102 protein-coding genes, 3 tRNA genes, 2 pseudogenes and 1 riboswitch (2 of these 108 only partly in view) are annotated in these 113,757 nt (G+C 69.2%); of the genes and pseudogenes, 48 read left to right on the top strand and 59 right to left on the bottom strand.

Annotated elements, in window-relative coordinates:
* The 4 genes from OG266_RS22875 to OG266_RS22860 form a co-directional block, all read right to left on the bottom strand.
* A protein-coding gene (locus OG266_RS22875) for a sensor histidine kinase (protein WP_371548127.1) crosses the window boundary here: on the bottom strand, nt 1–1,062 show its 5' portion. Its footprint begins 558 nt before the window's first position; only the first 1,062 of its 1,620 coding nucleotides appear in the window; it begins with the start codon at nt 1,060–1,062; the stop codon falls past the left edge of the window.
* Nucleotides 1,059–1,799 carry a response regulator transcription factor gene (locus OG266_RS22870; protein ID WP_266458853.1) on the bottom strand — a complete coding sequence of 247 codons (741 nt, stop codon included), beginning with the start codon at nt 1,797–1,799 and terminating at the stop codon, nt 1,059–1,061. Before OG266_RS22870 ends, OG266_RS22875 begins: the two co-directional genes overlap by 4 nt.
* Before the next feature lie 157 nt (nt 1,800–1,956).
* The gene (locus OG266_RS22865; RefSeq protein ID WP_371548124.1) at nt 1,957–2,334 is read right to left on the bottom strand and encodes an antibiotic biosynthesis monooxygenase; all 378 of its coding nucleotides are present in this window, start codon (nt 2,332–2,334) and stop codon (nt 1,957–1,959) included.
* 126 nt (nt 2,335–2,460) lie between these two features.
* Nucleotides 2,461–3,330, bottom strand: coding sequence for a DUF2797 domain-containing protein (locus tag OG266_RS22860; RefSeq protein WP_371548122.1), 870 nt, complete (start codon nt 3,328–3,330; stop codon nt 2,461–2,463).
* Between the two features lie 76 nt (nt 3,331–3,406).
* Between OG266_RS22860 and OG266_RS22855 the strand changes: the two genes are divergently transcribed.
* Both OG266_RS22855 and OG266_RS22850 read left to right on the top strand, forming a co-directional pair.
* Nucleotides 3,407–4,693 carry a pentapeptide repeat-containing protein gene (locus tag OG266_RS22855; protein ID WP_371548121.1) on the top strand — a complete coding sequence of 429 codons (1,287 nt, stop codon included), beginning with the start codon at nt 3,407–3,409 and terminating at the stop codon, nt 4,691–4,693.
* A gap of 71 nt (nt 4,694–4,764) precedes the next feature.
* Nucleotides 4,765–5,394, top strand: a complete 630-nt coding sequence (locus OG266_RS22850) for a DUF6461 domain-containing protein (RefSeq protein WP_371548119.1) — start codon at nt 4,765–4,767, stop codon at nt 5,392–5,394.
* A 68-nt stretch (nt 5,395–5,462) separates the two neighbouring features.
* Here the strand turns inward: OG266_RS22850 and OG266_RS22845 are convergent, their stop codons facing one another.
* The 6 genes from OG266_RS22845 to OG266_RS22820 all read right to left on the bottom strand — a co-directional run bounded on the left by OG266_RS22845 (nt 5,463) and on the right by OG266_RS22820 (nt 9,127).
* Nucleotides 5,463–6,299 carry a hypothetical protein gene (locus OG266_RS22845; RefSeq protein WP_371548118.1) on the bottom strand — a complete coding sequence of 279 codons (837 nt, stop codon included), beginning with the start codon at nt 6,297–6,299 and terminating at the stop codon, nt 5,463–5,465.
* A 404-nt stretch (nt 6,300–6,703) separates the two neighbouring features.
* Nucleotides 6,704–6,964, bottom strand: coding sequence for a helix-turn-helix transcriptional regulator (locus tag OG266_RS22840; RefSeq protein WP_266458838.1), 261 nt, complete (start codon nt 6,962–6,964; stop codon nt 6,704–6,706).
* Entirely contained in the window at nt 6,964–7,578 is a 615-nt protein-coding gene (locus tag OG266_RS22835) for a hypothetical protein (protein WP_371548116.1), read from the bottom strand. Before OG266_RS22835 ends, OG266_RS22840 begins: the two co-directional genes overlap by 1 nt.
* A gap of 486 nt (nt 7,579–8,064) precedes the next feature.
* The gene (locus OG266_RS22830) at nt 8,065–8,616 is read right to left on the bottom strand and encodes a YcxB family protein (protein WP_371548114.1); all 552 of its coding nucleotides are present in this window, start codon (nt 8,614–8,616) and stop codon (nt 8,065–8,067) included.
* 161 nt (nt 8,617–8,777) lie between these two features.
* A tRNA-Arg gene (locus OG266_RS22825) sits at nt 8,778–8,850 on the bottom strand.
* Nucleotides 8,851–9,036: 186 nt separating this feature from the next.
* Nucleotides 9,037–9,127 (bottom strand) — tRNA-Ser (locus tag OG266_RS22820).
* A gap of 251 nt (nt 9,128–9,378) precedes the next feature.
* Here OG266_RS22820 and OG266_RS22815 point away from each other — a divergent pair.
* Nucleotides 9,379–9,912, top strand: a complete 534-nt coding sequence (locus tag OG266_RS22815; protein ID WP_371548112.1) for an SSI family serine proteinase inhibitor — start codon at nt 9,379–9,381, stop codon at nt 9,910–9,912.
* Nucleotides 9,913–10,244: 332 nt separating this feature from the next.
* Nucleotides 10,245–14,447 (top strand): PAS domain-containing protein, encoded by a 4,203-nt coding sequence (locus tag OG266_RS22810; RefSeq protein WP_371548110.1) that lies wholly within the window; start codon nt 10,245–10,247, stop codon nt 14,445–14,447.
* Nucleotides 14,448–14,552: 105 nt separating this feature from the next.
* Here OG266_RS22810 and OG266_RS22805 read toward each other — a convergent pair whose 3' ends face one another.
* The 8 genes from OG266_RS22805 to OG266_RS22770 form a co-directional block, all read right to left on the bottom strand.
* Nucleotides 14,553–16,205 carry a long-chain fatty acid--CoA ligase gene (locus tag OG266_RS22805; RefSeq protein WP_371548109.1) on the bottom strand — a complete coding sequence of 551 codons (1,653 nt, stop codon included), beginning with the start codon at nt 16,203–16,205 and terminating at the stop codon, nt 14,553–14,555.
* A gap of 193 nt (nt 16,206–16,398) precedes the next feature.
* Nucleotides 16,399–16,953, bottom strand: coding sequence for a SigE family RNA polymerase sigma factor (locus OG266_RS22800; RefSeq protein ID WP_371548107.1), 555 nt, complete (start codon nt 16,951–16,953; stop codon nt 16,399–16,401).
* A 214-nt stretch (nt 16,954–17,167) separates the two neighbouring features.
* Nucleotides 17,168–18,337: a lipid-transfer protein gene (locus OG266_RS22795; protein WP_371548105.1), complete on the bottom strand. Its 1,170-nt coding sequence runs from the start codon at nt 18,335–18,337 to the stop codon at nt 17,168–17,170.
* Nucleotides 18,334–18,729, bottom strand: a complete 396-nt coding sequence (locus OG266_RS22790) for a MaoC family dehydratase (protein WP_266464015.1) — start codon at nt 18,727–18,729, stop codon at nt 18,334–18,336. The genes OG266_RS22795 and OG266_RS22790 overlap by 4 nt, the downstream gene beginning before the upstream one ends.
* Nucleotides 18,730–18,821: 92 nt before the next feature.
* A complete protein-coding gene (locus tag OG266_RS22785) occupies nt 18,822–19,922 on the bottom strand; it encodes an acyl-CoA dehydrogenase family protein (RefSeq protein WP_371548103.1) in 1,101 nt (366 codons plus the stop codon).
* A gap of 1 nt (nt 19,923) precedes the next feature.
* The gene (locus tag OG266_RS22780; RefSeq protein ID WP_371552908.1) at nt 19,924–20,886 is read right to left on the bottom strand and encodes a bifunctional MaoC family dehydratase N-terminal/OB-fold nucleic acid binding domain-containing protein; all 963 of its coding nucleotides are present in this window, start codon (nt 20,884–20,886) and stop codon (nt 19,924–19,926) included.
* Nucleotides 20,887–20,930: 44 nt separating this feature from the next.
* Nucleotides 20,931–22,094 carry an acyl-CoA dehydrogenase family protein gene (locus OG266_RS22775; RefSeq protein ID WP_371548101.1) on the bottom strand — a complete coding sequence of 388 codons (1,164 nt, stop codon included), beginning with the start codon at nt 22,092–22,094 and terminating at the stop codon, nt 20,931–20,933.
* A 381-nt stretch (nt 22,095–22,475) separates the two neighbouring features.
* Nucleotides 22,476–22,781, bottom strand: a complete 306-nt coding sequence (locus OG266_RS22770; protein WP_266458669.1) for a hypothetical protein — start codon at nt 22,779–22,781, stop codon at nt 22,476–22,478.
* Nucleotides 22,782–23,178: 397 nt separating this feature from the next.
* Between OG266_RS22770 and OG266_RS22765 the strand changes: the two genes are divergently transcribed.
* Nucleotides 23,179–24,060 (top strand): bifunctional DNA primase/polymerase, encoded by an 882-nt coding sequence (locus OG266_RS22765; RefSeq protein WP_371548098.1) that lies wholly within the window; start codon nt 23,179–23,181, stop codon nt 24,058–24,060.
* Between the two features lie 96 nt (nt 24,061–24,156).
* Here OG266_RS22765 and OG266_RS22760 read toward each other — a convergent pair whose 3' ends face one another.
* Together OG266_RS22760 and OG266_RS22755 are read right to left on the bottom strand one after the other, a co-directional pair.
* Nucleotides 24,157–24,612 (bottom strand): hypothetical protein, encoded by a 456-nt coding sequence (locus tag OG266_RS22760; protein ID WP_371548096.1) that lies wholly within the window; start codon nt 24,610–24,612, stop codon nt 24,157–24,159.
* Complete coding sequence (locus OG266_RS22755) at nt 24,612–25,271, bottom strand: hypothetical protein (RefSeq protein WP_371548095.1); 660 nt, start codon at nt 25,269–25,271, stop codon at nt 24,612–24,614. The genes OG266_RS22760 and OG266_RS22755 overlap by 1 nt, the downstream gene beginning before the upstream one ends.
* A gap of 277 nt (nt 25,272–25,548) precedes the next feature.
* On the opposite strand from OG266_RS22755, the gene OG266_RS22750 reads away from it, so the two are divergent.
* From OG266_RS22750 to OG266_RS22740, 3 genes are all read left to right on the top strand, one after another.
* The gene (locus OG266_RS22750) at nt 25,549–26,001 is read left to right on the top strand and encodes a hypothetical protein (protein WP_266458661.1); all 453 of its coding nucleotides are present in this window, start codon (nt 25,549–25,551) and stop codon (nt 25,999–26,001) included.
* Nucleotides 26,002–26,386: 385 nt separating this feature from the next.
* Entirely contained in the window at nt 26,387–26,767 is a 381-nt protein-coding gene (locus OG266_RS22745; protein ID WP_371548093.1) for a hypothetical protein, read from the top strand.
* Nucleotides 26,764–27,531 carry a hypothetical protein gene (locus OG266_RS22740; protein ID WP_371548091.1) on the top strand — a complete coding sequence of 256 codons (768 nt, stop codon included), beginning with the start codon at nt 26,764–26,766 and terminating at the stop codon, nt 27,529–27,531. Before OG266_RS22745 ends, OG266_RS22740 begins: the two co-directional genes overlap by 4 nt.
* A gap of 60 nt (nt 27,532–27,591) precedes the next feature.
* Here the strand turns inward: OG266_RS22740 and OG266_RS22735 are convergent.
* A pseudogene (locus OG266_RS22735) lies at nt 27,592–27,780 on the bottom strand (SAM-dependent methyltransferase); the annotation flags it as partial.
* A gap of 698 nt (nt 27,781–28,478) precedes the next feature.
* On the opposite strand from OG266_RS22735, the gene OG266_RS22730 reads away from it, so the two are divergent.
* Nucleotides 28,479–29,090: a hypothetical protein gene (locus OG266_RS22730; RefSeq protein WP_371548089.1), complete on the top strand. Its 612-nt coding sequence runs from the start codon at nt 28,479–28,481 to the stop codon at nt 29,088–29,090.
* Nucleotides 29,091–30,284: 1,194 nt separating this feature from the next.
* The gene (locus OG266_RS22725; protein WP_371548088.1) at nt 30,285–30,965 is read left to right on the top strand and encodes a hypothetical protein; all 681 of its coding nucleotides are present in this window, start codon (nt 30,285–30,287) and stop codon (nt 30,963–30,965) included.
* Nucleotides 30,966–31,400: 435 nt separating this feature from the next.
* Here OG266_RS22725 and OG266_RS22720 read toward each other — a convergent pair whose 3' ends face one another.
* Together OG266_RS22720 and OG266_RS22715 are read right to left on the bottom strand one after the other, a co-directional pair.
* Nucleotides 31,401–32,144, bottom strand: coding sequence for a glycosyltransferase family 2 protein (locus OG266_RS22720; protein ID WP_371548087.1), 744 nt, complete (start codon nt 32,142–32,144; stop codon nt 31,401–31,403).
* The gene (locus OG266_RS22715; RefSeq protein WP_371548085.1) at nt 32,141–32,350 is read right to left on the bottom strand and encodes a UTRA domain-containing protein; all 210 of its coding nucleotides are present in this window, start codon (nt 32,348–32,350) and stop codon (nt 32,141–32,143) included. The genes OG266_RS22720 and OG266_RS22715 overlap by 4 nt, the downstream gene beginning before the upstream one ends.
* A 29-nt stretch (nt 32,351–32,379) precedes the next feature.
* On the opposite strand from OG266_RS22715, the gene OG266_RS22710 reads away from it, so the two are divergent.
* Complete coding sequence (locus OG266_RS22710; RefSeq protein WP_371548084.1) at nt 32,380–33,360, top strand: tyrosine-type recombinase/integrase; 981 nt, start codon at nt 32,380–32,382, stop codon at nt 33,358–33,360.
* 140 nt (nt 33,361–33,500) lie between these two features.
* Here the strand turns inward: OG266_RS22710 and OG266_RS22705 are convergent.
* Nucleotides 33,501–33,587, bottom strand: a tRNA-Ser gene (locus tag OG266_RS22705).
* Between the two features lie 163 nt (nt 33,588–33,750).
* On the bottom strand, nt 33,751–35,295 hold the full coding sequence (locus OG266_RS22700) for a trypsin-like peptidase domain-containing protein (RefSeq protein WP_371548083.1): 1,545 nt from the start codon (nt 35,293–35,295) through the stop codon (nt 33,751–33,753).
* Between the two features lie 257 nt (nt 35,296–35,552).
* On the opposite strand from OG266_RS22700, the gene OG266_RS22695 reads away from it, so the two are divergent.
* The 3 genes from OG266_RS22695 (at nt 35,553) to OG266_RS22685 (ending at nt 38,318) form a co-directional block, all read left to right on the top strand.
* Nucleotides 35,553–36,362, top strand: a complete 810-nt coding sequence (locus OG266_RS22695) for a glycerophosphodiester phosphodiesterase (RefSeq protein ID WP_266458657.1) — start codon at nt 35,553–35,555, stop codon at nt 36,360–36,362.
* Between the two features lie 118 nt (nt 36,363–36,480).
* Entirely contained in the window at nt 36,481–37,134 is a 654-nt protein-coding gene (locus tag OG266_RS22690; RefSeq protein ID WP_371548081.1) for an ATP-binding protein, read from the top strand.
* 194 nt (nt 37,135–37,328) lie between these two features.
* The gene (locus tag OG266_RS22685) at nt 37,329–38,318 is read left to right on the top strand and encodes a DUF5926 family protein (RefSeq protein WP_371548079.1); all 990 of its coding nucleotides are present in this window, start codon (nt 37,329–37,331) and stop codon (nt 38,316–38,318) included.
* Nucleotides 38,319–38,551: 233 nt separating this feature from the next.
* Here OG266_RS22685 and OG266_RS22680 read toward each other — a convergent pair whose 3' ends face one another.
* Nucleotides 38,552–39,181: a hypothetical protein gene (locus tag OG266_RS22680; RefSeq protein ID WP_266458651.1), complete on the bottom strand. Its 630-nt coding sequence runs from the start codon at nt 39,179–39,181 to the stop codon at nt 38,552–38,554.
* A 56-nt stretch (nt 39,182–39,237) separates the two neighbouring features.
* The gene (locus OG266_RS22675) at nt 39,238–39,903 is read right to left on the bottom strand and encodes a bifunctional DNA primase/polymerase (protein WP_266458648.1); all 666 of its coding nucleotides are present in this window, start codon (nt 39,901–39,903) and stop codon (nt 39,238–39,240) included.
* Nucleotides 39,904–40,385: 482 nt separating this feature from the next.
* On the opposite strand from OG266_RS22675, the gene OG266_RS22670 reads away from it, so the two are divergent.
* The 4 genes from OG266_RS22670 to OG266_RS22655 all read left to right on the top strand — a co-directional run bounded on the left by OG266_RS22670 (nt 40,386) and on the right by OG266_RS22655 (nt 46,376).
* Entirely contained in the window at nt 40,386–41,906 is a 1,521-nt protein-coding gene (locus OG266_RS22670) for a PP2C family protein-serine/threonine phosphatase (protein WP_266458646.1), read from the top strand.
* A gap of 99 nt (nt 41,907–42,005) precedes the next feature.
* Nucleotides 42,006–43,466 (top strand): aminopeptidase P family protein, encoded by a 1,461-nt coding sequence (locus OG266_RS22665; RefSeq protein ID WP_266458644.1) that lies wholly within the window; start codon nt 42,006–42,008, stop codon nt 43,464–43,466.
* A 102-nt stretch (nt 43,467–43,568) separates the two neighbouring features.
* Nucleotides 43,569–44,948 (top strand): PLP-dependent aminotransferase family protein, encoded by a 1,380-nt coding sequence (locus OG266_RS22660; RefSeq protein ID WP_371548076.1) that lies wholly within the window; start codon nt 43,569–43,571, stop codon nt 44,946–44,948.
* 186 nt (nt 44,949–45,134) lie between these two features.
* On the top strand, nt 45,135–46,376 hold the full coding sequence (locus OG266_RS22655) for an MFS transporter (RefSeq protein ID WP_371548074.1): 1,242 nt from the start codon (nt 45,135–45,137) through the stop codon (nt 46,374–46,376).
* Here the strand turns inward: OG266_RS22655 and OG266_RS22650 are convergent.
* The 3 genes from OG266_RS22650 to OG266_RS22640 form a co-directional block, all read right to left on the bottom strand.
* Entirely contained in the window at nt 46,351–47,190 is an 840-nt protein-coding gene (locus OG266_RS22650) for a triphosphoribosyl-dephospho-CoA synthase (protein WP_371548073.1), read from the bottom strand. The two genes, OG266_RS22655 and OG266_RS22650, sit on opposite strands and share 26 nt — an antisense overlap.
* A 9-nt stretch (nt 47,191–47,199) precedes the next feature.
* Complete coding sequence (locus tag OG266_RS22645; RefSeq protein ID WP_329546679.1) at nt 47,200–48,156, bottom strand: intradiol ring-cleavage dioxygenase; 957 nt, start codon at nt 48,154–48,156, stop codon at nt 47,200–47,202.
* A gap of 134 nt (nt 48,157–48,290) precedes the next feature.
* Nucleotides 48,291–48,791: an ATP-binding protein gene (locus OG266_RS22640; RefSeq protein ID WP_266458631.1), complete on the bottom strand. Its 501-nt coding sequence runs from the start codon at nt 48,789–48,791 to the stop codon at nt 48,291–48,293.
* Nucleotides 48,792–49,117: 326 nt separating this feature from the next.
* On the opposite strand from OG266_RS22640, the gene OG266_RS22635 reads away from it, so the two are divergent.
* The 9 genes from OG266_RS22635 (at nt 49,118) to OG266_RS22595 (ending at nt 59,180) form a co-directional block, all read left to right on the top strand.
* Nucleotides 49,118–49,948 (top strand): hypothetical protein, encoded by an 831-nt coding sequence (locus tag OG266_RS22635; RefSeq protein ID WP_266458629.1) that lies wholly within the window; start codon nt 49,118–49,120, stop codon nt 49,946–49,948.
* Nucleotides 49,949–50,141: 193 nt separating this feature from the next.
* Entirely contained in the window at nt 50,142–50,891 is a 750-nt protein-coding gene (locus OG266_RS22630) for a YcnI family protein (protein WP_371548070.1), read from the top strand.
* A 106-nt stretch (nt 50,892–50,997) separates the two neighbouring features.
* Nucleotides 50,998–51,651 carry an SCO family protein gene (locus OG266_RS22625; protein ID WP_266458623.1) on the top strand — a complete coding sequence of 218 codons (654 nt, stop codon included), beginning with the start codon at nt 50,998–51,000 and terminating at the stop codon, nt 51,649–51,651.
* Nucleotides 51,648–52,112 carry a copper chaperone PCu(A)C gene (locus OG266_RS22620; RefSeq protein ID WP_371548068.1) on the top strand — a complete coding sequence of 155 codons (465 nt, stop codon included), beginning with the start codon at nt 51,648–51,650 and terminating at the stop codon, nt 52,110–52,112. The genes OG266_RS22625 and OG266_RS22620 overlap by 4 nt, the downstream gene beginning before the upstream one ends.
* Nucleotides 52,113–52,126: 14 nt before the next feature.
* On the top strand, nt 52,127–54,094 hold the full coding sequence (locus OG266_RS22615) for a copper resistance CopC/CopD family protein (protein ID WP_371548066.1): 1,968 nt from the start codon (nt 52,127–52,129) through the stop codon (nt 54,092–54,094).
* A gap of 8 nt (nt 54,095–54,102) precedes the next feature.
* A complete protein-coding gene (efeB, locus tag OG266_RS22610; protein ID WP_371548064.1) occupies nt 54,103–55,380 on the top strand; it encodes an iron uptake transporter deferrochelatase/peroxidase subunit in 1,278 nt (425 codons plus the stop codon).
* Between the two features lie 107 nt (nt 55,381–55,487).
* Nucleotides 55,488–56,420 (top strand): prephenate dehydratase, encoded by a 933-nt coding sequence (gene pheA / locus OG266_RS22605; RefSeq protein ID WP_266458611.1) that lies wholly within the window; start codon nt 55,488–55,490, stop codon nt 56,418–56,420.
* Nucleotides 56,421–57,054: 634 nt separating this feature from the next.
* Complete coding sequence (gene serS / locus OG266_RS22600; protein ID WP_266458608.1) at nt 57,055–58,332, top strand: serine--tRNA ligase; 1,278 nt, start codon at nt 57,055–57,057, stop codon at nt 58,330–58,332.
* A complete protein-coding gene (locus tag OG266_RS22595; RefSeq protein ID WP_371548062.1) occupies nt 58,329–59,180 on the top strand; it encodes an HAD family hydrolase in 852 nt (283 codons plus the stop codon). The genes serS and OG266_RS22595 overlap by 4 nt, the downstream gene beginning before the upstream one ends.
* Nucleotides 59,181–59,544: 364 nt before the next feature.
* On the opposite strand, the gene OG266_RS22590 is transcribed toward OG266_RS22595, so the two are convergent.
* The 5 genes from OG266_RS22590 to OG266_RS22570 form a co-directional block, all read right to left on the bottom strand.
* On the bottom strand, nt 59,545–59,802 hold the full coding sequence (locus OG266_RS22590; RefSeq protein WP_329546673.1) for a hypothetical protein: 258 nt from the start codon (nt 59,800–59,802) through the stop codon (nt 59,545–59,547).
* A 103-nt stretch (nt 59,803–59,905) separates the two neighbouring features.
* Nucleotides 59,906–60,625 (bottom strand): ABC transporter permease, encoded by a 720-nt coding sequence (locus OG266_RS22585; RefSeq protein ID WP_371548060.1) that lies wholly within the window; start codon nt 60,623–60,625, stop codon nt 59,906–59,908.
* A 10-nt stretch (nt 60,626–60,635) separates the two neighbouring features.
* Complete coding sequence (locus OG266_RS22580; RefSeq protein ID WP_326721990.1) at nt 60,636–61,547, bottom strand: ABC transporter ATP-binding protein; 912 nt, start codon at nt 61,545–61,547, stop codon at nt 60,636–60,638.
* Nucleotides 61,544–62,461, bottom strand: coding sequence for an ABC transporter permease (locus tag OG266_RS22575; protein WP_266458591.1), 918 nt, complete (start codon nt 62,459–62,461; stop codon nt 61,544–61,546). Before OG266_RS22575 ends, OG266_RS22580 begins: the two co-directional genes overlap by 4 nt.
* Nucleotides 62,451–63,431, bottom strand: coding sequence for an ABC transporter ATP-binding protein (locus tag OG266_RS22570; RefSeq protein WP_371552906.1), 981 nt, complete (start codon nt 63,429–63,431; stop codon nt 62,451–62,453). Before OG266_RS22570 ends, OG266_RS22575 begins: the two co-directional genes overlap by 11 nt.
* Nucleotides 63,432–63,684: 253 nt before the next feature.
* Between OG266_RS22570 and OG266_RS22565 the strand changes: the two genes are divergently transcribed.
* From OG266_RS22565 to OG266_RS22540, 6 genes are all read left to right on the top strand, one after another.
* Nucleotides 63,685–64,527 (top strand): M24 family metallopeptidase, encoded by an 843-nt coding sequence (locus OG266_RS22565; protein ID WP_371548058.1) that lies wholly within the window; start codon nt 63,685–63,687, stop codon nt 64,525–64,527.
* Nucleotides 64,524–66,284 (top strand): SDR family oxidoreductase, encoded by a 1,761-nt coding sequence (locus tag OG266_RS22560; RefSeq protein ID WP_371548057.1) that lies wholly within the window; start codon nt 64,524–64,526, stop codon nt 66,282–66,284. Before OG266_RS22565 ends, OG266_RS22560 begins: the two co-directional genes overlap by 4 nt.
* A 48-nt stretch (nt 66,285–66,332) precedes the next feature.
* Nucleotides 66,333–67,238 (top strand): metal-dependent hydrolase, encoded by a 906-nt coding sequence (locus OG266_RS22555; protein ID WP_371548056.1) that lies wholly within the window; start codon nt 66,333–66,335, stop codon nt 67,236–67,238.
* Between the two features lie 123 nt (nt 67,239–67,361).
* On the top strand, nt 67,362–68,294 hold the full coding sequence (locus OG266_RS22550; RefSeq protein WP_371552904.1) for a MerR family transcriptional regulator: 933 nt from the start codon (nt 67,362–67,364) through the stop codon (nt 68,292–68,294).
* A gap of 122 nt (nt 68,295–68,416) precedes the next feature.
* Nucleotides 68,417–68,965, top strand: coding sequence for an RNA 2'-phosphotransferase (locus OG266_RS22545; protein ID WP_326721985.1), 549 nt, complete (start codon nt 68,417–68,419; stop codon nt 68,963–68,965).
* Nucleotides 68,966–68,979: 14 nt separating this feature from the next.
* Nucleotides 68,980–69,438 carry a hypothetical protein gene (locus tag OG266_RS22540; protein WP_371548054.1) on the top strand — a complete coding sequence of 153 codons (459 nt, stop codon included), beginning with the start codon at nt 68,980–68,982 and terminating at the stop codon, nt 69,436–69,438.
* Between the two features lie 45 nt (nt 69,439–69,483).
* Here the strand turns inward: OG266_RS22540 and OG266_RS22535 are convergent, their stop codons facing one another.
* Together OG266_RS22535 and OG266_RS22530 are read right to left on the bottom strand one after the other, a co-directional pair.
* Nucleotides 69,484–70,386, bottom strand: coding sequence for an LLM class flavin-dependent oxidoreductase (locus OG266_RS22535; protein ID WP_329546667.1), 903 nt, complete (start codon nt 70,384–70,386; stop codon nt 69,484–69,486).
* 148 nt (nt 70,387–70,534) lie between these two features.
* Nucleotides 70,535–72,910, bottom strand: a complete 2,376-nt coding sequence (locus OG266_RS22530; protein ID WP_371552902.1) for an endonuclease/exonuclease/phosphatase family protein — start codon at nt 72,908–72,910, stop codon at nt 70,535–70,537.
* A 401-nt stretch (nt 72,911–73,311) separates the two neighbouring features.
* On the opposite strand from OG266_RS22530, the gene OG266_RS22525 reads away from it, so the two are divergent.
* A complete protein-coding gene (locus tag OG266_RS22525) occupies nt 73,312–74,202 on the top strand; it encodes a Cof-type HAD-IIB family hydrolase (protein WP_266458573.1) in 891 nt (296 codons plus the stop codon).
* 32 nt (nt 74,203–74,234) lie between these two features.
* Here OG266_RS22525 and OG266_RS22520 read toward each other — a convergent pair whose 3' ends face one another.
* The 5 genes from OG266_RS22520 to OG266_RS22500 all read right to left on the bottom strand — a co-directional run bounded on the left by OG266_RS22520 (nt 74,235) and on the right by OG266_RS22500 (nt 83,496).
* Nucleotides 74,235–75,281, bottom strand: coding sequence for a peptidoglycan DD-metalloendopeptidase family protein (locus OG266_RS22520; RefSeq protein WP_371548052.1), 1,047 nt, complete (start codon nt 75,279–75,281; stop codon nt 74,235–74,237).
* Nucleotides 75,282–75,511: 230 nt separating this feature from the next.
* Nucleotides 75,512–77,203, bottom strand: a complete 1,692-nt coding sequence (locus tag OG266_RS22515; protein ID WP_371548050.1) for a GAF domain-containing protein — start codon at nt 77,201–77,203, stop codon at nt 75,512–75,514.
* A gap of 116 nt (nt 77,204–77,319) precedes the next feature.
* Nucleotides 77,320–80,853: a thiol reductant ABC exporter subunit CydD gene (cydD, locus tag OG266_RS22510; RefSeq protein WP_371548049.1), complete on the bottom strand. Its 3,534-nt coding sequence runs from the start codon at nt 80,851–80,853 to the stop codon at nt 77,320–77,322.
* Nucleotides 80,854–80,950: 97 nt separating this feature from the next.
* Entirely contained in the window at nt 80,951–81,958 is a 1,008-nt protein-coding gene (cydB, locus tag OG266_RS22505; RefSeq protein ID WP_266458561.1) for a cytochrome d ubiquinol oxidase subunit II, read from the bottom strand.
* Between the two features lie 20 nt (nt 81,959–81,978).
* The gene (locus OG266_RS22500) at nt 81,979–83,496 is read right to left on the bottom strand and encodes a cytochrome ubiquinol oxidase subunit I (protein ID WP_371548047.1); all 1,518 of its coding nucleotides are present in this window, start codon (nt 83,494–83,496) and stop codon (nt 81,979–81,981) included.
* A gap of 210 nt (nt 83,497–83,706) precedes the next feature.
* On the opposite strand from OG266_RS22500, the pseudogene OG266_RS22495 reads away from it, so the two are divergent.
* Nucleotides 83,707–84,008 (top strand): annotated as a pseudogene (locus OG266_RS22495) (cyclophilin-like family protein); the annotation flags it as partial.
* 21 nt (nt 84,009–84,029) lie between these two features.
* On the opposite strand, the gene hisC reads toward OG266_RS22495, so the two are convergent.
* On the bottom strand, nt 84,030–85,109 hold the full coding sequence (gene hisC, locus OG266_RS22490) for a histidinol-phosphate transaminase (protein ID WP_266458555.1): 1,080 nt from the start codon (nt 85,107–85,109) through the stop codon (nt 84,030–84,032).
* Between the two features lie 421 nt (nt 85,110–85,530).
* Between hisC and OG266_RS22485 the strand changes: the two genes are divergently transcribed.
* The 3 genes from OG266_RS22485 (at nt 85,531) to OG266_RS22475 (ending at nt 88,956) form a co-directional block, all read left to right on the top strand.
* Nucleotides 85,531–86,643, top strand: a complete 1,113-nt coding sequence (locus OG266_RS22485; RefSeq protein ID WP_266458552.1) for a LacI family DNA-binding transcriptional regulator — start codon at nt 85,531–85,533, stop codon at nt 86,641–86,643.
* Nucleotides 86,644–86,830: 187 nt separating this feature from the next.
* Nucleotides 86,831–87,907: a metallophosphoesterase gene (locus OG266_RS22480; RefSeq protein WP_371552900.1), complete on the top strand. Its 1,077-nt coding sequence runs from the start codon at nt 86,831–86,833 to the stop codon at nt 87,905–87,907.
* A gap of 182 nt (nt 87,908–88,089) precedes the next feature.
* Nucleotides 88,090–88,956 carry a hypothetical protein gene (locus OG266_RS22475; RefSeq protein WP_266458549.1) on the top strand — a complete coding sequence of 289 codons (867 nt, stop codon included), beginning with the start codon at nt 88,090–88,092 and terminating at the stop codon, nt 88,954–88,956.
* Nucleotides 88,957–89,050: 94 nt separating this feature from the next.
* On the opposite strand, the gene OG266_RS22470 is transcribed toward OG266_RS22475, so the two are convergent.
* Nucleotides 89,051–90,493, bottom strand: a complete 1,443-nt coding sequence (locus tag OG266_RS22470) for a VWA domain-containing protein (RefSeq protein WP_371548044.1) — start codon at nt 90,491–90,493, stop codon at nt 89,051–89,053.
* 108 nt (nt 90,494–90,601) lie between these two features.
* Nucleotides 90,602–92,404, bottom strand: coding sequence for a phosphomethylpyrimidine synthase ThiC (gene thiC, locus OG266_RS22465; protein ID WP_266458543.1), 1,803 nt, complete (start codon nt 92,402–92,404; stop codon nt 90,602–90,604).
* Nucleotides 92,397–92,553: riboswitch (TPP riboswitch) on the bottom strand. Its footprint overlaps the gene before it by 8 nt.
* Before the next feature lie 71 nt (nt 92,554–92,624).
* On the opposite strand from thiC, the gene OG266_RS22460 reads away from it, so the two are divergent.
* Nucleotides 92,625–94,118, top strand: coding sequence for a YibE/F family protein (locus OG266_RS22460; RefSeq protein ID WP_371548041.1), 1,494 nt, complete (start codon nt 92,625–92,627; stop codon nt 94,116–94,118).
* Between the two features lie 123 nt (nt 94,119–94,241).
* On the opposite strand, the gene OG266_RS22455 is transcribed toward OG266_RS22460, so the two are convergent.
* The 4 genes from OG266_RS22455 to OG266_RS22440 form a co-directional block, all read right to left on the bottom strand.
* On the bottom strand, nt 94,242–94,679 hold the full coding sequence (locus tag OG266_RS22455; RefSeq protein WP_266458537.1) for an SsgA family sporulation/cell division regulator: 438 nt from the start codon (nt 94,677–94,679) through the stop codon (nt 94,242–94,244).
* Between the two features lie 99 nt (nt 94,680–94,778).
* A complete protein-coding gene (locus OG266_RS22450) occupies nt 94,779–95,504 on the bottom strand; it encodes an IclR family transcriptional regulator (protein ID WP_371548039.1) in 726 nt (241 codons plus the stop codon).
* 543 nt (nt 95,505–96,047) lie between these two features.
* Nucleotides 96,048–96,260 (bottom strand): DUF5326 family protein, encoded by a 213-nt coding sequence (locus OG266_RS22445; RefSeq protein WP_266458534.1) that lies wholly within the window; start codon nt 96,258–96,260, stop codon nt 96,048–96,050.
* Nucleotides 96,261–96,422: 162 nt separating this feature from the next.
* Nucleotides 96,423–96,740 (bottom strand): cupin domain-containing protein, encoded by a 318-nt coding sequence (locus tag OG266_RS22440; protein ID WP_266458532.1) that lies wholly within the window; start codon nt 96,738–96,740, stop codon nt 96,423–96,425.
* Nucleotides 96,741–96,821: 81 nt separating this feature from the next.
* On the opposite strand from OG266_RS22440, the gene OG266_RS22435 reads away from it, so the two are divergent.
* The 5 genes from OG266_RS22435 (at nt 96,822) to OG266_RS22415 (ending at nt 100,597) form a co-directional block, all read left to right on the top strand.
* On the top strand, nt 96,822–97,202 hold the full coding sequence (locus tag OG266_RS22435; RefSeq protein WP_371548036.1) for a phage holin family protein: 381 nt from the start codon (nt 96,822–96,824) through the stop codon (nt 97,200–97,202).
* A 9-nt stretch (nt 97,203–97,211) separates the two neighbouring features.
* Complete coding sequence (locus OG266_RS22430; protein ID WP_371548034.1) at nt 97,212–97,703, top strand: low molecular weight protein-tyrosine-phosphatase; 492 nt, start codon at nt 97,212–97,214, stop codon at nt 97,701–97,703.
* Nucleotides 97,700–98,845, top strand: coding sequence for a cystathionine gamma-lyase (locus tag OG266_RS22425; RefSeq protein WP_329546658.1), 1,146 nt, complete (start codon nt 97,700–97,702; stop codon nt 98,843–98,845). Before OG266_RS22430 ends, OG266_RS22425 begins: the two co-directional genes overlap by 4 nt.
* A gap of 272 nt (nt 98,846–99,117) precedes the next feature.
* Nucleotides 99,118–100,023 (top strand): LysR family transcriptional regulator, encoded by a 906-nt coding sequence (locus OG266_RS22420; protein WP_266458520.1) that lies wholly within the window; start codon nt 99,118–99,120, stop codon nt 100,021–100,023.
* A 91-nt stretch (nt 100,024–100,114) separates the two neighbouring features.
* Nucleotides 100,115–100,597 (top strand): NUDIX hydrolase, encoded by a 483-nt coding sequence (locus tag OG266_RS22415; protein WP_329546657.1) that lies wholly within the window; start codon nt 100,115–100,117, stop codon nt 100,595–100,597.
* Between the two features lie 24 nt (nt 100,598–100,621).
* Here OG266_RS22415 and OG266_RS22410 read toward each other — a convergent pair whose 3' ends face one another.
* Both OG266_RS22410 and OG266_RS22405 read right to left on the bottom strand, forming a co-directional pair.
* Nucleotides 100,622–102,301 (bottom strand): globin domain-containing protein, encoded by a 1,680-nt coding sequence (locus OG266_RS22410; RefSeq protein WP_371548031.1) that lies wholly within the window; start codon nt 102,299–102,301, stop codon nt 100,622–100,624.
* A gap of 415 nt (nt 102,302–102,716) precedes the next feature.
* Nucleotides 102,717–103,352, bottom strand: a complete 636-nt coding sequence (locus OG266_RS22405; protein ID WP_371548029.1) for an HAD family hydrolase — start codon at nt 103,350–103,352, stop codon at nt 102,717–102,719.
* 181 nt (nt 103,353–103,533) lie between these two features.
* On the opposite strand from OG266_RS22405, the gene OG266_RS22400 reads away from it, so the two are divergent.
* The gene (locus OG266_RS22400; RefSeq protein WP_266458500.1) at nt 103,534–104,400 is read left to right on the top strand and encodes a GNAT family N-acetyltransferase; all 867 of its coding nucleotides are present in this window, start codon (nt 103,534–103,536) and stop codon (nt 104,398–104,400) included.
* An 82-nt stretch (nt 104,401–104,482) separates the two neighbouring features.
* Here OG266_RS22400 and OG266_RS22395 read toward each other — a convergent pair whose 3' ends face one another.
* Together OG266_RS22395 and OG266_RS22390 are read right to left on the bottom strand one after the other, a co-directional pair.
* On the bottom strand, nt 104,483–104,905 hold the full coding sequence (locus tag OG266_RS22395) for a heme-binding protein (protein WP_371548027.1): 423 nt from the start codon (nt 104,903–104,905) through the stop codon (nt 104,483–104,485).
* 100 nt (nt 104,906–105,005) lie between these two features.
* Nucleotides 105,006–106,214 (bottom strand): MFS transporter, encoded by a 1,209-nt coding sequence (locus OG266_RS22390; protein WP_371548025.1) that lies wholly within the window; start codon nt 106,212–106,214, stop codon nt 105,006–105,008.
* Nucleotides 106,215–106,357: 143 nt separating this feature from the next.
* On the opposite strand from OG266_RS22390, the gene OG266_RS22385 reads away from it, so the two are divergent.
* Nucleotides 106,358–106,816, top strand: a complete 459-nt coding sequence (locus OG266_RS22385; RefSeq protein WP_371548023.1) for a MarR family winged helix-turn-helix transcriptional regulator — start codon at nt 106,358–106,360, stop codon at nt 106,814–106,816.
* 41 nt (nt 106,817–106,857) lie between these two features.
* Nucleotides 106,858–107,310 (top strand): GNAT family N-acetyltransferase, encoded by a 453-nt coding sequence (locus tag OG266_RS22380; protein ID WP_266458488.1) that lies wholly within the window; start codon nt 106,858–106,860, stop codon nt 107,308–107,310.
* 66 nt (nt 107,311–107,376) lie between these two features.
* Here OG266_RS22380 and OG266_RS22375 read toward each other — a convergent pair whose 3' ends face one another.
* Both OG266_RS22375 and dnaB read right to left on the bottom strand, forming a co-directional pair.
* The gene (locus OG266_RS22375) at nt 107,377–108,762 is read right to left on the bottom strand and encodes a serine hydrolase domain-containing protein (protein WP_371548022.1); all 1,386 of its coding nucleotides are present in this window, start codon (nt 108,760–108,762) and stop codon (nt 107,377–107,379) included.
* A gap of 108 nt (nt 108,763–108,870) precedes the next feature.
* A complete protein-coding gene (gene dnaB / locus OG266_RS22370; protein WP_266458483.1) occupies nt 108,871–110,349 on the bottom strand; it encodes a replicative DNA helicase in 1,479 nt (492 codons plus the stop codon).
* Between the two features lie 459 nt (nt 110,350–110,808).
* Here dnaB and OG266_RS22365 point away from each other — a divergent pair, with 459 nt between their 5' ends.
* The gene (locus OG266_RS22365; protein ID WP_371548019.1) at nt 110,809–112,146 is read left to right on the top strand and encodes an MATE family efflux transporter; all 1,338 of its coding nucleotides are present in this window, start codon (nt 110,809–110,811) and stop codon (nt 112,144–112,146) included.
* Nucleotides 112,147–112,307: 161 nt separating this feature from the next.
* Here OG266_RS22365 and rplI read toward each other — a convergent pair whose 3' ends face one another.
* The 4 genes from rplI to rpsF all read right to left on the bottom strand — a co-directional run.
* Nucleotides 112,308–112,754, bottom strand: coding sequence for a 50S ribosomal protein L9 (gene rplI, locus OG266_RS22360; protein ID WP_266458477.1), 447 nt, complete (start codon nt 112,752–112,754; stop codon nt 112,308–112,310).
* 18 nt (nt 112,755–112,772) lie between these two features.
* Complete coding sequence (gene rpsR, locus OG266_RS22355; RefSeq protein WP_003949403.1) at nt 112,773–113,009, bottom strand: 30S ribosomal protein S18; 237 nt, start codon at nt 113,007–113,009, stop codon at nt 112,773–112,775.
* 46 nt (nt 113,010–113,055) lie between these two features.
* Nucleotides 113,056–113,670, bottom strand: coding sequence for a single-stranded DNA-binding protein (locus tag OG266_RS22350; protein WP_371548017.1), 615 nt, complete (start codon nt 113,668–113,670; stop codon nt 113,056–113,058).
* A gap of 77 nt (nt 113,671–113,747) precedes the next feature.
* A protein-coding gene (gene rpsF, locus OG266_RS22345) for a 30S ribosomal protein S6 (protein WP_006604399.1) crosses the window boundary here: on the bottom strand, nt 113,748–113,757 show its 3' end. 281 nt of this gene lie beyond the right edge of the window; the window shows 10 of its 291 coding nt (coding positions 282–291); its start codon lies beyond the right edge, outside the window — the gene reads right to left on this strand; its stop codon occupies nt 113,748–113,750.

Raw genomic sequence — 113,757 nt, 5'->3', positions numbered from 1 at the left:
CGCGAGCAGCAGAAGGTCCTCGACCAGGAGGGTCATGCGCCCGGCTTCGGATTCAATCCGGCCCAGCGCGTGCCGGGTGTCGGGCCCGGTCTCCTCCCTGCCGCGTCTGGTCAGCTCGGCGTATCCGCGGATCGACGCCAGTGGCGTACGCAGCTCATGGCTCGCGTCCGCGACGAACTGGCGTACGCGCGTCTCGCTCTGCTGTCTCGCGTGCAGGGCGCCGTGGATGTGGTCGAGCATCCGGTTGAGGGCCGCACCGACCTGGCCGACCTCGGTGTGCGGGTCGGCCTCGGACTCGGGGACCCGCTCGTACAGGGTGACTTCGCCGCTGTGCAGGGGGAGTTCGGAGACGCGGGTGGCGGTGGAGGCGACCTTGCGCAGGGGGCGCAGGGCGACGCCGACGAGCACGCTGCCCGCGATGGCGGCGGCGACAAGGCCGGCGCCGGTGACGCTCACCTCGACGAGGATGAGGGTGTTGATGGTGTTGGTGACGGACTTGGTGGGGATGGCGACGTAGAAGTTGCCCTTGCTGCCCTCTTTGTACGTGACGCGGTACTCGCCGAGGCCGGGCAGCTCCACGGTGTGCTCGCCGGTCTTGGACACGGAGCCGAGGGCGGCCGTCTGCGCCTCGGTGAGCTCCGGGGTGTCCATCCCGTTGAAGGTGCCGCTGCTGTCGGTCTTCTCCTTGGAGATGACCGCCTGGGTGATCCCGCCGTTCTCCACGACGGCGGCGACCGTGTTCTCCGCGCTCGGCCCCCGGGTGAGGAACTCGAATTCGTTGTCCGTGGAGTTGGCGTCGGCGATGGCCCCGGGGATCTGGGTGTTGTCCGGGTTGCCGCCCCCTGGCTTCAGGGGGCCGCCGGTCGCGCGCGCGGAGGCCTCGCCCAGCTGGCCGTCCAGTTGCTCGTACAGATGCTTCTGCAGCGCGATGGTCGTCACGGTGCCGATCACGGCACAGACCACCGCGATGAGCGCCACCGCCGAGACGACGAGCCGCGTCCGCAGCGTGCGCGGCTGTCGAAGTCGCCTCTTCTGCGCTCGCGGCCGTCGTCGTCCGCTCATGACGCCGCGGGCTTGATCAGATAACCGGCACCGCGCCGGGTGTGGATCATCGGCTCACGACCGGCGTCGATCTTGCGGCGCAGATACGAGATGTACAGCTCGACGACGTTGGCCTGGCCACCGAAGTCGTACGACCACACGCGGTCGAGTATCTGCGCCTTGCTGAGCACCCGGCGCGGGTTGCGCATCAGGAAGCGCAGCAGCTCGAACTCGGTGGCGGTGAGGTGGATGCCCTCGCCGCTCCGCGAGACCTCGTGGCTGTCCTCGTCGAGGGTGAGGTCCCCGACGACGAGCACGGAGTCGCTGCGGCGGTCGGCGGCGCCGGAGCGGCGGATCAGTCCGCGCAGCCGGGCCACGACCTCTTCGAGGCTGAAGGGCTTGGTGACGTAGTCGTCGCCGCCTGCGGTGAGCCCGGCGATACGGTCCTCGACGGCGTCCTTCGCCGTCAGGAAGAGGACCGGTACGTCGGGCAGCTCGCGGCGGAGCCGCCCCAGGACGGTCAGCCCGTCCATGTCCGGCAGCATCATGTCGAGGACGACGGCGTCGGGCCGGAAGTCGCGAGCGGTCTGAATCGCTCCCGTCCCGTCACCCGCGCTGCGGATCTGCCAGCCTTCATAGCGAAGGGCCATGGACAGCAGCTCGGTGATCGACAGCTCGTCGTCCACCACAAGCACTCGGACGGGGCTCCCGTCCGGCCTCAGCAGTTCGGTGCGCCCCTGGGGCGAGGTCGTGGTCATAGCCGACACATTGCTCGGCGCCGCTGAGAACATCCTTTCTGGAACCTGTGATTTTCCTGAGAAACGCACAGCCGCCTCTCAGGGAACACCTGGGCGGGGCTCAGCACTCGCTGTGATCGGGAGGTGTCAGAGAGGTCCTGAGGTGGGCACCGGGCTGTCACTGGTGGGCGCGCTCGAAGCCATGGCTGTGCTCGACCTTTGAGATGTGGATGCTGTAGCGCTCGAACCAGTGGTCGCGCCCGTGCTTCTTCGCCGCCCGGTGCTCCTGGTGGTTCCGCCACTCCTCGATGGCGGCCTCGTCCCGGAAGTAGGCGACGCTGATCCCGAGCCCGCCGGGCGTCCGCGCGTAGTCCTCCCCGAGGAAGCCGGGGATCTCCTTGACCAGCTCGCCCATGCGCTGGGCGGTCTCGCCGTAGCCGTTGTCGCCTTCCGTCCGCAGGGATGTGAACACGACGGCGTAGTACGGGGGTTCGTGGGCGGTGACGGGGGCGGCGGCAGATGCAGGGGCGTCAGGTGCAATGGCGTGATCGCTCATGTCAGCCACTTTCGGGGCGGGCGTTCCCCGGCGTCCAGCGCCTTGTCGAACGGGATCCAAAGGGGATCCAAGTCTTGACCATTGCGGCCTTCATCCGCCCCTCGCCCGGATCCCCCGTCCGATGTTTCAGAAGAGCCCGTCCTGCACGGCGGTGTCCCTCAACTCCCGTACCGGCACGGTCAGTCCGGCGTCCGCGTCGGCGGCGGTCAGCTCCCATCCGGTCATCAGGCGCGTATCGAGGACGACGACCCCGCGCTCGGTGGCCAGATGCAGATCGGGCCCGGCGGCGGCAACCAGTTCCCCGCTCACCACACCCCCCGCGACAAGCTCGCCGACGACACCCCAGGCCGGCGGCAGCCCGTCGAGCCCGAAGGCACCGGCGTGATCGACCGCCTCGAACGGCATGCGCTCCAGGGACTCGGGCCACCCGCCGAGCCGTACCGCCCGCGCGTGCAGCTCACGAACCTCCGCGGCTCGGGCTTCCACGTCCGGCAGTGCACTCCGGACGGCGCGCTTGGCGTCGTAGGGAATCCGGTCCGGTACGCCGAGGACCGTACGCAAGAGCTCCTCGCTCCGCCGGGCGGCCATCAGCGGCCCTCTGCCCAGCCAGGTGAAGACAACGGCTCCCTGCTCAAGGAGCCGAGCGGAGCCACGCTCGACGGCGGTGATCCCGACCTTGACCATCCCGGGCCCGAACCAGGCCAGATAGACGGAGTAGGGCCGAAGGTCGTCCGGGATGGTGTCCGCCGCGACGGAATGGGCCCGGTCGAGGCGCCCGCACTCCTCGCACCGGGCACCGACACTCCGCCCGGACACCGCGGCACTCACGGGACACGCGTTCCCCCGCGCCCCCACACACGTACGCCCTCCCCCGTCCACCACAGCGAACGCGACCCGCTTCCCCCAGGTCAACGCACTGCTCCGCCCCCGGTCCCACACGAGCCCGGGACCACCCCCGGCCCACCGCAGCCCCGTACATCTCCACATTTGTGCCATCACCGAAAGCGTAGAGGCCACCACTGACAACCCGGGCCGGGTGCGATGGCCGGGGACGGCGGAGCGGGCACGTCACATGTCAACTCCGGTACTGAATAGGCCCGTTACGTGCATCCCGCACCCGGCGGCCGGACATCATGCACTCATGAAGCCGGAGACCAAGCGGAAATGGGCTTGGGTGGCAGGTGTGGCCACAGCCGCCCTCTTCGTCGCACTTCTGATCTGGGGCCCCTGGCTCCTCGAAGGCCGCCACATCCGCGACAAGCACGGCGAGCTCGTCTCGTCCGCGGGCATCATCATCACCGGTCTCCGCACCGCCCTCCTCGCCATCGCCGCCGGCGCCATCGCGGCCCTGGGCCTCTGGTACACCCACAAGAACCACGAACTCAGCCGCGAGGAACAGGTCACCGACCGCTACGTGGAAGCCATCAAGCTCCTCGGCTCCGAGAACCTCCACGAACGCCTGGGCGGCATCTACAGCCTCGAACGCATCATGAAGGACAGCGAGAAGGACCAGGTCACGATCATCGAGGTCCTCGCGGCGTTCATCCGCACCCCTACGTCGGAGCAGAAACAGGCACTCATGCCGGCTGCCCAGCCGGAACCCGAGGACAGCGATCCGGAGGACTCGGCCGACCCGTTGCCCGTCGATGTCCAGGCCGCCCTGACCGTACTCGGGCGCCGCCCGGACCCCGACGGAACACCGACCGCCGACCTCAGACGCATCGACTGGCACAACGCCGACCTGGAACACGCGAACCTCCAGCACGTGGACCTCACGGGTGCGGACCTCCGAGGAGCCCGACTCAGGGGAGCCGACCTCAAGGGAACGAACCTCACAGGGGTACGCCTCAGGGGAGCGGACCTCCGAGACGCGGACCTCCAGGGGGCAGACCTCAGGGACGTGGACCTCAGCAGGGTCGACCTCAGAGGGGTGGACCTCGGAGGAGTGGACCTCAGGGCGATGAACCTGGTGAGGGTGGACCTCACGGGCGCACAGCTGGTAGGGGCGGACCTCAGGGGAGCGGACTTCAGAAGCACGCACCTCAGAGCGGCCAACTTCACAGGCGCACAACTCATGAACGCGAACCTCACGGCCGTAGACCTCACCAAGGTGATCCTCAGAGCGGCTGACCTCAGAGGCGCCCACCTCGGCATGGCCCACCTCGTCGACGCGGACCTCAAGGAAGCCGACCTCAGGGGCGCCCAGGGACTGACGTATGAACAACTCGTCCACTCGAAGCTCTACGACGACACGAGTCTCCCCAAGGAACTCAGGACGGACCGCCGAATCAAGAACCACATCAAGAACTGCAAGGCCGAGGCCCGCTGGAGAGAGGACCTGGAAACCCCCAAGTCCTGAAGTGGTCGACGTGGTTGGTGCACGTGGTTGGTCCACCGTGGTTGGTCCACCGTGGACGGGGAGGAGGCGAAGTGGAAAATGGACTGCGATGGATAGCCGGCGTGTACGACGTCGGCTACACCTTCACGCTGTGCGAGGGCATTACGCCGCAGGAGCTGCTGGTGCGGATGGGTGCGGACCCCTCACACATCCACGAGCTGACCGAAGACGCGGTCGCGGAGCTGCAGTTCCAGCCGGAGGACGGCCATCCGAGCGATCTGGAATTCCTGGACCGGGAGGACGAAGGCCTCGTGGCACGGCTGGAAGAGGCAGGGTTTCTGTCCCGCCCGGAGGCGATCGTCCGGGCCGGAGCCGTCCCCGGCTGGGCATACGCCATCGAGAACTTCTCGTGCCGCGCCACGTCCTGCCTGGAGGCGCTGTCACGCGGCACGCGGGCCTACACCGTGTTCCGCAGCGGAGCGGGCATGCAGCAAGTCGGCTACGCCCGTGCCGGCGAGGTACTGGCCTACTACGAACCGCAGAGTCCGAGCCAGGGCCACACCGCGACGCAAGCCACGGTGCCCGGCTTCACCCACACAGGCGAGGAGGTACCCGACATCGCCTTCCTCCGCTTCCTCGAGCAAGAGCTCGGGATCTACATCGCGTGGGAGGAAACCCTGGCCCCGCTGCCCACCGCCGCGTTCGCGCGCGCCTGCCCCTGAGAGCTGGGTTTTCGCTGGTCCAGGAGCTGTGGGGCTGCGATTGAGTGATCTCCATTCGTCGTTGTCCGTCAGTGTTCGCCACTCGGCGCGTTGTCCTCCACGAACACCTTCAGCGCCCCCTGGTGCTCCTCGGCACGGGCTGTGGCCGTACCGCCCAGTTCCTGGACCCGCCGCAGAGTGCGGTCGAAAAAGTCCCGGCCGGAGGGCACGAGGACGGACAGCTCCAGGTCTTCGTAGCAGGCCAGGAGCGTGCCGTTCTCGGCCCGGAGGGTGACGGAAAACTCCTTCTGGTCGGTCCGGCCGAGGAGTTCGTCGCGGGCTCCCTCGCTGTACGACGTCCAGTGGCCGATGAACGGCATGATCAGGTCCGGCCGGGCTCTCCTCGCATACGCGACCGTCATGGCCTGGAGGTCCTCCCACCACGGCAGCCGCAGGCGAAGCGAGTCCACCGCGTACCTCCGCCGCCCACCCTGAACGAGGAGGCAATCGCCGAACTCCTCCTCCCAGTCGTCCCCGCGTTCGTCCACTTCGCGGATCTCAACCAGCGCATGACAGCCGACGGGACGGTCCGAGACGGCAGCCAGGCCTCGAAGAGGGCCACCGAGCGACACCAGGTTCCGGTCGTACATGTAGCCCAAGTGCCGTTCATGGTCCGTACCGCCCAGGGACGGAGGAGCGGCCACGCTGATCGCATTGGGGTTGTACTCGTTGTCCGGACGGGGGACGAGTTGCACCACGACAGGCAGAACCGGCTGCTTCTCCGACCGCCCGGCGACGGCCCCCATGAAGATCCCCTTCTCCCAGCCCTCCGACAGAGTGCCGCGGACGAACGCCCGATAGGTGTCGGCCCCTTCGGCCCGCAGCGCCACACCGAACGAGAACTCGGGGGCATTGGCGGGGATCATCAACATCCCGCTCTCGGGGTCTTCGGCTATCGATCCGGGTCTCGTGTCCACTGGCGCCGGCCTGTCGCAGTCGGTTTCCACCCGCCGCTCCTGATCAGGGCAAATGGGCGGCAGCGACGATATCGAACGATGCAACGAACGCCGAAGGGCCCAACCCGAAGCGAGGAACCTCGAAGGGCCCCACCGCGAACGGTGGGGCCCTTCGAGTCGTGCCCGTGAGGCTCTGGCGAACGGGTCTCAGCGGCGGGTGAGCCACCGGCCCACGCCGATCGCCGCGGTGATCATGACGGCCAGTACGACGGCGATCGCGATCTTCGTACCGGTATCCATGACACTGAACATCTGGGTCTCCTTCTCAGGGGAACACGTCGAGTTGGTCGTGCGGGGTGGGCGGAGCGGGCAGGTCAGGATTTCCGCGGGTTCTCGGAGGACGACCCGGGGCGGTAGCTGAGCAGGTCTCCCGGCTGGCACTGCAGGACTTCGCAGATCCGGGTGAGGGTGGTGAACCGGATCGCCTTGGCGCGGCCGTTCTTGAGGACGGACAGGTTGACGTTGGTCACGCCGACGCGGCTGGCGAGTTCGGTGACGGTCATACCGCGCTCGCTGAGGAGTTTGTCGAGGTGCACCTCGATGTCATGGCCCTCGTGGTCGTCGTCGGCGCCCATCAGACGACCCCTTCAAGGTCCTCGCGCATTGACGCGCCCGCGTGGGTGATCCGCGCGAAGGTCAGCAGCCCGAGACCGGTCAGTACGGCCAGGTAGGGAAACGTCCACAAGTCCAGCCAGGTCCCGGCCGAGAAGTCCGCGCTCTTCGCCAGCGCCGCGAGCACAGCCGCTCTGGCGTTGGCCTCGACGATCTCGACGACCAGGCTCCCGACCAGCAACCACCAGCCGAGCAGCCGAAGCCGCGATGCCGTCTCCGCGGTGTAGACCCCCTCGCGCGCCGCTCCCTGCAGGAGCCGGTGCAGCAGGAAAAGGCCGCTGATCAGCAGCAACGTCGATGGCAGTTCACCGAGTTCATTCACGAGGCGCAGGTACGCGTCGGGCGACTCGGCGCAGTAACGGGGAATCGAGTCGACCTGCGCCCCGCTCTCGGCGGCGAAACCGCCGGGGGCGACCGAGCTGGTGGTCGACTCGTCGGCGATGCAGACGACGACATCCCCCCAACTGCCGCGCACAACCGACAGAACAAGCCCTGCCGTCACGAGGGCCAACATCAGGCGCAGGACGACGGACACGACCGTGGCCATGGGTTCGAGCATCTTCCGGTCTTCGGTCATGGCGCCCCGCCTCGCTTATCGTTTATCGATGTTATCGAGAAACGATAAGCGAGCCGGGTGAGCGACGCAACCCCCGCATGTCACGACGGACACGGGGCGGAGTGTCGGCAGCGACCGAAGCGATCGCCTGGCGGCCGGTTCGGCTCAGACGGCGGCTTTGTCGCCGACGAGGTTGCCCCTCATGAGCCACGCCGGACCTTCGGCATAGGCGCCGGCTTCGGCGAAGAACGCCGCGAAGTACGGGCCGGTGGCGTGCGCGTTGAACGCATCGACGTCCGCGTAGACCTTGCCGGTCGTACACGCACTGATGAACTGGGGGGAGGCCTTCTACTCCCCGAACGGACTGAAGCGCGTCCTCCGCCACGACCTGGACGGAGGTCTCCTCGACCACGACGGACACTGCCGAGACTGTGGTTCAGCCGTCCCGGTCCCGGAGATCCGGATCGAACCCGGACCCGGCTTCCCGCCGGTGATCCCCCCAGCCGTCTAGAGCCGCTTCAGGTTCCGGTCCAGGATCGCCCGGAGCCGATCCACGTCTTCGGGATTCTGGGCGCCCCGCTTGGGCAGGACCGCGACTCCGGCCGCGCGCTCGCCGCCCAGCAGCACGAAGAGCGCGGGCGTCTCCAGATACTCCCGGAACACAGTCCACTCCACGGTGAAGGACGCCCGCTCACCGGTACTGACCGCGCCGCGGTCGTCGGCCACCATGCGGCACTGCCCGTACGGCTCCACGACGCTGAACATCCGACGGGCCATGGTGCGCAGCCCTCGTACGGTGCCCCAGGATGTGACTGCCACGGAGATCACCAGCGTGATGATCCACACGGCCGGCGTTTCATCGCGGAGGGCCGAGAAGACGGCCACGGCGATTACCGCCGTCATCGGCGCCATGAGCGCCTGGGCCCGGCCCGCCGGTGACCGACGGGCTCGCGCACGGAGCGCCTCCTCGAAGTCCGCAGCCGTCGGCCGGTAGACGAACTCCACGGCCGTCCCGCGCTCCGAGTCCTGATGTGAGGGTTCCCCGCCCCTGGTGTCCATGAGCCGGGATCCTAACTAGAGGTTGGCCCGGCGAATCAGGGCCGCCGTTCCAGGACCACTGGACACCCTCGAATCCAGTCGAAGTGGTTGCCGCCAAACACTGCCGTCAAGGCAAAAGCCAGAGGCCCCGTGGATCACTCCACGGGGCCTCTGATCTGATGTGCACTCGGCAGGATTCGAACCTGCAACCTTCTGATCCGTAGTCAGATGCTCTATCCGTTAAGCTACGAGTGCTTGTTTTGTTTTTGTCCCGTTTCCCGGGGCTTTCGGCCCGCTCGCGGCGACAGGAAGAACATTACATGACTGCCGCCGCCATGTGAAATCCGTTTGCCGCACCCCTTGTGAGCTGGGCAAACATGCTCTGGCCTGGGGTTACACCGAAGCCCCGGACCTGATGGGCCGGGGCTTCGGATCTTGGTGCGGAGGCGGAGGGATTTGAACCCTCGATGGGCTTGAAGGCCCAAACCGCATTAGCAGTGCGGCGCCATAGACCGGACTAGGCGACGCCTCCAGCACAACCACCCGCGCGAGCGCGAGTGGTGCGTGCAGATGATGACACAGCCGAGCGGGCTGTCACCAATCGCCTCCCACGGTACTAGGCGTGCAGGCCGCAGAGCAAAGTCGAAATGTGGCGGGAGCGGACGGAGGGCAAGGGCTGCCAGAAGAGGGCGAGAGGGGCCGTAGGAGAGATGAGAGCGGGCCTGGGACAGGAGTGACTGGAACTGCTCGCAACCGCACGGGGCACGTGGCGTTAGTCAGGTCATGTTGCATCGCCTTGTTCTCACCTTCGCCGCGTCCGCCGCCGCGCTGTCCGCCGTACCCGCCGTGGCAGCCACCGCGCTGTCGGCCACCACACTGCCCGCCACGACCGTCGGGTCCCCCACGAACCTCGGGTCGGTCTCGAACCTCGGATCGGTCTCGACCTCCGGCCTGGCCCTTATGCCCCCGCCCGCTCGCGACGAGGACTCCCGGGATCGGCTGACCGTGACCGTCCACGACTCGGGGAGTGGTGCGGACGGGACGTACGAGCTTCGGTGTCATCCCGACGGTGGCAGTCATCCCGATGTGAGTGGGGCGTGCGGTGCGCTCGACCGGGGGGCTCGGTGGGGCAAGGATCCGTTCGCCCCGGTTTCGCCGGGCACCATGTGCACGATGCAGTACGGCGGTCCGGCCACCGCGCATGTCACGGGGACGTGGGCGGGGCGACCCGTCGACGCCAGGTTCGACCGTGTGGACGGGTGCCAGATCTCGCGGTGGAACGGGCTCGCACCTCTCCTTCCCGACCTTCGGTCATAGCCGAGGCAGGAGCGATGCCGAGCTCTGCCGAGCGGGGCAGGAGTGGGGCAAGAGCGAGGCGGGCTCGAGACAGGGCGAGGCAGGCTCGGGACAGGGGCGGAGCCACGGTGACATCATGGTTCCGCAGGGGGGCGAACGGGACGAAATGCGCGGTCACGGCTTCTGCGTCGCTTCTGCGTGGTTTCTACCTAGGTTCTGCGTGCGACCTCCCTCTCATCCGGCGTCGCGAGCGCAACCTCTGCCCGTAGACTCCCTCGCGTGACACGCTGCGGGACGGTTGGCAAGATGGCATCCGCGGTCGGCAAGGTGCGGTAACAGGGAGGAAGCGTCTCGTGAGCAGCAGGCCATCCCGAGGCGCTGCTCGCCTCGCAGCCATACTGGACGCGCTGCCCGATGCGTTGGTGCTGGTCAACGCCAATGGGACCGTCGTCAACGCGAACACCATCGCCCTGGAGGCCTTCGAGGCCCCGGGCACGGCGCTGGTGGGACGCGGACTGCTCGATCTGCTGCCCGAGTTCGACTCACGGCTCATCCCCGGAAGCATGCGGCGGCCCGAGACGGTCGACCCGAGCGGGCGGACCAAGCCGGCCCGGATGATCGCACGGCGTACCGACGGCAGTGAGTTCCCTGTCGAAGTCACCAGTGCGAATCTCGAGAACGGCCAGCAGGCCTACGACAGCTACGGCCCCGCCAACGACGAGCTGCTCATGCTGGTCGTACGCGATCTGTCGGGCGCCGTCGACACCGAGGCCGAACTCGCGCGTTCGCAACGGCAGACCGAGATGATCCTGCGGGCCGCCGCCGAGGGCGTCGTGGGAACGGACACGGACGGGCGGGTCGTTCTCGTCAACCCGGCGGCCGCTCAGATACTGGGATACCGGGCCAGTGATCTGGGTGGGCAGGAACTGCACTCCCTCATCCTTCATTCGCGCGCGGACGGCGAGCCCTTCGCGTACGAGGAGTCGCCGCTCGCCGACACCCTGCGCTCCGGACGCAAGCACCGGGTGCGCGGGCAGGTGCTGTGGTCCAAGTCCGGGGACAAGGTGTCGGTCGATCTGACGACCGCGCCCGTGCGCGACGGGGACCAGCTCGTCGGCGCCGTGATGACGTTCACCGACCGGCGGCCGTACGACACCCTCGCCGAGGAGAAGGACAAGGCCGAGGAGCGCCACGAGCAGGAGCTCGCGCGAGCCGCCGAGGAGCACGACAAGGAACTCGCCGGGCTGCGTGAGCGGCATGCCGCCGAGTTCGCCGAACTGCGCGAGCAGCACGAGGAGGAACTCGCCGCCGGCGACGAGCGGTACGCCTCGCTGGGGGAGCGCGAGAAGGACCGGTACGAGGCCCTCGCCGCCCGGCACGAGCAGTTGCTCGCCGTGCTCTCGCTGTCCCTGCGCGGGCCCCTCGACCAGCTGCGCGGCGAACTGTCCAAGCTCGCCGCCGACGACGCCGGGCAGCTGTGGCCCGAGGCCAACCAGGTCCTCCACCACCTCGCCGCCGGCTATTCGCGGATCACGACTCTCGTCGACAACGTGCTCGGCTACCAGCGGCTCGACTCCGGGGCCGAGGAGATCTCCCGTACGAACGTGATGCTCGACGCGGTCGTCGCGGCCGGTGTCGAAGGCGCCGTCGAACTGATCGGGCCCGGACGCGTGCAGTTCGCCGTACACGCGCCGCCCATCGAGGCCGAGGTCGACCCGCAGCGGCTGGCGAACGCGCTCGCGCATCTCATCGCGGACGTCGCCGGAGTCGACGCCACCGGCAACGCGCCCGTGTCCGCGGGCGGTTACATGGACAACACCGTCGTCGTGGCGGCGGCGCAGCGCGGTGAGGTCGTACGCATCGAGGTGCGCGGGCCGTACGCCGGGGGAGACCCGGTGCATGAGCCGATCGTGCGCGGGACGGTGCGCGCGCACGGCGGCGTGCTGCAGACGCACGAGGTGCCGGGAATGAGCGGCAGCGCGTTCGTGCTGGAGGTGCCGATCGGGGGCGGGGCCGGTGCGGTCCCGGCCGGCGCTGTGACCGGCTCCGAGCTCGCCCTTCCCGAGCCGGCCTCCCCCCAGGGCGGCGGCAGGCGGCGGGCCCGGCGGTCCTCCGTGGACGCCTTCCTGGAGAGCGAGGTCGCGGGGGAGTCCGACCCGGCCCCCGGCGGCGACTCTGTCACTGCTCCTGCCGACGGCTCCGCTGCGCCCACCGGGCGTCGGCGGCGGCGTACGGCGGAGGAGCGGGCGGCCGGCTCGGCCGACGAGGTCGCGGTTCCGGCGCAAGGGACGGGAGGCGAGGGTCCCGGCGACGGTGGGGCCTCCGGCTCCGGTGGTACCGGGCGGCGGCGCGGGCGGCCGAGCCCGGTCGAGGGCTCGGCCGACAAGGTCGCCGGTGGTGCGGCCGGCGGCGCCTCCGAGGGCGCGGTCGTCATGGCGGGCGAGCATGCGGGGACCGCGGCCGCGGGTACGGGGCTGGGCGGGACGGTGCCTCCGCAGGGGGTGCCGGTGTCCGCACAGGGAGTGCCCGTGCCTTCCGGGCGGCGCGCGCGGCAGGGCGGCGAACAGCACGCGCTGCCTCCGGCGTTGCCCGCGGCTCCGAGTACGCCCAGTACGCAGAACGCGGTGAGCGCGCAGGGGACTGCCGACGCCGGTGTCTCCGCGGACGGGGCGCCGTCGGCCGGACGGCGTCGGCGTGCGCTGGCCGCCTCGGCCGAGCGTGCCGCCACTCAGGACGCGGGCGCCCGTACGGTGTTCGCTCTGCCGCCCGCGGAGGCGGACCGCTCCCCCGAGTACATCGAGGCTCAGCAGCAGGCCCAGCAGCGCCTCCAGCAGGCCGAAGCCGCCGGAGTCCCGCACGGCCAGACCGACGACGGCCGCCACGACACGATGCTGCACGACCCGGCCGACGATCACACCCCGCCCCAGCCGCACCCCGTTTCCAGCCCGACGGGACGGCGGCGCGCGGTACGGACTCCGGTGCAGCAGGGTGCGGCGGGGACACCTGCACAAGGGGTTCCGGCACAGGGAGTTCCTGCGCAGGCAGTTCCGGCACAGGCGGTTCCGGGCGCGGCCCCCGCCGGGCAGCCCGTACCCGCGTCGGCCGCTGCCGCCGCCACGGCCCAGCCCGTCGCCACTCCGGCACCGGCACCGTGGCCCGGCAACACCGAGACCCCCGCAGGCGGCGTCCCCGCCCCGCAGCCCTGGCCGAACGCGAACGCCAACCCGAACGCGAACCCGAACGCCCAAGACGCACCCGGCGCCGGGACCCCGGCACAGCCCGGAACGGCACCGGCACAGCCCGGAACACCGATTCAAGTCGCGCCGAGCACCCCCGGCGCCCCCAGCACCGCCCTCCCGCCCGAGCGCCCCGCCCAGCCGCGTGTCGCTCAGCCGCTGCCCGCCGAGGCCGCGGCCCCTGTCGACCCCAACTCGACGCAGGCCCGCGGCATCAGCGTGCGGACGCTCGGTCAGGGCGTACCGTTCGGCCGCCAGCCCGCCCCGAACCAGCCGCAGGCCCCCCAGGCGAAGGCGCAGACGCAGCCTCAGTCCCCGACGCCTCCCCCGCACCAGACCAACGGCGGCGGCCGTCGTCGCAAGCTCGGCACACCCCCCGAGCCGACCGCCGAGCGCCCGGAGACGGCGGCTCGGCCGCACCCGCAGGGCGGGCAGGCCCCCGGGTCGCGGCTGGCCGGAGCCACCGAGGGCGCCGGACGGTCGTACGCCATAGGAGCCCCGGACGAGAATGCCGACGAAGGCCCCGAGCCGCTCGACGGTCCCGGCGGTGCCGTCGAGGTCGCCGACCAGCCGCGTCCGCAGCCGATGGACGACGAACTGCCGCCGGAGCCGCTGGACAACCCGCGGCGCCTGCTCGTGTGGCCCGCGCCGGACGTCATGACCCAGCAGGCGCTGAGCGACCGCGGCTACCGGCCCGTGATCGTGCACTCGCGCGAGGAGGTCGACTCGCAGATCGCCGCCTTCCCGGCCGCGCTCTTCGTCGACCCGCTGACCGGGCCGATCACGCGCACGGCGCTCCAGTCGCTGCGCCAGGCCGCTGTCGCCGCCGAGGTGCCCGTCCTGGTGACGGCGGGACTCGGGCAGGCGACGCGCGAGGCGGCGTACGGCGCCGATCCCGCCGTACTCCTGAAGGCCCTGGCGCCTCGGGACTCGGAGCAGCACCCGCCGCGCGTGCTGCTCATCGAGGAGCACGCGGAGATCTCGCTCGCGCTCACGGCGACGCTGGAACGGCGTGGGATGCAGGTCGCGCGGGCGTCGACCGACGCGGACGCGGTGACGCTGGCCTCGCAGATGCGGCCGAACCTGGTGGTGATGGACCTGATGCAGGTACGCCGTCGCCAGGCCGGAATCGTCGACTGGCTGCGTGCGAACGGGCAGTTGAACCGCACGCCGCTCGTCGTCTACACCGCCGCCGTCGACCAGGCCGAGCTGCCGCGGCTGGCCTCGGGGGAGTCGGTCCTGTTCCTGGCGGAGCGCTCGACGAGCGCCGAGGTGCAGGAGCGGATCGTGGACCTGCTGGCGCGGATCGGCACGAACTGACCGACCCACCGCGCCGGGCACGCATCGGGGCGCGAACTGACGTCGTACATACGGGGCTTGGGCGGTGTTTCACGTGAAACACCGCCCAAGCCCCGTATACGAGCCCTAGATCTGCGTGACGTCCAGTTCACCCGCGGCGTACTGCCTGCGCAGCACCTTCTTGTCGAACTTGCCGACGCTCGTCTTCGGGACCGACTCGATGATCGTCCAGCGCTCGGGGAGCTGCCACTTGGCGATCTTTCCCTCGTCGGCGAGGAAGGTGCGGAGGGTGCCGAAGTCGGCGGTGGCGCCTTCCCTGAGGACGACGGTGGCGAGGGGGCGCTCGCCCCACTTGTCGTCGGGGACGGCTACGACGGCGGCCTCGGCGACGTCCGGGTGGGACATCAGCGCGTTCTCCAGGTCGACCGACGAGATCCACTCGCCGCCCGACTTGATGACGTCCTTGGCGCGGTCGGTGAGGGTCAGGAAGCCGTCGGCGCTGATCGTGCCGACGTCGCCGGTCTTGAGCCAGCCGTCCTCGCTGAACTTGTCCGCGGGGCGCTGGGGTTCTGCGCCCGGGCCGCCGTAGTACGCGCCCGCGATCCAGGGGCCGCGGACCTCCAGTTCGCCGGCGGACTCGCCGTCCCAGGGGAGGCGTTCGCCGCCGGGGCCGGTGAGGCGGGCCTCGACGCCTGCCGGGAAACGGCCCTGCGTCAGCCGGTATGCGAACTCCGCGTCCGTGCCCACGGCATGAGCGGGCGCCCGGGCGATCGTGCCCAGCGGCGACGTCTCCGTCATGCCCCAGGCGTGACAGACCCGCATCCCCAGCTTGTCGAAGGCCTCCATGAGCGAGGGCGGACAGGCGGAGCCACCGATGGTGACCTGGGTGAGGGAGGAGACGTCGCGGGGCTTGGCGGTCAGTTCGCCGAGCAGGCCCTGCCAGATGGTGGGGACGGCCGCGGCGTGCGTCGGCCTCTCGCTCTCGATCATCTCGGCGAGCGGCGCGGGCTGGAGGAAGCGGTCCGGCATGAGCATGTTGATGCCGGTCATGAAGGTCGCGTGCGGCAGACCCCAGGCGTTGACATGAAACTGCGGGACGACGACGAGGGTTGTGTCCTGGTCGGTGAGGCCCATCGACTGGGCCATGTTGACCTGCATGGAGTGCAGGTAGATGGAACGGTGCGAGTAGACGACGCCCTTGGGGTCGCCCGTCGTGCCGGAGGTGTAGCACATCGCCGCGGCCGTACGCTCGTCCAGCTGGGGCCAGTCGTAGGTCGTCGGCCTGCCCGCGATGAGCTCCTCGTACTCGTGCACCCGCGCGGTCGCCCCGTCGAGCAGCGAGCGGTCACCGGGCCCCGAGATCACGACGTGCTCGACCGTCGGCAGATGGGGGAGGAGCGGCGCGAGCAGCGGAAGCAGCGAGCCGTTGGCGATGATCACGCGGTCGGCGGCGTGGTTGACGATGTAGGCGAGCTGCTCTGCGGGGAGGCGGAGGTTGAGCGTGTGCAGGACCGCGCCCATGGAGGGGATCGCGAAGTACGCCTCCACATGCTCGGCGTTGTTCCACATCAGCGTCCCCGTCGCATGTCCCTCTTCTACTCCGAGGTCACGCAGGGCGTGCGCAAGCTGTGCGGCTCGGGCGCCGATCTCGGCGTAGGAACGGCGCTGCGGCTCTCCCTCGCCGGTCCAGGTGATCACCTGTGATGTTCCGTGGATGGCCGACCCATGGGTCAGGATCCTCGAGATCAGCAGCGGTACGTCCTGCATCGTGCTCAGCACGGCGTTCCTCCCGGGGGCGACATTGCCTACGCGGTGGTAAGGGTTGGGCTGATTCTGCGCACATACCGCGTGGTATGTCACTAGTACCCGGGATGATCGATCAGGCCGTGGTGATCTTTCGGAGGTCCAGAGGGCAGGCAATCGGGACGGATGTCGAGGAGGAAGGCCGACGCCGTCCCAGGATCCGGGGTCGCTACCGGACGGGCTCCAGCTCAGGGTCCTCCCGCAGCTTGCCCAGCGCCCTCGACACCGCCGACTTCACCGTCCCGACGGAGACACCGAGCACCTCCGCCGTCTGCACCTCGCTCAGGTCCTCGTAGTACCGCAGGACGACCATTGCCCGCTGTCGCGCCGGCAGCTTCATGATCGCCCGCCACATCGCGTCGTGCAGCGCCTGCTGCTCGGCGGGGTCCCCGACGGGCGCCCCCTCCGGCTCCGGCAGCTCATCGCAGGCGAACTCGTCGACCTTGCGCTTGCGCCACTGCGACGTCCGCGTGTTCAGCAGCGCCCGCCGTACATAACCGTCGAGGGCCCGGTGGTCCTCGATCCGCTCCCACGCGACATACGTCTTGGTGAGTGCGGTCTGCAACAGGTCCTCGGCATCGCACGGGTTCGCGGTCAGCGACCGGGCGGTACGCAGCAGCACCGGCTGGCGGGCCCTCACGTACGACGCGAACGACGGGTAAGGCGCGTACGGAAGGGTCCGCGTCGCGGCGTTCGAAGCGCTGGTGCAGACGGGTGTGGTCATGGCTCCACGCTAGGATCGAGCCCTGCTCTCGCGGATCGGCCGCAGGTCCCGAAGCCTTGTCCGCCTCAGGTTGTAGGAGGGGGGTTGCCCCCACCTCCTGAAGGTGGACGAGCGGGTCCTGCGCCCTGAGGGTTCACCCCTGAGAGACGAGTACGACGGTAGTACGCGGGGCAGTGCCCGTCTCCGCGAGTCACCTCCGCCGAAGCCGGGCGTTCTAGGGCCTGTCCGCCCCCAGGATCAACCCCGACGTGGGAACCCCGGTACCCGCGGTAACGAGGGTGTGGCAGGCACCCGGTATCTGGTTCACGGCGGTGCCCCGCAGCTGTCTTACCGCCTCCGCCACTCCGTTCATCCCGTGCAGATACGCCTCCCCGAGCTGTCCCCCGTGCGTGTTGAGCGGCAGCCGCTCCTCTGCGACGAAGTCCGCGGCCTGCCCCGGTGCGCAGAACCCGAACTCCTCCAGCTGCATCAGCACGAACGGCGTGAAGTGGTCGTAGAGAATCCCGACGTCGATGTCCGCCGGCGCCAGCCCGGCCGTCCGCCACAGTTGGCGTGCCACTACCCCCATCTCCGGCAGCCCTGACAGGTCGTCCCGGTAGAAGCTGGTCATCTGTTCCTGTGCGCGGCCGGCGCCCTGGGCGGCGGCCGCGATCACCGCGGGGGGATGGGGCAGATCGCGGGCCCGCTCCACGGAGGTGACCACCAGCGCCTGGCCGCCGTCCGTCTCCTGGCAGCAGTCGAGCAGCCGCAGCGGCTCCACGATCCACCGCGAGGCCGCGTGCTCGTCGAGCGTGATCGGTCTGCCGTGGAAGTAGGCCGCCGGGTTCGTCGCCGCGTACTTCCGGTCCACCACGGCGACATGGCCGAACGCTTCCGGCGTCAGCCCGTACGTGTGCAGATACCGCTGGGCCGCCATCGCCACCCAGGACGCGGGTGTGAGCAGCCCGAACGGCAGGGCCCACCCGAGCGCCGCCCCCTCCGCCGACGGCTCCCGCTGCTGCACCCCGGAACCGAATCTCCGCCCCGACCGCTCGTTGAACGCCCGGTAGCAGACCACCACTTCGGCCACCCCGGTCGCCACCGCGAGCGCCGCCTGCTGGACGGTCGCGCAGGCCGCCCCGCCTCCGTAGTGGACGCGTGAGAAGAAGGACAGCTCCCCCATTCCGGCCGCCTGGGCGACGGTGATCTCCGGGCTGGTGTCCATCGTGAACGTGACCATCCCGTCCACGTCCCCGGGTGTCAGCCCCGCGTCGTCGAGCGCGGCCCGCACCGCCTCCACGGCCAGCCGCAGCTCACTGCGCCCGGAGTCCTTGGAGAACTCGGTGGCGCCGATCCCGACGATCGCCGCCCGCCCGCCGAGGGTGTCCCGCGTCCGTACGCTCATGAGGTCTCCCCGGGCGGAAGGGTGACCGTCACCGTCCCGGTCACATGTCTGCCGATGCCATTCGCCCCGACGACCCGCACCGTCGCCGTGCCGCCCGCGATCCCCTCGACCGAGCCGGTCAACACCATCGTGTCGCCGGGGTAGTTGGGCGCTCCGAGCCGTATGGCCACCTTGCGCAGGACCGCGTCCGGGCCGAAGTGGTCGGTGATGTACCGACCGACCAGGCCATTGGTGGTCAGGATGTTCATGAAGATGTCGGGGGAGCCCTTCTGCCGCGCCAGCTCCGCGTCGTGGTGCACGTCCTGGTAGTCCCGGGACGCGATCGCCCCGGCCACGATCAGCGTGCGCGTGACCTCGATCTCCAGCGGTGGCAGCGCGTCGCCGACCCTCACCTCGTCGGCCCTCATGTCATCCGCCCCCTCATCTGTGCCCTTCGCATCTCCGGCTCTCGCTCTCACGCCTCCGGCCCACGCACCCCCGGCCCTCATGCCTCCCCCTCCCCTCTCACGATCAACTCCCCCAGTTCCTGGAGTACTTCGCTCCCGCATCCCAGATACGCGTCCAGCTGCCTCCCCCACAGGAAGTGCCGGTGCACGGGATGCTCCAGGTCGGCCCCCGTCCCGCCGTGCAGATGCTGACCCGCGTGCACCACCCGGCGGCCCGCCTCCGACGCCCACCAGGCGGCGGTCAGTGCGTGTGTCGCGTACGGCAGCCCCTCGTCGCGACGCCAGGCCGCCTCGTACGCCGTCACCCGTATCGCCTCGGTGTCCATGTACGCGTCGGCTGCCCGGAGTTGGACCCCCTGCTTGGCGGCGAGCGGCCGCCCGAACTGCTCGCGCGTGTTGGTGTGCTCCACGGCTCGGGCCAGCGAGCCCGCGCACACCCCGGCTTGCAGCCCCGCGAAGGCGGTCCTCGCGGTGGCCAGTACGTCGTCGTACGTGGCCAGTACGTGGTCGTACGCACCCCCGGAGATCGCCTCCACTGCCGTGCCGCCGGAGGACTCCTCCCCCGCTGCGCCGCCGAGCCGCTCGGCCGGCGTCCCGTCCAGCGTCATTCGCCCCGCCGACCAGGGCGCCGTCAGCTCCACCGGCTCGCACGTCGCCTCGGCGGTCCGCACCAGCCACAGCCGGCGCCGGTCGTCCGCGACGAGCACATGGGTGGCGTCCCGCAACCAGGGCACCACAGGGACTATGCCGCTCAACTTCCCCTGGGATCCGGCCCGTACGGCACCCGGCGCAGAAATCGCCCCGCTCACCACCACCGTCCCGTCCCCGATCCCCGGCAGCAGCCGCTCCCGCTGCTCCCGTGAACCGTGAGCCGTCACCGCAAGCAGCCCATAGACACAACTCGCCGCGAACGGCACCTGGGCCGTGGTGCGCCCCTGCTCCTCCAGGAGCAGCACCAGGCCGAGCAGCCCTATGTCCGTCACGGCCGTCACGAGCCCGGCCGCGCACAGTGCCTTCCACAACTCGGCGTCGCTGCCGGTCCCGGCCGCGGTGAGCCTCTCGTGCGTGGAGAGGTCGCCGAAGATCCGCGCGGCCAGGTCACAGGCGGCCGCCTGCTCCTCCGTGGGCGTGAAGTCCATGTCAGCCTCCACCACCCTCGCCGGTCCCACCGGGCCGGAAGACCGGCAGCTCCAACTCCTCGTCGTACCGCTGGAATTCGAGCCGCACGGGCATCCCGATCCGCACCTTGTCGTACGGCACCCCGACCACGTTGCTCACCATCCGCACGCCCTCGGACAGTTCGACCAGGCCGACCGCATAGGGAGGGTCGAAGGCAGGGAAGGGCGGGTGGTGCATGACGACGTACGAGTAGACCGTGCCGTCCCCGCTCGCCTCGACGGTGTCCCACTCCAGGCAGCCGCACGCGTTGCACCCCGGCAGCCAGGGAAACCGCAGCACCCTGCAGCCGGCGCACCGCTGGATCAGCAGCTGGTGCCGGGCCACGCCCTCCCAGAACCCGGCGTTGTCCCGGTTGATCACCGGCCGTGGCCGTCTGCTCTTGGGGTTCGTTCTGTCCTTGGGACTCGGCTGCTCCGTCCGCTTCCTCTGCTTTCTCTGCGCCGGTGCGTACTTGAGGATCCGGAACCGGTGAGTCCCCGCGAGCTCCCCGCCCGCCCTCACATCCATCCGAGTCGTGACGAAGTACCCCGTCCCCAGCTTGGTGGTCTTGCGCCCGGAGACCGACTCGATCAGCGCGTCGAAGGTGATCTCGTCCCCGGGGCGCAGCGGGCGCAGATACTCCTGCTCGCAGTCGGTGGCGACCACCGAGGTGTACCCCGCGCCGTCGAGGAGCGCGAACAGCTCGTCGTACGCCTCCGAACGGCCCGTGTGCCCGGAGAGGCCGCCCATCGTCCACACCTGGAGCATGGTGGGCGGCGCCATGGCGTCCGGCCCCGCGTACGCCGGATTGGTGTCGCCCATCGCCTCGCACCAGTGCCGGATCATCGGCTCGTTGACCGGGTCCTTGCCCACGCCCGCGACGGTGGCCGCACGCCCTTCGTACGCCTTGAGCTGCTCCTCGTACGCCGGCGACGGCACCGCCATCTCGTAGCTCTCGCCGTTCTCAGCGCTGTGGTCGTTCTCGTCACTCACCGCCGCCCCCTCCGCATCCCGAGCCGCATCGTCGCCACGATCTCCCGCTGCACCTCGCTCACCCCGCCCCCGAACGTGTTGATCTGCGCCGCCCTGTTCATCCGCTCCAGCTCGCCGTCCCCGAACGCCCCTGGTGAACCGGAGCGGACCAGGGCGTCCGCTCCGACAATTTGCTGACATATTCGGTACACCGCGACCGCCGATTCGGTTCCCACCACTTTCACGCCGCTCGCATCGCCCGGGGCCAGCCGGCCCGCCCCCACATCCCCCACCAAACGCCAGTTGAGCAGGCGTGATGCCGCCATCAGGGCATGCGCCTCGGCCAGCTGAAACCGCACCCACGGCTCGTCAACCCGACGCCGACCGGTCACTGGATCGGGTGTGCGGGCGGCCTTCAGCGCGGCCGCGTAGAAGTCCTCGGCCTGCATGCCGATCGCGGCGAGCGCGACCCGCTCGTGGTTGAGCTGGTTGGTGATGAGCCCCCAGCCGCCGTTCTCCTCGCCGATGAGGTTCGCGGCGGGGACGCGGATCCCGTCGTAGTACGTGGCCGTGGTCGTCTGCCCGCCCACCGTCTCGATCGGCGTCCACGAGAAGCCGGGCGCCTGAGTGGGCACGAGGATGATGGAGATGCCCTGGTGTTTGGGCGCGTCCGGGTCGGTGCGGCAGGCGAGCCAGATCCAGTCGGCGTTCTGGGCGTTGGAGGTGAAGATCTTCTGCCCGTCGATCACCCAGTGCCCGCCCTCGCGCACCGCGCGCGTACGGAGCGAGGCCAGATCCGTCCCCGCCGAAGGCTCCGAGTAACCGATCGCGAAAACGAGGTCACCGCTCAGGATGCGCGGCAGGAAGAAGTCCTTCTGTTCCTCGCTCCCGTACTTCATGAGTGTCGGCCCGACGGTGTTCAGCGTGACCATCGACACGGGAGCGCCGGCCCGGTACGCCTCGTCGAAGAACACGAACTGCTCGTCCGCGCCGCGTCCTTGGCCGCCGTACGCGACGGGCCAGCCGAGCCCGAGCATCCCGTCGGCGCCGATACGGCGCAGCAGCGCGCGCCGGCTCCCGGGGTCGTCCTCGGGTGGTGGACCGTCGGGCATCAGGTCCCGGAAGTACGTACGGAGCTCGGCGCGCAGCCGTTGCTGGCGCTCGGTGGGGGCGAGGTGCACGGCGGCGGCCCTCCCGGACCTCGTACGAACAAGGGTTTCTGACTGTCCGTCAGACAATGCCGACTGTCAAGGTCACCGGAGCCCCGCACCGGAGCCGTCGCCGGACACACCCAAGTCCCCCCTCCGGACTCGCCCGAGCCGCTTCGCCGGACGCATCCAAGCACCCTCGCCGGACTCGCCTGGGCAGCCTCGCCGGACTCCCTCAAGCACCTGGGCAGGCGCGCGTGAACAACCTCAAGCACCCGGGCACGCGCGCGCGTAGACCCACGAAAACGCCTGCGCGACGGCACCGAAGCACCGCCGCGCAGACGTGTTACCACCCCACAGAGCACAGCCCCCCACGGGAGTTCCCGGGCCGATGAGAGCGCATCGGCCCCCGGCTCACCAGAGGTTGGTGAAGTTGACGACGTTGTTCGACTGGTCGATGGCCGTGAACGCGGAACCGTTCACCTGGGCCGTGTTGCTCTGGTTCGAGGCGCCGGAGCCGACCGCCTGCTGCTGTGTGGTGGACGAGTTTCCGAAGTTGTCACCACCGACTCCACTGCCGCTGACGGTCGCCACCGCCGCGTTCGATCCGTCGTCCGCGAAGGCGCCGTTGTCTGCCGCCGCGACACCCGTGAAGAGGGTGGCCGCGAGGGGCAGGGCCGCGACGGCGGCGAGGACGCGGGCGGTACGGATGCTTGCCATGTGAATTCCTCCAGAAGAACCAGATGTACGCACCGGCGTGAACCGGGAAGTACGGCTTGTCCCAAGGCAGTTGGCCGACCGCCTCGGTGATGTGCACGACGTCGCGACTCCAGAGTTGCCCACCGAATCCCCGGCGAACCACCCCGGAAGCACCCATTCCCCCTGAAGCGTGAGGACAAGTCGATAAACGCCTTTCGCGACCTTCCACCCGCCATTTCCGACTCGAAGCCGCAGGTCAAGGCCGGGGAGCGGGTTCGGATGGCAGGCACCGCAAGGGATGAAGCGTTCCGGCACATTTTCGGCCAATCTCTCCTGCATCCCCCGAAACGCCCGCCGCCGCCTGCGCGCCCTGCCGAACCCCCTTCCTTTTTTCGAACACTCGTACGAACATAGAGGCATGGCCACCACCACCGACCGGCAGGCCACGACCATGGCCCTGGCCCACGCACTGTCCGCCGCCGAGCGCGGCCTCGCAGTCATCCCGCTGTCCCGTACGAAGCTCCCCGCACTGCGCTCCCCCCACCGAACCGACCCCGCCGGCCTGCCCGTCTGCCACGGCGAGTGCGGCCGCTTCGGGCACGGCGTGTACGACGCCTCGACCGACCCACGCCGTATCCGCGCGCTCTTCGCGGCAGCCCCCTGGGCCACCGGCTACGGCATCGCCTGTGGTCTGCCGCCGTACCACCTGATCGGCATCGACCTCGACACCAAGTCCGGTACGGAGTCGTCAGCGGCTCTGCGCGAACTGGCCCTGCGGCACCTGTTCACCATCCCGGAGACCGTGGTCATCCTCACCCCGAGCGGCGGCCGCCACCTGTGGCTGAGCGGCCCGCCGGACGTGGCCGTCCCCAACTCGGCGAGCCGGCTGGCCCCCGGCATCGACGTCCGCGGCGCCGGCGGCTATCTCGTCGGCCCCGGATCCCGTACCGAACACGGCGCCTACAGCACCGCCCCGGGCACCGCCCACTTTGCTCCCGCACCCTGCCCGCCGGCCCTGCTGCGGCTGCTCCTGCCGCCACCGCGGCACGCCAAGCCGTCGGACTCGACACCGGCGGACGTCCACGGGCAGGGCCAGGGTCTGATCCAGTTCGTCCTGGCCGCCCACGCGGGCCAGCGCAACACCCGCCTCTTCTGGGCCGCCTGCCGCGCCTACGAGAACGGCATCGGCCCCGCCCTGACCCCCGCCCTGATCGACGCGGCCGTCCACACCGGCCTCACACTCCGCGAGGCCCGCTCGACGGTGGCCTCGGCGGCACGGATGACAGGGAACCGGCACTGACGAGGCACCGGCACTGACGGGAACACTCGGCCCTGGGGCGCGACCACCGATCACCGCCCACCTGGCCGAACTCGGGAGGCACCTGGATCACCGGCGTCACCGACCCGGAGAGTCGCCGGCTGCCTCCCGAGCCGTTCCGCGAGGGTCGGCGCCACGCGAAGCAGCCGCTTCCAGGGGGACGACCACAACCTGACACTCATCCTCGTAGATGATCTTTCCTGGTGCCGACGACTCCACACGCCGGCACTCGACGCCATGCGCGGCGAGGAGTTCCAGGTACCCGTCCACCCGCTTGATGAGTTCCTTGGCCGATGATTTGAACCAGGCGACAGCACCAGGGTGAGTCTCGTGGTCATAGACGAGGGGATCGATGTCCGAGGGGTTGGGGTAATTGGCGTCGTACCAGTCGTTGTTGGCTCGCCAGAACCGGAATTGCTCTTCGGTGAGCCTGCCTTCGCGTGCGAGGCCGTTGGCCAATCCGAATACGCCGGGAAAGTGACCGCGCTCGCTGCGGATCGTCCCCTGGAACCTCACAAACGACGCCTCCCGCATCAGAGTTCCGTCGACCGGGGCGCCCCGTGCCACCGCCATGTGGTGAGGCGGGGGTGGCCCGGCAGTTCGGTGCGGCCGGTGGCCCAGAGCAGGGTGGGCCAGGGGTCCGTGTTCGACGGGGCGTCCGGGAACAGCCGGTTGAGGACTCGCGAGCACAGGTCGGCGGGCGGGGTCCAGGTCAGCCCGAGTCCCTCGGCCAGATCGTGGGTGTGCACCAGGGTCTCCACGATGCCCATCGCGGCGAAGCCCTCGGGGTCCGACACCCCGAAGGCGTGGTGGGCGCGGACCCGCGACGGCGTCGTACGCACCATGGCGACCAGCAGCGCGCCGCTCGCCTCCAGCACCTGCAACAGCCCGGCGGGCCCCGCCGCACGATCCGCGTGAATGGCGTTCGCGGGACCACCGGGCCTTCGGCTCTCCCAGACGAACGGCACCTCGCCCTCCAAGGGCGGTTCCTTGGGACCCAGTTGGGCGGCGTAGGCAAAGAGGTCGTCGCTGAGGTGCTCGACGGTCTCCCAGCAGTCCCACTCCAGCGAGCCGGCCTTGCCGACCCAGGCCTCCGGGGGCGCCTCCCGGAGAGTGCTGACGGCGAGCTGGACAGCTTGGTCCACGTCGTCCGCGGTGACACGCAAAGGCTCGGCTTCGGTTGATCGGGGCATGGCAGGAACCGTAGCGCGTACGGGAACGGCCCCTGACCCATCTGCGCCATCCACGGCGTCCGCGAACCCGCCAACTCCCTACTCAAGACCACGTTCAAGGCCATGCTCGAGACCATGCGCAGGGTTAGGACGGATTGCTGGGAAAGACGCAATGCGTCCACAGAGTGTTTGCTTTGCGTCGCCTTTCCCAGGAAGAGCGTTGATCGGCCTCTCGGTTCCAGAGACGATCTGCCGTCAATTGGATCTGCGCAACTATCCATCCTGGAGGGGACTTTCCATGCGGACGAGACAGAAGAGCCGAGTTTTCACGCTACTGGCGGCCAGTGCACTCCTTGCCGGCGGTTCCCTCACTGTCGGGGCGACCAACGCGGCGGCTGCCGACTGGACCTTCAGCAAGAGCGCGGTGTCCGACAACGGGAGCTTCAGCATCACCTCCTACTACAACGGCACCTACGCGGGCGCCATGGTGTGGAACGCCGATCCGGGGTGCTGTGGCATCCCCGGCGACGCGTTTCAGGTGGTGGACGTGCTTTCGGACGGGCGAGGCATGGAAGCCAAAATGGTCTCTCCGGTGACGGGGCGCGTTGCCACCACGCGCGGGCACGCAGCCACCTACACCAGCCCGTGGAACACCGGAGATCTGACAGAGGGCACCGCGGTCTACATCCAGCTCTGCGCGGTCGTGGGCACATACGCGGACTGCAGTCTCGGATACAGCGGCCGCGCGTAACCACACGCCGGCCGCCCGACCTCAGCACATCTCGCCGTGCCGTTCCCCGTGAGACGGGCTGAACGAGGAAGGGGTGTCTCTCACTGAGAGACACCCCTTCTGACCAGCACATACGCTGACCTGCAAGCGGTGGGTGTGGGATTTGAACCCACGGTGACATCGCTGCCACGACGGTTTTCAAGAGCGTCGCTCTAGCCGCGGCCACACTGCATGTGACCTGCTCAAACGCCGTCCGAATCACTCTCAGTCGGCCACTTGGCCCACAGATGGCCCATAGCGTCTGCCTTCGAGCCTGAACGGTCGCCGATCGAGTCGAGATGGACGCCATACCCAACTGGCCCGAATACGATGAGCTGACATTGGTTGGCAACGTCGAGGGTGATGAATGCCGGACGAGCTGCAAGTCCAGGTGCCAGGAAGCGACAATCTGGCATTAGAGACAAAGCGAGCACTTCACCAGAAAATTACCGAATTCAGTCAGTCATTATTCCGCGAAGCGCAGCGCCTAGAGGCCATTAATCGAACTCATGGCGGGTCGGCGCAAATTACGGCGACAGATGTGAGCGACGCAAACGCCTACGTCAGACGAGGGATAGCCCGGTCCCAGAAAGACACTACAGCAGCACTATTGAACGTCGGTGCAACTACAGCCGGAATCGCGGTAGGAATTTTCACGAACAATATTGATCAATCGTGGGGCGTAATCGGGCTCGTTCTCGCCGCCACCCTCATGGTCGGATTCGGGGTTGTGGGGTACATGCGATGAGCGACGGCGATGATTTTCGTACGTTTTCTTTCTCTGAAGCCGCCCGTCACACCGTAGATGAAGTAGTCGAAGAATTCCGCTCAAATGTTCAAAATGCGGCTGTGTCGGCAGCCTATTCCCAAGGGGCAGAGGAAGGCGGCACAGTCACCGCGCGACATGTGTCTGAGGCTGCACGTCAGATTATGGCCGACATGGCAGACCCTGGAGGGAGCGCTTCAGAGAGTCGCTACTTCACGAATTTCCTATGGGCATTGACAGGTACCTACGTTGTCATTGGCCTAGCTATCGTATTTGTGGCGAATGAAGGAAAGGCCGTCACCGGAAAGGATTCCTTGATCCTCGCAGGTGGATCCCTCATCGGCACGATTTTTACCATGGTACTAAAGACGCTGGAGAGGCCTCTCATGCGCTACTTGCGTCGCGCAGGTAAGCCTCAAACACAGACAGTGATCCGCCCAGCCTCGGCCACTCTCATGATGGAATGGCTTCAAATCGAGAATGTTATTCGCTCAAGGATGGGCGAAGAATTTGGTGCGTCGCGAGTGAATGACAATCTCGCAGACCTCATTCAAGATTTTTCGCATGCCGCCAACCTGTCAGGTTCCGACTCTGATGTGCTGAGTCGAGTCCTTGGCATGAGGAATCAACTTGCACATGATCCAGAGGCTGAAGAATCTATCGACCCTACAGCCTTGACTCAGGCTATAAGGGACGCCAAAAGGCTTGTGGAGAAGTTTTCTTCCATCAATCTATCGAACGAGTAAGAAGCCCCCAAAACGGCGTTCTGGGCCATCGGATTCCTCCTTCGCGAAGCGAGGACAAAATTACGTGGCGGCACTTGCGGAGGAACGCCCCACCGCGAGCAAGTGCGAGCTAGCAGCGAGCAACTCCGGATACGGTTCGGCCATCCTCGCATCTGCGATAGCAGAGGAAATCAGATCCTCGGTGGTCCCCTCGCCAGGTTGCCGTTCGACAGCCTTGACGAGCGACCATGCTGGCCCCTCGATCCCGAACTGTCCGCATGGCTGTTCCCGAGCATCCGTGCCCGTTCATGCAGCAGTTCATTTCGGTCGCATGAACCGGTGTGAACCACGGCGTCTGTCAGCGCACTGGACAAAGACCAGGACAACAATCACGCGTGTCGCAAGTCCTTGTACCGGCGTCGCACTCTGATTTCGACGCCCGCTAGGCCTTGCATGGTGCTTCAGCAAGCCAGTGCCCCGACTTCCGCAGTGGGCTTGCAGAGGACGGGGCACCGGTGGCGGGGTTAGCGGTGGTGGCGGTTGCCCCAAGCCTTGGTGTCGATGGAGCGGCTGCGGTCGTCGCAGAGGGTGGCCTTGTCGCGGATGTTGTCCCAAACGTGGTTGCGGCGGTCCTGGAAGAGGTTGGTGCGGGTGTCGCGGCCCTCTCTGGTGTGGATGCGGACGGTGGCGCGGCTGGCTGTTCTGCACGTTTCCTCGCATCGACACCATGTACCCGCACACAGAGACGACGTTGTGGCGAAGTGCCGACCGCACCGCGCACCCGGGATCCAGCGTCGGCGTGTGAGCAGCTTGCCTGCGGCCCAACTCCGAAGTCGTCATAGTCGGCTGCCTGCGACGCCTCCGGGGCCGTGCCCGCTCGGGCTCAGCGCCAGGCCAGTTGGGTGGGCTGTTGGCGAAGGCCGTCATCATTCGTCTGTTCCATGACCTCAGCCCCACACAATGCGTGGATGGACTCGGTAACGCTGGTGGCTCTGATCGGTGTTGCTGGCACGGCGCTTGCCGCCGTTGCCGGTGCCTTCGGCGCTGGGCTAACGGCACGCATCGGCGCCCGCGCTCAGTCCGCTCTTGAGGACCGGAAGTCGAGGCGGGACATCTACGGTGCCTGCGCCTCGGCATTCCTGGTGCAGCACGACGCTATGCAGCGGTTAACGGAGAGCCTGATGGAGTCCCATCTGGATGTGGACCGGGCAGCGGAGAAGCTGCTCCAGGCACAGGCGGCGCACGATGAGATCGGACTGAAGGTTGGGGCGGTCCTAGTCGAGGGGCCCATGGAGGTCGCCATCAGCGCGCAGGAAACGGCTGGCAAGCTCCGCGAATGGCTGGACGAGCTTGAGTGGCAGCTCAAACAAGAGCGTCCGCGCGGCAAGGATGCGCGGATTTCGGCAGTGAGCCTTAGCGCGATCAGCAAGTTTGGTCTCTACTCTGGGCTGTGCCGAGCAGCGCTGCATCCTCGTGAGAGCCGAGTCGGGCGCTTCCGGTTCCTGAAGCGCCGGCGCCTGCTTCGTTCCTTCGAGAAGATCCACCGGTTTGCTGACAATCCGCGTGGCTCGCGTGAGTGACTCAGGGCCGGACCGCCGCCGGCGGACGGCAGGACTTTGTTCTGCGCGCCTCTGATCCGTAGGCGGGTGCACCCCGGATGTAGACCCGGGCACCCAGCCGATCCGACGGCGTGAACCGACGTTGGGCACAGCCACCTGTCCGTCCATGTGTGTGGCTGTTCGTGGCTGTTGATGTCAGAGATTGATGTCAGATGAATGGCTGCGTGGGTCTGGACGGCACCTCCCGCCCTTCAGGCCTGTCTGCATAGTGCGGGAGCCCCAACGACCGCGAGAAAGACTGCGTGATGGCTGCACTAGATGCCGCCACCATCTCAATAGCCATGCGTGATCCGTCGCCTTATGGCTGTCCTGCTCGAACTCATGGCAGCTGCTTGCGAGTGGGGCCCTAAGGAAAGAAACGGGCGACGGCAGAGTGGCGTGCGGCCCAGCACGGCCATATCATGATATTAGGACATTGAGTGAAGCCATAGATTGGATAAACGATGTCCAATCCAATTGAGACGCCTTTGGCTGGTCTAGCAGCGTTTGGGAATACTTCCCAGACAGCCTTGTGGTCACAAGCGGCACAAATCGTCGGAATCGGCCTCCAATTGAGCGGCGATTCCGAAGTCCTTTATGACAACAAGGAAGAAGCCGACGAACTCGAAATCCCCCGCCTCCCGCCACTTGTCAAGAAAAGCACGCGCCAAGCAGCCATTAATTTCACAGAATACCAGGAGATGTGGGATATTGCAGAAATGTTGAATAGGCGGTCCCCCTCATCCGCGATCATAAGTGTTTGCGATCGCGCCGATTGGCGAGGCGTGGAGCATCCGCTTCAACGGCAAGCGCTCTCCTGGATTACATCCATTACTAACAGCGGATCCGAGATTGCCCACCAACTGCTTCCGCCAAGGCACCTAAGTGCCCTTCGGAGGCTCTGGTACATATGCTCCACTCAAAGAGACTCAGAAGCTGCCGCCACCTTTCTCCAGATAGGGCTACGATCGCCATATCTAATTATTCGGTCCACTTCCGCCGCGCAAATTTCATGGGTTGACAAGAAGACTTCCGCAGAGGTTGCTGCATCGCTCGCAGAAGGCTGTTACTCCAGAAATGCAACTATCAGTCAAATATCCTTCGACGCCCTTTGCCGATTCAATCCATCTCACCCCTTGATTCGGCGGACGAGTAGCAATTGGGAGAAGGGTCAAAATGGCCATCGAGGACGAGCAAAAGACTGAGGAAGAGTACTCCATAACGATTCATGGAACTTGGGCCGCTCTAAAGAGAAAGAGCGAATGGTGGCGCCCTCGTGGAAGGCTGTTTCGATATCTGCAGACAAATCCCCCCGCCGATCCGACTGAACCGGGCCTCGGTCCAGTCGGTGCGAACCTGTACGCCCGTTGGGATCGCTTCTCCTGGACAGGCACACTTGCTAGTGGAGCTCGACTTGCCGGGGCCGAAGACTTGGAGAGATGGAAAGAAAGACATGGCTGCCATTTCGACAAGATCTTCGCTCACAGCCACGGAGGGAACGTTGCGCTCGATTCAGCCCAGGAATTTGAAACAAGGATCGACCTTCTGATCCTCATGAATACGCCAGCGCATGAACGCTCCGCTGAAGAATGGGGAAAAATCTCCCATGCAATAGACCGAATATTGAGCCTGCGATGCAGGTTCGATTTGGTAGTCCTCAGCGATCGAGGTTATAGCGCTATGAGCGGAATAGCAACCAACGGGATTTTTCCCTACGATCGGGTGCGCGATTATCCGATCCCAAATCAATGGTTTGATCATAGCGCGATCACGCATCCCCGCGTTTGGAAAGGGAATGACTTGGCGCTGCTGGTAGCAAACGAAGCCGAGCAGGTAGGTAGACTCCGCAGGCCATAAGCATCTACAGCTGGCTCGATCCGATACCATCGACTCATCGCTGCACAAGGCTAGACCACGGCCACCGATAGGTCGCTGATTTCATCCATTGATGTTAGGGGCGCCGTCCACTTTTCGCTGAAGTCACCATTGGCAGAAAGCCACTGTTGCGTCATCCCCAGACTTGTAGCGTGGCCACCGGCGTCCGGTGGGTCCGTCGCTTCCACCTTGCGTACCGTGTCGATCAATACTGACGTAGGGGCCATGACGCGGCGTAGAGGGGGGATCACGGTCGGGATCGTTGTTCCCATCCTCGTCGCCGCCCAGTTCCTGGCTCCGTGGTACTGGGCGTAGCCGCTGGACAGCGGGCGGCGAGTGAGCCCAGACGGAGCAAGCCATCTGCTGACCGCGAGGTTCTCGGCGACGACGAGTTTCCCGGAAGATAGGGATGCTCTCTCAGGTAGGGCGGTACCGAAGCGCAAGGGCGTCCACATGCTTGCGGATCGCTCCCATCCGAGCCTCCCACTCGGCGCCACCACGGTGGTCAGGGTGGGCGGTCGTCTGCCCTGGGTGTTTGCGGTAGTGGAGACCGGTCTCGCCGATGAACCAGCCGTCAGCCATCACGTCGAGAGCCATCAGGAGGGCAGTGTCCTCGGACGCGGGTAGGGCCATCCATCCTCCGGCTTCCGCTAGCAGTCTCTCTCTGATGCAGAGGGTCGCGGGGTGAACCTGGAGTCGGTGAGTGGTTGTCCAGTAGGCGTACACCTCGCCTCGGGCGAGCAGGCCGGGGTCGGGGTTGGGGTAGCTCTGAAGTGAGCCGTCCGGCATGAGGTCGAGTGCCTGGCAGACAGTCCAGCCGACGGACGGGTGTGCCTCCATGACCTCAATGTCTCGGGCGAGAGTGCCGGCGGGCAGAATGTCGTCCGCGTCGAGGACCTTCACCAGCTCGCCCCGGCTGCGGCCCCAAGCCATGGTCCGGGCTACTCCGGGGCCGCCGCGCCTGTTGTTGCTCACCTTGACCCGAGCATCCTCGCGGATGCTGGCAGACACCTCGGTCTCTTTGCCACCGTCGACCTGGACCAGCCACTCCCATCCCCAGCCGTCCGGCAGTTCCTGGGCACGGAGCGAGGCGAATGCCTCGGGCAGGAACGGCAACGCCGTGTCGTGGACGGGCGTCACGATCGACACGATCCGCGTCACGGGGTCCACCTCTCCAGCGGCACGGAGTACCGAAACTCCGTCCGCTCGCCGGGAAGCACTATGTGTGAGTACTCCACGACGTCGCCACCGGTCGAGACGCTGGTCTTGTCGAGCAGCATCACCGCGCTGCCAGGCGGGATGCCCAGCTTCCGAGCCTCGGCCTGGGTGGCCAGCCGGGTCCTGAGCCGCTCTCTACCAGTGGGCATTCCGCGTAGTGCCAGGTCCGGACGGTCAGTTGACCGCACGCCACACGATGGAGGAGCCGCCTCAAGAGATCCGATCGGCCCTGTCCTGGATCTCCAAGCACTCAGTACAGGTCAAGGCTCTCGAAGATCCTGCACTTCTGCGTCCGGCCCTCGAAGCGCTTTCGCGGCGCATGGACGGCAAGAAGGCCGCGGAAAACACCGCCCGCCGCAAGCGCATGGTGCTGAGCAACCTCCTGCGGTACACGGTGGAGGAGAAAGGACTCCTGTCCGCCAACCCCCTCATGCGCGTCGACTGGACGCCACCCGAGACGGATGACGAGATCGATTTCCGGTACGTGCCCGGCCCGACGCTGGCCCGCTCGTTCATCACTGCCGTGCGCAACTCCGGGGCGCGCGGGCAGCACCTCGAAGCGTTCTTCGGGTGCCTGTACTACGCCGCGATGCGCCCCTCCGAAATCGCCTCGCTGAAGGCCCCGGACTGCACGCTTCCCCCGGACACCGAGGAAGCCGCGGAGCAGTGGGGGGGACTGCTCCTCGGGGAGAGCCGCCCAGAAGTCGGGGGAGGGTGGACGGATGACGGCGCGTCCTATGAGGCGCGCGGCCTCAAGCGTCGGGCCCGGGGGGCGACACGGTCCGTGCCGATTCCGCCGATCCTCGTTCGGATGCTGCGGGACCACATCGCCACCTACGGGACAGCAGCAGACGGATGCCTCTTCCGTGCGGCGCAGGGCGGTCGCGTCCGCTCTACCGAGTACTGCGATCTATGGGAAGCGGCTCGCGCCGCAGTGCTGTCGAAGAAGGACGCGGCGACTCCCCTCGCGAAGGTGCCCTATTCGCTCCGTCATGCCGGGGTGTCCCTGTGGATCAAATCGGGGGTGGACCCCGTGGAGGTCGCCCAGCGGGCGGGACACAGCATCGCCGTGCTCTACCGGTTCTACGCCAAGATCCTCAAGGGGAACCAGTCCCGCTCCAACCAGCTCATCGCAAAGGGTCTGGCCGAGGACGAGTAGCGCGATCCTGGCCCACACATGGCCCATACGCACTGGTCAAACCTGGGACACGGGCGAGTCGGGGTGAGACAGAGTCCATGCAGATGGGGTGTCTCTCACTGAGAGACACCCCATCTGACCTGCAACGCTTCTGACCTGCGCGGTGGGTGTGGGATTTGAACCCACGGTGACATCGCTGCCACGACGGTTTTCAAGACCGTTCCCTTAGGCCGCTCGGGCAACCCACCTTCGCCCCGGCCCACCTGGGGCGGAGCGGGCTACAGCCTACCGGCCTCGGGAGGTGTCGTGGGCTGGTGGTCCACGCGGGGACCGGCGGGGCGCAGAAGGGGTGCCCGCAACAAGCGGGCACCCCTTCTGATGCCGGTCAGTTCATGCTGTGTCGGCCTACCGTCAGCTGTCGCCCTCGCGCTCGCCGAGGGTGACGTTGGTCGTCTGGGTCTTGCCGTCGCGCGTGTAGGTGAGCTTGACGGTGTCGCCGGGCTGGTGGGTCCAGATCTCGCCGATGAGGGTGGGGCCGCTGTCGATCACCGTGTCGTCGAGCTTGGTGATGACGTCGCCGGCCTTGAGGCCCGCCTTGTCCGCGGGGCCGCCGGAAGTGACCGAGGCGGAGCCGCTGGCGCCCTGGTCGGTGATCTTCGCGCCGCCGGTGCCCTCTTCGAGGGAGACCGACGCGCCGATCACCGGGTAGACCGGCTTGCCCGTCTTGATCAGCTGCTGGGCGACGGTCTTCGCCTGGTTGATCGGGATCGCGAAGCCCAGGCCGATGGAGCCGGACTGGCTGGTGCCGCCGAGGCTGCCGCTGGACTGGATCGCCGAGTTGATGCCGATGACCGAGCCCTGCGCGTCCAGGAGCGGGCCGCCGGAGTTGCCGGGGTTGATGGACGCGTCCGTCTGCAGGGCGCTCATGTACGAGGAGCTGCTGGACGTGCCGTCGCTGGAGGCCACCGGGCGGTTCTTGGCGCTGATGATGCCCGTGGTCACCGTGTTGGAGAGACCGAAGGGCGCGCCGATCGCGATGGTCGAGTCGCCGACGGCCACCTTGTCGGAGTCGCCGAGGGCGAGGGGCTTCAGGTCCGACGGCGCGTCCTTCAGCTTGATGACCGCGACGTCGTAGCCCTGGGCGTGACCGACCACTTCGGCGTCGTACTTCTTGCCGTTGGAGAAGGTCGCGGTGAGCTTGCCGTTGTCGACCGCGTCCGCCACCACGTGGTTGTTGGTGAGGATGTGGCCTTCCTTGTCGAAGACGAAGCCGGTTCCGGTGCCGCCCTCGCCGCTGCTGCTCTCGGCCTCGATGGTGACCGTGCTCGGCAGCGCGTTGGCGGCCACACCCGCGACGGTGTCCGCGGCGCGCTTCACGTCGCCGCTGCTCTGCGGGGCGGAGACCGTCGTCGAGTCGGTGGAGTCGTCGTTCCCCTTGGCCAGCGTGTAGCCGATGCCGCCGCCCACGCCGCCCGCGACCAGCGCGGCGACGAGGATCGCGGCGACCAGACCACCGCGTCCGCCACCGGACTTGGGAGCGGGCTGCTGGTAGGAGGCGCCCCAGCCGGAGCCGGAACCGCCGCCGTCCGCGTACGAGGGAGTGGCGGGCGGCGGAGGCGGCCAGCCGGCGTCCACCGCGGAGACCGGCACCCCGGCGTCGTGTCCCTGCGCGTCAGGAGCCCCGGCGCCCATAGAGGCGTACGCGGGTGCCTGATCCGGAGCGGGGTACGCCGGTGCCTGGTCCGGAGTGCCGTACGTCGGGGTCTGATCCGGCGACCCGTACGCCGGTGCCTGCTCCGGTGCGCCGGGGGCGCTCGGAGGCACCGCCGGGAGCTGAGCGGTCGGCGCGCTCTCTCCGGGCGCGCCGGTCTGCGCGGAAGCAGCGGGAGTGTCCACCGGCACAGGAGGTGCGGACGGGGCCGGGGGTACTGCAGTGCCCTCGTTCTCGGTGCTCACAGCTCTTCTCCTCGATCCACGGCTGTTGTTCTCGGTCGCACTCGGTCACGCTCACTCACGCTTGTCGGCGGTCCGGCGCGATTCAGCTGTGCATGTGCTTTTGTCTGCCGTCAGCTTTTCCCACTGGGCGTCAGAGCACCATAAGCGGTCCCTGTGTGTCCCCGGCCAGCCTTTATAAGGGACTCGTCAGGCGAAATTAACCCATTCTCGACGTATTCGCCCTCACGCCTGCTCCGCGACGGTGGCACCATGACGCGGTGACCCACGCACGACAGCACCCGATCCAGGTCGTAGCCCACCGCGGAGCCTCCGAAGAGGCACCCGAGCACACCCTGGCCGCGTACAAGAAGGCGATCGAGGACGGCGCGGACGCCCTCGAGTGCGATGTACGGCTGACCGCGGACGGCCATCTCGTCTGCGTCCACGACCGCCGCGTCAACCGTACGTCGAACGGACGCGGAGCGGTCTCGGCCCTGGAGCTCGCCGACCTCGCGGCGCTGGACTTCGGCGCCTGGAAGAACCGAGACGAGTCCCCCGACTGGGAGTACGGCCCCGGGGACCGCGAGGACACCTCCGTCCTCACCCTGGAGCGGCTGCTCGAACTCGTCGCCGACGCGGGCCGCCGGGTCGAGCTGGCCATCGAGACCAAACACCCCACGCGCTGGGCGGGCCAGGTCGAGGAGCGGCTGCTGCACCTGCTGAAGCGTTTCGGCCTGGACGCCCCGGACTCCGCCGCCGAGTCGCCCGTACGCGTCATGAGCTTCTCGGCGCGTTCACTGCACCGCGTCCGGGCCGCGTCCCCGGCGCTGCCCACGGTCTATCTGCTGCAGTTCATCTCGCCCCGGCTGCGCGACGGACGGCTGCCCGCGGGCGTCCGGATCGCGGGCCCGTCGATGCGGATCGTGCGCAGCCACCCCGCCTACATCGAGCGCCTGAAACGCGCCGGGCACCAGGTCCATGTCTGGACCGTGAACGAACCCGAGGATGTCGATCTCTGCGTTGAACTGGGCATCGACGCCATCATCACCAACCGGCCCCGCGCGGTTCTGCGCCAGCTGGACCGCTGACCTCACACGCACATTTTCAGCCAGTTACCTTCAGTAATCCCACACAACACCATCGAGAACCGGCCACACGGCTACAGGGAGTGCACCGGCGCGTTCGCTCCGTATTCGATCGTTACGAGTGCGTCAGCAGACGTGGATTGGCCGGTTTCCGGTCCAGTTCAAAGGGGCATCCACACCGTGGCGTGGGGCAAAGGAGGTCTCGGGGGTGGCGTTGGTGGTGGCACAGGAGGTGCCCACGTCGTCGAGCATGGCCGTACCTCATGGCCCTGCGGGCGTGGGGGAAGCAAGACACCGGATGCGGGATCAACTGCGCACCGGTGGCGTGGCGGAAACGGTCATCGACGACGCCGTACTGATCCTTTCCGAACTGCTCAGCAACGCCTGCCGGCACGGCAGGCCGCTGGGTGACGCCTTGGCGGGGGACGGCGACGTCCGCGCCGCGTGGCGTGTCGATCCGTCCGGAAGGCTCACCGTCGAGGTGACGGACGGCGGTGGTCCGACCCGTCCGGTTCCGGCCACGCCCTCGGTCACCGCGCGCGGCGGCCGCGGGCTGAACATCATCACGGCACTGGCCAAGGACTGGGGCGTCCGGGACGACGTCCACGGAGAGGTCACCGTCTGGGTCGTCGTCCAGGACAACGTGAAGGCAGCGCGCCGGCACGACGACTTCGCTACGCGCGTCGCGTCACCGGCACCGCACCGGAAGCCGCTGATACCGCGGCCGGCGATACCCGACCTGGACTTCGCGGACGCCTTCGACGACATGGACTGAGCCGAAGACGGCATGGACTGCTGAGCCGACGACGGCATGGATTGAGGTGTCTGCGACGCGGACAGGCGCATACGCATGCTGAAGCGCCGCTTCCGGGACGACTCGGTGCGTTGTCCACAGGGTCCCGTCAGCCCCCGTACAAACGGCTAGGCTCGCGCCCGTACGAGACGAGCCGTAACCGGGAGACAGCCACGATGGCCAAGAAGCGACCGCAGACGAAGGCCAAGCAGCCTCAGCTGAAAGATGGTGCCCGTGCCGGAGGCGCTGATGGACACTTCCCGGTTGTCGGCGCTCGCGAACCCTGCCCCTGCGGCAGTGGCCGCCGCTACAAGGCCTGTCACGGCCGGGCCGCCGCACACGCCGCGACCGAGCTGGTGCATCGCCCCTTCGAAGGCCTGGCGGGCGAGGGCGACTGGGTCGCGCTCCGCGAGCTGGTGCCCGCCGCGACCGTCGAGCTGAAGCTCAGGGAGAGCCTGCCGGAGGGCGTTCCCTCGGTCACGCTCGCCACCGTCCTGCCGATGGCGTGGCCCGCGCTGCGCCGCGACGACGGCTCGGTCCTGATCGGCCTGCAGAACGACACGGCCTCCGGCGACATCAGCCGCGACCTCGCCGACACCCTCCAGCGCGCGCTGGCCGCGAAGCCCGGCACCCCGGTCGAGGGCCGCCGCGCCCCGGCCGACGGTCCCCGACTCCAGGATCTCCTCGACCCCGAAGGCGCGTTCGAGCCAGTTGTGCACCCGGGTTTCGAGTTCTGGGTCCCGGACGCGGAGAACGCGACGCCGGAGGTGACCGCCTCCCTGGAGCGGGCCAACGCCGCCGCCATCCCGACCGTGAAGCTCTCCGGCGTCGATGCCGCCTACTGGTGCGAGACCCCCGACAAGAACCATCTGCGCTGGGTCATGCCCTACCCGGAGGAGCGGCTTCTGGACGCGCTCGCGCGGCTGCACGCTGCCGGGCAGTCGAGCCTCGGCGAGGGCACCCGCCTGGTCGGCTCCTTCCGTGCACACGGGCTCACCGTGCCCGTCTGGGACCTGCCGACAGGCGTCACGGCGGACGACATCGAGAAGCCGGCGGCCACCTTCGCCGAGCGCCTCACCACCGCCCTGGCCACGGACGCACCACTCACCACGGACGAGCGCAGGGCACGCGGCGGCCTCACCAACCGACAGGTGACGCTCAGCTGACGCACAGGAAGGGAAACTGACCGACCGGTCAGCTGGTCAGGACTCACCAGATGGGTGACTCCTGTCACAACTCCCCGTACTGACCGGTGAATTCGTGTCCGAATAGCCAAGACCGAATTTGCGAACCGCCGATCTCTTGTTACCGTTCGAGTAGCCCGGTTGCTGGTGCATCCCCCGTCGCCAGCAACCGGGTCTTTTCATGTGCGGAGTCCGGGACAGCGCCAACCGCCTTGTTACGGCGCCGAGTTGCTCCCCGACCGCAGCAGCAGCGGCCCGTCCTCGCCGCCCTTCGCGAACTCCGCGACCGCCGCGTACGCCCCCACATCCCCCGTCGTACGCCCCCTCGGCGTCTCGCACGCCCCGGGGTCGTCCTCCGCGCCCACCGCGCAGCGCATCAGCACCGTGCGGCCCCCCGGTTCCATGAGGCTCAGTACGGAACTCAGCTCGTCACCGGTCGCGTTGCGGTAGTACGTACGCGCCCAGGTCTCCTCACCCTGCGTCAGGACGCAGGTCTGCGCCTCGATGCCGTCGGGCGAGGAGAGTTCGGGGCCGCAGCGGGCGGCGGTGGCGAGACCGAGGCCGAGCAGCAGGGGCGACCGCGCGGGGTCGGCGGCAGGCCCCTTGTCGTTGCCGTCCTCCGAGTCCGCGGAGTCTGTGGAGTCTGCGGAGCCCGCGGAATGTCCCGCGCCGTCGGAGAGTCCGGCGTCTTCGGAGTGTTGGGAGTGCCCGGAGTCCTGAGAGCGCCCGGACGCACGTACATCCGCGGGATCCGCATCTCCGACGGGTCCCGCGGATGCCACGGCCAGTGGAAGTGCCACCGTGACCGCCACTACGCCCGCGAGTGCGAGCAGGCGAAGGTTCATGAGGCTGAAGATAACGACCGTGGGCGGGCGCCCGGTTCGCCGCGCGCCCGACACCCCTACAACTCGGGCGCGCTCACACCCGTACGAGTGAGGGCCTCGACCACCGCGTCCACCACGGCCTCCACATCGGGCACCCAGGGCGCGGCCGAGCCGGGCAGTGGTGCGCGTTCCCAGCGGATCTGGCCCTGCCCCGTCTCCGACGGAGGCAGCGCGATGTAGCCGCCCTCTCCGTGGAAGCGGAGCGAGCCGGGGACGTAGTCCTTGGCGTACAGCAGCTCGCCGAGCTGCTCCAGGGAGTACGGCGCGACGAGGATCGCCCATCGCGTGGGAGCCGCGACGACCGGGCCCAGGCGCATGCCCTGGCGGTCGAGGGCGGCGAGCGCGCGGGCCGCCGCGAGGGCGGGCAGGCTCACCGCGCAGGGGGCCTGCTCGCCGGTGGCCAGCACGATCGGTGCCGTCGGCCGGTTGGTCCACCACCAGCGCACCATGCGCTCGTCGGTGGTGGCCGCGAGGAGGCCGGGGTCGAAGGGGTGGGCGCCGGGCACCGTGCATTCCGGGTCGGGGCATCCGCAGCGGGCGCGCCCCTGCGGGTCCGATGCCACACCCGGGAGTACGGGCCACTGCCATTCGGTCGCGAAGGTCAGGGCGGACTTGAGCATCTCAGGCCTCCCGTTGTTTCGCCTGGACAGGAGCCTGCGTCGCCTTCCGAGGATCTCGCGCATGAGCGCTCGTTCCTTTCCGTTGCACGCCTGGCAACACTGTGGACCACTCACATCATGTGTCGATCACTTCACCGTGCGTACCTGCTGGCGCATCACACCCTTGCTGGAAACAAGGGGAACCCCTATGGGCCGAGCCTTGGGCTGCGTCCGCGTCCATACTGCGTGTGCCTAAAGCATGGGCATGGCGTGGGGTGGCGGCGCCTGGCGTTTTGCCGTCCCGTGTACTTCTAGCCGCCTCCGCCACGGGAGGATGGGGCACGGTCGTCGGTGGTTAAGACGCCCGGGTCCGTCGCCAGGTTCCGGGCGAATCGCAACCACCCCTGGCCTTCACCGAGTACGTACCCATCACAACCGCTGTGACGCTCCGTCGAACTAGGCCAGTCGACCTCAACAAGCCGTTACCCGAGTCAGTTTTAGGCCAACTTTACTTTCGCGCAAGGGTTACCGCCGGTCTCACGGACACCAGGAATCCCGGCAGGACAATGCTGGACATCCCCTCACGAGTGCGTGTACATGTGGAGACACTGCTTGCGGCGCAGAACGACATGGGGGTTTGCGATGCTATTGAGCAATACGCACCGGTCGGAAAGCCGGACGCCATGAGCGCCCCTCACCTTCCGAAAGTGGCTGGAATCGACTCCACGGTTCCCTCGCCCGCACACACTGTCGCGCCGACGTCCGCTGTCACGGTTACCCCTTCGGCCACCTCTTCCACCGGCCCCGGGGCCGATCTCCAAGATCGTCTCGCGGGACTGGTCTCCGATCTGACCACGCTCCACGAGCTCACCGAGCGCCTGGCGCGCACCGCGACACTGAGCGACGCACTCGAGGAGCTGCTGCGCGCCGGAGCCGCCCTGGTGGGCGCCCGGCGCGGTCTCGTCGTCATGGAACCGGGCGACGGACTCGGCCCCGACACCACGATCGGCCTGGGCCTCGCGCGGGCCGATCTCGGCCACATCGAGACGATTCCGCGCAGCTGCATGGCGTACGGGAAGCTCCTCGACACGGCGGCCGGACTGCCCGGCGGCGAGGCGGAGATCACCCAGCCCGACCTGTTCTCCGAGGACGGTCTCGACCCCCGCCACCGCGAGGTGGCCGCACAGCTCGGCTATGCCGCGAGCTACGCGCTGCCCCTGTCCACGGACGCCGCGGGCCGCCTGGGCGCCGCCGTATGGCTCTACGACGAGCCCGCCGAACCGGTCGAGCGCCAGCGCCACCTCATCGGCCGGTACGCCCGGCACGCGACCGAGCACCTGGCACGGCTGCTGGAACTGGAGCGCACGCGCGCGTGCCTCGCGACGGTCTCCGAGGAGCTGCTTCCCTCACGGCTGCCCCGGGTCTCCGGCGTCCAGCTGGCTGCCCGGCACCGCACCGGTCCGCGCGGCGGCGGCGACTGGTACGACGCGCTGCCGCTGCCCGACGCCGCGCTCGGCCTCGCGGTCGGCTCCGTCACCGGGTCCGGGCCCAGCGCGATGGCCGCGATGGGCCGGCTGAGAGCGTCCCTGCGGGCGTACGCGGTCATGGAGGGCGAGGACCCCGTCGCCGTCCTCTCCGACCTCGAACTGCTGATGCGGCTCACCGAGCCGGCCCGCTCCGCGACCGCTCTCTTCGCGTACTGCGAGCCCGCGCTGCGCAAGATCACGCTCGCCGGGGCCGGACACAGCCCGCCCCTGGTGATCGGCCCGCGGCGCACGGAGTTCGTGGAGACCTCCCTGTCGGCGCCCCTGGGCATGCTCGCCTGCTGGGAGGCGCCGAGCGTCGAGCTGACCGCCGAACCCGGGGAGACCGTCCTCCTGTACACGGACGGCTTGCTGCACCGCACCGGCGACCCCATGGACCGCGCCTTCGCGCGGCTGCACGCGGCGGCGGCGAGCGTTCCGAAGACGGTGCGCGACGATCCCGGCGCGCTCGCCGATCACGTACTACGGAGTGTGCTGCCGGACGGGCTGGACTCGGCGGACTCCGAGGAGGACGTCGTACTCCTGGCGGCGCGCTTCGAGTGAGTGGCCACGCGCCCCGCGTAACAGGTCTTCCGGCTCTGGACCCCCTTCAGTACGACCGTACGATGGTGGGGGTCCAAAGTCGTATCTAGGAGGCAGACCGTGGCGGACGAGCTCAATCCGGAGACCCCGGACGAGACTCCCGAAGAGCCGATCAAGCAGCGCAAGAACGGCCTGTACCCGGGCGTGTCCGACGAGCTGGCCGAGAGCATGAAGTCCGGCTGGGCCGACACGGAGCTGCACGGCCTGGAGCCGATCGCGCAGGCCGAGTACACCGCCACCCGGCGTGCCGCGCTCTCCGCGCGCTTCCCGGGCGAGCGCCTGGTGGTTCCCGCGGGCAACCTGAAGACCCGCTCGAACGACACCGAGTACCCCTTCCGCGCCTCGGTCGAGTACGCGTATCTCACCGGCAACCTGACCGAGGACGGCGTCCTGGTCCTGGAGCCGACCACTGACGGGCACAAGGCGACCATTTACCTGCTGCCGCGCTCCGACCGTGAGAACGGCGAGTTCTGGCTCAGCGGCCAGGGCGAGCTGTGGGTCGGCCGCCGCCACTCCCTGACGGAGGCCGGGCAGCTGTACGGCATCCCCGCCTCGGACGTCCGCGAGCTCGCCGACGCGCTGCGCGAGGCCACCGGTCCGGTCCGGGTCGTACGCGGCTACGACGCCGGCGTCGAGGCGGCGCTCACCGACAAGGTGACCGCCGAGCGCGACGAGGAGCTGCGGGTCTTCCTGTCGGAGGCCCGGCTGGTGAAGGACGAGTTCGAGGCCGGTGAGCTCCAGAAGGCCGTCGACTCGACCGTGCGTGGCTTCGAGGACGTCGTGAAGGTCCTCGACAAGGCCGAGGCGACCAGCGAGCGCTACATCGAGGGCACCTTCTTCCTGCGCGCGCGGGTCGAGGGCAACGACATCGGGTACGGCTCGATCTGCGCCTCCGGGCCGCACGCGTGCACGCTGCACTGGGTGCGCAACGACGGTCCGGTCCGCTCCGGCGACCTGCTCCTGCTGGACGCCGGCGTCGAGACGCACACGCTCTACACCGCCGACGTCACGCGCACGCTGCCCGTCAACGGCACGTACACGGAGATCCAGAAGAAGATCTACGACGCCGTGTACGAGGCCCAGGAGGCCGGTATCGCGGCCGTGCAGCCGGGCGCCAAGTACCGCGACTTCCACGACGCCGCGCAGCGCGTGCTGGCCGAGAAGCTCGTCGAGTGGGGCCTCGTCGAGGGCCCGGTCGAGCGCGTCCTGGAGCTGGGCCTCCAGCGCCGCTGGACCCTGCACGGCACCGGCCACATGCTCGGCATGGACGTCCACGACTGCGCGGCCGCGCGGACCGAGACGTATGTGCAGGGCACGCTGGAACCGGGCATGTGCCTGACCGTCGAGCCCGGCCTGTACTTCCAGGCGGACGACCTGACGGTGCCGGAGGAGTACCGCGGCATCGGGGTGCGCATCGAGGACGACATCCTGGTGACCGAGGACGGGAACCGGAACCTGTCGGACGGGCTGCCGCGGCGCTCCGACGAGGTCGAGGCGTGGATGGCCGCCCTGAAGGGCTGAAGGGGTTCCCTGAGACAGTGCTTTTCAGGGGCTGATACGAGATTGATGGCCGGGTACCTCTTGCGGTGCCCGGCCATTCACGTGCCTAGGGGGCGGCTTTTCGTGGATGACTTCTGGTCCGGTGTCGGTGTGGACCTGCATCTGGAGCCCGATGCGGGCGCGGGGCGCAGAACGGGGCTCGAACGGGCGCTGCGTGACGCCGTGCGCGACGGGCGGCTCGCGCCGGGCACCCGGCTGCCCGCGACCCGGCGGCTCGCGGCCGAGCTGGGCGTTTCCCGGGGGACGGCGAAGGCGGCGTACGACCAGCTGATCGCCGAGGGGTACCTGACCGCCCGGCAGGGTTCGGGCACCGACGTGGCGGCGCTGCCCCTGGACGGGGTGTCGGCGGCTGCCGGGGCTCCACGCGCGCGTGCACCTCTTTTCGATCTGCGCCCCGGCAGCCCGGACGTCGGAACGTTCCCGGCGGCGGCCTGGCTGCGGGCGCTGCGGCGCGCGATCGCGACGGCGCCCTCCTTGGCGTACGACTACGGCGATCCGCGCGGCCGCATCGAGCTGCGGACGGCGTTGTCCGGGTACTTGGGCCGGGCCCGGGGCGTGCTCGCGCCGCCCGAGCGGATCGTGATCACCTCGGGGTACGTGCAGGGGCTCGCGCTCCTCGCGCGCGTGCTGGACGGCGGGACGGTCGCCATGGAGGACCCCGGGCTGCCGTTCCACCGGGACGTGGTGCGGCGGGGCGGCGGGAGAGTGGTGCCGCTGCCGGTCGACGAACGTGGCGCCTGTGCGGGTCAGTTGGCCTCCGTCAAGGCGGACGCGGTCGTCGTCACGCCCGCGCACCAGTATCCGACCGGCGTCACGCTGCACCCCGAGCGGCGGCGGGCGCTCACCGACTGGGCACGCGAGCGTGGCGGGCTGATCGTCGAGGACGACTACGACGGGGAGTTCCGCTACGACAGGCAGCCGGTCGGCGCCCTCCAGGGGATGGCACCGGGGCAGGTCGCGTACCTGGGCACGGCCTCCAAGACGCTCGGGCCCGCGCTGCGCCTGGGCTGGATGGTGCTGCCACCGCACCTGGTCGACGCGGTGGCCGACGCCAAGCTGCACAGCGACCATCACACCGAGTCCATCGGGCAGTTGGCCCTCGCCGAGATGATCAACAGCCACGCGTACGACCGGCACGTACGCGCGTGCCGTCTGCGGTACCGCCGACGCAGGGACCAGCTCCTCGGCCGGCTGGGGGCGCGGCAGAGCGTACGAGGGATCGCGGCGGGACTGCACGCGCTGGTGGAAGTGCCGGACGAGGCCGAGACCTTGGCGCGAGCGGCGGAGGAAGGGCTCGCGGTCGGGCATCTCGGGGAGCACTGGCACACGCCGGGCGACGGCGGCCGGACGCAGGGGCTGGTCGTCGGGTACGGGACGCCGAGGGAGCGGGTTTATCCAGAGGCGTTGGAGGCGTTGGGGCGGGTGCTGGGGGGGGGCAGCTGATGCCTTCTCCGGGGGCCTTGGCACCGGCTGACGGCCTCCCCGGAGGGCCATGAGACCGGCCGACGGCCTCACCGGAGGGGTCTTGAGACCCGTTGACGGCCTCTCCGACGGCGTCTGAATTGGGCCACGAATTGGCGCTCTGATTGGGCCTGTTGAGGGACCCACTGCGCTTCTAATGTCGGCCTCATGACGAACTCACTCGTCCCGCCCGCGGGTCCGCAGCGTGTCCTGGCCCTGGCCCAGTTGGCCAACTCCGTCGGCGACGGCGCCTACTACGTGACGTCGGCGCTGTACTTCACGCATGTCGTCGGTCTCGCTCCCGGGCGGGTGGGGCTGGGGCTGACCGTGGCGTGGGCGGTCGGTTCGCTGGTGGGTGTGCCATTGGGGCGGTTGGCCGACCGGCGGGGGCCGCGCGGCACGGCGGTGCTGCTCGCCCTGGCGACCGCGGCGGCGGTGGCATCCTTCCTCGTCGTACGCGGCTTCCTCCCCTTCGTGCTCGCGGCGTGCGCGTACGCGTCCGCGCAGTCGGGGCTGGCGGCGGCCCGGCAGGCGCTCCTTGCGGGGCTGGTCCCGGCCGGGGAGCGGACCGGGCTGCTCGCGCATCTGCAGTCGACGCTCAACGCCGGTCTGGCGGTGGGGGCGGGCCTCGGCGGGCTCGCGCTGCACGCCGGGACGCGCGCCGCGTACCTCGGGGTGTTCGCGCTGGACGCGGTGAGCTTCCTGCTGTGCGCGGCCCTGATGCTGCGGCTGCCGTCAGTGGCTCCCGTGTCGGCCGTCGTACGGCGGAGTCACGGCCTCGGCGTTCTGCGCGACCGCCCCTATGTGCTGGTCACGTTCCTCAACACCGTGCTGCTGCTGCGGATGCCGCTGCTCAGCCTCGGCATCCCGCTGTGGATCACCGAGCGGACCGAGGCGCCCGCCTGGCTGGTCTCCGCGCTGTTCGTGCTCAACACGGGCGCGGTGATGGTCTTCCAGGTACGGATGGCCCGCGGCGTCACGGGCCTGGCGTCCGCCACACGCGCGGTACGCCGGTCCGGGCTCGTCATGCTGGCGTCCTGCACGGTCTTCGCCCTGTCGTCCGGTGTCTCGCCGTGGGTCGCGGTGGGTGTGCTGGTGGCGGGCGCGGTGCTTCAGGTCGTCGCCGAGATGCAGCAGTCCGCGGGTTCCTGGCAGCTGGCCTTCGACCTCGCACCGGCCGACCGCATGGGCGAGTACCAGGGCTTCTTCGGCACCGGCGTCACGGTGGCCCGCACGATGGGCCCGCTCGTCCTGACCGCGCTGCTGGTGGGCTGGGGAACGCCGGGTTGGCTGTTGCTCGGCGCTGTGATGCTGGCGGCCTCGTACGCGATGGGACCGGCGACACGATGGGCCACCGCCACCGCCGGCCCTTCGAAGGAGCCCGTCAGGCGGCCCGTACCGGTGAACTGACCACGACCGGCAGCGAGTCCACGAACAGGGCCCCCGCGAGCAGCCCTCCGCTGCCACGGGGGCTCCACGCGCGCGCGTGGAGGTCGTCGTCGAGGGCGGACAGGGCCTGACGGCCCGCCTCCGTGGACGTACCGCCCGCTTCGAGGACTCCGCGGGCGCCCGCCTGGACATGGCGGAGGCCGTGCGGTCCCGCCGTGTAGAGCAACTCGGTGTCCTGGAGGGTGGACATGACGGTGAGGAGGGCGTCGAGCCGGGCGTACGGCTCGGGGGCGCCCGCCGAGCGGGCGGTGCCGAGGGCGGCCAACGCCCGCCGTACGTGCGGGAATCCGGCGCGGGCCTCGCCGCGCGCCCCGGCGGCGCCGTACTTCGCCGAGACGGACGACCCCCGGGAGGGCCGCCGCGGTGCCCGCCGGTCGGTGTGTGCCGCGATCCGCTTGGCGGTCGCGGCGACGTCGCTCCCGGTGGCGCGGGGTTCGAGGGCCGCGGCGGCGACCAGCAGCCCGAGCGTCCACATGGCGCCGCGGTGTCCGCCGCCCGCCAGGGCCACCGAGTGCTCGGTGGACCGGCCGATCGCGCCCAGCTCCGTACGGAGTTCGGGCGAGGGCCCGCCGATGCGGCGTGCGGCGGCCGCCATGGCCGCGAGGCCGGGCGCCAGCGCCTTGGCCGACCAGCGCAGGGCACAGTGGTCCTGGCGGGTGGCCCGGGCGTCGAGATCGCGCGGGTCGGGCAGTCCGGGCTTGGGAGCCAGCTCCAGCTGCCAGGTCAGCGCGGCCACGGCGGCCCGCGCGAGCGTCTCGTCCTCGCGGCGGCTCATGCGCGCACCCTACGAGGAAGCCGAGGCGGACGGGGAGGCACTGTCACTCGGGGCGTCGCTCGGCGGCGTACCGGTCGGCGCGTCGCCCGGCGCACCGCTGGGGGGCGTACCACCGCCGCCGCTGCCCGCGCCGGTGCTCTCGGCGTCGGGGTCGATGCCCAGGACGATGGACCCCTTGTAGCCCTTGGACGGGTCCTTCTTGTGCACCGCCTTCAGGGTCAGCAGACCGCCGGCGGCGCCGTTGTCCTCGTAGACCATGTCGTCGGCGAGCTTGGTGTAGCTGCCGCTGTGCTGGGAGTACGGCTCCAGGGCGAAGATCTCCGCGGCGATGTCGTCGTCGAAGAACAGCTGGCCGGTGAAGTTCACCGTGCCGCCCTCATAGGTGCCGTCCTCCTTCTCGCCGCCGGTGTGCACCTTGACGTGGATGTGGCAGGTGCGCGGCGTGTACCAGCCGGGGAAGATCGTCTCGAACTTGACGACCCCGTTGGCGTTGGCGACCTGGTACCCGCGCAGATACGTCTTGTCGTTGGCGGTGGAGCCGTCCTCGCTCTCGGCGGGGGCCGAGCCGCCGGGGTTGGCGGTGGTGTAGCCGGAGTAGTAGCCCCAGGCGTCGCAGTGCCAGATCTCCACCGCGGCGCCGGCGACCGGGGCGCAGGAGTCGGTGGTGTCCTGAACGGTGATGCGCAGGGTCAGCGGGACGCCGCTCTTGCCCTCGGTGATGTCCTTCCGCACCAGGGCGCCGTCCAGGTAGTACGGCCCCTCCGTGACGCTGGACATCAGCACGCACTGGCCGCTCGTGGAGCTCGCCGAGGCCGAGGCGGACGCGCCGGCCTCGGTGGTGGTCGTTTCGTCGGCGAACGCCGCCTGGTATCCGGCGAAGGCGATTCCGCCTGCCGCGACCGTGCCTCCGGTCACCGCGATCGCGCGGCGCCGGGTGATCGACTTCTCTTTGTGGCTTCCCGTCATGCTGGGAAAATTAGGGGCGCCACCCGTCAAGCACATGGGGCGGGGCTGTCAGTTGGCTATGTGCTCTGAGAAAGCTGAAGCCGACCGCCGAGGCCGAACTGTCACCAGGGCGGGCGTTCACCGAGGTCACCGGGCTACACCGCGATCAGCGGCGCGTCCTTCTTCCACTTCAGGATCTTGTCGAAGCTCACCACCGCGCCGCCCCGTCCCGGCTTGTTGCCGATCTGGACGTGGTCCGCGAGTTCCTGGATCAGACACAGACCCCGGCCGTGCTCGGCGTCGCTGTGGGCCGGGACCGGGCGGAGCAGGGTGCGGGTGACGCGCCCCGGCCCGAGGTCGGGGGCGGGCGGGAGGCCGGGGTCCGGCGGGAAGCCCGGGCCGGAATCGGCGACTTCGATGCGGCATTTCTCGCCGTCGAGATAGGCGGTCACGCGGTAGGCCTCCGAAGAGCCGCCGTGCGCGGTGCCCCCGCCGTGCTCGACTGCGTTGGCGCAGGCCTCGCTGAGGGCGACGGAGAGGTCGAAGGAGACGTCGGGGTCGACACCCGCTGTCTCCATGGTGCCGAGCAGCAGGCGTCTGGCGAGCGGAACGCTCGCAGCTTCACGCCGCAAATGGAGTGACCACCAGATGCTCATGCTCCAGCCTCCCGGCCGCGGCTCGACATACCGTTACGTATTGCCGCAACCACGCGTGCGCAATCGCCCACTTGACGTGATGCCGCCCATACGGCGGATGCGCGGGTGACAGGAATCGGTGTATGTGCGGGGCGATGACCGACGTCCGCGCAGGCGGCAGGGTCTGCGCCAGGTGCGTACCGCCGCCTTCCGGGCCGTACACAATCGTGCGAACCTCCGCCTTCCGGGGCCGTACACAATCGTGCGGATCTGCCGTAGGGAACGGGTGAGGATCTCGCGGACCTGCCGTAGGGGGCGGTTGAGGCCAGTGCGATGATGAGCCCGCCATGACTGCCCCCCACAAGCGCACGGCGCGCTCCGGATGCGATCTCCGGATGCTCCGGGCCGCGGTGTTCGCCGCGGTCTGCGTCGTGCTGGCCGCGGCCGGTCATGTGCTCGCCTCCTCCGTCACGGTCCCCCTGTGGACGCTCGGAGCGGGGTTCCTCACGGTCTTCGCGGTCGCCGCGCCGCTGGCGGGACGTGAGCGTTCGCTGCCGGGCATCGCGGCGGTCCTGGCGACCGGCCAGACCGTCCTGCACACGCTGTTCGGACTCGGCCAGCACGGCGGTACGACGATGGGGGCGACCACCGCGTCGGCCACCGGGTCGGGCATGGCCGACGCCTCGCTCGTCGAGCGCGCCGCGCGCCTGGTGTGCGGCGCGACCGCGGCGGCGATCAGCCCCGCGCAGGCCCAGAAGATCCTCGCCGAGGCGCGGATCGACACGAGCATGGCGCAGTCCATGCACCACCCCGCTGACTCCATGTCGGCCACCGCAGGCTCCTCGATGTCGGTGCTGCCGTCCGTGCCGATGCTGGTCTGCCACCTCCTCGCGGCCGTCGCCGCCGGATGGGTGCTGCGCCGCGGTGACATGGCGCTGCTGCGTCTCATCCGGCTGTCCGCGCACGGGGTCGCCGAGGGGGCGCTCGTACGCTCCCTGCGCGCCGCGCTCGCACTCGTACGCGCCCTGCGTGCGGGACTTCCGGGTACGCCCGGCGCGGCGCCGCGCACCCCGCGCCCCGTGCTGCTCGCGCCACCGAAGCCCCGTACCACCGCGCTTCAGCACACCGTGATCCGGCGCGGACCGCCGTACTCCACCTCGCTCGTCCTCGCTGCCTGACGCGACGCACCACTCCACCGAGGGGCTGCCGTCGTGCGGCACGCGCGCGTGCCCGCGTTTTGGATCGGTGCCCCCAAGGGGCGCCCCATGGGCGGTTTTCCGCACGCGCATCGCGCATCACGCATCACGCGCGCCCCTACTCACCGGATCCCATCCGATGTCATCGGACTCGAAGTGTGGAGTGCTCCCTGTCATGAAGATTTCCCGTATCGCCGCCACCGGTGCCGTGGCCGCCTCGGCCGTCCTCGTCCTGTCGGGCCCCGCGTTCGCGCACGTCAGCGTGCAGCCGGAGGGCGAGGCCGCCAAGGGCGGTTACGCCACGGTCGACTTCAAGGTCCCGAACGAACGCGACGACGCCTCGACCACCAAGCTCGAGGTCAACTTCCCGACCGACCACCCGCTCGCCTCCGTCATGCCGGAGCCGGTCGCCGGCTGGACCGCCAAGGTCACCAAGTCCACGCTGGACAAGCCGCTCGAACTGCACGGCGAGACGATCTCCGAAGCCGTCACCAAGGTCACCTGGACCGCGACCGGCAAGGGCATCCAGCCGGGCTTCTTCCAGAAGTTCCCGCTCTCCATCGGCGCGCTCCCCGAGGACGCCGACGAACTCGTCTTCAAGGCGATCCAGACGTACGACAACAAGGAGGTCGTCCGCTGGATCGAGGAGCAGAAGGAGGGCGAGGAGGAGCCCGAGAACCCCGCTCCGGTGCTCGCGCTCAGCGCGGCGACCGAGGAGGGCCACCACGGAGCCACCGGCACCGCCACCCCCTCGGACGACGCCTCAAACGCGTCTGCGGAGCAGGCGGCGGCCACCGAGGTCACCTCCGCGTCCACCGACAGCAGTGACACCACCGCCCGCGTGCTCGGCGTCGTCGGCATCGTCGTCGGCGTGGCGGGCGTGGCGTACGGCGTGCTCGCCGGCCGCCGGCGCACCAACGCCTGAGGTCCATCGCACTCTCGGTGCGCGCCGGAGGTCGTGCGGCATCGCCGTACCGGCCGTCGTACGACCCCGGTGCGCACCGGAGCACTCACATCTGGGACATTTTTGTATGCGCAAGAAGACGTATGCCGTGGCCGCCCTGTTCGCCGCCGCCGCTCTGACCCTCTCCGCCTGCGGCAGCGGCGAGGACAGCAACAAGCCGGTCGCCGACGTGTCGGCCGAGGCCGGCTCTGACAAGGCCGCGACGGTTCTCGACCAGCCGTTCGAGAAGCCGGACCTCGTACTCACCGACGCGAAGGGCAAGAAGTACGACCTCCGCGCGGAGACCAAGGGCGTCCCGACGCTGATCTACTTCGGCTACACCCACTGCCCCGACGTCTGCCCGCTGACGATGAACAACCTCGCCGTCGCCAAGAAGGCGCTGCCCAAGGCCGAGCAGGACAAGCTCCGCGTCGTGTTCGTCACCACCGACCCCGACCGCGACACCCCTGCCGCGCTCGGCAAGTGGCTCAAGGGCATCGACTCCGACTTCGTCGGTCTGACCGGCGACTTCGCCACGATCCAGGCCGGCGCCCGCACCCTGGGCATCTCCATCGAGCCGACGTCGAAGGACAAGAACGGCAAGCTCGTCTCCGTGCACGGCACCCAGGTCATCGCGTTCTCGCCGAAGACCGACGGGGGCTATGTGCTCTACGGCGAGGACGCCACCGTCGACGACTACATCAAGGACCTCCCCAAGCTCATCAAGGGGCAGAACCCGTGAGGCGTCGTCGGACGGGAGCCGCCGTACTGGCCGTCGCGGCCCTGGCACTCGCGGGGTGCGGCGCGGACAGTTCCGCCAGCACCTCGGCAGAGCCCGACCTGAAGGTCACCGGTGCCTACATGCCCGCCCCGAGCATGGACACCATGGCGGCCGGCTTCTTCACCGTCACCAACTCCGGCGGCGCCGACACCCTGACCTCGGTCACCAGCGACCTCTCGGACGACGTCACCCTGCACGCCACCAAGGGCGGCGCGATGGAGGAGAAGACGTCTTTCGCCGTGCCCGCCGACGGCACACTCGACTTTGCGAGCGGCGGCAACCACGTCATGTTCGAAAACCTCACCCACCAGCCGAAGCAGGGCGAGAAGGTGGCAGTGGAACTGCACTTCGCCAAGTCCGGCACGGTGAAGGTCTCCATGCCGGTGAAGTCCGCGACGTACAACCCGAAGACCGGGCACTGAGGGAGGGATCACCTGTGACGCGGACCATCGCTCCCCGTGGCGCCACACATGGCGTCGCGCGTGTACGGACGCTGCTGTTGCTGTTCCTCGCCGTCGCCGGCGTGCTCCTGGCCGGCGCCGCGCCCGCCTCCGCGCACGCCGCGCTGACCGGGAGCGACCCCATGCAGGGAACGGTGGTCGACAAGGCACCCACTCAGGTCTCGCTGACGTTCTCCGAGCAGGTCGCGCTCTCCGACAACGCCCTCCAGGTCCTCGACCCCAAGGGCCAGCGCGTCGACACCGGCAAGGCGACCAGCACGAGCGGCACCACGTACGCCGTGCAGCTGCACTCGGGGCTGCCCGACGGCACGTTCACGGTCACCTACCAGGTGGTGTCGGCGGACAGCCACCCCGTCTCGGGCGCCTTCACGTTCTCCATCGGCGCACCCTCGCAGACCTCCGTGGCGGTCTCCGGCCAGGCGGCGGGCGGCGGATTCGTCGGTGTGCTCTACGACGCCGGGCGCTACATCTCGTACGCCGGGTTCATCCTCCTCGTCGGCGGCGCGGCCTTCGTGCTCGCCTGCTGGCAGCGGGGCGCCGGGGTCCGCCCGGTGCAGCGCCTGGTGGTCTCCGGGTGGCTCGCGCTGACCGGCGCCACCCTCGCGCTGCTTCTCCTGCGCGGTTCGTACGTCGGCTCCGGCAAGGTCGGTGACATCTTCGACCTGTCGCTGCTCGGGCAGGTGCTGCAGACCAAGGCGGGCGCGGCGCTGGTGTCGCGACTGCTGCTGCTCGCCGCGGGCGCGCTGTTCATCGCGGTGCTCTTCGGGGCGTACGTGAAGCGGGACGAGGCGGCTGCTTCCGAGGCGGAGGCCGCCGATTCAGAAGCAGATGCCGCCGAGGACGCCGCCACCGAGAAGAAGGACCTCACCTTCGGGCTCGCGATCGGCGGGGCCGTCGTCGCGGCGGGCCTGGCCGCGACCTGGGCGATGGCCGAGCACGCCTCGACCGGCATCCAGACGGGCCTGGCGATGCCCGTCGACGTCCTGCACCTGCTGGCGGTCGCCCTCTGGCTCGGCGGGCTCTCGACGCTGCTGGTGGCCCTGTTCCGGGCGCCCGCCGACGCGCAGATCGATGCGTCGGCCGTCCGCCGTTTCTCGCGCGTCGCGTTCAGCAGCGTGATCGCGCTGGTCGCGACCGGGAGCTACCAGGCGTGGCGCCAGGTCGGTTCCTGGTCGGCGCTCACCGACACGGCGTACGGGCAGCTCCTGCTCGTCAAGATCGGCCTGGTGACGGTCCTCGTCGGCATCGCGTGGATCTCGCGACGCTGGACGGGGCAGCTGTCGGAGGTGCCGGCTCCGGAGGCCGTCGCGGCGGCCGTGGTCGAGCAGCGCGCCAAGACGCGGACGAAGGTTGCCGCGGGCTCAGGTGACTCACGGCGGGCGGCCCAGCTCGCCCGGCAGCGGGCCGCCGTGGCCACCGCGCGCGACAAGCGCCTCCGCGACTCCGACCCGCTCCGCTCGGGCCTGCGCCGCTCGGTGCTCGCCGAGGCGGGCGTCGCCGTCGTCCTACTCGCGATCACGACGGTGCTGACCTCCACCGAGCCGGGACGTACGGAAGAGGACGCCAAGGCGGCCACCTCGTCGTCCTCCTCCCAGCAGTCCGGACCGCTGTCGCTGAAGATCCCGTTCGACACGGGTGCCGAGGACGGCGAGGGCACCGTGGAGGTCACCCTCGACCCGGCCCGCGTCGGCGGCAACGAAATGCATGTCTTCGTAGTGCGGCCCAACGGCAAGGCCTTCGACGTCCCCGAGGTGAAGGTCGCCTTCACCCTGGAGGCGAAGGACATCGGCCCGCTGCCCGTGACCCCCGACCGCATCGCCACCGGCCACTGGACGGCGAGCGGGGTGCAGATCCCCCTGGCGGGCGACTGGAAGGTCGAGGTGACCGTGCGGACCTCCGACATCGACCAAGTGACCGTAGACAAGAACGCGAAGATCGGCTGAACCTCACCATGGCTGACCAGTCCACGTCGGAGGCCTCCAGGGAGACCGTTTCCGAGAACACCTCCCCCGGGGAGGGCATTTCGCGGCGGCGGCTGCTGGGCACCGCCGGTGCCACCGGGCTCGTGCTCGGTGCGGCCGGCGGGGCCGCGGGGTATGCCGCCGCCCCCTCCGACAAGGCCGTTCCGCTCAGCTCAGTTGGCGCGGACACGGCGATGTTTCACGGGAAACATCAGGCCGGCATCACCGACGCCCTCCACGCCCGCGGCCATCTCGTCGCCTTCGACCTGACGGCGGGCGCGGGCCGCAAGGAGGCGGCCGCGCTGCTGCGCCGCTGGTCGACGACGGCGCAGCGACTGATGGCGGGCGAGGCCGCCGCTCAGGACGACACGGATGTCGCCCGCGACGCCGGACCCTCCTCCCTGACGGTCACCTTCGGCTTCGGCCACAGCTTCTTCGCCAGTACGGGCCTGGAGAAGCAGCGCCCGGTCGCCCTGGACCCGCTGCCCGACTTCTCCTCCGACCACCTCGACAAGGCCCGCAGCAACGGCGACCTGTGGGTGCAGATCGGCGCGAACGACGCCCTGGTCGCCTTCCACGCCCTGCGCGCGATCCAGAAGGACGCGGGCAGCGCGGCCCACATGCGCTGGCAGATGAACGGCTTCAACCGCTCGCCCGGCGCCACCGCCCAGCCCATGACGGCCCGCAACCTGATGGGCCAGCTCGACGGCACCCGCAATCCGAAGCCGGCCGAGTCCGACTTCGACGAGCGCATCTTCGTGCCCGCCTCCGGCGACCCGGCGTGGATGGCAAACGGCTCGTACGCCGTCGTACGCCGGATCCGCATGCTCCTCGACGACTGGGAGCAGCTCTCGGTGAAGGCCCAGGAGGATGTCATCGGGCGGAAGAAGTCCACCGGGGCGGCGCTCAGCGGCGGCGACGAGACCACCGGGATGAACCTCGACAAGACCGACGCCGACGGCAACCTGGTCGTCCCCATCAACGCGCACGCCCGCATCACCAGGCCCGACCAGAACGGCGGCGCCGCGATGCTGCGCCGGCCGTTCTCCTTCCACGACGGCTTCGACACGGACGGGGTGCCCGACGCGGGCCTGCTCTTCGTCTGCTGGCAGGCCGACCCGGTCCGCGGCTTCGTCCCCGTCCAGCGCAAGCTGGACCGCGGCGACGCGCTGTCCGAGTTCATCCGCCACGAGTCGAGCGGACTGTTCGCGGTGCCGGGCGGGGCGGCGGAGGGGGAGTACGTGGGGCAGCGGTTGCTGGAGGGGTGAGCGGCCCTCTCCGGGGCGGCGGCTTCCACAGGGGTGGACGTCGCTCTCCGGGATGGTTGTTTCCACAGGCGTGAGCCGGGTCCCGCAAGGCCCATTAGGGTGAGGTCATGCCAGCCAGCTACGCGTATCTCGGTCCTCAGGGCACGTTCACCGAAGTCGCCCTGCGGACGCTTCCGGAGGCTGCCACCCGGGAGCTCGTCCCGATGGTGTCGGTTCCCGCCGCGCTCGACGCCGTCCGCAACGGCGAGGCCGAGGCCGCGTTCGTGCCGATCGAGAACTCCGTGGAGGGCGGCATCACCACGACCCTCGACGAGCTGGTCGCTGGCACGCCGCTGATGATCTACCGCGAGGTGCTGCTGTCGATCACCTTCGCGCTGCTGGTCAGGCCCGGCACGAAGCTGTCCGAGATCAAGACGGTGACCGCGCACCCGGCCGCGCAGCCGCAGGTGCGCAACTGGATGAAGGCGAACCTCCCGGACGTGCTGTGGGAGTCCGCAGCGTCGAACGCGGACGGTGCGCGCCTCGTACAGGAGGGCCGCTACGACGCCGCCTTCGCGGGCGAGTTCGCGGCGGGCCCGTACGGCCTGGAGCCGCTGGAGACCGGAATCCACGACGCGGAGAACGCGCAGACGCGGTTCGTGCTGGTGGGACGGCCCGCCCGGCCCGCGGCGCCGACCGGCGCGGACAAGACCTCCGTGGTCCTGTGGCAGCGCGACGACCACCCCGGTGGGCTGCGCGACCTCCTTGGCGAGTTCGCCACGCGCGGCATCAACCTGATGCTGCTGCAGTCCCGGCCGACCGGCGAGGGCATCGGCAACTACTGCTTCTGCATCGACGCCGAGGGCCACATCTCCGACCGTCGGGTGGCCGAGGCGCTGATGGGTCTCAAGCGGATCTGCCTCCAGGTGCGGTTCCTCGGGTCGTACCCGCGCGCGGACGTGAGTGTGGAGGCCGTACGCGCTCCGCTGCGGGGGACGTCGGACGAGGAGTTCGTGGCGGCGGCCGACTGGGTCGCGCGGTGCCACGACGGCCGGTTCTAGCCCGTCGTCGGTCGTCACCAGCCGTCGCGCCGGTCCCACCAGCCCCATCAGTGCCCGCCGCGCCGGTCCTACCTGCTGATTTTCGTCATCCACAAGAGTTATCCACAGGCGCGCTTCTCGACCTGGGGACAAGTCGACAACGAAGTGCTACATCGTCGACAAATCGGCCTGCGGGCCCCTGATTCGTCCACAGGCCCGCACGTCACCCCTCGTCCACTCTTTTCCTTTGGTCAATCCTATGGAGCGAAGCATTTCCGCTCGAATCCACTCGAACGTGGGTGTAGGGATGGTTTGACCCGGGAATTCCTCACCCCGGCCGCGATTTTCGGAATGATCACTTCCGTAGTCCACAGATCATCCACACAGCCTGTGGATAACTTCACGGAGGCATAGGACCCTGTGGACAACACCCCCCTCAAATCCCATGCCCCCCCAGGGAATCCAGTCAACCGGCCAACCGTCACATGCCCCGATTCGGGGAGCATCGCCCTTTTTATTGACACGCATTACTGATCAAGACCCGACCAAGACCCGATCAAGAGATTCAGTCCGGCATTTCGGTCATAACGTGACAGAAGTAACGCCACGGAATATCGAGTCGTTGGCCGGAAGCACGCACCGGTAACCTTGAGGGGTGATTGACCTTCGCCTGCTCCGTGAGGACCCCGACCGTGTTCGCGCCTCCCAGCGCGCCCGTGGAGAGGACGTCGCGCTCGTCGACGCCCTCCTCTCCGCCGACGAGCGGCGCAGGTCGTCCGGCCTCCGCTTCGACGAGCTGCGCTCCGAGCAGAAGGCGCTCGGCAAGCTGATCCCCAGGGCCTCGGGTGACGAGAAGGCCGAGCTGCTGAAGAAGGCCGGTCAGCTGGCCGCCGACGTCAAGACGGCCGACGCCGAGCAGCACGAGGCGGACGAGGAGACCAAGCGGCTCCTGCTCCAGCTCGACAACCTCGTGCACCCCGACGTCCCGGTCGGCGGCGAGGAGGACTTCGTCGTCCTGGAGACGCACGGCACGATCCGTGACTTCGGCGCCGAGGGCTTCGAGCCCAAGGACCACCTGGAGCTCGGCGAGGCGCTGGGCGCGATCGACGTCGAGCGCGGCGCCAAGGTGTCGGGCTCGCGCTTCTACTACCTCACCGGTGTCGGCGCGCTCCTGGAGCTCGCCCTCGTCAACGCGGCGATCGCGCAGGCCACCGAGGCCGGCTTCATCCCGATGCTGACCCCGGCCCTTGTCCGCCCGCGCGCCATGGAGGGCACCGGCTTCCTCGGCCAGGCCGCGGAGAACGTGTACCACCTGGAGAAGGACGACCTCTACCTGGTCGGCACCTCCGAGGTCCCCCTCGCGGCGTACCACATGGACGAGATCATCGACGCCGACAAGCTGCCGCTGCGCTACGCCGGCTTCTCGCCGTGCTTCCGCCGCGAGGCCGGCACGTACGGCAAGGACACCCGCGGCATCTTCCGCGTGCACCAGTTCGACAAGGTCGAGATGTTCTCGTACGTCGCTCCCGAGGACGCCGAGAACGAGCACAAGCGGCTCCTGGACTGGGAGAAGCAGTGGCTGACCGGCCTCGAGCTGCCCTTCCAGGTGATCGACGTCGCCTCGGGCGACCTCGGCGCCTCCGCGACCCGCAAGTTCGACTGCGAGGCGTGGATCCCGACCCAGGGCAAGTACCGCGAGCTGACCTCGGCCTCGAACTGCGACGGCTTCCAGGCGCGCCGCCTGTCCGTGCGGATGCGCGACGGCAAGAAGGTGCAGCCGCTCTCGACGCTGAACGGCACGCTGTGCGCCGTACCGCGCACGATCGTGGCGATCCTGGAGAACCACCAGCTGGCCGACGGATCCGTGCGGGTGCCGGAGGTACTGCGTCCGTACCTGGGCGGCCGTGAGGTCCTGGAGCCGATCTCCAAGTGACTGGCAGCACCACTGGGGCGACGGGGGCGATCGGGTCAACCGGGTCGTTCCCCTACAAGCTCGTCGCGACCGACCTCGACGGAACGCTGCTGCGCTCCGACGAGTCGGTCTCGGAACGTACGCGTGAGGCCCTCGCCGCGGTCACCGCGGCGGGCGCCGCGCACATCGTCGTCACCGGGCGCGCGGTGCCCTGGACCCGGCACATCCTCGACGACCTCGGCTACGAGGGCCTCGCGGTGTGCGGTCAGGGCGCGCAGGTGTACGACGCGGGGGAGCACCGGCTGCTCACCTCGGTGACCCTGGACCGGCAGCTGGCCGGACTGGCGCTCGCCAAGATCGAGGCGGAGGTCGGCCCGCTGCTGCTGGCCGCCAGCCGCGACGGCCTCGACGGCGAGGTGCTGGTCGGGCCCGGTTACCGGAGGCACGACGGCCCGCTCCCGGTCGTACCGATCAAGGACGCGGCGGACCTCTGGTCGGCGCCCCTGAACAAGGTGTACGTGCAGCACGCGACGCTCTCCGACGACGAGCTCGCCGCGGTGGCCCTGGAGGTCGCGGGCGGTCTGGTCGGGGTGACCATGGCGGGCGCCGGGATAGTGGAGCTCCTCCCCCTCGGTCTCTCCAAGGCGACGGGGCTGTCCCTGGCGGCCCGTCGCCTCGGCGTGAAGGCCGCGGACACGATCGCCTTCGGCGACATGCCCAACGACATCCCGATGTTCGCCTGGGCGGCGCACGGCGTGGCGATGGCCAACGCCCATGAGGAACTCAAGGCGGTGGCGGACGAGGTGACGACCTCGAACGAGGAGGACGGCATCGCGGTGGTGCTGGAGAGGTTGCTGTCGCAGCCGTAGGCACCGCGCCGTCCCGCCCGCCCCTTTGCAGGGCGGGCGGGAGAGGAACTTCCCGCCGCGGAGCGGCGGATCGGAATGCCGCCAGATCACAGCGGCAGCGAATGGGTGGGCGGCCCGCGCGAGTGCGCGCTCGAAGCGGCCGCCCCGGGCAGCCCCCCGTGCGGAGCGGGTTCTACGGAGAGGTGGCTACTCCGGAACCCGCCGCGGGCTGCCCTGTCGGGAACTCGACGTCATGCTCCTGATGAACATCGTCGCGCTCCACTCCCAGAACATGGCGCCGACTCGAACCGGCGGCGTTGACATAACTACTGTGCCCGTACGCCGAGTTGGACGCCAACGAATAAAACCGGGCGGAACTCCCTGGCTAGCGGCGGCGCCACCTGCGCCGGCGGCCCTTGCTGAAGAACCAGCCCGCGGGCGGCTCGTCCGAGCGCCAGGGCTGCGGATCGGGTCCCCCGTCGCGCCAGCGGGCGGCGAGCATACGCGCGCGGGCCGACGGCTCGGCCGTCTCGGCGGACCGTATGAAGGCCTCGTCCAGGACGAGGTCGTCCCAGGCGTCGTCGGCCCCGGCTCCGTCCCCGGACTGCTCGCGACCGTCACTCCGTGGTTCCTCGGCTGCCATCCCCGTTCCTCCTGGCCGTGCGTCCCCGTCCGCCCAGTGTGCACAGACAGACGTGAAGCCTCTGTCAAGAAAAGAGGGCTCCACGCGTGCGTGGAGCCCCTTCTCACTCCTCGCCGGCCAGCGTCAGCGACCGCAGCCGCTGTCCGGCGTACCAGGTGGCGAGCACCGTGACCGCGACCAGCAGCACCGTCGCGGTCGTGAGTCCGACCTCCGAGGTGATGAGGTCGCCGCCGGTGACCTTGTGGCCCACGGCGAGCGCCCACTGCTGGACGCTGAGCGTGCGCGCGCCGGACACCAGGGACCCGAAGAGGGCCTCCCAGACGAGCGCGTAGACGAGCCCGAAGACGACCGCGTGCCGGGTGATCGTCCCCAGGAGCAGGAACATCGCGGCGTACGCGATCGAGGCGACGAGGGCGGCCACGGTGTAGGCGACGGCGACCTGCTGGCCGTCGCCATTGAGGATCATGCCCGCGATGAAGGTCGGCACCGCCGAGAACGCCATGGTGACGGCGATCGCGACGATCAGCTTGGTGAAGATGATCGTCGGCCGCTTCAGCGGCTTGGCGAGCAGATACACCACCGAGCCGTCGTCGATCTCGGGCCCGATGGCGCCCGTACCGGCGATGACACCGATGATCGGCACCATCGTGGCGAGCGCGAACCCGCCGAGGACGTCCGCGGCCGTCTGGTCGTCGGCCCCGGCGAGGCCGCGCACCGCGACGGCGATCACGATCAGCAGGACGGGCAGCGCGCCGAGGATGAGGGCCCGGCGACGGCCGAGCAGGGCCCGGTAGGTGAGCCGGGCGACTGTGGGGTCGTACATCTGTGGCCTCCTACGCCGCGACGAGATACGAGAAGACGGATTCGAGGGACTCGTCGGACGGCGAGACCGTGAGCAGCCGGATCCCGTGGTCCTTCGCGACCCGGGGCAGCAGGGCGGTGAACCGGCCGAAGTCGACGGCCTGGATGCGCAACGCACCCTCGGCGAGGTCGACTTCGATGCCCGCGGTCGACGGGTCGGCGATCAGGGCGGCCGCGAGGGCGCGGTCGTCGCTGGAGCGGACGAGGTAGCGGTGCGGGCGGTCGGTCATCAGGCGGCGGATGCGCCGGAAGTCGCCACTCGCGGCGTGCCGCCCTGCGACCACCACCTCGATGTGCGCGGCGAGTTGTTCGACCTCTTCGAGGATGTGGGACGAGAACAGCACCGTGCGGCCCTCGTCGCCCATCCGCCGCAGCAGGTCCATGAGCTGCATGCGCTGGCGCGGGTCCATGCCGTTGAAGGGCTCGTCGAGCAGCAGCAGCGACGGGTCGTGGACGAGGGCGCTCGCCATCTTCACGCGCTGCCGCATGCCCTTGGAGTACGTCGAGATCTTGCGGTCCTGCGCGTACTCCATCTCGACCGTGGCGAGTGCCCGCTGTGCGGCCTTCGCACCGAGTCCGTGCAACTCGGCGTTGGCGACGACGAATTCGCGGCCGGTGAGGAAGTCGTACATCCCCTCGCGCTCGGGGACGATGCCGATCTTCTTGTAGATCTGTTCGTTGCGCCAGGTCGGCTCTCCGTCGAGGGTGACGGTGCCCGTGGAGGGGGCCAGGAAGCCGCCCATCATGTTGATGAGGGTGGACTTCCCGGCGCCGTTCGGGCCGAGCAGGCCGGTGACTCCGGGGCCGACCGTCATCGTGATGTCGTTGACGGCGACCACGTTGCCGAACCAGCGCGAGACGTGGTCGATGGTGAGCGTGGTCACAGTCCGACCTTTCGGTAGCGGCGCATCAGGAGGCCGTAGCAGCCGGCGATGAGGCCCAGGACGACGAGGACGTACACGACGCCCTCTCCGTTGCTCGGGCCGGCCGCGCCGGGGAAGGAGGAGGTCGCGCCGAGGAAGGCGGTCTGTACGCCGTCGATGAGCGTGATGGGTGAGAAGAGGCCGAGCCAGGGGATGCTGCTGGAGCTGGACTGCGCGTCGGCGATGGCCTGGAGCGTGGACACCGCCCCGTAGGAGATGGTCAGCGCGGCGATGACGGCCGCGATGCCGAAGCCGCGGCGCGGGGTGACCGCCGAGATGACCAGGCCGATGCCGGCGAAGAGGAGCGACAGCAGTGCCACGGAGACCAGTCCCTGTGCGAGTCCCTTCGTCTGGTCGGCGAAGTCGAGCTTGGCGAGCAGCGCCCCTACGTAGAGCACGATCAGCGGCGCGGCGGTCAGCGCGAACAGCGCGGAGGCCAGGGCCGCGTACTTGGCGCGTACGTAGTCGGCGGTCTCGATGGGGCGCGAGAAGTACAGCGGTACGGTCTTGAAGCGCAGGTCGCGGGAGACGGACTGGGGTCCCTGGGAAGCGACGTAGAGGCCGATGACGGCCTGCATGATGATCGCGTAGCGCGTGTAGTCGACGGGCAGGTCCTTCGCCTTGGTGGCGACCGCGACCGCCACCATGATCAGCGCGGGGACGCACATCACCACGAAGAGCAGCATGGGCAGGACCTTGGACTTGACCGAGCGGCCGAATCCGTAACTGCCGCGCAGCGACTGCGAGTACAGCGACCGGCGGGCGTACGCGCGGCCCAGGCGCGGGCCGTCGTAGTTGCGGTAGCCGATGTTGTGGATCCGGGTCTGCTCGCCCGGTCGGGCCGTGGGCTGGACCTGGGGCTGCTCAACCGCCATGGCCGACCGCCTCCTTCCGCTGCTCGCGCTCGCCGTTCTGGTCGCTCTCGGTGTGGAACACCTCGGCGATGTGGTGCCTGCGCTGCTCCATGCGGACCAGGCCGAGGCCTAGGTCGGCGACGACGTCGCGGACGAGGTCGTAGGTCTCCTCGCCCTCGGCGGTGAGCAGCAGGATGTGCCCGGCGCCCGGCAGGCCGCTGCCGTCGTGGGTCTCCACCCCGCGCGCGTGGAGCACCTCGCGCACCGCGCGGGTGCCGTCCGGGTGCTCGTCGGTGTCGGTGACCTCGATGGCGAGGGTCGTCGTTTTCTGGGTGAAGTCCGTGGTGGAGCTGGACCGCAGCAGCTTGCCGCCGTCCACGACGACGACGTGGTCGCAGGTGCGCTCCAGCTCGCCCAGGAGGTGCGAGGTGACGAGCACCGAGATGCCGAAGTCGGTGTGGATACGGCGGATGAGGCCGAGCATGTCGTCGCGGCCGACCGGGTCGAGGCCGTTGGTCGGCTCGTCGAGGAAGACCAGCTGCGGGTCGTGGACGAGGGCCTGCGCGAGCTTGACGCGCTGCTTCATGCCCGTGGAGTAGCCGCCGATGGGGCGGTACCGCTCCTCGTACAGGCCGACGTGGCGCAGCGTGTCCGCGGTGCGTTCGCGGGCCGCGGCCGGCGGGAGCCCGGACATGCGCGCCATGTGGACGACGAACTCGGTGGCCGAGACGTCGGGCGGCAGGCAGTCGTGCTCGGGCATGTACCCGACCCGCTCGCGGATGGCGGCACCTTCGGTGGCCACGTCGAGGCCCAGCACTTGCGCGCGGCCCTCGGTGGCGGGGGACAGACCCAGCAGGATCTTGATCAATGTGGACTTGCCGGCTCCGTTGGCTCCGACGAGTCCGGTCACACCGGGTCCGACGTCCACGGAGAGCCGGTCAAGAGCGGTCACCCTGGGGAACCGCTTGCTCAGGCTTTCGGTCGCGATCACAGTCACGTTTCGAAGGTAGTGGCGCACGCCACAGTGGGTCGTCAGACCTGGGAGCTGTATCGGCGTCCCTCTTCAGGTGTAGGGGCTCCGTAAGGGTCCCCCCTTAGGTCGAACAACCGGCGATGGGTTATGCACATCAGCCCGGCTGTCCACAGGGGTCGCGCAGGCCTATTGACGCAGCCTCCAACCATTGTCACATTCATCAGTGTCAAGTTACGGGCACGTACGGCGATCGTGGTGGACGGACGGTGGCATGAGCAGTGCAGCGACAAGTGAACTCTCCGCGGAGCTGCGGGGATTCCGGGAAGTGCAGCGTCTCGCCTACGAGTGCGCGGAGGCGGTCGCGGCGCAGCTGAAGCCGGGTGTGACCGAGCGCGAGGCGGCGCGCATGCAGCGTGCGTGGCTGCGCGAGCGCGGGGTGCGGGACTGGTTCCATCTGCCCTTCGCCTGGTTCGGGGACCGCACGGCGTTCGTCAACTTCCGTATCCCGCTGCAGTTCTTCCCCACCAACCGCCGTCTGAAGGCGGGGATGCCGTTCATCCTCGACATGGCCCCGGTCTACAAGGGCTTTACGGCGGACATCGGTTACTCGGGCTCCCTGGGGCTGAACCCCGTGCAGGACAAGCTGATGGCCGACCTGGAGGCGCACCGCGAGCTGATCCTGCGCGAGGTGCGCGAGCGCCGCCCGCTGCGCGAGATCTACGAGGACGTGGACCGGCTGATGGTCCGCCAGGGCTATGCGAATCGACACCGCGCGTATCCGTTCGGAGTGATCGCCCACAAGGTCGACCGGGTGAAGGAACGCCCCTGGTCACCGCACCTGTTCGGGTTCGGCACCCAGTCCCTGAAGGGGCTGGCGGGCGACGCGCTGCGCGGGCACCGCGAGGGCTGGTCCCCGCTGTGGTCGCCGTACAGGTTCTCCGACCATCCGCCCCGGCCGGGGCTGTGGGCGGTCGAACCGCACCTCGGATTCCGGGGTACGGGCGCGAAGTTCGAGGAGATCCTCGTCGTCACCGACTCCAAGGACCCTGAGGCGAGCGCGTTCTGGCTGGACGACGATCTGCCGCACGTGCGGCGCTGGGCGGAGGACAAGTGAGTCTCACGGGGGCGCGCGAGCGCCGGGTGCGGACGGGCGGAGTCGAGCTGTGCGTCGCCGAGCTGGGCGATCCCGAGCGGCCCACGGTGGTGCTCGTGCACGGCTATCCGGACTCCAAGGAGGTGTGGGCCGAGGTCGCCGGGCGGCTCTCCGAGCGCTTTCACGTCGTGCTGTACGACGTCCGCGGGCACGGCAGGTCCTCGGCGCCGCGGCCGCTGCGGGGCGGGTTCACGCTGGAGAAGCTGACGGACGACTTCCTGGCCGTCGTGGACGCCGTCAGCCCCGACAGGCCCGTACACCTGGTGGGGCACGACTGGGGTTCGGTGCAGTCGTGGGAGTTCGTCACCGTCGCGCGCACCGAGGGCCGCATCGCGTCCTTCACCTCGATGTCCGGGCCCTCACTCGACCACTTCGGGCACTGGATCAAGCAGCGCGTGAAGCGGCCCACTCCGCGCAGGGTCGGCCAGCTCCTCGGCCAGGGCGCCAAGTCCTGGTACGTGTACCTGCTGCACACGCCGGTGCTGCCCGAGCTGGCCTGGCGCGGCCCCCTCGGCAAGCTGTGGCCGAAGATCCTGCAGCGCGTCGAGAAGGTCCCCTCGGACGGCTACCCGACCCCGTCGCTGCCCTCGGACGCGGCGCACGGAGCCTGGCTGTACCGGGACAACGTACGGGCGCGGCTGAGCAGGCCGCGCACTGACGCGTACGCACACGCGCCCGTGCAGCTCGTCACGCCCCTGGGGGACGCGTTCCTCTCCGAGCACCTGTACGACGAGCTGGAGCAGTGGGCCCCGGGTCTTGTGCGCCGTACGCTCCCGGCCAAGCACTGGGTTCCGCGCACCCGGCCCGATCAACTGGCGGCCTGGATCACCGAGTTCGTGCATGCCAACGAGGACGGGGTTCCCGTGGGCGACACCATGGCGACCGGCAAGTACGCGGACCGGTTCGGCGGGCAGCTCGTGCTGGTCACCGGCGCGGGCAGTGGCATCGGGCGGGCCACCGCCTTCGCGTTCGCGGAGGCCGGCGCGCGCGTGGTGGCCGTCGACCGTGACGCGGAGGGCGCGGCCCGCACCGCGGAGATGTCCCGGCTGATCGGCTCCCCCGAAGCCTGGGCCGAAACCGTCGACGTCTCCGACGAGCAGGCCATGGAGAAACTCGCCGAGAAGGTCGCCACCGAGTACGGCGTCGTGGACGTGCTGGTGAACAACGCCGGGATCGGGCTCTCGGGATCCTTCTTCGACACGACTCCGGAGGACTGGAAGAAGGTCCTCGACGTCAACCTGTGGGGCGTGATCCACGGCTGCCGGCTCTTCGGGAAGCAGATGGCCGAGCGCGGGCAGGGCGGCCACATCGTCAACACCGCCTCGGCGGCGGCGTACCAGCCCTCGAAGGCGCTGCCCGCCTACAGCACGTCCAAGGCGGCCGTGCTGATGCTCAGCGAGTGCCTGCGCGCGGAACTCGCGGGGCAGGGCATCGGTGTCTCGGCGATCTGCCCCGGCTTCGTCAACACCAACATCACCTCGACCGCGCACTTCGCCGGCGTGGACGCGGGCGAGGAGAAGCGGCGCCAGAAGAAGTCGGCGCGGCTGTACGGGCTGCGCAACTACCCGCCGGAGAAGGTGGCCGACGCGATCCTGCGCGCCGTCGTCCGCAACCAGGCGGTCGTGCCCGTCACCCCGGAGGCACGCGGCGCCCACCTCATGTCCCGCTTCACACCGAGGATGTTGCGCGCGATCGCACGAGTGGAGCCACCGCTGTGAGCGCACGATTGGAGCCATCGCTGTGAGCGCACGATTGGAGCCAGCCCTGTGAGCGAGCAGCACGCCATCACCCCGAGGCGGGTCTCCTTCGACTGGGAGAGGACCCCGCTCCACTGGATCCCGGAGGAGCCGACCGCCACCCACGTCATCAACGTGCTGCATCTGCTGCTGCCCGCGGGGGAGCGGTGGTTCGTGAAGGTCTTCAAGGAGGCACTCGCGCTCGTCGACGACGACCCCGAACTCTTCAGGGACGTCAAGGGGTTCATGGGCCAGGAGGCGACGCACAGCGTGCAGCACGCGTACGTCCTCGATCATCTGGCGGCGCAGCGGCTCGACACCGCGGACTTCACGAAGTACGTCGACTTCCTCTTCGAGAAACTGCTGGGCGAGCAACCGCCCCTGGGCGCGCCGATACCGCCCCAGGAGTGGCTGCGCTTCCGGCTGTCGGTGATCGCGGCGATCGAGCAGTTCACGGCGGTCCTTGGCGACTGGATCCTGTCGGCCGAGGGTCTGGATCTCGCCGACGCCGACGAGGTCATGCTCGACCTGTTGCGCTGGCACGGCGCGGAGGAGGTCGAACACCGCGCGGTCGCCTTCGACATGTACCAGCACTGCGGCGGCGAGGGCCTGCCCCGGTATGCGCGCCGGGTCGCCGGCATGGCGGTCACCGCGCCCGTCCTGCTCTACCTGTGGGCATGGGGCGCCGCCTATCTCATACGCCACGACCCCGAGCTCGCCGGACGCCTGCGTTATTCGCTCGCCGCCCACAACAGAGCCGTACGCAAGGGGCTGTTGCCCTCCTGGAAGGCGCTCGGCGCGGCGGTACCCCGCTATCTGCGGCGGTCCTACCATCCGTCGCAGGAGGGCTCGCTGCGCAGAGCGGTGGAGTATCTGGCGCAGTCTCCAGCGGCGCGTTCGGCGGCGGGGGCGATCGGGCGGGCGGCCATCGCTTAGCGAGGCGGGGAGGGCGGGATCGTGAACGAGGAGTCGGTGGACGGGGCGGGAGGGGCGGTGGGTGTCGGTCCGGCAGGTGTTGGTCCGGCGGTCCCTCTCCGTGCGGAGGCCCGTGTCGGTCCGGTGGCCGGTCCCGCGTACCGGATAGAGGACCTGGCGCACCACAGCGGTGCCACGGTCCGGACCATCCGCGCCTATCAGGACCGCGGTCTGCTCCCCCGCCCCGAGCGGCGCGGCCGCGCCAACGTGTACGCGGACGCCCATCTGGCCCGGCTGCGGCAGATAGCCGACCTCCTGGACCGGGGCTACACGCTGGCCTCGATAAAGGAACTCCTGGAGGCCTGGGACGCGGGCCGGGGCCTGGGCGGGGTCCTCGGTCTGGTCGCGGAGGTCGACGGGCCGTGGACCGACGAGGAGGCCGTACGGATCACACGGGCCGAGCTGGACGAGAGGTTCGGCGGTCGCCCTGACGACGCGGCGGTCGCCGACGCGATCGAACTGGGCGTGCTGGAGCCCGTACCGGGGGACGCGAATCTCTTCCTGGTTCCGAGCCCTCAAGAGCTCGCTGTGGCAGTCGAGTTGTACGCGGCGGGGGTTCCGCTGTCCGCGATCTCAGGCCATCTGCGGGAGTTGAGGGGTCAGGTCGAGCACATCGCCTCCCGTTTCCTGGAGTTCACGACCGAGCACGTGTTCGCCCGCTATTTGGGGGAGCACCCTCCGACGGATGCGGAAGCGACCGAGGCGGCCTCACTCGTACGACGCCTGCGGCCGCTCGCGCAGCAGACGGTGGACGCCGAACTGGCCCGCGCCATGCGGCTGTTCGCCAACCGGCACCTGCGTCAGCACCTCGGGGCGGACAAGGTGCCGCAGCCCATGCCCGAGACACATCTCGTGGCACTCCCGGCCGCTACAACAGGGGCCGTGGAGAAGCTGGTTGGTGCCGGACAGGTCGCCGCCTTCATCACCGCGGCGGCCGAACGGGAGGTGCAGGCGCGCACCTTGGACCAGCTCGCGACAAACCACAACAAAGAGCCCATAGTTGACGAACTACCCTAAATGACTTGCGCGTTGTCCACAGAATCGCCAATTCCCCTGTGGATAACCGTACTTGGCTGTGGATCAAACCTCAGGACCAAAATCAAATGCGTGATCTCCATCCCGCCAGGCACCCTTGCGGGATGGACGAAAGACGCACCGTGAAGGTGTCGAAGTACCTCTCGAAGCACCTGCGGCACCAGCCCGAACGGATCGGGCTGACCCTCGGCGAGGGCGGCTGGGTCGAGATCGGGACGCTGATCGAAGCGGCGGCCGCGCACGGTTTCCGGTTCACGCGCGAGGAGCTCGATCACGTGGTGGCCACGAACGACAAGCGGCGCTTCGCGGTCGAGGGCACCCGGATCCGCGCCAGCCAGGGCCACTCCGTCGAGGTCGACCTCGCGCTGCCCGTGGCGACACCGCCCGCGTACCTCTTCCACGGGACGGTGGCCCGCAACCTGGACGCGATCCGCGCCGAGGGCCTCAAGCCCATGAACCGGCACGACGTGCACCTCTCGCCCGACCGCGAGACCGCCACCCGCGTCGGCGCCCGCCGCGGCCGGCCCGTCGTGCTCTCCGTGGACGCCGCCGCCATGGACCGCGACGGCCATGTCTTCCACGTCAGCGCGAACGGGGTGTGGCTCACCGGGGCCGTACCGCCGCAGTACATCCGGTTCCCGGCCCCGCACTGACATCGCCTTGATGGATGATCGGGACCATGGAGCAGCTCCCCAGCACCGAGGCCGCCGTCACCGCGCTCCGGGCGATCGCCGCCGAATACGCGCGTGAGATCGAGGTCACCCACGACATAGGCGCCGACCAGACGTCCCGCCGAAGCGCCGCGGGCGTCGGCGTGACCGCCGACCCGGACGGATCACTGCCGCACGAGGCCTTCGCGGAGTTCGGCGGACTGCCCCGGGTGAGCGTGCGGCTCTATCCGGAGGACGACGCGCTGATCACGGTCGAGGGCGTCGAATTCGCCGACGTCCCGCGCGACGACGTGCCCGCCTTCCTGCGCTCCCTCTTCGGCGGCCTCGCACACGTCAAGGCGCGCCGGTTCCCGCCCGGCTACCGGCTCATCGTGCCGCTGCCCGGCGACCGGACGTACAAGGAACACCTACTGATGATCCACCTCAGCCCCTGGCTGAGCGGCCGCGTACGCTGACCACCCGCTCCGGCCCCGAGCGGCACGCAATGAATCTTGTGCTCGTCAGCCCAGCTGAGCGAGCCCCTCGGTGGCGATGCGTTCGAAGACCGTTTCGTCGGCTGCGAAGTCCGAGTCCGGGATGGGCCAGTGGAGGACGATCTCGGTGATCCCCAGGGCGGCGTGGCTGCCCGCGAAGTCGACGAAGGCGTCGACGGACTCCAGCGGGCGCTGCCGGTCCGGGGTGAAGCCGGTGAGCAGGATCTTCTCCATGGCGTCGGCGTCGCGTCCGATGTCGGCGCATGCCTTGCCGAGCTTGTCCGCCTGGTCCTGGATCGCCCTGCGGGACTCTTCGGGCGTGCCCGTTTCGTACAGCTTCGGGTCTCCGGTCGTCACCCACGCCTGCCCGTAGCGGGCGGCGAGCCTCATGCCACGCGGCCCGGTGGCGGCCACCGCGAAGGGCAGCCGGGGTCGCTGGACGCAGCCGGGGATGTTGCGGGCCTCGTGCGCCGAGTAGAAGTCGCCGCCGTACGAGACGGAGTCCTCGGTGAGGAGGCGGTCGAGCAGCGGTACGAACTCGCCGAGACGGTCGGCGCGCTCGCGCGGGGTCCAGGGCTCCTGGCCGAGCGCCGTGGCGTCGAAGCCGGTGCCGCCCGCGCCGATGCCCAGGGTGATCCGGCCGTCCGAGATGTCGTCGAGGGAGATCAGGTCCTTGGCGAGGGTCACCGGGTGGCGGAAGTTGGGCGAGGTGACGAGAGTGCCCAAGCGCATCCGCTGAGTCACCGACGCGGCGGCGGTCAGGGTCGGGACGGCGCCGAACCAGGGCCCGTCGCGGAAGGTCCGCCAGGACAGGTGGTCGTAGGTGTAGGCGGTGTGGAAGCCGAGTTCCTCTGCGCGCTGCCATGGGGCACGGCCGCCATCGTTCCAGCGGCGGTACGGCAGGATCACGGTGCTCAGACGCAGACTCATGACTCAGAGCCTACGGCGATGCCGTCGGCGCCCCGGACCGCAGCGGGGCGGAAACGGCTCTCGCCGTGCCGCCCCCGGATGGCGGGGCGGCACGGCGAGAGGCCTGTACGGGAAGTCCAGTACCGGAAAGATCAGTACGGGAGAGAGATCACCGTTTCCCGCACTTATTGATGTCGATACGGACGATCTGCGGGTCGTGGTCGCTCGCCTGGTCGCTGAACTCGGCGTTGATGTGCACCACGTCGTAGTCGAACGCGGTGACGGCCGGGCTGGTCAGGATGTGGTCCAGGGTCTGCGAATTGCCGTCGTACACGTAGGTGTAGCGCTCGGCGGCGGGGAGCGTCGTGATCAGGGGCGTGAGCACCCGGCCGGCGGTGAGCGTGGTCACCGTCTGCGAGAACTCGTAGTCGTTCAGGTCGCCGAGCACGACGACCTTGGCGCTCCTGTCGGCGGCGAGCAGGCTCTTGACGAAGGTGTTGACCTCGGCGGCCTGGGCGTTCCGCTGCGTTTCCGAGCTGCGGGCGGGCGGCTGGTAGCGGCTGTGCAGCGACTGGTCGCCGCCCTTGGACGTGAAGTGGTTGGCGATCACGAAGACCTGCTCGCCCTGGAAGGTGAACTCGCCCACCAGCGGCTTGCGGCTGTTCGCCCACGCGTCGTTGCCCGGGTCGATCCGGCCCGGCGAGTAGGTGAGCTGCGCGCCCTTGCGGGTCTTCACGACGCTGGTCGCGGTGGTGGCGTCGCCGCCCGCACGGTCGGTGAAGGAGACCCGCTTGGCGTTGAAGAGGAAGACCTGGCGAATGTTGCCGCCGGGCTCGCCGCCGTCCTGGTTGTTCTCGGGCGCGACATAGCGCCAGGAGTACCGGGGGCCGCCCGCCGCGACGATCGCGTCGGTGAACCGGGTCAGCGTCGCCTCGCTGGTGACGGTGGCGTCGTTCGTGGCCCCGGTGTCGTCCTGGATCTCCTCCAGGGCGACGATGTCCGGGGACTTCAGACTGACCGCGACACCGGCGGCCAGCCGGTCGAACTTCTCCTGGGAGTCGAGCGCGTCCAGGTTCTCCACGTTGTACGTGGCGACCGCGAGCTCCTTGTTCTTCTGCTTGCGCGTCACCTCGGGCTTGAGCCCGTTGACGGTGAGCGTGCCGAGCTGGGTGGCCTGGAGGGCGTAGCCGCCGTAGGTGGTGTAGTCGAGCGGGCCGGCCGTGGTGCCCGAGAGCACGTCACCGACGTTCGCCACCGGGAACGTGGCGGTGTCGTCGATGGACATCACCTCGATACGGCCGGTGTTCTGCTGGTCGTACGAGGAGTAGAGCGTGCCGCCGCGCGAGGTCGGGTTCTCCTCGGGCTTGACCGTCACCCACAGCTCGTCATACTCGTCCGTCGCACCGGTCACACGTGTGTCGGTGGCCGCGACCCGCATGCCCTCGAGGGACTCGTAGAAGTCCAGTGCGTACACGGCCGGTTCGAGGGCGAGGGCCTCGATGCTGCCGCCGTCCGCGGTGGGCGCGTAGGCGTCCGGAACGGTGGTGGCGTCCAGGGTGACGGTCTCCGGCAGCGCGTTGCCGCTGGAGAGCACCTTGGTGGTGGGCCCTGTGATCTCGGTGACCGACTGGCTGCCGCTGCTGGGGTAGTACTCGCTGACCTTGCCGGTGGTCAGGACGCTGTCGCCGACCTTCACGGCCGGAGTCGCCGAGCCGGTGTAGACGAAGACGCCCTCGCTGGTGCGGGCGTCGGCATCGGGCGTCGGGTCCTGGAGCCAGTAGCCCTTCGAGCCGGAGGTACGCACCCCGGTGACAATGCCCGGTACCCGGGTGACCGTCTGCCCGGCGAGCGGGGACAGCCGAGTGGTCCCCTGGATGTCGTGGACCCGGACCGTGCCGGGCTCGGTCGAGCCGTCGTCTCCGCCACCGCCGCCGTCGCCGGAACCGGCCGTCTCACCGGCCGAGTTGAACGGGGAGGGCGCGCCCGTGGTGAGGTCGGCGGCGTTGTCGTCGGTGTCCGCCAGGGACTCGGCCCGCGAGACGGAGGCGGTGTTGGACGCACCGGCCGCCGGGCCGCTGCCCTCCCGTACGACCGCGCTGCCGTAGCCCACCAGGTCGACGATCCGGGTGTCGGCCGCACAGTCCGCGGCGGTCTTGCAGGTGAGCGCCGTGGTGCCGGAGACCAGGGCGATCGTTCCGGTGGTCGCGCTCATCGCGGTGGTACCGGTCGCATCGGGGGTGGGCAGCGCCACCGTCCCACCGGTGCCCGCCGCCTCGGCTATCAGGAAGCGTCCTCCGGCGGCGACCGAGCCGGTGAGCGCGGTCACTCCCCACTGGGAGGACGCGGACGGCGAACCGGGCAGGTACTGCACGCTGTAGCCCGACAGGTCCTGCGACGCCGAGCCGGCGTTGCCGAGTTCGATGAAGTCCCTGGTGAGCGTCGCGCCCGAGTTGCCCCCACCGCCGTACACCTCGGCGACCACCAAGGTTGCGGAAGGCGTCGCGAAGGCGGCGGGGATCGCCGTCAGGACGAACGCCCCGGCCACTCCCGTCGAGATGAGGGGATAGGCGGCACGGCTCCAACGGGGTCTGCTGCGTGGCGTTTTGGACACGCTGACTGCCTCCTTGTACGTCTTGCTACGTCTTGAACGTCAACGCGCCACCGGCGGGCGGCACATGGTGTGGCTGCTGTGGGGAGTTGGCTCAAGTTACGCGCGTAGACAGGGCGCGCCAAGGTGTCGTGCGTTAAATCTGGGAAACGAGTGGGCCACGCGGGGGTATTCGCCCTCGGCGCGGGGTCGGTCCGAGGTCGGCGCGGACCGAGGCTCAAGGTTCCTTCGAAGACCGACCGCAGGTGGAGACCGGCGCCGCGAAAGCGGGGCGTAACTGCACTGGTGAGGACGGTAATCACTCAGATGTGCGGCCCGCCGCCCGCCCGTGCACGCATATGCGGGAGAATGGCCGGGTGACCTCAGCGACTCGACGGCCCGAGACCCCGGCCTCCATGGTTCCGCCCCGGCTGATCGCCACCGATCTCGACGGCACTCTGCTGCGCGACGACAAGTCGGTGTCCGAGCGCACGGTCGCCGCCCTCGCCGCCGCCGAGCAGGCCGGCATCGAGGTCTTCTTCGTCACCGGCCGCCCGGCCCGCTGGATGGACGTCGTCAGCGACCATGTCCACGGGCACGGCCTGGCGATCTGCGGCAACGGCGCCGCCGTGGTCGACCTGCACGGCGGCCCCGGCGCCCACCGCTTCGTCAAGATCCGCGAGCTTGCGCCCGATGTCGCCCTCGACGTCATCCAGCTGCTCCGGGCCACCGCCCCCGGCACAGTGGTCGCCGTTGAGCGCACGTACGGACTCCACCTCGAACCGGCGTACCCGTCCATGCACATGGAGCCCCCGGAGATCATCGCGCCCGCCGAGAAGCTCCTCGCCGAGGACGCCCTCGACGCCGATCAGCCGGTGCTCAAGGTGCTCGCGTACCACCCCGACATGGACCCGGACGACTTTCTCACCGTCGCCCGCCTGGCCATCGGCGACCGGGCCGGCGTCACCCGCTCCAGCCCCAGCGCCCTCCTGGAGATCAGCGGCCCGGGCGTCTCCAAGGCGAGCACGCTCGCGCTGTGCTGCGCCGAGCGCGGTATCTCCCACGAGGAGGTCATCGCCTTCGGTGACATGCCGAACGACGTCGAGATGCTCACCTGGGCGGGCCGCTCCTACGCGATGGGCAACGCCCACCCCGCCGTGATCGCCGCGGCCTCCGGGCGCACGGTCGCCAACAACGAGGACGGGGTTGCGGTGGTGATCGAGCAGATCATCGCCGAGCTGCCGGGGTAGCAGTTCCCGCCGACCACGCCCTTCCCTCGGAACTACAGCTGAACCCCGTGCTCAGCCAGCCACGGCACCGGGTCGATCCCCGAACCCAGTTCCGGCGTGACCCGCACCTCGAAGTGGAGGTGCGGCCCGGTCGAGTTGCCGGTCGTGCCCGACTGCCCGATCCACTGTCCGGCCGCGACCTGCTCCCCCTGGTCGACGGTGACGGCGGCGAGGTGCGCGTACTGCGTGTAGTAGCCGCCCGGGTGCTGGACCAGGATCTCGATGCCGAAGGCGCCACCGCACGACACCTTCACCACCCGGCCCGCCCCGACCGACCGCACCGGCGTGCCGATCGGCACCGCGAAGTCCTGCCCGGTGTGCCGGCTCGCCCAGCGCTCGCCGCCGCTGCCGAAACTCGCGGAGAGTTCGTACGTCTCCACCGGAGCGACCCACGCGCGCGTGGCGTCCGTTTCCGGCTGGTCGAGCCGGACGGCTCCACGGCAGGAGCCCGCCATGACCGAGGCGTCCGCCTGGCCCTGGAGTACCGACCGTGCCTCGTCCAGCTTCGCCTGGATGGTCCGCTTCATCTCGGCGAGTTCACCGTTGCGCTGCTCCAGCGCCTGCCACTCCGCCTGTGCCTTCGCCTCGTCGCTTGCGAGTCTGGCCTCCGCCCGGCGGCTCTTGCTGACGGCGTTGTTGACTGCGAGATCCGCCTGCCACACGGCACGCTGACCTCGCATCAGCTCCTCGGGGCTGTCCGCGAGGAGCAGCTGCGCGGTGTACGGCAGGCCACCGCCCTGGCGGTACTGGGTGCGCGCGATCCGGCCGAGGTCCTCGTGCAGCACCGCGATGTCCTGCCGTTCCCGCGCGAGCAGTTCCTCGGCCCGCTGCGCCCTCGCTCGCTGCGCCTCCGCTTCCTGCTGTCCCGCCTCGTACTGCCGCGCCGCCACGGAGGCGTCCTCGTACAGCCGCGCCACCTGGGCGCTGATACCGGGCTCGGTCCCGGACTCGCCCTCGGCCGCGGTGGGCCGGGCCGCGAGAACCGCGACGGCGCACAGCAGAGCCGGCACGAGCAGGGGATGGCGGCGAGGTGAGCGCATGACAGCGATCGTGTCCCGTACCTGCGGCCCCGGTCCTGTTCAAGGCGTACGCCTGGGGGAACGGGCTCCACGGATGGCCCCGCCGACTGGGCCGAACAGGGGCCTGGCTTGGGCGTGTTGCCCCGAGGGGGCGTGAAGTGTGCTTGGGGGAGGCGGCGGTGCGACTCGGCCAAGCCGTGGCGTGCGCTCGGCGAGCCCCGCAATGTGCTCAGCAAAGGCGCCGAGCGCCGTCAGTACGGCGCCTGCCAAACCACCGTCGTACCGCCTCCGTCCGCCCCGTCCGCCGCCCCCGACCCGTACCAGCTGTCGCCGCCCAGGGACTCGGCGCGCCGCTCGAGGTTCCGCAGGCCGCTGCGTCGGCCGCCGTCGGGGATGCCGACTCCGTCGTCGGTGACGGTCAGCCGTACGCCCTGCCGCCCGTCCGGCAGGGTCACGGTCGCGTCGACGACGACATCGATACGGGAGGCTCCGGCGTGCCGGAAGGCGTTGGAGAGGGCCTCGCGCAGGGCGGCGATGAGGTTCTTGCCGGTGAGTTCCCCGACCACGGTGTCGACGGGTCCGACGAAGCGGTGGGCGGGCTTGAAGCCGATGGGTACGGCGGCCATGTTGATCTCCCGCAGCACCCGGGTGCGCAGTTCTGACGGCGCTTCCGTGGGGTCCTGCTGGAGCGCGAAGATGGCGGTGCGGATCTCCTGGATGGTCACGTCGAGTGCGTCGACCGCCTTGCCGACACCCTCCCGGACCTCGGGCACGACGGACCGCCGCTGGGCGCTCTCCAGCATCATCCCGGTGGCGAAGAGCCGTTGGATCACGAGGTCGTGCAGGTCACGGGCGATCCGGTCGCGGTCCTCATACACCGCGAGCCGCTCCCGGTCGCGCTGCGCCTCGGCCATCATCAGCGCGAGCGCGGCCTGCGCGGCGAACTGTGCGGCCAGCGTCCGCTCCGTCTCCGTGAACGGGCGGGCGCCCTTGGCGCGAGGCGTGACGAGGCTCCCGAGGACACGGCCGTCGCTCTGCAGGGGAAGCAGCATCGTCGGCCCGTACGCGTGGGCGAAGTCGCTGACCATACGCGGATCGGTGGCCGCGTCCTCGACGAACACGGCCTCCCCGTCGAGGAGTTCGGCGACGACCTCGTTCTCCGGCGGAAAGACCATTCCCAGCGTCTTCGCGGGGCGCTCCGAGGCGACGGCGACTACCTCGAGACCGCCCTCGGCGCCCGGCAGCAGCACCACCCCGGCAGCCGAACCGGAGAGCCTGCGGGCCTGTTCGGCGACGACCTGGAGGGCGTCCTCGGCGTCACCGCCCGATAGGAGTGCGGTCGTGACGGCCACCGAGCCGTCGATCCAGCGCTCGCGCTGCTGGGCCGCCTCGTACAGACGGGCGTTGCCGATGGCGATGCCCGCCTCCGTGGCCAGCACGCGGACCATGTTCAGGTCGTAGTCGTTGAACTGTCCGCCGCCACGCTTCTCGCCAAGGTACAGATTCCCGAAGATCTCGCCCTGCACCCGGATCGGGACCCCCAGGAAGCTCCCCATCTGCGGATGGTGCTCCGGGAAACCGCACGAGCGCGGATCATCCGCCGGGTTCGCGAGCCGCACCGGCTCCGGGTCGTGGATGAGCGCACCGAGCAGCCCCCTGTGCCCGTCGGGCAGCCGCCCGATGAGTCCGGCGGTCTCCTCCTCGACCCCGTAGAACACGAAGTCCACGAGCCCGTCCCCGTCCTCCGCTGCGACCCCGATCGCCGCGTACCGCGCGTCCGCCAGCTCGGCCGCCGTCTCGCAGATCCGAACCAGCGTCGAGTGCAGCTCCAGCCCGGCCCCGACCGACCGCACAGCCTCCAGCAACTGCGGCACCCGCACGGCCAGCTCGGCGGACAGCCCCTGCTCGGGCGCGGGCTCGGGCGAGGCGAGGTCTGCTGACATGCCTTGAGCGTAGTTAGTCCCATTTGTCATGGAAAGTCGACTTGAAGGGGCGGGTCGGATCGCCGGTGCGGATATCCGGTGCCGGGCGGCCGACAGAGCCGCGAGGCACGGCACGGTCAGTGAGCCACCGCACCGACCAGCAGATCCCCCGCCGCCTCCCGGTCCACCATCTCCCGCAGCGGACCCTCGACAGCCGCCAGTTCCGCGTACGGCCCCCGCTGGGCCACCCGGCCCTCCGCCAGCACGATCACCTCGTCCACCGCTTCCAGCCCGGCCAGGCGGTGGGTGATCAGCAGTGTCGTACGGCCCTCGGTCGCGGCCACCAGATCGGCGGTGAGCGCGTCGGCCGTCGGCAGGTCGAGGTGTTCCGCGGGCTCGTCGAGGACGAGAACGGGGAAATCGGCGAGCAGCGCGCGGGCGAGCGCGAGACGCTGACGCTGGCCCCCGGACAGCCGGGCCCCGTGCTCTCCGATGAGCGTGTCGAGCCCGTCGGGCAGCCCGTCGGCCCAGTCGAGGAGCCGGGCCCGCCCGAGCGCGTCCCGCAGTTCGACCTCCGTCGCGTCCTTCCGGGCCAGCAGCAGGTTCTCGCGAACCGAGCTGTCGAAGAGGTGCGCGTCCTGGGCACAGAGCCCGACCATCCGGCGTACGGCGTCCCCGTCCATCTCGTACGCGTCCACACCGCCCAGCGTGTACGACCCCGTCCCCGCGTCCAGGAACCGCAGCAGCACCTGCGCGAGCGTGGTCTTTCCGGCCCCTGAGGAACCCACGACAGCTACCCTGCGCCCCTGTTCGAGGGTCAGATCGAACCCGGCGAGCGCGTCGCGGTCCTGTCCGGTGTGACGGGCGCCCAGTTCCTTGAGCACCAGGGGGAACGCGGACGCGGGTGCCTGTGCCGGGTCCTCCGGTTCGCGTACGGGATCGGGGGCGTCCAGCACCTCGTACACCCGCTCCGCGCTCTTGCGCACCCGCTGCCTGTGCTGGACGGCGAGCGGCAGCCCGAGGACGGCCTCGAGAGCGGCCAGCGGGGTGAGGACGACGACGGCCATCGCCACGCCGCTCAGTCGCCCGGTGGCGACGGCCTGGGCGCCCACGAGGGCGGCGGCCGCCACGGTCAGCCCGGACACCAGCGCCGTGAGCCCGTCGCCGAGCGCGGTCGCGGTGGCGGCCCGGGAGGCGATACGGGTGAGCACCGAGTCGGCCCGCCGCGTCTCGGCGGTACGGGCGGGCAGCGCACCCGCGACCGTCAACTCGGCCGTTCCCGTGAGTAGATCGGCCACCCGTGTCGCCAGGACGCCGCGCGCCGGTGCGAGCCGTCGCTCCGCACGACGCGCCACGGCGCCGGTCACCAGCGGCACGCCGGCCCCGGCCGCCAGCAGCCCCACGGCGAGAACGGCACCGGCCTCGGGCAGCAGCCAGGCGGTGAAGCCGACGGAGCCGGCGGACACGAGAACCGCGGCACCGACGGGCAGCAGCCACCGCAGCCAGTAGTCCTGCACCGCGTCCACGTCGGCGACGAGCCGCGACAGCAGATCACCGCGCCGGGTCGTCCGCAGCCCCGCGGGCGCCAGCCGCTCAAGGCGCCGGTACACGGCGACCCGGGTGTCGGCCAGCATCCGCAGCACCGCGTCGTGCGACACGAGCCGCTCCGTGTACCGGAACACGGCCCGCCCGATCCCGAACGCCCGGGTGGCCGTCACGGCCACCATCAGATACATCACCGGCGGCTGCTGAGAGGCCCGCGAGATGAGCCACCCGGAAGTGGCCATCAACCCGACGGCACTCCCGAGCGCCAGACTGCCCAGCAGGAGCGCGAGGACGAGCGACCCACGCCGGGGGACAGCCATGGCACGGACACAAGCGAGCACGCCCCCACGCCCTCGCCGGGACAGGTGCGACTCCTCCCCGGCTGCCGCGGGCGCACTCGCCGCCTCAACCGCCCAGAACTCCGGCGCGCCTCCGGCGTGCACGGAAGCGGACGCCGGCACAGGCACCCTGGACGCCGGAACTGCCGCGCCAGGCGCCCCCGGCTCCAGCCGCACCACCCGATCCGCCACCCCCAGCAACGCCGGCCGGTGCACCACCAACAGCACCGTCCGCCCGACAGCGAGCCGCCGCACCGCCTCCACGACCTCGGTCTCCGTCGCCCCGTCAAGCGCGGCCGTCGGCTCGTCGAGGAGCAGCACCGGGCGGTCCGCGAGGAACGCCCGGGCCAGGGCGAGGCGTTGGCGCTGGCCGGCCGACAGCCCGGCACCGTCCTCGCCGAGCACCGTGTCGAACCCGTCGGGCAGCGCGTCGACGAATCCGGCGGCGCCCGCGTCGGCCAGCGCCCGCCGCACCGCCGCATCGTCCGCGTCGGGCCGCGCCAGCCGTACGTTCTCGGCGATGGACTGCGCGTACAGGTGGGGCCGCTGCGGCACCCAGGCGACCCGCGAGCGCCAGTCCGTCAGGTCGACCTCGGAGAGATCGACTCCCCCGATCCGCACCCGCCCCCCGACGGGCTCCACGAATCCCAGCAGTACGTTCAGCAGCGTCGACTTGCCCACACCGCTCGGCCCGACAAGCGCCACCGTCTCACCGGACCCGACCGTGAAGGAGACGTCCGAGACCGCATCCCCGGAGCGCCCCGGGTACCGCACGGTCACGCCCTCGAAGGCGATCCCGCCCTCCGGCGCGGGGAGCGAGCCGGTGGCGGCCACCGGGGTCTCCAGCACGGAGAAGATCTCCTCCGCCGCCGAAAGCCCCTCGGCGGCGGCGTGGTACTGCGCCCCGACCTGCCGCAGCGGCAGATACGCCTCAGGCGCGAGAACGAGGATGACGAGCCCCACGTACAGGTCCATCTCGCCATGGACGAGCCGCATCCCGATGGTCACCGCGACCAGTGCGACGGAGATCGTGGCGAGCAGTTCCAGCGCGAAGGACGACAGGAAGGCGATCCGCAGCGTCCGCATGGTCGCCTGCCGGTACTCGCCGGTGATCTTCCGGATCGACTCGGCCTGCGCCTTGGCCCGTCCGAACACCTTGAGCGTGGGCAGTCCCGCGACGACGTCCAGGAAGTGCCCCGAAAGCCGGGACAGCAGCCGCCACTGACGGTCCATCTGGCTCCGGGTGGCCCAGCCGATCAGCACCATGAAGACGGGGATCAGAGGAAGCGTGCCGGCGATGATGGCCGCCGACACCCAGTCCTCGGTGACGATCCGCGCGAGCACCGCCACGGGGACCACCACCGCGAGCCCCAACTGCGGCAGATAGCGCGAGAAGTAGTCGTCGAGCGCGTCAACTCCCCGTGTGGCGAGGGCGACCAGCGAGCCCGTCCGCTGCCCACTCAGCCAGCCGGGACCGAGCAGCGCAGCCCGCTCCAGCAGCCGCCCCCGCAACTCCGACTTGACCGCCGCGCTCGCCCGGTGAGCGGCGAGCTCGGTGAGCCAGGAGATGACCGCCCGACCCACCGCGACCAGTACCAACAAGCCCAGCGGTGTGCGGAGTTCAGCGACCGAGTGGCCGTGCTGAAAGGCGCCGACCACCACTTCGGCGATGAGCATCGCCTGGGCAATGACCAGCGCCGCCCCGGCGACCCCCAGACCGACAACCGCCGCGAGAAAGAAGCGAGTGGCGCGGGCGTACCGAAGCAGACGCGGGTCGATTGGTTTCACGTGAAACACACCCTTGGGTCATCAGGCATGTTTCACGTGAAACATGCCGTTAGTCGGACTCGGCACGCTCAGCCGGACTCAGCGCGCTTCGGAGGACTCAGTGCGCGGCATCCGCGGCGATGTGCTGCGTACCGATCCGCTTGCGGAACACCCAGTACGTCCACGACTGGTAGAGCAGGACGATCGGCGTGGCGATCCCCGCACACCAGGTCATGATCCTCAGGGTGTACGGGCTCGACGACGCGTTGGTGACCGTCAGGCTCCACTCGTCATTGAGCGAGGACGGCATGACGTTCGGGAAGAGCGACAGGAAGAGCATCGCGACGGCCGCCACGATGGTGAGCCCCGACAGCATGAACGCCCAGCCCTCACGCCCCGCCCTGACCGCCACCAGAGCGACGACGAGCGAGGCCACCGCCACGATCACCGCGACCAGGGACTTGCCGTCGCCGTTGTCGACCTGGGTCCAGATCAGGAAGACAACAGCCAACACGGCCGTCACCAGACCGAGTTGCAGCGCCAGCTTCCGTGCCCGCGCCCGGATGTCTCCGACGGTCTTGAGCCCGACGAACACCGTCCCGTGGAAGGTGAACAGCGTCAGTGTGACCAGGCCGCCGAGGATCGCGTACGGGTTGAGCAGATCCCAGAAGTTGCCCACGTACTCGAAGTGCTGGTCGATCTTCACGCCGCGCACGATGTTGCCGAAGGCCACGCCCCACATGAACGCGGGGATCAGCGAGGTCCAGAAGATCGCGTTCTCCCAGTTGCGCTGCCAGTTCTCCTCGGGCCGCTTCACCCGGTACTCGAAGGCGACACCGCGCACGATCAGGCAGACCAGGATGAGCAGCAGCGGCATGTAGAAGCCCGAGAAGAGCGTGGCGTACCACTCGGGGAAGGCGGCGAAGGTCGCGCCGCCTGCGGAGAGCAGCCACACCTCGTTGCCGTCCCAGACGGGTCCGATGGTGTTGATGAGGACCCGCTTCTCGGTGCGGTCGCGGGCCAGCAGCTTGGTGAGGATGCCGACCCCGAAGTCGAAGCCCTCCAGGAAGAAGTAGCCGGTCCAGAGGACCGCGATGAGGACGAACCAGACGTCGTGGAGTTCCATGACTCAGCAGCTCCCTGGGCCTAGTAGGAGAAGGCCATCGGCTTGTCGGCGTCACTGGAGTCGCCGCCGATCTTCGTGGGCGGGTTGAGGTCGGCTTCGGTGAGCTCGGGCGGTCCGGCCTTGACGTACTTGACCATCAGCTTCACCTCGACGACCGCGAGGATCGCGTAGATCAGGGTGAACACGATCAGCGAGGTCAGCACCTCGCCCTGCGAGACTCCCGGCGAGACCGCGTCCTTGGTCTTCAACAGGCCGTACACCACCCAGGGCTGACGTCCCGTCTCGGTGAAGATCCAGCCCCAGGAGATACCGATGATCGGGAAGATCAGCGTCCACTGGGACAGTCGCCACCACCAGACGCCCAGCTTCGGCGTCAGCTCCATGCGCTTGGTGAGCATGAGCTTCGGCACGTCCTCGTCCCCGGTGCGGTGTTCCGCCGCCAGCCAGAACTTCCGCCGGGTCAGCCAGAGGCCGACGGTGCACAGGGCCATCGAGACCCCGCCGAAGCCGATCATCCAGCGGTACGCCCAGTAGGCGGTGGGGATGTTGGGGCGGTAGTCGCCGGGCCCGTACTTCTCCTGCTCGGCCTTGTTGAGGTCGTTGATGCCGGGGATCCTGGCGTTGAAGTCGTTCTTGGCGAGGAAGGACAGCAGCCCCGGGATCTCTATGGCGACCGTGTTGTGGCCCTCGGCGACATCGCCGTACGCGAAGAGCGAGAAGGGCGCGGGCTGTTCGGCGTCCCACAGCGCTTCGGCGGCCGACATCTTCATCGGCTGCTGCTCGTACATCACCTTGCCGAGGGTGTCGGCGCTGACGACGGTGAGGATCGTGCCGACGAGCGCGGTGATCAACCCAAGCCGCAGCGACATCCGCATGGTGCGGATGTGCTGCTTCTTGCGGAGATGGAAGATGGCGATGCCGGTCATGAAGGCGCCGCCGACCAGGATGGAAGCGCTGATGACGTGCCAGAAGTTGACGAGCGCCGTCTCCTGGAAGAGCACCTTGGGGAAGTCGGTGAGTTCGGCCCGCGTGCTGCCGTCGGCCTTCTTCACGATCCGGTAGCCGACCGGATGCTGCATGAAGGAGTTGGCCGCCATGATGAAGTACGCCGACAGGATCGTGCCGATCGAGACCATCCAGATGCAGGCGAGGTGGATCTTCTTCGGCAGCTTGTCCCAGCCGAAGATCCACAGCCCGATGAAGGTGGACTCGAAGAAGAAGGCGATCAGGGCCTCGAAGGCGAGCGGGGCGCCGAAGACGTCACCGACGAAGCGCGAGTAGTCGGACCAGTTCATGCCGAACTGGAACTCCTGCACGATGCCGGTCACGACACCCATGGCGATATTGATCAGAAACAGCTTTCCCCAGAACTTGGTCGCCCTGAGGTAGTGCTCCTTGCCTGTTCGCACCCAGGCGGTCTCCAGGATCGCCGTGAGTGCGGCGAGCGAGATCGTCAGGGGGACGAAGAGGAAGTGGTAGACGGTGGTAATACCGAACTGCCATCGCGCCAGAGTCTCCGGCGCCAGAGCCAATTCCACGTCGTCAGTCTCCTTACATCGCCGTGGTACAGCGGCAGTTTGCCCCCTTTGTCGCGTACATCATGGGAGCAACCGGGACACGCTTGTGAACGCGTTCACATTCACAAGCAAGTATGCCGCATGGCCGTTCGAGGGTTGACAGGTGGGGGTGCCTAAGCGTGGATCCGCTGGTCACGGACGCATTGTCGACAAGAAGAGGCCGGTTCGAACCAGGCCCTCGCCAAGGCACTGCCGCTCACCTCCACAGCCCGCACCTGGGGCAAGGAGGTCTACTTCGACACCGGCGTCTCCGTCGCCCGCGAGGCCGGCGCCCAACAGGTCGTAGAACCCGGCACGGTGGCCTTCTGGACCGACGGAGACGCCCTCGCGCTCCCCTACGAGCGCACGCCGATGTCGCGGGGCACCGAATGCCGCCTCGCGAGCCCTGCAACATCCTGGGCCGCGTCGACGGCGACCCCCGCACGCTCGCCACCGTGCGCGACGGCGACCCCGTACGCGTAGAACTCCTGGAGGGCCAAGAACCGCCCGGGGCCCTAGAGCTCCTTGCGGAACGCCTCCGTCGCCTTGAGGAAGATGTCGTTCGCCTCGTTCTCGCCGATCGTCACCCGGACCCCCTCGCCGGCGAAGGGCCGCACGACGACCCCGGCCTGCTCACAGGCGGCGGCGAAGTCGAGCGTGCGCTCCCCCAGCCGCAGCCACACGAAGTTGGCCTGCGTCTCGGGCACCGTCCAGCCCTGTCCGCGCAGCGTCTCGAGCACCCGCACCCGCTCGGACACCAGCGAGCCGACCCGGCCGAGCAGTTCGTCCTCGGCGCGCAGCGAGGCGACCGCGGCGTCCTGCGCGAGCTGGCTCACGCCGAAAGGCACCGCCGTCTTGCGGAGCGCCGCAGCCACCGGCTCATGGGCGATCGCGAAACCGACCCGCAGACCCGCGAGGCCGTACGCCTTGGAGAAGGTGCGCAGCACGCAGACGTTGGGCCGCTCGCGGTAGATCGCGACGCCGTCCGGCACCTCGGCGTCGCGGATGAACTCGCGGTACGCCTCGTCCAGGACCACCAGCACATCACCGGGCACCCGGTCGAGGAACCGCTCCAGCTCGGCCCGGCGCACCACGGTCCCCGTCGGGTTGTTGGGGTTGCAGACGAAGATCAGCCGGGTCCGGTCGGTGATCGCGTCCGCCATCGCGTCCAGGTCGTGCACCTCGCCCGGCGTCAGCGGCACCTGCACCGAGGTCGCCCCGCTGACCTGCGCGATGATCGGATACGCCTCGAAGGACCGCCAGGCATAGATGATCTCGTCGCCGGGGCCGCTGGTGGCCTGCACGAGCTGCTGCGCGACCCCGACGGAGCCGGTGCCGGTGGCCAGGTCCGAGAGCGGCACTCCGAAGCGGTCCGACAGTTCGTTCATCAGCCCCGTGCACGCCATGTCGGGGTAGCGGTTGAAGGATCCACTCGCGGCGGCCACGCTCTCCAGCACACCGGGCAGCGGCGGATACGGGTTCTCGTTGGAGGACAGCTTGTACGCCACCGCACCACCGGGCGCGGCAGGCTTGCCGGGCTTGTAGGTGGGGATACCCTCCAGCTCGGCACGCAGCTTGGGGCTCGTCTCGCTCACCGCAGTCCTCCTCGCGACCACCGCCGGCTCATGACCACCACCGGCTACCAATGCTTCTCACCTTATGAGGATTCGTCGCCACTGCGAATGGCCTGTGGACAACCACCTCGCCGCCGTGAACGACCTTGGTGATCATCCCGTACGAAGGTGTACGAAACGGGGGGCGCGCTGCTGTTCCCGCTGCGCGCCGGTGGCTCACGCCGTAGCGCGCATCCCTCGTGAAGGTGAGTTGAGACCTCTTCGAAACATGGCCCTCTTGGCAGGCCCATGCGCGCCGACAAGTCACGTCCTGCCATTGGATCGTTCAACTACCTTCCTTTCCAAGGCAGTTGACCCATTTCGACCATGCAGAAACGTGCCTGTCAACGAGTGCATATGCGTCCGCACTACCCCACCGCATGAGCCCTACTATCGGCTCGCCATGACAGCAGCAGGGAAGCACCAGGTGAGCCGGGCGGAGACAACCCGCCGCGGCGGTCGGCCGGGCCGGGCGGGCATCAGAGATGTGGCCGCAGCCGCCGGAGTGTCCATCACGACCGTCTCCGACGCCCTCAACGGCAAGGGCCGGCTCCCGGACGCCACCCGACGCCATGTCCGCGAGGTCGCCGACCGGCTGGGCTACCGCCCGTCGGCCGCGGCCCGAACCCTCCGTACCGGCAAGTCGGGCCTCATCGGCCTGACCGTGACGACGTACGGGGATGAACCTTTCACCTTCACCGAGTTCGCGTACTTCGCGGAGATGGCCAGAGCCGCCACGTCGGCCGCGCTGGCCCGGGGCTACGCCCTGGTCATCCTCCCCGCGACCTCGCGGCACGACGTGTGGTCCAACGTCGCCCTGGACGGAACCGTGGTCATCGACCCGTCCGACCACGACCCGGTCGTCAGCGAGCTGGTCCGCCAGGGCTTACCGGTCGTCTCCGACGGCCGCCCGGCCGGCTCACTGCCGGTCACCGCCTGGGTGGACAACGACCACGAGGCCGCGGTCCTGGGCATCCTCGACCACCTGGCCGACGCCGGCGCCCGCCGGATCGGCCTCCTCACCGGCACCACCACCGACACCTACACCCACCTCTCCACCACCGCTTACCTGCGCTGGTGCGAGCGAGTGGGCCAGGATCCGGTGTACGAGGCCTACCCGGCGCACGATCCGTGCGCGGGAGCCGTCGCCGCCGACCGGCTGCTCGCGCGGCCCGACCGCCCCGACGCCGTCTACGGGCTCTTCGACCCGAACGGCACCGACCTGCTGGCCGCCGCCAGACGCTACGGCCTGCGCGTACCGGACGACCTGCTCCTCGTCTGCTGCAGCGAGTCCACCGTCTACGCGAACACCGAGCCGCCGATCACCACGCTCTCCCTCAAACCGCGCCGAATCGGCACAGCGGTGGTCCAGCTCCTCATCGACGCGATCGAGGGGGTCGAATCGGACCAACCGGTCGAGCAGGTGATACCGACCGAGCTGATCGTGCGGACCTCCTCCGAACGCCGTCCGCCGCGTACGACGGTGAGTCCGCCCCGATCACCCGAGAAAGGTTGACGCCCGGTAAAGAAAGGGCGGGGAAAGCCCCGCCCAATTCGGGCAAAAACCCCGGTGAACTGGGCTCCTGCCCCGATTCACCACCCCTGGGTCATCACATGGCGCGATCCGCATTCCTATGATGGGCCCACGACACCGCGGGCCGCTGCGACCAGGCAGTCCGATCCGGTGCAGATGCGGCGCGATGGTGGTGGAGGGGTCGATGACTCAGGGGGCCGGTCAGGGACCCGAGCTGGCGCGGGCGGCGACGCTGCGCGACTTCCGGGTGCCCGCGTACGTCCACGAGACCGGTCCGTACGCACAGAACACGCCACCCGACGAGGGTGCGGGGCCCGTCGAGGAGCCCGAGGGCTACACGCCCACGCGACGTGACCTGCCGGTCATCAACCGGGGTGACACGGTTCAGATCGCCGTTGACCCCGCCGCTCCGGAGACCACCGACGGACCGGGGCCGCTGTACGTCGTAGGCGATGTGCACGGCTACCTCGACCAGCTCGTCGCCGCGCTCCAGGAGCAGGGCCTCATCGACTCCGCGGGCAACTGGTCCGCCGGGACCGCGCGCCTGTGGTTCCTCGGCGACTTCACCGACCGCGGCCCGGACGGCATCGGCGTGATCGACCTGGTGATGCGGCTGTCCGCCGAGGCGGCCGCGGCCGGCGGCTACTGCAAGGCGCTCATGGGCAACCACGAGCTGCTGCTGCTCGGCGCCAAGCGCTTCGGCGACACCCCCGTCAACTCCGGCGCGGGCACCGCCACCTTCCAGGCCGCCTGGCTGCTCAACGGCGGCCAGAAGACCGACATGGACCGTCTCCAGGACCATCATCTGCAGTGGATGGCCCGCCTGGACGCCATGGAGCTGGTCGACGGACACCTCCTGGTGCACTCCGACACCACCGCCTACCTCGACTACGGCGACTCGATCGAGGCGCTCAACGACACCATCCGCGAAACCCTCACCCGCAATGACGCGGACGAGTGCTGGGACCTGTTCCGCAAGTTCACCAAGCGCTTCGCCTTCCGCGACGACGGCGGCGCCGAGGCCGTGCGTTCCCTCCTTGACGCATACGGCGGCACGCGCATCGTCCATGGCCACAGCCCCATCCCGTACCTGCTCGGCGAAGTGGGCTCGGAGGACGGCGAAGACAGTACGGGCCCCATCGTCGAAGGTCCGCATCTCTACGCCGACGGACTGGCCATCGCGATGGACGGCGGCGTGACCATGGCCGGAAAACTGCTGGTCCAGCAACTGCCATTGGATAACTGAGGGTTCAACGGGCAGGCGTCCCCCCACGGAGGACTGCGCTGGCCAGGGGGCAATTTCTGGAAACCCCCTGTCACGGCGTGCCGTCACCGCTCTACCATCGGACTATCCGTAGCAGGCTCCCCTCCGTTTCTGCCCAACGGCTCGTCAGCGTGCGAGCCATCAGCCCTACGGAGCATCGGGGGATGCAGATGAACAGCGTTCCGCAGCACCTGCTGAGCGAGGACCGCCAGGAATACGAGCGGATCCTCGATGAGGCGCTGCGCTCCGCACCACACCGCCCGGAACTCGCCGCTGTCGGCCAGCGGCTCAACCCGGAACAACTGCGCACCATGGCACTCAACGCCACCGCGCTCATCACGGCGGCCGCGACGGCCGAGTACCAGCACTACGTGAAGGTCCGTGAGGAACTGCGCCATCCGGCGCCGACCACCCCGCCCGTTCGCGAGGAGGCCGGCTCCGCGGAGCCGGGCTCGAGCGCGATGGGGCTCGCCGCCACCGTGGGGGAGGTCACCGAGACAGCCGGAGCGGGCGCCATCGCCGTCGTCGCGGTGCTCGCCCCCGTCCTCGCCGGCACAGCCGCGGCGATCTTCCTGCTCGTGGGGTACATCCTGAAGATGCTCGACCCCGAGCCGGCGTTCGCCAAGACCCTCCTGACCACCGGGTGGGTCTTCGGCGCGGTCACGGCGGTCGCGATTCTGGTCGCCGCGGTCGGACTGCTTCTCACGGCACTGCGCAACGGCTCGTCCTCGCTCCAGGCCGGAGCGCGCGGCGAGCTCGACGAACAGGTCGCCCGGGCCAGGGAAGCCTGGCGCGATGCCCTGCTGGCGCGCGGCATCCTGCCGTTCCTCAGGGAGGCACTCGCGGATCCGGGCGCGGCGGCAATGGGCCGTACGTCGCCCACGCCGATCAGCCGCATGCCGCAACTCGGCTACAACCGGCCGGGGTTCAGCAGCCCCGACGGCGGCCCGGCGGCAGGCCCACGGCCCAGCTACTCCAGCCCGGACTTCTCGAGCCCGGACTTCGGAGGGCCTGAACACCAGCCGGAGTGACCCCGGTACGCCGACATCCGGGGACGGTCGCGTGACGGAGAACCGGGCCCGCGCCGCACCGGCGCGGGCCCGGCCCTGGCCGCTCGTACGCGGGTCAGACGATGCCCAGCTGTCGTGCCGCGGTCACCCAGGCCGGGAACTGGGACAGCAGCCGGTCGTACAACTCCGGGTCCGGAAGGCCGGCGATGTCGTCGACGGCGAAGAATCCCACGTTGTCGACGCGCCTGCCCGGCAGCTCGTCGAACCGCTCCAGCACGCCGTAGTTGGACCGGCCCAAGCCCACGAACTGCCAGAAGACCGGCTCCTCCACCGCCTCCCGCAGCTCCTTCTCGATCTCCTTGTTCCGGTAGACACCGCCGTCGGAGAAGAACAGCACCAGGGTGGGATCGGCGGCCGGGTGCTCGCGGACGTACGCACGGACCTCGGCGATCACCCTCTGCTCCTCGTTCTGGATGCCGACCGCCCGCATGTCCACCTGCCCCGGCCGCAGACCCTTGCGTGGCTTCTTGCTCCGCCGGAACAGGGTCAGTTCACCGACCCGGACATGAAGCTCCAGCCACTCCGGCAGTTCCCCCGGGCTCAGATCCGGCAGCCGGGCGGGGTGGGACGCGAACGTCCATGCCTGCATCACCCCGTCGTCGTCCAACTCCGCGGCGACCGCGACCATCCGCTCCACCACGTCTGCGACGACGCCCTTGTAGTACAGCCCTGACATGGATCCGGAGGCGTCGAGGACCAGAATGACGCGCGCCCTGACCCCCGCCGCACCGTGCTTCTTCAGACTGACCGCCACCTGCTCCTTGCGCAGGGAGAGCCGCTTGCGCATGTCCAGGGGCAGCTGCTCCTCGCCCTTGGTGAGGCGAGGGCTGCTCTGCGGAGGGGGTGCGGGGGCTGAGGGCGTTGGCGCAGGCGTGGGCGTGGGAGCGGCCGGCGGCGTAGCCCTTGCAGTGGGAGTCGCAGCGGCCGCCGGGGCGACGGTCGGCGAGGCTACGGCGGCCTCCGGCTCCTCATCCACACTGATCCCGAAGTCGGTGGCCAGGCCCGCGAGTCCGGACGCATACCCCTGTCCGACCGCACGGAACTTCCACCGACCGCCCCGCAGATACAACTCACCACCGATGAACGCCGTCTCCGTCGTGGCCTCCATCTCGAAGTACGCGAGCTCGTCCCGCGTCCCGGCGTCGAGCAGCCTCAGCGTCAGCCCGGACAGCTCACCGAAGGTGCCCCCGTCGGCCGAGGCGCACAGGACGACCCTCTCGATGTCCGGCTCCAGGGCACGCAGGTCGACCTCGACCGTGTCCGTCGTGGCCCCGGCGTCCTGCCGCTTCCCGAGATGACGTACGGCACGGGAGGCGTGCTGCGGCTGGTTGTAGAAGACGAAGTCCCCGTCGTCCCGCACCCGTCCACCCGCACCGAGCAGCAGCGCGGAGGCATCGGCGTCCGGCGCACCGGACCCCCCGGACCAGCCGAGCACCACGTGTACGGCCCCGGCCTCGACAGGAAGATTGGCACCCTTGCTCATGGATGTGGATGTCATGCGCCCAGTCTGCCGAGAGAACCCGGCACCGGAGCCGTCCGATACACATACGCGCACAACTCCGCGCATCGGACGACCCCGGCCACCACACCCCTCGTACGCGCGGCCTCAGTCCGCCAACGGCAGATAGACCCGATTGCCCGCGGCGGCGAACTCCTTGGACTTCTGAGCCATACCCTCCTCGATCTCCGTCTGCGTGCCTCCGTGCTCGCGTCGGATGTCGTGCGAGATCTTCATGGAGCAGAACTTCGGCCCGCACATGGAGCAGAAGTGGGCCGTCTTGGCCGGCTCGGCCGGCAGTGTCTCGTCGTGGAACTCCCGTGCCGTGTCCGGGTCGAGGGCCAGGTTGAACTGGTCCTCCCAGCGGAACTCGAAGCGGGCGTCGGACAACGCGTCGTCCCATACCTGCGCACCTGGGTGCCCCTTGGCGAGGTCGGCTGCGTGGGCGGCGATCTTGTAGGTGATGACGCCGGTCTTGACGTCGTCACGGTTGGGCAGGCCCAGGTGCTCCTTGGGCGTGACGTAGCAGAGCATGGCCGTGCCCCACCAGGCGATCATCGCGGCACCGATGCCGGAGGTGATGTGGTCGTACGCAGGCGCGACGTCCGTCGTCAGCGGGCCGAGCGTATAGAACGGAGCTTCATCACAGATCTCCTGCTGAAGGTCGATGTTCTCCTTGATCTTGTGCATCGGGACATGTCCCGGGCCTTCGATCATGGTCTGAACATTGAAACGCTTCGCGATCGTGTTGAGTTCCCCGAGCGTCCTCAACTCCGCGAACTGCGCCGCGTCGTTGGCGTCCGCGATCGACCCGGGCCGCAGCCCGTCGCCGAGCGAGTAGGTGACGTCGTACGCCGCGAGGATCTCGCAGAGCTCCTCGAAGTTCTCGTAGAGGAAGCTCTCCTGGTGGTGCGCCAGGCACCAGGCCGCCATGATCGAGCCGCCGCGCGAGACGATGCCGGTCTTGCGGTTCGCGGTCAGCGGCACGAACGGCAGGCGCACGCCCGCGTGGACCGTCATGTAGTCCACGCCCTGCTCGGCCTGCTCGATGACCGTGTCCTTGTAGATGTCCCAGGTCAGCTCCTCGGCGCGGCCGTCCACCTTCTCCAACGCCTGGTAGAGCGGAACCGTGCCGATGGGGACGGGGGAGTTGCGCAGCACCCACTCGCGGGTGGTGTGGATGTTACGGCCGGTGGACAGGTCCATGACCGTGTCGGCACCCCACTTCGTAGCCCAGGTCATCTTGTCCACCTCCTCCTCGATCGAGGAGGTCACCGCGGAGTTGCCGATGTTGGCGTTGACCTTCACCAGGAACCGCTTGCCGATGATCATCGGCTCGATCTCCGGGTGGTTGACGTTCACGGGCAGCACCGCGCGACCGGCGGCGATCTCCTCGCGTACGACCTCGGCGTCCACGTTCTCGCGGACCGCCACGAACTCCATCTCGGGCGTGATCTCGCCGCGACGGGCGTACGCGAGCTGCGTCACAGCCAGTCCGGAGCGGCCCCGGCGCGGCTGGCGCGGCCGCCCCGGGAAGACCGCGTCGAGGTTGCGGAGACCTCCGCGCGGTGAGGTGTGCTTGATCCCGTCGTCCTCGGGGCGGAGCGGGCGCCCCGCGTACTCCTCGGTGTCGCCGCGGGCGATGATCCAGTTCTCGCGCAGCGGCGCCAGACCCCGGCGCACATCGGTGTCGACGGTCGGATCGGTGTACGGGCCGGAGGTGTCGTACAGCGTGACGGACTGCCCGTTGGTGAGGTGCACCTGACGGACCGGCACCCGCAGGTCGGGGCGCGAACCCCCGACATACGCCTTGTGCCAGCCGATGGACTGCCCGGCCTCGCCGTTCTGGGACGGTGCGGAAACCCCGTCCGTCTGGCTGGAGGCAGGCGTGCGTGCGTCCTTGTTGGTCATGAGACCTACTCCCTACGCCGGCATTACCCGGTAACAGGTTCGGCGGTCGACGCAGCGGCTTCCGTCTGCCGATGTTTCATGTGAAACATCGCTACGACGAAGGTCAGCGCCCTCTCAGCCCGGTGCTCCGAGCTCCCGCGTGTGCAAAGGTGCCTCCACGCTAGCGTCACATCGGGCGCGCTGAACAGTGGGCCCTGTCCGTTCTTGCGATGATCGGTCGGTGACCACGATGCAGCAGCCCCCGATTCCGCCGTCCGAGCCGCCCCACGGACATGGTCCTGGCGACGGCCACGGACACGGTCCGGGCGGTGGCGGAGGACCCGGCGACGGTCAAAGGCCGGGCGGCGGGCAGGGATCCGGTGGCGGGCACGGACCGGGCGACGGCCACGGACACTCGCACAGTCACAGCCATGGCCCCGCCGCTCCCGTCTCCAAGCATCTGCGCAAGGTCATCGGCGCGGTGCTGATCCCCTTCGCCGCCGCGGTCGTCGTGGGTCTCGTGGTGCTCTGGCCGGGCGGCGCCCCGGGGCACGAGCGCACCGGTGTCGGTTTCGACCGGCAGACCCAGCAGGCGACGGTCACCAAGGTCGACAAGGTGGACTGCGATTCCGTGAACGCCTCGGGGGAGACGCCGACCGGCGACACGTCCACCGCCGAGGGCTCCTCCGCGCAGCAGCAGGCGACGGGCGACTGCAAGAAGGCGACGATCCGGGTCGACACCGGCGACGACAAGGGCCGTACGTTCACCGAGATCGTCCAGCCGGACCAGTCACGCCAGTTGCACGAGGGCCAGAAGGTCGTGGTCGCGTACGAGCCCTCCGCGCCCAAGGACTTGCAGTACTCGGTCACCGATGTGAACCGCAGGATCCCGATGACGGTGCTCGCCGGGATCTTCGCGCTGGTCGTCGTGGTCGTGGGGCGGATGCGCGGCGTCATGGCGCTGATCGCGCTGGCCGTCAGCTTCATGATCCTGACGCTCTTCATCCTGCCCGCGATCCTGCAGGGCTCGAACCCGCTGGTCGTGGCGGTCGTCGGATCCAGTGCCATCATGCTGATCGCGCTCTACATGTGCCATGGGCTGTCGGCGCGGACCTCGGTGGCGGTGATCGGCACGCTGCTCTCGCTGCTGCTGATCGGGCTGCTCGGCTCCGGGTTCATCGACTGGGCGTCACTCACCGGGAACACCGACGACAACACCGGTCTGATCCACGGCCTTTATCCGTCCATCGACATGAGCGGTCTGCTGCTCGCGGGCATCATCATCGGTTCGCTCGGTGTGCTCGACGACGTGACGGTGACGCAGACCTCCGCGGTCTGGGAACTGCACGAGGCGAACCCTTCGATGGGCTGGCGCGGGCTGTACCGCGCGGGCATCCGCATCGGCCGCGACCACATCGCGTCGGTCGTCAACACGCTCGTCCTGGCGTACGCGGGCGCGGCGCTGCCGCTGCTGCTGCTCTTCTCGATCGCGGAGAGCAGCGTGGGCACGGTCGCCAACAGCGAACTGGTCGCCGAGGAGATCGTGCGCACGCTGGTCGGCTCGATCGGCCTGGTCGCCGCGGTACCGGTCACCACCCTGCTGGCCGCCCTGGTGGTCTCGGCCGACCGCCCCGGGGCTCCGGCCGGCCGACCGGAGGCTCCCACCGCCCCTGCTGAGCCGGTGGGGGCCAGGACGCCGGTACGGGGCGGGAAGGGTCGCCGCCGCAAGCACTGAAGTCGCCCGGCCCTCCGGCCACTTGGCTCCGTCCAGTGGCCCGTCCCCTGGTGCCGAGTTCCGGTGGCCGAGACCGTGACCACTTGAGGAAGCGTTACTCCACATGGGGGCATCGAAGGCGCTTCAGCCCGCGCTCTGCTCCTCCGCCAGGATGCGGTCCAGCGCCTCGTCGAGATGTGTGTCGAAGTCCGCGAGGGAACGCTCCTGCCCGAGCGGCACGAGCTTGTCCGTACGGTCGAGGAACGCCACGAGCGGCGCCGCCCCGGACCGGAACAGCGCGTGATCGCCGCCCACTTGAAGCCGGATCAGCACCTCACCGAACGCGTCCGGGTCGGCGGGCGCGATGTGCACATCACCGTCGCCACACGGCCGGCCCACGCCGTCGACCAGCAACTCCCGCCCGAACGCCCAGGTCACGGGCGCGTCACCGGGCAAATGAAAGGTCAGCCGCACGGCATACGGATCACAGGTCTCGTATCGCAGCTCCACCGGAATGCGGAAGGAAAGCTCCTCCGACACGAGGAAGCTCATCATGACCTCTGCCTGCACCGACTCGCGCATCGCCTACCCCGCCGTTTGCCGTCGACTGGCCAGGAATAGTCCCCCTGACACTGCTGAAATCTTGCTCAACGTACACGGCAGATCACAAGGAGTGAGTTTTCAGATACTGATAGAGATGGCGAGTGTCCCTAGCAGCCTGCCGATTTCGCCCTGCAACCGGCGCGCGGCGGGGAGCAGTCGGTCGGCCTGGTGCGACGGTACGGAGATGGCCATGGTCGACGCGGTGGTGCCGGCCGTGATGGGAATCGCGGCGCAGACCGTGCCCAGCGCGTACTCCTGCCGTTCGATCACGGGCTCCATCCGGCCGACGCGCTCCAGGCGCCGCAACAGGCTGTCGCTGTCGCGCACCGTGTACGGGGTGATCGACTGCACTGGATAGCGGTCGAGGTGATCCCTGCGGGCCTTCTCGTCCAGCTGTGACAACAGGCACTGTCCGATCGCGTGGGCGTGCGCGGTCTCACGGAAGTCGGCCCACTCCTCGACCGCGGGATTGCCCGGGCTGTCGGCGACGCACATGATCTCGATCTCGCCGTCGCGGTACGTCGCGTAGTACACCGGTACACCGATCGAATCGCGCCAGTGTGCGAGCGCGTCGCTCATCGTGCTGCGACGTTTCTGCTGGGCCCCGCTGCTGCTCAACCGCTCGGCGGCCTCGCCGAGGAAGAACAGCCCCTTCTCGCGGCGTAGATAGCCCTCGTGGGCCAGAGTGCGCAGCAGGTGGTACGCCGTCGGCAGCGCGAGTCCTGCCTCCCGGGCCAGTTGTTTGGCGGGCGCTCCGTGCTCGCGCGCCGAGACGGCCTCCAGAAGGCGCATCGCCCGCTGCACGGAGCCGATGAGGGTCGTGGGGTGCGGCTCCAGGGGCGCGGCCTCTGCCGGGGGCGTTCGTGACCCCGAGAGCAGGGCGTGTGCGGCCTCGGGCTGGGTCCGCGTCCCCGCTGGCGGAGTGTCTGCCTCGGCGGTCGGGGCCCCTGCGCCGTGCGCCTCTGCCGGCGAAGCCTGTGCCAGGTGTGCCTCTGCGGGCGATGTGCGTGGCTGGGCCGGCGGGACGCGTGACCCAGCGGGAGCGCCGGATCGCTGGACGGGTGCAGCGTGCGAGGTTGCGGGTGCGGTGTCAACCGTGGCCAAGGGGCACTCCCTGAGCGCGAGGGGAACCGCCCGTGCGGGGGGACACGGGAGGGAAGTGTGCGCTGCCCGCGGGGTCGACCCCGCGTCGAGCTTCCGGACTTTAACCGCCCGCCACCGCTCGCAGACGGCCCCGCCGGAAAACTTCCCTCGCCCGAGGGAACCTCGGCTTCCCTTTACGGGTTCACCCGTTACCGATTGCCTACCCGTTACCGATCGCTCGCCCGCTCACGCGTCACTCACGCCTCACCAGTCACTGCGCGACGACGAACTCGTCGTGAACTTCCGCACGACGTAGATCAGTCCGCCGACCAGCGCGACGAAGATCAGCGCCTTGAAGAGCAGACCGATGACGAAGCCGACGACGGTCGCTATCAGGCCGCCGAACACCACGAGGGCGATGACCGGCACCGCGACCCACTTCACCCACCACGGCATCCCGTTGAAGATCTCTCGCATCGCCCTTGTCCTTGCCTCTCCGCCCGTCGCCCCAAGTCCGGGGCACTGATTCCGGGTTCTCTGATGTCTCGCACTCGATGCTAGGGCCGGGAGAGGCCCGGCGGAGGCCTCGCATCCCTTGTTCCCCCCTGACCGTTCCCCTAGGGAACCCTGAGACGGAGGTCAGCTCTCGGGCGGAGAGAACACCACCAGAACCCGCAGGTCCTCGGTGATGTGATGGAACTTGTGGGCGACCCCCGCGGGTACGTAGACGACGCTGCCGCGCGCCACCTGCGTGGTCTCCAGGCCGACCGTGATCGAGGCACGTCCGCTCACGATGAAGTACACCTCGTCCTGCTGGTGCGGCCGCTGCGGGTCCTGATCGCCCGCGTCGAGCGCGTAGAGGCCGACCGACATGTTCCGCTCGCGCAGAAACTGCAGGTAGGCGCCGTCGTTGGCGGCGCGTTCCGCCTCCAGTTCATCCAGCCGGAATGCCTTCATCGTCCTCGTCCGCTCTCGTACGCCGTCTGCTCTGTCCACAGCCGCGCTCGCCAGTCGATCTCTTCTGCCACGATCAGACACATGAAGAATTTCGTAGTCAAGACGATCGCCAACGCGGCGGCCCTCGCCATCGCCGTCTGGGTGCTCGACAAGATCACCCTGACCGGTGACAACACCTGGAAGAAGATCGGCACGCTCCTGCTCGTGGCACTGGTGTTCGGCCTGGTGAACTTCCTGGTCAAGCCCCTCGTGAAGGTGCTGACCTTCCCGCTCTTCATCCTCACGCTCGGCCTGATCACCCTGGTGGTCAACGCCCTGATGCTGCTGCTCACCTCATGGCTGGCCGACAAGCTCGACCTGAGTTTCCACGTCGACGGCTTCTGGACCGCGGTCCTGGGCGGCCTGATCATCTCGATCGTGTCCTGGGCGCTCAACGTCGTCCTGCCCGACGGCAAGGACTGAGTACACCCCATGACCTATCGCGTCTGCTTCGTCTGCACAGGCAACATCTGCCGCTCCCCGATGGCCGAGTCCGTCTTCCGCGCCCGCATAACCGAGGCCGGGCTCGACGGCCTGGTCGAGGTCGACAGCGCGGGCACGGGCGGCTGGCACGAGGGCGACGGCGCCGACCCGCGCACCGTCGCCGTGCTGGAGGCGAACGGCTACGAGGGCGACCATACGGCCCGGCAGTTCCAGGCCTCGTGGTTCGCCCGCCTCGACCTCGTCATCGCCCTCGACTCCGGCCATCTCAAGGCGCTGCGCCAGCTCGCACCCACTCCTCAGGACGCGGAGAAGGTCCGGCTGCTGCGTTCCTACGACCCTGCCGCCGGCTCCGACCTGGACGTTCCCGATCCGTATTACGGACGTATGGACGGCTTCGAGGAGTGTCTTGAGATGGTGGAGGCGGCGAGCCTCGGGCTGCTCGCCGCCGTGCAGGACCGAGTGGAAGGACGGGCGGCATGACGTCAGGGGATTTCGTTACGGGAAGCGGTGACGGCACCCGCGCGGTGCGGGCCGGGCTGCCCGAACCCGTCAAGTACGAGCCGACGCTCCCGGGTCCGGTCTTCGCCGCGCACTTCCATCTGCCGGGGGAGCCCACAGGCCCGTACACCTACGGCCGCGACGAGAACCCGACCTGGACACTCTTGGAACGCGCCATCGGCGAGCTGGAGGCCCCCGGTCAGGACGGCGTCGAGACGCTCGCCTTCCCCTCGGGCATGGCCGCCATCTCGGCAACGCTCTTCTCACAGCTGCGTGCCGGCGACATCGTGGTACTGCCCGACGACGGCTACCAGGTGCTGCCGCTGGTGCGCGAGCAGCTGACCGCGTACGGCATCGAGGTGCGCACCGCCCCGACCGGCGGCGACGCCCAGCTCGACGTACTCGACGGCGCGAAACTGCTGTGGATCGAGACTCCGTCGAACCCGGGTCTCGACGTGTGCGACATACGGCGGCTCGTCGCGGCGGCACACGCGCAGGGCACCCTCGTCGCCGTCGACAACACCCTCGCCACTCCGCTCGGGCAGCGCCCGCTGGAGCTGGGCGCCGACTTCTCCGTGGCCAGCGGCACCAAGATGCTCACCGGGCACGGCGACATCCTCCTGGGATACGTCACCGCGCGCGACGCCGCTCTGATGGCTCCCGTACGGCGCTGGCGAAAGGTGGTCGGCGCGATCCCCGGGCCCATGGAGGCATGGCTCGCGCATCGCTCGCTCGCCACGCTCCAACTGCGCGCCGACCGGCAGACCGCCAACGCCCTGACGATCGCCGAGGCGCTGCGGAACCGGTCCGAGGTGACCGGACTGCGCTATCCAGGACTGCCCGACGACCCCTCGCACAAGATCGCCGCGCAGCAGATGCGGCGCTTCGGGTGCGTGGTGTCCTTCACGCTGCCCACGCGCGCGCGTGCCGATCGTTTTCTCGACGCGCTGCGTCTGGTGGACGACGCGACGAGCTTCGGCGGAGTGCGGTCGACGGCCGAACGGCGCGGGCGGTGGGGCGGCGACGCGGTGCCCGAGGGCTTCATCCGTTTCTCCGCCGGCGCGGAGGATCCCGAGGATCTGGTGGCGGACGTGCTGCGGGCGCTCGACGAGTCCGAGGACTGAGCTTCACCCGTCCGCGGACCGGACTCTTCCTGAGCAGCCGATAAGCAGCCGCCCCGGCCTGTCCGGCCTGCCGGTCTTCGTGCCTCGCTACGTACAACGGACGGTCCGAGCCTCCCCCCTCGTGGCTCGGACCGTCCCGGTTCTGCGCGCGAAGAACCGCGCGAACAAGGCTAGTTGACTCTGTGTCAGTGTCCAATCACAGTAGCGACAGCGACCTATCGACTTATTTATAGTTAGGCCTCTGTCGGGGGTGGTGGGAGGGGAGGGGCACCATGGATCTGGCGCTGCTGCGCACGTTTGTGACCGTGCACCGGGCCGGTTCCTTCACCCGCGCCGCCGCGCTGCTCGGACTCTCGCAGCCGGCCGTCACCTCGCAGATCCGCGCACTGGAGCGGCAGTTGGGGAGGCCCCTCTTCCTGCGTCAGGCCCGCGGCGTGACCCCCACGACCATCGGCGACGAGCTCGCCCACAAGGCCGCACCACATCTCGATGCCCTGGTGGAGATCGCCGAGACCGGGCTCGACGAGGACTCCTCCTTACGCACCCTGCACCTCGCCGGGCCGCCTGAGTTCACCGCCGAACGGGCCCTGCCCGCGCTTACGGAGCTGACGGGCGACGACGGCCAGGGTTTCGCGCTGCGCGCCTCCTTCGGCAACACCGAGGAGACCCTGGAGGGGCTCGCCGCAGGACACCATGATCTGGCCATCACCACAGCCCAACCGCGCGGCGCGCTGCTCACCGCGACTCCGCTCTGCGACGAGGAACACGTCCTGGTCGCCGCCCCCCGCTGGGCCGACCGCATCGGTCCGGGCAAGCTGCGCCGCAAGGGCGCCCACGCGCTGGAGAACTTCCCCGTCGTCGAGGTACACGAGTCCCTGCCGCTCGTCGCCCGCTACTGGGCCTCCGTCTTCGACTGCCGTCCGGCTGCCTCAGGCACCGTCGTCGTGCCCGATCTCCGCGCGGTGCTGGCCTGCGCCGCCTCTGGCGCGGGCGTCACCGTGCTGCCCCGGTATCTGTGCGCCGCAGCCCTGGAACGCGGCGATGTCGTGGCGCTCCTCGATCCGGCGGTGCCCCCGCTGCGTACGTACTTTCTGGTGGTCCGCACCGGCACTCTGGCCATGCCGCACATCGCACGGGCGCATGAGTGGCTCCTTCGCGCCGCGGCCGACTGGTCGTGAGGCCCTTCCTGGCGCCCTTCCTGAGCTCTCTCCTGGCGTCTTCGCGGCTTCACGATGTTTCACGTGGAACCAACCGGGCCACATTCCTCCCATGACCGTCCGACCCGTGGTCAAGCGCACCGCCCGGGCCATCCTGCTCGATGGCGACGACCTGATCCTCATCAAGCGCACCAAGCCCGGCGTCGACCCCTACTGGCTCACACCGGGCGGCGGGGTCGAACCGGAGGACACGACTGTCGTTGACGCGCTCCACCGTGAAGTGCACGAGGAACTCGGCGCCAAGGTCATCGATGTGGTGCCCTGCTTCGTCGACACCGTCGAGCACATCGGCGACGACGGCGGCGCGACCGGCGTGAAGGTGCAGCACTTCTTCGTCTGCCGTCTGGAGTCCATGGATCCCGCGCTGCGGCACGGCCCCGAAATCGACGAGCCCTGCGGTGAGTACGAGATCGTGCGGGTTCCGTTCACCCGGGTCGGCATCGCGTCCGTCCACCTCGTACCGCTGTCCTTGCGGCACTATCTCGACGGGAACATCGAGGGTGTACGGGCGATGCACGCGCCAGATCTGGGCTGACACCCGGCCGATGCGGGCCCGGGGTCAGTCCCCGGCCGCGACGAGCTCCTCCACCGAGTCGTGGCGTATGCGGTCCGACGGGATACCGACGTCCATGAGGGCGTCCACCCCGCTGCGGATCATCCCGGGCGGACCCGAGAGGTAGGCGTCGTACTCGTTCCAGGGCCCGTACTCACGTATGGCATCGGGCAGTTGCAGATGGGCCTGCTGGTCGACGACCGGGCGTACGGCGAGCCACGGGTGACTCTGCTGGAGCCGCAGCATCGTGTCGATGTCGTACAGATCGTGATCGGTGCGGGCGCCGTAGAAGACCTCGACTGGGCGCCGCTCCCCGTGTTCGGCGACATCCTCGACCAGCGCCTTGATGGGCGCTATGCCGGTGCCGCCGCCCACACAGAGCAGTCCGCTGTCGGTGGTGTGGTCGACGGTCATCGAACCGGTCGGCGGGCCGAGGCGGATGGTGTCGCCGGGCCGGGCGCGGTGCACCAGGGCGTTGGACACCCAGCCCGCCGGAACCGCCTTCACATGGAACGACAGCAGCCCGTCGGAGCGGGGCGCCGAGGCGAACGAGTAGTGGCGCCAGATCCTCGGCCACCACGGCGTCTCCAGGCTCGTGTACTGCCCGGCGAGGAAGGGGTACGGCTGGTCGGGCCGGACGGTGATGACCGCGACGTCCGGGGTCCTGAGGTCGTGCGAGACCACTTCGGCGTACCACCAGGCCGGGGCTCGCAGTTCGTCCGTGGCCGCCGCGTCGATCATGACCTGGGAGATCGTCGTGTACGCGCGGACCCAGGCCGCCTCGGTCTCGGGGTCCCAGATCGCCGAGGCGAACCGGCTGAGCGAACCGATCAGGCACTCCCCGACGGCCGGGTAGTGCTCGGGCCGGGTGCCGTACTTGCGGTGTCCACGGCCGAGGTTCTGCAGATACGCGACGAGCACCTCGGTGTTGTCGATGTGCTCGGCGGCCGTCAGCAGCGCCTTGAGCAGCCGGTCCCGCTGGGTGTCCATCGCGGCGGGGAACAGTGACCGGAGTTCGGGGTGACGCACGAAGAGCAGCGCGTAGAAGTACGACGTGACCTTGTCGGCGACGGAGCCGACTTCGGCCATGGTCCGGCGGATCAGTACGGCGTCCGGTGACGCCTCAGGAGTGGGCACGGAACTCTGAGCGGGCACACGCGGCTCCGGCGCGAGGGCGGGCTGCTCCGGGACGGGTTGGGGCCGCGGAGAGCCGTGGTCGGCCTGCGCAGCGCCGTGGTCGGCCCGGGGAGAGCCGTGCCTGGGCTGCAGAGGGCCGGGTTCAGGCTGTGTGGGGGCTGCCTGCGGTCGTACGACTTCGGGCCGTGCAGGGGCCGTGTGCGGTCGTACGGCTTCGGGTTCGGGCTCCTGCTCGCGGTGCGCCGCTGCGACGGGTGGGGCCTCAGGGCGCGGGGCGTGAGCAGTCTGCGAGGGCTCGACGGTCCGTATTCGCTCCCGCGGGGGTGAGCTCTCGCCGGCTCCGGGACCACGCCCGGCACGACTCCCGTCCGTCGCCCTGCTCTCGGTCGGCCGCCCTACCGGCCGCAGCGCGGCCAGACGGCTCCCCTCCGGCTCCTGCTCACCGCCGGCAGGCGTCGGTGCCGGATCCTTGCGCGGCGTGAACCAGCCGCCCCCGCCGTTGTCGCCGGAAGTGCCGTTGTCGGCCGACGTGGTGGTCGGAGCGTCCATGGGTGTGCCTCGCCTCGAACATCTTTCGGTCGGTCTGCGCACCTCCGCGGTCGGAAGATGCCTGCTTTCCCCCGCAGACGGCTAGCTTTCTTTCCCGGTTCAGTCCCCGTCGGTCAATGCGGCCACATTGAACCCGGATTCCCGCTCCGTACGGACAAGTAGGCGAGAATGTGACATTGACCGCAGTGCTCTCACCGCAGAGTCCCATCCCGAGCCAACGCCCGGCCGCATAACGGAAAATGCGGGTCTTCGATCTCTCCGTCCCGTTAGGCTGCATTGGCCTGCGTTCGTGCCGCCACGTGACATGCGTACATCACGGCGGACGCGAACCGGACTCGACCATACCGGCAGCCGCCCCGGGCACAAGTCCCCGCTTCCTTCAGCGCGAATTGACGGGGACAGAGCATCAATTGCCTCAATTACCGACGCGACGGACCAATTCATAGGCATCCCACAGATCCAGACCCACATAGGAGTGGGTGGCCAGCCCCGTCAGATGGAGATCCGCGTTGACCGCCACGGATACCGGTACGGCGCCGAACAGATCCCTGTCCGACAGTGAGTCGCCATAGGCCACACAGTCGGCCCGGCTCACCCCGAATTCTTCACAGAGCCGGTCCGCGATCTGCACTTTGGCCGCAGCACTGAGAATCCCCGCCGGATCCACCGGCTGAGTAAAGGGCACGTCGGGGAAGCGCGAGCCGTACGCCGCATGCGCTCCCCAGGCTGTAAGCCGTTCCACGAAGAAGGAGGGCGACAGCGAGATGACGGCGCAGTAGTCGCCGTCACCCCGGATCTCCGCCCAGACGTCCTCGATGCCGGACAACCACGGCGCGCTCTCGAAGGCCGCGGTCACATGTACGTCCGTGAGCTCCGTCCACAGAGCGTGCACGCGCGCCGCGTACTCGGGAGGGCCTATGCGCCCCGCGGAGATCTCCTGATCGAGCGCCACGGTCTCGGCCTCCAGCCCGAGCTGCCGTGAGATCTCCACCGGTGCGGAACTTCCGTACAGCAGGGTTCCGTCGAGGTCGAAAAGATGAAGTCGCGCCATGTCCGCCGAGGCTAGTCGTACCGCCCTCTCCCCACCGAGGCGAGCGTCTGCGGATCCCCCGCTGTTTCACGTGAAACATCTGTCCATACGCTGTGCGGTTGGGTACGGCATGGCCAAAAGCGCGTACGTCTACCCGCAAACAAGTGGACGTCACGGGTGCGGGTCGGACAGCCTGACCTGCGTGTCGACACCTTCCCTCGCCGCTCTGCCCATCCGTCGTCTGACGCCTCGCGATCTCACCGCCTGCGCCGACTTGTCCGAGGACCGGGGCTGGCCCCGTGAGGAACACAAGTGGCGCCTCCTCCTCACGGCCGGAACGGGATATGGCATCGACGACCCCGACGGCGGTCTTGTCACCGCCTGCGTCGTGACCGACTACGGACCGCGGGAGCGCCCCGATCTGAGCGCAATCGGCATGGTGCTCGTCGCCGAACGGCACGCCCGCCGGGGAGTCGGCCGGCGGCTGATGCGGCATGTCGTCGAGGAAATGGCCACCACTCCACTGACGCTGCACGCGACCCCGTACGGCCGTCCGCTCTACGAGGGGATGGGCTTCAAGACCATCGGCCGGGCCGAGATGGTCCGCGGGCACTTCACGGCCGGCGGGCCGAAGCCCAAGGTCTTCACACGCCCGGCCACGGCCGAGGACCTGAGCGCGATCCTCCGGCTCGACGAGGAGGTCTTCGGATGTGACCGCACTCATGTGATCACTCGGCTGCCCGCCTTCTCCGACCAGCTGCGCGTCGCCGAGGACGGCGACCGGATCAGCGGATACGCGGCCGCCTGGCCCAACATGGACAACCACGTCGTGGGCCCGCTGATCGCCCGTGACACGGAGACGGCGAAGGCGCTCATCGCCTCGCTGGCCGCGCACACCGACCGTCCCCTGCGCACCGACATCGACGTACGGCACGAAGAACTGCTGTCCTGGGTGAAGGAGCAGGGTCTCGCGTCCGCCGGCTTCAACGCGGTGATGGCGTACGGGATCTCGGAGCTGCCCGGGGACTGGACACGACGGTTCGCTCCCCTGACGGTGGCTGCCGGTTAGCGGTCGGCGGCCTGGAAGCCGATAGGGAAAGCGCCGGTCCCCCGGAGATGTCGGGGACCGGCGCTTCTGCGTTGAGGCGCGATCAGGCGAGCGCCTCGACTGCGGCTGCGGCGAAGCCGTGGTCCTGGTCCGGCGCACCGCCGCCGACCCCGATCGCGCCGATCAGGCGGCCGTCGCGGTGGACCGGTACGCCGCCCGCGATGAACAGGAGCGGACGGTCCAGGGCGGTGGGCAGGGTGTGGAAGATGCCGCCGGGCTGGACCAACTCGACGAGGTCCGCGGTGGCGGAGTCCAGATGGAGCGCCGTGTAGGCCTTGCGGGTGCTGGTCTCGCCGGAGATCAGCACGGCCCGGTCGTCGCGGCGGAAGGCCAGCAGGTGACCGCCCGCGTCGAGGACGGTGACGCTGACCCGGACTCCGGCGGCTTCGGCGGCACGGCGGGCCGCGGTGACGAGAATCTCGGCGTCCTCGATGGTCAGCGGGGCGACGGCAGTGGTGGTGCTCATGAGGGTGTTTCTCCTTGTAGCGGGTGCTGAGTCGAACCGGGTGGTTCTGAGTCGAGAGGGCGCGGGGACGGCCCTGGCCCCGCGCCCGGGCTCGACCCGGTCAGTGGTGGATGGCGGTCCGCTGTTCGGCGCGCGCGCCGCCGGCGATGACGGTGCTGCGGGCGCTAGCGCGGCGCTCCAGGGCGGCCGAGAGGACCGCGAGGACGAGCGCGCTCGCGGCGAGGACGGCGCCGACCCAGTTGGGGGCGGTGTAGCCCAGGCCCGCGGCGATGACGATGCCGCCGAGCCAGGCCGAAAGAGCGTTGCCGAGGTTGAAGGCGCCGATGTTGACGGCCGAGGCCAGCGTGGGGGCGCCGTGCGCCTGGTCGAGGACGCGCTTCTGCAGCGGCGGCACGGTGGCGAACCCAAGGGCTCCGATCAGCGCGATCGTGACGGCCGCGAGGATCTTGTTGTGTGCGGTGACGGTGAACAGGGCGAGCACCACGGCGAGTCCGCCCAGGGACACGTACAGCATCGGCATCAGAGCCCGGTCCGCGAACTTGCCGCCGATCAGGTTCCCGCCGACCATGCCGAGGCCGAAGAGGACCAGCAGCCAGGTGACGGAACCGTCGGCGAAGCCCGCGACGTGCGTCATCATCGGCGCGATGTAGGTGATGGCCGCGAAGACGCCGCCGAACCCAAGCACCGTCATCGCCATGGCCAGCAGGACCTGGACGTTCTTGAAGGCGGCCAGCTCGTGACGGAGGCGCACGCCTTCGGGCTTCGGCAGTTCGGGGACCAGCTTGGCGATGCCCAGGAGCCCGATCACGCCAAGTGCTGCGACGCCCGCGAAGGTGACGCGCCAGCCGGCGGACTGCCCGATCATCGTGCCCAGCGGAACGCCGACCACGTTGGCGACGGTCAGACCGCTGAACATCATGGCGATCGCACCGGCCTTCTTCTCCGGGGCGACCAGTTCGGCGGCAACCACTGAGCCGATGCCGAAGAACGCACCGTGGGCGAGGGAGGCGACCACGCGGCCCACCAGCATCAGCCCGAAGGCCGGGGCGACGGCGGAGAGCAGGTTGCCGAGCACGAACAGCCCCATCAGCAGCATCAGCATCCGCTTGCGGGGCACCTTGGTGCCGAGCGCGGTCATGATCGGGGCACCGATCACCACGCCGAGGGCGTAGCCGGTCACCAGCAGTCCGGCGGTGGGGATGGAGACACCGAAGTCACCGGCGACCTCGGGCAGTACACCCATGATCACGAACTCGGTGGTTCCGATTCCGAAGGCCCCGATCGCGAGGGCCAGAAGCGCGAGAGGCATGGTGGGGTACACCTTCCCAGACGATTGCAGGAGCGCTTTACGTGCGCCAACAATAGTTGCAGACGCGGGCTATACGCAACAGCGGGCTATTGCGCTTGTGCTCTATCCTGGGTTTCAGCCGCTCCGGGACGGAGGAAAACGCCATGACAGCCACGGACCCCGCGCTCACCGCCCTCGCACAGGGCTGGTGCGCTCTCTCCCTGCTGCACGGGAGGATCGAGGCCCACATCGAGCGCGCCCTGCAGGTCAAGCACGGCCTGAGCGTGCGGGAGTACTCCCTGCTCGACGTGCTCAGCCGGCAGCACGACGGCGACGGCGGTCATCTGCAGATGAAGCAGGTCGCGGATGCGGTCGTTCTGAGTCAGAGCGCCACCACCCGGCTCGTCACCCGGCTCGAGGACCGCGGCCTGCTCGCGCGCTACCTGTGCCCGACCGATCGCCGTGGCATCTACACGAACGTCAGCGAGGCAGGCCTCACGCTCCTCGAAGAGGCGCGGCCCACCAATGACGCCGCCTTGCGCGAGGCGCTCGACGAGGCGGCCAGGAACCCCGAGCTGGCCCCACTGGTCAGGGTCGTGGAATCGGCGAGCGTGCCCGCGTAGGCGGTGCGGAGTCAGTGAGCCCGCGCTCGTAGAGTGCAGGCATGGGAGATCTTGAAATACGAGCTGCCGTCTCGGACGACGTCCCCGCCATCGTCGCGATGCTCGCGGACGACCCGCTGGGCGCCGAGCGGGAGTCACCGGACGACCTCACCCCGTATCTCGCCGCCCTGGCACGCCTCAGCGGCGACGCGAACCAGCACGTCGTCGTCGCGGTGCGCAGCGGCCGCGTCGTCGGCACGCTTCAGCTCACGGTGATTCCCGGACTGTCCCGCAAGGGAGCGACCCGCTCGATCATCGAAGGCGTACGCGTCCACGCCGACGAACGTGGCGGCGGCCTCGGCACCCGGCTCATCGAGTGGGCGATCGACGAATCCCGGCGCCAGGACTGCCAGTTGGTCCAGCTGACCTCCGACGTCACGCGTACCGACGCACACCGCTTCTACGAGCGACTCGGCTTCACCGCCTCACACGTGGGCTTCAAACTGCCGCTCTGAGGCTCCGGTATACGCGAGAGGGGGTCTGTTTCACGTGAAACAGACCCCCTCTCGTCGCGACCGCCCCTACCGGAACCCTCGCCAGCCGTCGGGGTCCACCCCACCCGGCACAGGAGCCCCCTCGTCGTACGGCTGACGCGTGAAGGTGAACGACCCGAGGTCGAGGTGGCTCAGGGAGCCGTCAGGGCGCCGAAGGGCCCGTAGAAGCTCTCCGGCGTAGTAGCCGTCGAGTCCCGTCCAGGTACCGTCGCCGTTCGCCCGGAAGTGTGCGCCCCGACCCATGCCGGTCAACGGCTCGAGCGAAACACCCCCGTCGGCCACCAGCCGCAGCCCGAAGGCGTAAGTCCCCCAGTACCACTGTCCCGCCAACTCCAGTACAGCCCGGTCCACTTCGGGCAGCGGACGCCAGGGCTCAGGGATCCGGGGTTCGGCCTCCGCCACGATCCGTACAAGGTCTGTGGCAATGGTCAACACGGGCAGTCCCGAGGTGCAGTTGGCCAGCACCACCGCCGCCACGTCGTCCTCCACCCCGAACATCAAACTGGCGAGGAAGCCCGGCAGGGAACCGGAATGTCCGGCAAGGGTCCGTCCGTCACGATGCACGATCTGCATACCCAGGCCGTACGCGGAACCTGCGGCCAGGTCCGCCGTCTCGGGCGGCGCGGCGGGCGTCCGCATCTCCCGTACGGACTCCGCACTCAGCACCCGGTCGTCACCCTGGACGAGGAAGACCGCGAAGCGCGCCAAATCCCCAGTGGTGGACCAGAGTTGTCCGGCAGGCGCCATACGGCCAAGGTCCTCAGCCGGCTCCGGCAACATCACGTCCGCCCAGGGATGGACGGCCCACCCGCCCGCGTGCGGCGCCACCGGTCGCCCGCTGGTACGGCTGAGTCCGAGCGGCTCGAGCACCTCCCGCCGCAGCACCTCTTCCCAGGGGGCGCCCCGCAGTTCCTCGACCAGCGCTCCCAGCAGCGTGTAACCGGGGTTCGAGTAGTGGTGCCGTCGCCCGACCGGATGCCGGAAGGGCCGCTCGCCCAGCACGTCGGCCAGTTCGGGGCGCAGTGAGCCAGGCGTGCGCTCCCACCAGGGAGCGGGCGACTCGGCGGCCAACCCCGCCGTGTGCGCGAGCAGTTCGGCAATGGTGGCCTCCCCCGCGCCGGTGCCCGGCAGATGCTTCTCCAGGGGGTCGCCGAGATCCAGCACTCCCTCGTCACGCAGCCTCAGCACCAGTACGGCGGTGAAGGTCTTGGTGATGGAACCGATCCGGTACTGCACGTTCTCGTCCGGCCCATGCCCGTCCACCGAGGTCCGCGCTCCGGTCCAGACCGTCTCTCCGGCTCGGACCACCGAAGCGACCAGCGACGGCGCCCGTCCTTCGGCCTGAGCGACGGCGATACGGTGCAGCAGAGCCCGGCGCGTGGCGGGAAGCAACTCTTCCTGAGGTGTCGTCATGCCCCCAGTCCACCCGGCCCGGCATCGCACGTCGAGCACATTTATCCGACGCTCCGAGACCCAGCGAGGTATCGGAACCAGGTTGAGCCAGGTCGACGAGGGGTCGGATCAGGTCTGCGCCATGTCCACGAAGCGCGAGTAGTGGCCCTGGAAGGCCACCGTGATCGTGGCCGTCGGGCCGTTACGGTGCTTGCCCACGATGATGTCCGCCTCGCCGGCGCGCGGTGACTCCTTCTCGTACGCGTCCTCACGGTGCAGCAGGATCACCATGTCCGCGTCCTGCTCGATCGATCCGGACTCGCGCAGGTCGGAGACCATGGGCTTCTTGTCAGTGCGCTGCTCGGGGCCACGGTTGAGCTGAGACAGTGCGATCACCGGCAGCTCCAGCTCCTTGGCCAGCAGCTTCAGGTTTCGCGACATGTCGGAGACCTCCTGCTGGCGGCTCTCGGATCTCTTGCCGCCCGACTGCATCAGCTGCAGATAGTCGATGACCACGAGCTTCAGATCGGCGCGCTGCTTGAGGCGTCGGCACTTGGCGCGGATCTCCATCATCGACAGGTTCGGCGAGTCGTCGATGTAGAGCGGGGCGGCGGAGACGTCCGGCATACGGCGTGCGAGCCGGGTCCAGTCCTCGTCGGTCATCGTGCCGGACCTCATGTGGTGCAGGGCCACACGCGCCTCGGCCGACAGCAGACGCATCGCGATCTCGTTGCGGCCCATTTCGAGCGAGAAGATCACGCTGGGCATGTTGTGCTTGATCGAGCAGGCCCGCGCGAAGTCCAGGGCCAGCGTCGACTTACCCATGGCGGGACGGGCGGCGATGATGATCATCTGGCCCGGGTGAAGACCGTTGGTGAGCGAGTCGAGGTCTGTGAAGCCGGTCGGCACCCCGGTCATCTCCCCCGACCGGGACCCGATCGCCTCGATCTCGTCGAGCGCGCCCTCCATGATGTCGCCGAGCGGCAGATAGTCCTCGGTGGTGCGCTGCTCGGTGACCGCATAGATCTCGGCCTGGGCGCTGTTGACGATCTCATCGACGTCGCCGTCCGCCGCGTATCCCATCTGTGTGATGCGTGTCCCCGCCTCGACCAGGCGGCGCAGGACCGCGCGCTCGTGCACGATCTCCGCGTAGTACTCGGCGTTCGCCGCGGTCGGGACCGTCTGCACCAGGGTGTGCAGATACGGTGCGCCACCGACCTTGGTGATCTCACCCCGTTTGGTGAGCTCGGCCGCGACCGTGATGGGGTCGGCGGGCTCACCCTTCGCATACAGGTCGAGGATCGCCTGGAAGATCGTTTCGTGCGCCGGGCGGTAGAAGTCGTGGCCCTTGAGAACCTCCACGACATCGGCGATGGCGTCCTTGGAGAGGAGCATGCCGCCGAGAACCGACTGCTCGGCGTCCAGGTCCTGCGGCGGTACGCGCTCGAAGGCCGAACCTCCGCCTTCCCATGAACCGCTGTCCCGGTCGCGGTCGTGCTGCTCGTCGCGGCTCCGGCCACCGTCTCGGCGCTGGCGTGAGGGGGGCAGACGATCACTGGGGCCGCTGTCGGCCGCCCACGGGTCGTCCAAGGGCTCGGAAATACTCACCGAGCCACCTCCTCCCGTCCGCTGAGCGGACCTAGCCGTGCCCTTCATTTCTACGGCACGGCACTGACAACCAAGAGGCCCAACTCCGGTTCTGACGCGTCGGTTTTGTGAGGTTTCCGAGGACGGAGGAGAGAGTGGGCGCCGCCCCACGTTAGGCCCGCGGGCACCGTCAGCCAATCTGGTTATCCACAGGCCATGTGGACGACGGCCCGGATGCTGTGGAGAACCCCACAAAACCTGTGCACGACCCGGTGGACAGGCCTGTGAACAAGCCCTCAGCTCTCCAAAGGAACCCGCCCTGACCTGCCACTTTCCCGTCCACCGGCTGTGCAGAAGAAAAACTTTCCCGGTCGGACCAAGATCGTTGCAAACGGCGTACGACGGCGCGCCGCACCAGCAGACAAGTAAGGGTCATTTCGAGATTGCATCTCTTACCTGTGGAAGATTAGATTGGTGCTCATGACACAGGCTCCCGCGGCGTCCAAGGCCGCCCGGCGTCGGCACGACCGAGAGATCGTCGCGCTGGCTGTTCCGGCCTTCGGCTCACTCGTCGCCGAGCCACTCTTCCTGATGGCCGACACCGCGATCGTCGGCCATCTCGGCACCGCGCAACTGGCCGGCCTAGGCATCGCCTCAGCCCTCCTCATGACGGCCGTCGGCGTCTTCGTCTTCCTCGCCTACGCCACCACGGCCGCCGTCGCCCGCCGCGTCGGCGCAGGCGATCTGCGCGCCGCGATCCGCCAAGGCATGGACGGCATCTGGCTCGCTCTGCTGATCGGCGCAGCCGTCATCGCCGTCGCCCTGCCCACGGCACCCGCCCTGATGGAACTCTTCGGCGCCTCCGACACCGCCGCCCCGTACGCCATCACCTATCTGCGCATCTCGTCGCTCGGTATCCCGGCCATGCTCGTCGTGCTCGCCGCCACCGGCGTCCTGCGTGGTCTGCAGGACACAAAGACCCCGCTGTACGTCGCCGTCGGGGGCTTCGTCGCCAACGGCGCCCTCAACGTCGGTCTTGTGTACGGTGCCGGCCTCGGCATCGCAGGCTCGGCCTGGGGCACCGTCATCGCCCAGTGCGGTATGGCCGCTGCCTATCTGTACGTCGTCATCCGCGGCGCCCGTAAGCACGGCGCCTCACTGCGGCCCGACTCCGCCGGGATACGGGCCTGTGCCCAGGCCGGTGCACCCCTGCTCGTGCGCACGCTGTCGCTACGGGCGATTCTCATGATCGCCACCGCGGTGGCCGCGCGTCTCGGAGACGCCGACATAGCCGCTCACCAGATCATCCTGTCGCTGTGGAGTCTGCTCGCCTTCGCACTCGACGCGATCGCCATCGCCGGACAGGCCATCATCGGACGCTATCTCGGAGCAGGCGACGCCCAGGGCGCCCGCGAGGCCTGCCGCCGCATGGTCCAGTGGGGAATCGCTGCGGGAGTCGTACTCGGCTTGTTGGTCATCGCCGCCCGCCCCCTGTTCCTCCCCCTGTTCACCAGCGACTCGGTCGTCCAGAACACGGCACTGCCCGCCCTGCTGCTGGTCGCCGTGTCCCAGCCCATCAGCGGGATCGTCTTCGTACTGGACGGAGTCCTGATGGGCGCGGGGGACGGGCCGTATCTTGCGTGGGCAATGCTGCTCACGCTGCTGGTCTTCGCTCCCGTGGCACTGCTCGTACCCGTACTCGGTGGCGGCCTGACCGCGCTCTGGGGAGCGATGACGCTGATGATGACACTCCGGATGATGACCTTGTGGCTGCGTTCCCGCTCGGGGCGCTGGATCGTCACGGGCGCCACGCGCTGAACGTTTCACGTGAAACGTCCGCCAGCGCGACGGCGCCCTCGTTTCACGTGAAACCAAGAGGCGTCGCATCTGAGCGAAACCAAACCGCGCTCTCACGGAACGAAGAAGGGCCGCACCCCGTTGGGGTGCGGCCCTTCTCTCAGCTATGCCGAGCGCAGCGGTCAGGCCGCGACGACCTCGATGTTGACCTTGGCGGCAACCTCGGGGTGCAGACGCACGGACGTCGCGTGGGCGCCCAGGGTCTTGATCGGCGCGCCCAGCTCGATGCGGCGCTTGTCGACCTCGGGGCCACCGGAAGCCTTGATCGCCGAGGCGATGTCGGCCGGGGTGACGGAACCGAAGAGACGGCCGGCGTCGCCGGAGCGAACGGCCAGACGGACCTTCACGCCTTCGAGGCGGGCCTTGATCTCGTTGGCCTGCTCGATGGTCGCGATCTCGTGGATCTTGCGAGCACGACGAATCTGCTCGACGTCCTTCTCGCCGCCCTTGGTCCAGCGGATCGCAAAGTTCCGCGGGATCAGGTAGTTGCGAGCGTAACCGTCCTTGACGTCAACGACGTCGCCCGCGGCACCGAGGCCAGAGACCTCGTGGGTGAGGATGATCTTCATATGTCAGTCACCCTTCCCTTATCGCGCGGTGGAGGTGTAGGGCAGCAGCGCCATCTCACGGCTGTTCTTCACAGCCGTGGCGACGTCACGCTGGTGCTGCGTGCAGTTGCCGGTCACGCGGCGGGCACGGATCTTGCCGCGGTCGGAAATGAACTTCCGCAGCATGTTCGTGTCCTTGTAGTCCACGTACGTGACCTTGTCCTTGCAGAATGCGCAGACCTTCTTCTTAGGCTTGCGCACAGGCGGCTTCGCCATGGTGTTTCTCCTGTGTGATCAAGAAGTTGGGGTGCGAGCCCGCCCCTTAGAAGGGGGGCTCGTCCGAGTAGCCGCCGCCGGAGCCGCTGGAGCCGGTCGCGCCGCCGGAGCTTCCGCCCCAGCCGCCGCCACCGCCGCCCTGGCTGCCACCGGCAGGAGCGCTGGTCGCCCAGGGGTCTTCGGCGGGAGCGCCGCCACCCTGAGGCTGACCGCCGCCGGAGCTTCCGCCCCAGCCGCCGCCCTGCTGGCCGCCGCCACCGCCGCCGCCGCCGCCGTAACCGCCCTGGCCGCCGCGACCCGTGGTCTTGGTGACCTTGGCCGTGGCGTTCTTCAGGCTGGCGCCGACTTCCTCGACGTCCAGTTCGTAGACCGTGCGCTTGACGCCCTCACGGTCCTCGTAGGACCGCTGCTTCAGCCGGCCCTGCACGATGACGCGCATGCCTCGCTGGAGCGATTCGGCGACGTTCTCAGCCGCCTGACGCCAGACCGAGCAGGTCAGGAACAGGCTTTCGCCGTCCTTCCACTCATTGGTCTGACGGTCAAAGGTGCGGGGGGTGGACGCGACACGGAACTTCGCGACCGCCGCACCGGAAGGGGTGAAGCGCAGCTCGGGGTCGTCGACAAGATTGCCGACGACCGTGATGACGGTCTCGCCTGCCATGGGGGTACCTCTCGGCGGGTTTGCTGCTGGCTGCTAGTACTGCTACTCGATGCCCGAGATCAGCTGAGCTGGAAAGCTCAGTGGGTC

It is taken from the genome of Streptomyces sp. NBC_00554, assembly GCF_041431135.1.
Classification (GTDB): domain Bacteria; phylum Actinomycetota; class Actinomycetes; order Streptomycetales; family Streptomycetaceae; genus Streptomyces.
The sequence above is the reverse complement of the archived record's forward strand: the minus strand, read 5'-3'. Positions and strand labels throughout refer to the sequence as shown.

Bases quoted from the DNA above. Each gene is read 5' to 3' on its own strand.
- OG266_RS22395 (WP_371548027.1), bottom strand. From the start codon at position 104,905: ATGAGCACCACCACTGCCGTCGCCCCGCTGACCATCGAGGACGCCGAG.
- thiC (WP_266458543.1), bottom strand. From the start codon at position 92,404: ATGACCAACAAGGACGCACGCACGCCTGCCTCCAGCCAGACGGACGGG.
- OG266_RS22745 (WP_371548093.1), top strand. From the start codon at position 26,387: ATGCCGGACGAGCTGCAAGTCCAGGTGCCAGGAAGCGACAATCTGGCA.
- OG266_RS22365 (WP_371548019.1), top strand. From the start codon at position 110,809: ATGACACAGGCTCCCGCGGCGTCCAAGGCCGCCCGGCGTCGGCACGAC.
- OG266_RS22675 (WP_266458648.1), bottom strand. From the start codon at position 39,903: ATGCGCGAGATCCTCGGAAGGCGACGCAGGCTCCTGTCCAGGCGAAAC.
- OG266_RS22515 (WP_371548050.1), bottom strand. From the start codon at position 77,203: ATGTCAGCAGACCTCGCCTCGCCCGAGCCCGCGCCCGAGCAGGGGCTG.
- OG266_RS22420 (WP_266458520.1), top strand. From the start codon at position 99,118: ATGGATCTGGCGCTGCTGCGCACGTTTGTGACCGTGCACCGGGCCGGT.
- OG266_RS22635 (WP_266458629.1), top strand. From the start codon at position 49,118: ATGACTGCCCCCCACAAGCGCACGGCGCGCTCCGGATGCGATCTCCGG.
- OG266_RS22725 (WP_371548088.1), top strand. From the start codon at position 30,285: ATGGCCATCGAGGACGAGCAAAAGACTGAGGAAGAGTACTCCATAACG.
- OG266_RS22750 (WP_266458661.1), top strand. From the start codon at position 25,549: ATGCGGACGAGACAGAAGAGCCGAGTTTTCACGCTACTGGCGGCCAGT.
- OG266_RS22855 (WP_371548121.1), top strand. From the start codon at position 3,407: ATGTCAACTCCGGTACTGAATAGGCCCGTTACGTGCATCCCGCACCCG.
- OG266_RS22780 (WP_371552908.1), bottom strand. From the start codon at position 20,886: ATGGCGGTGCCGTCGCCGGCGTACGAGGAGCAGCTCAAGGCGTACGAA.
- OG266_RS22650 (WP_371548073.1), bottom strand. From the start codon at position 47,190: ATGAGCCGCCGCGAGGACGAGACGCTCGCGCGGGCCGCCGTGGCCGCG.
- OG266_RS22685 (WP_371548079.1), top strand. From the start codon at position 37,329: ATGGCCAAGAAGCGACCGCAGACGAAGGCCAAGCAGCCTCAGCTGAAA.
- efeB (WP_371548064.1), top strand. From the start codon at position 54,103: ATGGCTGACCAGTCCACGTCGGAGGCCTCCAGGGAGACCGTTTCCGAG.
- OG266_RS22645 (WP_329546679.1), bottom strand. From the start codon at position 48,156: ATGACGGGAAGCCACAAAGAGAAGTCGATCACCCGGCGCCGCGCGATC.
- OG266_RS22655 (WP_371548074.1), top strand. From the start codon at position 45,135: ATGACGAACTCACTCGTCCCGCCCGCGGGTCCGCAGCGTGTCCTGGCC.
- OG266_RS22525 (WP_266458573.1), top strand. From the start codon at position 73,312: ATGCGGGAGAATGGCCGGGTGACCTCAGCGACTCGACGGCCCGAGACC.
- OG266_RS22715 (WP_371548085.1), bottom strand. From the start codon at position 32,350: ATGCCCACTGGTAGAGAGCGGCTCAGGACCCGGCTGGCCACCCAGGCC.
- OG266_RS22815 (WP_371548112.1), top strand. From the start codon at position 9,379: ATGTTGCATCGCCTTGTTCTCACCTTCGCCGCGTCCGCCGCCGCGCTG.
- OG266_RS22475 (WP_266458549.1), top strand. From the start codon at position 88,090: ATGCAGATGAACAGCGTTCCGCAGCACCTGCTGAGCGAGGACCGCCAG.
- OG266_RS22585 (WP_371548060.1), bottom strand. From the start codon at position 60,625: ATGTACGACCCCACAGTCGCCCGGCTCACCTACCGGGCCCTGCTCGGC.
- OG266_RS22680 (WP_266458651.1), bottom strand. From the start codon at position 39,181: ATGAACCTTCGCCTGCTCGCACTCGCGGGCGTAGTGGCGGTCACGGTG.
- OG266_RS22840 (WP_266458838.1), bottom strand. From the start codon at position 6,964: ATGGGCGCCGACGACGACCACGAGGGCCATGACATCGAGGTGCACCTC.
- OG266_RS22415 (WP_329546657.1), top strand. From the start codon at position 100,115: ATGACCGTCCGACCCGTGGTCAAGCGCACCGCCCGGGCCATCCTGCTC.
- OG266_RS22390 (WP_371548025.1), bottom strand. From the start codon at position 106,214: ATGCCTCTCGCGCTTCTGGCCCTCGCGATCGGGGCCTTCGGAATCGGA.
- OG266_RS22590 (WP_329546673.1), bottom strand. From the start codon at position 59,802: ATGGCAGCCGAGGAACCACGGAGTGACGGTCGCGAGCAGTCCGGGGAC.
- OG266_RS22795 (WP_371548105.1), bottom strand. From the start codon at position 18,337: ATGAGCGTACGGACGCGGGACACCCTCGGCGGGCGGGCGGCGATCGTC.
- OG266_RS22830 (WP_371548114.1), bottom strand. From the start codon at position 8,616: ATGGACACCAGGGGCGGGGAACCCTCACATCAGGACTCGGAGCGCGGG.
- OG266_RS22770 (WP_266458669.1), bottom strand. From the start codon at position 22,781: ATGGCAAGCATCCGTACCGCCCGCGTCCTCGCCGCCGTCGCGGCCCTG.
- OG266_RS22755 (WP_371548095.1), bottom strand. From the start codon at position 25,271: ATGCCCCGATCAACCGAAGCCGAGCCTTTGCGTGTCACCGCGGACGAC.
- rplI (WP_266458477.1), bottom strand. From the start codon at position 112,754: ATGAAGATCATCCTCACCCACGAGGTCTCTGGCCTCGGTGCCGCGGGC.
- OG266_RS22425 (WP_329546658.1), top strand. From the start codon at position 97,700: ATGACGTCAGGGGATTTCGTTACGGGAAGCGGTGACGGCACCCGCGCG.
- OG266_RS22520 (WP_371548052.1), bottom strand. From the start codon at position 75,281: ATGCGCTCACCTCGCCGCCATCCCCTGCTCGTGCCGGCTCTGCTGTGC.
- rpsR (WP_003949403.1), bottom strand. From the start codon at position 113,009: ATGGCGAAGCCGCCTGTGCGCAAGCCTAAGAAGAAGGTCTGCGCATTC.
- OG266_RS22740 (WP_371548091.1), top strand. From the start codon at position 26,764: ATGAGCGACGGCGATGATTTTCGTACGTTTTCTTTCTCTGAAGCCGCC.
- OG266_RS22380 (WP_266458488.1), top strand. From the start codon at position 106,858: ATGGGAGATCTTGAAATACGAGCTGCCGTCTCGGACGACGTCCCCGCC.
- OG266_RS22860 (WP_371548122.1), bottom strand. From the start codon at position 3,330: ATGGCACAAATGTGGAGATGTACGGGGCTGCGGTGGGCCGGGGGTGGT.
- OG266_RS22375 (WP_371548022.1), bottom strand. From the start codon at position 108,762: ATGACGACACCTCAGGAAGAGTTGCTTCCCGCCACGCGCCGGGCTCTG.
- pheA (WP_266458611.1), top strand. From the start codon at position 55,488: ATGCCAGCCAGCTACGCGTATCTCGGTCCTCAGGGCACGTTCACCGAA.
- OG266_RS22865 (WP_371548124.1), bottom strand. From the start codon at position 2,334: ATGAGCGATCACGCCATTGCACCTGACGCCCCTGCATCTGCCGCCGCC.
- OG266_RS22845 (WP_371548118.1), bottom strand. From the start codon at position 6,299: ATGATCCCCGCCAATGCCCCCGAGTTCTCGTTCGGTGTGGCGCTGCGG.
- OG266_RS22540 (WP_371548054.1), top strand. From the start codon at position 68,980: ATGATCGGGACCATGGAGCAGCTCCCCAGCACCGAGGCCGCCGTCACC.
- OG266_RS22545 (WP_326721985.1), top strand. From the start codon at position 68,417: ATGGACGAAAGACGCACCGTGAAGGTGTCGAAGTACCTCTCGAAGCAC.
- OG266_RS22535 (WP_329546667.1), bottom strand. From the start codon at position 70,386: ATGAGTCTGCGTCTGAGCACCGTGATCCTGCCGTACCGCCGCTGGAAC.
- OG266_RS22565 (WP_371548058.1), top strand. From the start codon at position 63,685: ATGAGCAGTGCAGCGACAAGTGAACTCTCCGCGGAGCTGCGGGGATTC.
- cydB (WP_266458561.1), bottom strand. From the start codon at position 81,958: ATGGAACTCCACGACGTCTGGTTCGTCCTCATCGCGGTCCTCTGGACC.
- OG266_RS22785 (WP_371548103.1), bottom strand. From the start codon at position 19,922: ATGGACTTCACGCCCACGGAGGAGCAGGCGGCCGCCTGTGACCTGGCC.
- OG266_RS22630 (WP_371548070.1), top strand. From the start codon at position 50,142: ATGAAGATTTCCCGTATCGCCGCCACCGGTGCCGTGGCCGCCTCGGCC.
- OG266_RS22670 (WP_266458646.1), top strand. From the start codon at position 40,386: ATGCTGGACATCCCCTCACGAGTGCGTGTACATGTGGAGACACTGCTT.
- OG266_RS22485 (WP_266458552.1), top strand. From the start codon at position 85,531: ATGACAGCAGCAGGGAAGCACCAGGTGAGCCGGGCGGAGACAACCCGC.
- OG266_RS22430 (WP_371548034.1), top strand. From the start codon at position 97,212: ATGACCTATCGCGTCTGCTTCGTCTGCACAGGCAACATCTGCCGCTCC.
- OG266_RS22435 (WP_371548036.1), top strand. From the start codon at position 96,822: ATGAAGAATTTCGTAGTCAAGACGATCGCCAACGCGGCGGCCCTCGCC.
- OG266_RS22350 (WP_371548017.1), bottom strand. From the start codon at position 113,670: ATGGCAGGCGAGACCGTCATCACGGTCGTCGGCAATCTTGTCGACGAC.
- OG266_RS22835 (WP_371548116.1), bottom strand. From the start codon at position 7,578: ATGACCGAAGACCGGAAGATGCTCGAACCCATGGCCACGGTCGTGTCC.
- OG266_RS22445 (WP_266458534.1), bottom strand. From the start codon at position 96,260: ATGCGAGAGATCTTCAACGGGATGCCGTGGTGGGTGAAGTGGGTCGCG.
- OG266_RS22640 (WP_266458631.1), bottom strand. From the start codon at position 48,791: ATGAGCATCTGGTGGTCACTCCATTTGCGGCGTGAAGCTGCGAGCGTT.
- OG266_RS22800 (WP_371548107.1), bottom strand. From the start codon at position 16,953: ATGACCACACCCGTCTGCACCAGCGCTTCGAACGCCGCGACGCGGACC.
- OG266_RS22405 (WP_371548029.1), bottom strand. From the start codon at position 103,352: ATGGCGCGACTTCATCTTTTCGACCTCGACGGAACCCTGCTGTACGGA.
- OG266_RS22410 (WP_371548031.1), bottom strand. From the start codon at position 102,301: ATGGACGCTCCGACCACCACGTCGGCCGACAACGGCACTTCCGGCGAC.
- OG266_RS22440 (WP_266458532.1), bottom strand. From the start codon at position 96,740: ATGAAGGCATTCCGGCTGGATGAACTGGAGGCGGAACGCGCCGCCAAC.
- OG266_RS22870 (WP_266458853.1), bottom strand. From the start codon at position 1,799: ATGACCACGACCTCGCCCCAGGGGCGCACCGAACTGCTGAGGCCGGAC.
- OG266_RS22385 (WP_371548023.1), top strand. From the start codon at position 106,358: ATGACAGCCACGGACCCCGCGCTCACCGCCCTCGCACAGGGCTGGTGC.
- OG266_RS22730 (WP_371548089.1), top strand. From the start codon at position 28,479: ATGGACTCGGTAACGCTGGTGGCTCTGATCGGTGTTGCTGGCACGGCG.
- OG266_RS22575 (WP_266458591.1), bottom strand. From the start codon at position 62,461: ATGGCGGTTGAGCAGCCCCAGGTCCAGCCCACGGCCCGACCGGGCGAG.
- OG266_RS22765 (WP_371548098.1), top strand. From the start codon at position 23,179: ATGGCCACCACCACCGACCGGCAGGCCACGACCATGGCCCTGGCCCAC.
- OG266_RS22455 (WP_266458537.1), bottom strand. From the start codon at position 94,679: ATGCGCGAGTCGGTGCAGGCAGAGGTCATGATGAGCTTCCTCGTGTCG.
- OG266_RS22625 (WP_266458623.1), top strand. From the start codon at position 50,998: ATGCGCAAGAAGACGTATGCCGTGGCCGCCCTGTTCGCCGCCGCCGCT.
- OG266_RS22470 (WP_371548044.1), bottom strand. From the start codon at position 90,493: ATGACATCCACATCCATGAGCAAGGGTGCCAATCTTCCTGTCGAGGCC.
- OG266_RS22760 (WP_371548096.1), bottom strand. From the start codon at position 24,612: ATGCGGGAGGCGTCGTTTGTGAGGTTCCAGGGGACGATCCGCAGCGAG.